Origin of the sequence: Phycicoccus avicenniae, from assembly GCF_050496545.1 — a bacterium.
In the GTDB taxonomy this organism is placed as follows: Bacteria; Actinomycetota; Actinomycetes; order Actinomycetales; family Dermatophilaceae; genus Phycicoccus; species Phycicoccus avicenniae_A.
Map to the genome: position 1 here is coordinate 112,710 of NZ_JBNVZV010000006.1, position 108,176 is coordinate 220,885.

At 74.3% G+C, this 108,176-nt stretch carries 114 protein-coding genes and 2 tRNA genes (1 of these 116 only partly in view); 75 read left to right on the forward strand and 41 right to left on the reverse strand.

All coding sequences use genetic code 11. The features are described 5' to 3' along the window. The 7 genes from ACQZ2A_RS07175 to ACQZ2A_RS07205 all read left to right on the forward strand — a co-directional run. Positions 1 to 195: the final stretch of a phosphotransferase gene (locus ACQZ2A_RS07175; protein WP_430208885.1), read on the forward strand. Its footprint begins 705 nt before the window's first position; 195 of the gene's 900 nt are visible here — the last part of the coding sequence; its start codon lies beyond the left edge, outside the window; the stop codon is at positions 193 to 195. Then, positions 192 to 2,660 (forward strand): GcvT family protein, encoded by a 2,469-nt coding sequence (locus ACQZ2A_RS07180; RefSeq protein ID WP_430208887.1) that lies wholly within the window; start codon positions 192 to 194, stop codon positions 2,658 to 2,660. The genes ACQZ2A_RS07175 and ACQZ2A_RS07180 overlap by 4 nt, the downstream gene beginning before the upstream one ends. Before the next feature lie 88 nt (positions 2,661 to 2,748). Beyond that, positions 2,749 to 3,474, forward strand: a complete 726-nt coding sequence (locus ACQZ2A_RS07185; RefSeq protein ID WP_430208890.1) for a FadR/GntR family transcriptional regulator — start codon at positions 2,749 to 2,751, stop codon at positions 3,472 to 3,474. A 13-nt stretch (positions 3,475 to 3,487) separates the two neighbouring features. Next, positions 3,488 to 4,873 (forward strand): glutamine synthetase family protein, encoded by a 1,386-nt coding sequence (locus ACQZ2A_RS07190; RefSeq protein ID WP_430208892.1) that lies wholly within the window; start codon positions 3,488 to 3,490, stop codon positions 4,871 to 4,873. Between the two features lie 10 nt (positions 4,874 to 4,883). Further along, entirely contained in the window at positions 4,884 to 6,269 is a 1,386-nt protein-coding gene (locus ACQZ2A_RS07195) for an aldehyde dehydrogenase family protein (protein ID WP_430208895.1), read from the forward strand. Between the two features lie 32 nt (positions 6,270 to 6,301). After that, the gene (locus tag ACQZ2A_RS07200) at positions 6,302 to 7,069 is read left to right on the forward strand and encodes a 3-oxoacyl-ACP reductase (RefSeq protein WP_430208897.1); all 768 of its coding nucleotides are present in this window, start codon (positions 6,302 to 6,304) and stop codon (positions 7,067 to 7,069) included. A gap of 7 nt (positions 7,070 to 7,076) precedes the next feature. Next, positions 7,077 to 7,817: a gamma-glutamyl-gamma-aminobutyrate hydrolase family protein gene (locus ACQZ2A_RS07205; RefSeq protein WP_430208900.1), complete on the forward strand. Its 741-nt coding sequence runs from the start codon at positions 7,077 to 7,079 to the stop codon at positions 7,815 to 7,817. On the opposite strand, the gene ACQZ2A_RS07210 is transcribed toward ACQZ2A_RS07205, so the two are convergent. Then, positions 7,814 to 8,227 (reverse strand): MarR family winged helix-turn-helix transcriptional regulator, encoded by a 414-nt coding sequence (locus tag ACQZ2A_RS07210; RefSeq protein ID WP_430208902.1) that lies wholly within the window; start codon positions 8,225 to 8,227, stop codon positions 7,814 to 7,816. The genes ACQZ2A_RS07205 and ACQZ2A_RS07210 overlap by 4 nt on opposite strands. A 50-nt stretch (positions 8,228 to 8,277) precedes the next feature. Between ACQZ2A_RS07210 and ACQZ2A_RS07215 the strand changes: the two genes are divergently transcribed. The 3 genes from ACQZ2A_RS07215 to cimA all read left to right on the forward strand — a co-directional run bounded on the left by ACQZ2A_RS07215 (position 8,278) and on the right by cimA (position 12,514). Then, positions 8,278 to 9,432 carry a phosphotransferase gene (locus ACQZ2A_RS07215; RefSeq protein WP_430208905.1) on the forward strand — a complete coding sequence of 385 codons (1,155 nt, stop codon included), beginning with the start codon at positions 8,278 to 8,280 and terminating at the stop codon, positions 9,430 to 9,432. Positions 9,433 to 9,442: 10 nt separating this feature from the next. After that, positions 9,443 to 10,567, forward strand: a complete 1,125-nt coding sequence (locus ACQZ2A_RS07220; RefSeq protein ID WP_430208907.1) for an MBL fold metallo-hydrolase — start codon at positions 9,443 to 9,445, stop codon at positions 10,565 to 10,567. 354 nt (positions 10,568 to 10,921) lie between these two features. After that, the gene (cimA, locus tag ACQZ2A_RS07225) at positions 10,922 to 12,514 is read left to right on the forward strand and encodes a citramalate synthase (protein WP_430208910.1); all 1,593 of its coding nucleotides are present in this window, start codon (positions 10,922 to 10,924) and stop codon (positions 12,512 to 12,514) included. 9 nt (positions 12,515 to 12,523) lie between these two features. Here cimA and ACQZ2A_RS07230 read toward each other — a convergent pair whose 3' ends face one another. From ACQZ2A_RS07230 to ACQZ2A_RS07260, 7 genes are all read right to left on the reverse strand, one after another. Next, entirely contained in the window at positions 12,524 to 13,711 is a 1,188-nt protein-coding gene (locus ACQZ2A_RS07230) for an ABC transporter ATP-binding protein (RefSeq protein WP_430208913.1), read from the reverse strand. A 32-nt stretch (positions 13,712 to 13,743) separates the two neighbouring features. Further along, positions 13,744 to 14,583, reverse strand: coding sequence for a carbohydrate ABC transporter permease (locus ACQZ2A_RS07235; protein ID WP_430208915.1), 840 nt, complete (start codon positions 14,581 to 14,583; stop codon positions 13,744 to 13,746). Continuing rightward, on the reverse strand, positions 14,580 to 15,518 hold the full coding sequence (locus ACQZ2A_RS07240; RefSeq protein ID WP_430208917.1) for a carbohydrate ABC transporter permease: 939 nt from the start codon (positions 15,516 to 15,518) through the stop codon (positions 14,580 to 14,582). The genes ACQZ2A_RS07235 and ACQZ2A_RS07240 overlap by 4 nt, the downstream gene beginning before the upstream one ends. After that, the gene (locus ACQZ2A_RS07245; RefSeq protein WP_430208920.1) at positions 15,515 to 16,768 is read right to left on the reverse strand and encodes an ABC transporter substrate-binding protein; all 1,254 of its coding nucleotides are present in this window, start codon (positions 16,766 to 16,768) and stop codon (positions 15,515 to 15,517) included. The genes ACQZ2A_RS07240 and ACQZ2A_RS07245 overlap by 4 nt, the downstream gene beginning before the upstream one ends. Positions 16,769 to 16,897: 129 nt before the next feature. Next, positions 16,898 to 18,208, reverse strand: a complete 1,311-nt coding sequence (locus tag ACQZ2A_RS07250) for an MFS transporter (RefSeq protein WP_430208921.1) — start codon at positions 18,206 to 18,208, stop codon at positions 16,898 to 16,900. Between the two features lie 182 nt (positions 18,209 to 18,390). After that, positions 18,391 to 18,915 (reverse strand): GNAT family N-acetyltransferase, encoded by a 525-nt coding sequence (locus ACQZ2A_RS07255; RefSeq protein ID WP_430208923.1) that lies wholly within the window; start codon positions 18,913 to 18,915, stop codon positions 18,391 to 18,393. A 108-nt stretch (positions 18,916 to 19,023) separates the two neighbouring features. Then, positions 19,024 to 19,392 carry a hypothetical protein gene (locus tag ACQZ2A_RS07260; RefSeq protein ID WP_430208926.1) on the reverse strand — a complete coding sequence of 123 codons (369 nt, stop codon included), beginning with the start codon at positions 19,390 to 19,392 and terminating at the stop codon, positions 19,024 to 19,026. Between the two features lie 113 nt (positions 19,393 to 19,505). On the opposite strand from ACQZ2A_RS07260, the gene ACQZ2A_RS07265 reads away from it, so the two are divergent. Next, positions 19,506 to 20,843, forward strand: coding sequence for an HNH endonuclease (locus ACQZ2A_RS07265; protein WP_430208927.1), 1,338 nt, complete (start codon positions 19,506 to 19,508; stop codon positions 20,841 to 20,843). A 1-nt stretch (position 20,844) separates the two neighbouring features. Here ACQZ2A_RS07265 and ACQZ2A_RS07270 read toward each other — a convergent pair whose 3' ends face one another. Beyond that, positions 20,845 to 21,687, reverse strand: a complete 843-nt coding sequence (locus ACQZ2A_RS07270; RefSeq protein WP_430209151.1) for a 3-methyladenine DNA glycosylase — start codon at positions 21,685 to 21,687, stop codon at positions 20,845 to 20,847. Between the two features lie 118 nt (positions 21,688 to 21,805). Here ACQZ2A_RS07270 and ACQZ2A_RS07275 point away from each other — a divergent pair, with 118 nt between their 5' ends. Genes ACQZ2A_RS07275 through ACQZ2A_RS07285 form a run of 3 tightly spaced genes read left to right on the forward strand, consistent with a single transcriptional unit; the run spans position 21,806 to position 24,128 of the window. Continuing rightward, a complete protein-coding gene (locus tag ACQZ2A_RS07275) occupies positions 21,806 to 22,756 on the forward strand; it encodes an SGNH/GDSL hydrolase family protein (RefSeq protein WP_430208930.1) in 951 nt (316 codons plus the stop codon). A 56-nt stretch (positions 22,757 to 22,812) separates the two neighbouring features. Further along, positions 22,813 to 23,328: a PH domain-containing protein gene (locus tag ACQZ2A_RS07280; RefSeq protein WP_430208932.1), complete on the forward strand. Its 516-nt coding sequence runs from the start codon at positions 22,813 to 22,815 to the stop codon at positions 23,326 to 23,328. 29 nt (positions 23,329 to 23,357) lie between these two features. Then, positions 23,358 to 24,128, forward strand: coding sequence for a fumarylacetoacetate hydrolase family protein (locus ACQZ2A_RS07285; RefSeq protein ID WP_430208934.1), 771 nt, complete (start codon positions 23,358 to 23,360; stop codon positions 24,126 to 24,128). Between the two features lie 32 nt (positions 24,129 to 24,160). On the opposite strand, the gene ACQZ2A_RS07290 is transcribed toward ACQZ2A_RS07285, so the two are convergent. Next, positions 24,161 to 24,874 carry a VOC family protein gene (locus ACQZ2A_RS07290; protein ID WP_430208936.1) on the reverse strand — a complete coding sequence of 238 codons (714 nt, stop codon included), beginning with the start codon at positions 24,872 to 24,874 and terminating at the stop codon, positions 24,161 to 24,163. A 156-nt stretch (positions 24,875 to 25,030) separates the two neighbouring features. On the opposite strand from ACQZ2A_RS07290, the gene ACQZ2A_RS07295 reads away from it, so the two are divergent. Continuing rightward, positions 25,031 to 25,291 (forward strand): hypothetical protein, encoded by a 261-nt coding sequence (locus tag ACQZ2A_RS07295; protein WP_430208939.1) that lies wholly within the window; start codon positions 25,031 to 25,033, stop codon positions 25,289 to 25,291. Between the two features lie 9 nt (positions 25,292 to 25,300). Here the strand turns inward: ACQZ2A_RS07295 and ACQZ2A_RS07300 are convergent, their stop codons facing one another. Beyond that, the gene (locus tag ACQZ2A_RS07300; RefSeq protein ID WP_430208942.1) at positions 25,301 to 25,597 is read right to left on the reverse strand and encodes a DUF1905 domain-containing protein; all 297 of its coding nucleotides are present in this window, start codon (positions 25,595 to 25,597) and stop codon (positions 25,301 to 25,303) included. Between the two features lie 95 nt (positions 25,598 to 25,692). Next, a complete protein-coding gene (locus ACQZ2A_RS07305) occupies positions 25,693 to 26,382 on the reverse strand; it encodes a DUF2306 domain-containing protein (RefSeq protein WP_430208945.1) in 690 nt (229 codons plus the stop codon). A 137-nt stretch (positions 26,383 to 26,519) separates the two neighbouring features. On the opposite strand from ACQZ2A_RS07305, the gene gltX reads away from it, so the two are divergent. The 4 genes from gltX (at position 26,520) to ACQZ2A_RS07325 (ending at position 29,160) form a co-directional block, all read left to right on the forward strand. Next, positions 26,520 to 28,073, forward strand: coding sequence for a glutamate--tRNA ligase (gene gltX, locus ACQZ2A_RS07310; protein WP_430208948.1), 1,554 nt, complete (start codon positions 26,520 to 26,522; stop codon positions 28,071 to 28,073). 20 nt (positions 28,074 to 28,093) lie between these two features. Continuing rightward, positions 28,094 to 28,819, forward strand: coding sequence for an HAD-IA family hydrolase (locus ACQZ2A_RS07315; RefSeq protein ID WP_430208950.1), 726 nt, complete (start codon positions 28,094 to 28,096; stop codon positions 28,817 to 28,819). Positions 28,820 to 28,908: 89 nt separating this feature from the next. Continuing rightward, a tRNA-Gln gene (locus ACQZ2A_RS07320) sits at positions 28,909 to 28,983 on the forward strand. A gap of 104 nt (positions 28,984 to 29,087) precedes the next feature. Continuing rightward, a tRNA-Glu gene (locus ACQZ2A_RS07325) sits at positions 29,088 to 29,160 on the forward strand. A 56-nt stretch (positions 29,161 to 29,216) separates the two neighbouring features. Here the strand turns inward: ACQZ2A_RS07325 and ACQZ2A_RS07330 are convergent. Continuing rightward, positions 29,217 to 29,819: a MerR family transcriptional regulator gene (locus ACQZ2A_RS07330; RefSeq protein ID WP_430208952.1), complete on the reverse strand. Its 603-nt coding sequence runs from the start codon at positions 29,817 to 29,819 to the stop codon at positions 29,217 to 29,219. Between the two features lie 112 nt (positions 29,820 to 29,931). Here ACQZ2A_RS07330 and ACQZ2A_RS07335 point away from each other — a divergent pair, with 112 nt between their 5' ends. Next, positions 29,932 to 30,429, forward strand: a complete 498-nt coding sequence (locus tag ACQZ2A_RS07335) for a monooxygenase family protein (protein ID WP_430208954.1) — start codon at positions 29,932 to 29,934, stop codon at positions 30,427 to 30,429. A gap of 10 nt (positions 30,430 to 30,439) precedes the next feature. Here the strand turns inward: ACQZ2A_RS07335 and ACQZ2A_RS07340 are convergent, their stop codons facing one another. After that, on the reverse strand, positions 30,440 to 30,778 hold the full coding sequence (locus tag ACQZ2A_RS07340) for an NAD(P)-dependent oxidoreductase (RefSeq protein ID WP_430208956.1): 339 nt from the start codon (positions 30,776 to 30,778) through the stop codon (positions 30,440 to 30,442). Between the two features lie 83 nt (positions 30,779 to 30,861). Continuing rightward, on the reverse strand, positions 30,862 to 31,605 hold the full coding sequence (locus ACQZ2A_RS07345) for an IclR family transcriptional regulator (RefSeq protein WP_430209154.1): 744 nt from the start codon (positions 31,603 to 31,605) through the stop codon (positions 30,862 to 30,864). A gap of 155 nt (positions 31,606 to 31,760) precedes the next feature. On the opposite strand from ACQZ2A_RS07345, the gene leuC reads away from it, so the two are divergent. The 3 genes from leuC (at position 31,761) to ACQZ2A_RS07360 (ending at position 34,736) form a co-directional block, all read left to right on the forward strand. Beyond that, entirely contained in the window at positions 31,761 to 33,173 is a 1,413-nt protein-coding gene (gene leuC / locus ACQZ2A_RS07350) for a 3-isopropylmalate dehydratase large subunit (protein WP_430208957.1), read from the forward strand. Next, positions 33,173 to 33,763: a 3-isopropylmalate dehydratase small subunit gene (gene leuD, locus ACQZ2A_RS07355; RefSeq protein ID WP_430208960.1), complete on the forward strand. Its 591-nt coding sequence runs from the start codon at positions 33,173 to 33,175 to the stop codon at positions 33,761 to 33,763. Before leuC ends, leuD begins: the two co-directional genes overlap by 1 nt. Positions 33,764 to 34,031: 268 nt before the next feature. Further along, positions 34,032 to 34,736 (forward strand): HU family DNA-binding protein, encoded by a 705-nt coding sequence (locus ACQZ2A_RS07360; RefSeq protein ID WP_430208962.1) that lies wholly within the window; start codon positions 34,032 to 34,034, stop codon positions 34,734 to 34,736. A gap of 25 nt (positions 34,737 to 34,761) precedes the next feature. Here ACQZ2A_RS07360 and cofC read toward each other — a convergent pair whose 3' ends face one another. Then, a complete protein-coding gene (gene cofC / locus ACQZ2A_RS07365) occupies positions 34,762 to 35,610 on the reverse strand; it encodes a 2-phospho-L-lactate guanylyltransferase (protein ID WP_430208963.1) in 849 nt (282 codons plus the stop codon). A gap of 89 nt (positions 35,611 to 35,699) precedes the next feature. Between cofC and ACQZ2A_RS07370 the strand changes: the two genes are divergently transcribed. After that, positions 35,700 to 36,458, forward strand: coding sequence for a lysophospholipid acyltransferase family protein (locus ACQZ2A_RS07370; protein ID WP_430208966.1), 759 nt, complete (start codon positions 35,700 to 35,702; stop codon positions 36,456 to 36,458). Then, positions 36,455 to 37,453, forward strand: coding sequence for an NAD(P)H-dependent glycerol-3-phosphate dehydrogenase (locus tag ACQZ2A_RS07375; protein ID WP_430208968.1), 999 nt, complete (start codon positions 36,455 to 36,457; stop codon positions 37,451 to 37,453). The genes ACQZ2A_RS07370 and ACQZ2A_RS07375 overlap by 4 nt, the downstream gene beginning before the upstream one ends. 3 nt (positions 37,454 to 37,456) lie before the next feature. Here ACQZ2A_RS07375 and ACQZ2A_RS07380 read toward each other — a convergent pair whose 3' ends face one another. After that, positions 37,457 to 37,855 (reverse strand): hypothetical protein, encoded by a 399-nt coding sequence (locus tag ACQZ2A_RS07380; protein ID WP_430209156.1) that lies wholly within the window; start codon positions 37,853 to 37,855, stop codon positions 37,457 to 37,459. A gap of 258 nt (positions 37,856 to 38,113) precedes the next feature. Here ACQZ2A_RS07380 and ACQZ2A_RS07385 point away from each other — a divergent pair, with 258 nt between their 5' ends. Beyond that, entirely contained in the window at positions 38,114 to 38,809 is a 696-nt protein-coding gene (locus ACQZ2A_RS07385) for an MBL fold metallo-hydrolase (protein ID WP_430208970.1), read from the forward strand. On the opposite strand, the gene ACQZ2A_RS07390 is transcribed toward ACQZ2A_RS07385, so the two are convergent. Beyond that, positions 38,784 to 39,887, reverse strand: coding sequence for a trans-sulfuration enzyme family protein (locus ACQZ2A_RS07390; RefSeq protein WP_430208972.1), 1,104 nt, complete (start codon positions 39,885 to 39,887; stop codon positions 38,784 to 38,786). The two genes, ACQZ2A_RS07385 and ACQZ2A_RS07390, sit on opposite strands and share 26 nt — an antisense overlap. A 35-nt stretch (positions 39,888 to 39,922) precedes the next feature. Between ACQZ2A_RS07390 and ACQZ2A_RS07395 the strand changes: the two genes are divergently transcribed. Further along, entirely contained in the window at positions 39,923 to 41,047 is a 1,125-nt protein-coding gene (locus ACQZ2A_RS07395) for a D-alanine--D-alanine ligase family protein (RefSeq protein WP_430208975.1), read from the forward strand. Positions 41,048 to 41,158: 111 nt separating this feature from the next. Here ACQZ2A_RS07395 and ACQZ2A_RS07400 read toward each other — a convergent pair whose 3' ends face one another. Both ACQZ2A_RS07400 and ACQZ2A_RS07405 read right to left on the reverse strand, forming a co-directional pair. Further along, positions 41,159 to 41,554 carry a DUF3515 family protein gene (locus tag ACQZ2A_RS07400; protein WP_430208977.1) on the reverse strand — a complete coding sequence of 132 codons (396 nt, stop codon included), beginning with the start codon at positions 41,552 to 41,554 and terminating at the stop codon, positions 41,159 to 41,161. A 50-nt stretch (positions 41,555 to 41,604) separates the two neighbouring features. Next, entirely contained in the window at positions 41,605 to 41,838 is a 234-nt protein-coding gene (locus ACQZ2A_RS07405; RefSeq protein ID WP_430208979.1) for an Lrp/AsnC ligand binding domain-containing protein, read from the reverse strand. A 132-nt stretch (positions 41,839 to 41,970) separates the two neighbouring features. Here ACQZ2A_RS07405 and thiL point away from each other — a divergent pair, with 132 nt between their 5' ends. Next, positions 41,971 to 42,969, forward strand: a complete 999-nt coding sequence (thiL, locus tag ACQZ2A_RS07410) for a thiamine-phosphate kinase (RefSeq protein ID WP_430208982.1) — start codon at positions 41,971 to 41,973, stop codon at positions 42,967 to 42,969. Positions 42,970 to 43,043: 74 nt separating this feature from the next. On the opposite strand, the gene rpmB is transcribed toward thiL, so the two are convergent. Further along, on the reverse strand, positions 43,044 to 43,238 hold the full coding sequence (gene rpmB, locus ACQZ2A_RS07415; RefSeq protein WP_166118878.1) for a 50S ribosomal protein L28: 195 nt from the start codon (positions 43,236 to 43,238) through the stop codon (positions 43,044 to 43,046). 147 nt (positions 43,239 to 43,385) lie between these two features. Here rpmB and ACQZ2A_RS07420 point away from each other — a divergent pair, with 147 nt between their 5' ends. Genes ACQZ2A_RS07420 through rsmD form a run of 3 tightly spaced genes read left to right on the forward strand, consistent with a single transcriptional unit; the run spans position 43,386 to position 47,783 of the window. Then, positions 43,386 to 45,047, forward strand: coding sequence for a DAK2 domain-containing protein (locus ACQZ2A_RS07420; RefSeq protein WP_430208987.1), 1,662 nt, complete (start codon positions 43,386 to 43,388; stop codon positions 45,045 to 45,047). Between the two features lies 1 nt (position 45,048). Further along, on the forward strand, positions 45,049 to 47,220 hold the full coding sequence (locus ACQZ2A_RS07425; RefSeq protein WP_430208990.1) for an ATP-dependent DNA helicase RecG: 2,172 nt from the start codon (positions 45,049 to 45,051) through the stop codon (positions 47,218 to 47,220). Then, entirely contained in the window at positions 47,220 to 47,783 is a 564-nt protein-coding gene (rsmD, locus tag ACQZ2A_RS07430; protein WP_430208993.1) for a 16S rRNA (guanine(966)-N(2))-methyltransferase RsmD, read from the forward strand. The genes ACQZ2A_RS07425 and rsmD overlap by 1 nt, the downstream gene beginning before the upstream one ends. Here rsmD and ACQZ2A_RS07435 read toward each other — a convergent pair. After that, on the reverse strand, positions 47,744 to 48,520 hold the full coding sequence (locus tag ACQZ2A_RS07435) for a hypothetical protein (RefSeq protein WP_430208996.1): 777 nt from the start codon (positions 48,518 to 48,520) through the stop codon (positions 47,744 to 47,746). The two genes, rsmD and ACQZ2A_RS07435, sit on opposite strands and share 40 nt — an antisense overlap. Continuing rightward, complete coding sequence (locus tag ACQZ2A_RS07440) at positions 48,517 to 48,972, reverse strand: MarR family winged helix-turn-helix transcriptional regulator (protein WP_430208997.1); 456 nt, start codon at positions 48,970 to 48,972, stop codon at positions 48,517 to 48,519. The genes ACQZ2A_RS07435 and ACQZ2A_RS07440 overlap by 4 nt, the downstream gene beginning before the upstream one ends. Before the next feature lie 101 nt (positions 48,973 to 49,073). Here ACQZ2A_RS07440 and ACQZ2A_RS07445 point away from each other — a divergent pair, with 101 nt between their 5' ends. The 7 genes from ACQZ2A_RS07445 to mutM all read left to right on the forward strand — a co-directional run bounded on the left by ACQZ2A_RS07445 (position 49,074) and on the right by mutM (position 54,881). Further along, positions 49,074 to 49,703, forward strand: a complete 630-nt coding sequence (locus tag ACQZ2A_RS07445) for a hemerythrin domain-containing protein (protein WP_430209000.1) — start codon at positions 49,074 to 49,076, stop codon at positions 49,701 to 49,703. A 44-nt stretch (positions 49,704 to 49,747) separates the two neighbouring features. After that, entirely contained in the window at positions 49,748 to 50,254 is a 507-nt protein-coding gene (gene coaD, locus ACQZ2A_RS07450) for a pantetheine-phosphate adenylyltransferase (RefSeq protein ID WP_430209004.1), read from the forward strand. Next, positions 50,241 to 52,355 carry an acyltransferase family protein gene (locus ACQZ2A_RS07455; protein ID WP_430209007.1) on the forward strand — a complete coding sequence of 705 codons (2,115 nt, stop codon included), beginning with the start codon at positions 50,241 to 50,243 and terminating at the stop codon, positions 52,353 to 52,355. The genes coaD and ACQZ2A_RS07455 overlap by 14 nt, the downstream gene beginning before the upstream one ends. 110 nt (positions 52,356 to 52,465) lie before the next feature. Further along, entirely contained in the window at positions 52,466 to 53,044 is a 579-nt protein-coding gene (locus tag ACQZ2A_RS07460) for a YceD family protein (RefSeq protein ID WP_430209009.1), read from the forward strand. 1 nt (position 53,045) lies between these two features. After that, positions 53,046 to 53,240 (forward strand): 50S ribosomal protein L32, encoded by a 195-nt coding sequence (gene rpmF, locus ACQZ2A_RS07465; protein ID WP_030527944.1) that lies wholly within the window; start codon positions 53,046 to 53,048, stop codon positions 53,238 to 53,240. A gap of 11 nt (positions 53,241 to 53,251) precedes the next feature. Further along, positions 53,252 to 54,010 (forward strand): ribonuclease III, encoded by a 759-nt coding sequence (gene rnc, locus ACQZ2A_RS07470; protein WP_430209013.1) that lies wholly within the window; start codon positions 53,252 to 53,254, stop codon positions 54,008 to 54,010. Then, positions 54,003 to 54,881, forward strand: a complete 879-nt coding sequence (gene mutM / locus ACQZ2A_RS07475) for a bifunctional DNA-formamidopyrimidine glycosylase/DNA-(apurinic or apyrimidinic site) lyase (protein ID WP_430209016.1) — start codon at positions 54,003 to 54,005, stop codon at positions 54,879 to 54,881. The genes rnc and mutM overlap by 8 nt, the downstream gene beginning before the upstream one ends. Here mutM and ACQZ2A_RS07480 read toward each other — a convergent pair. Next, a complete protein-coding gene (locus ACQZ2A_RS07480; RefSeq protein ID WP_430209018.1) occupies positions 54,859 to 56,799 on the reverse strand; it encodes an acyltransferase family protein in 1,941 nt (646 codons plus the stop codon). The two genes, mutM and ACQZ2A_RS07480, sit on opposite strands and share 23 nt — an antisense overlap. Positions 56,800 to 56,891: 92 nt before the next feature. Here ACQZ2A_RS07480 and ACQZ2A_RS07485 point away from each other — a divergent pair, with 92 nt between their 5' ends. From ACQZ2A_RS07485 to smc, 3 genes are all read left to right on the forward strand, one after another. Beyond that, a complete protein-coding gene (locus ACQZ2A_RS07485) occupies positions 56,892 to 57,203 on the forward strand; it encodes an acylphosphatase (RefSeq protein ID WP_430209021.1) in 312 nt (103 codons plus the stop codon). Positions 57,204 to 57,336: 133 nt separating this feature from the next. Beyond that, positions 57,337 to 57,627: a chorismate mutase gene (locus ACQZ2A_RS07490; protein ID WP_430209024.1), complete on the forward strand. Its 291-nt coding sequence runs from the start codon at positions 57,337 to 57,339 to the stop codon at positions 57,625 to 57,627. Positions 57,628 to 57,842: 215 nt separating this feature from the next. Continuing rightward, positions 57,843 to 61,415, forward strand: a complete 3,573-nt coding sequence (gene smc, locus ACQZ2A_RS07495) for a chromosome segregation protein SMC (protein ID WP_430209026.1) — start codon at positions 57,843 to 57,845, stop codon at positions 61,413 to 61,415. A gap of 21 nt (positions 61,416 to 61,436) precedes the next feature. Here smc and ACQZ2A_RS07500 read toward each other — a convergent pair whose 3' ends face one another. Next, complete coding sequence (locus ACQZ2A_RS07500; protein WP_430209029.1) at positions 61,437 to 62,432, reverse strand: NAD-dependent epimerase/dehydratase family protein; 996 nt, start codon at positions 62,430 to 62,432, stop codon at positions 61,437 to 61,439. Next, positions 62,429 to 63,139, reverse strand: a complete 711-nt coding sequence (gene lepB, locus ACQZ2A_RS07505) for a signal peptidase I (protein ID WP_430209032.1) — start codon at positions 63,137 to 63,139, stop codon at positions 62,429 to 62,431. The genes ACQZ2A_RS07500 and lepB (ACQZ2A_RS07505) overlap by 4 nt, the downstream gene beginning before the upstream one ends. A 74-nt stretch (positions 63,140 to 63,213) precedes the next feature. Here lepB (ACQZ2A_RS07505) and ACQZ2A_RS07510 point away from each other — a divergent pair, with 74 nt between their 5' ends. The 8 genes from ACQZ2A_RS07510 to ACQZ2A_RS07545 all read left to right on the forward strand — a co-directional run bounded on the left by ACQZ2A_RS07510 (position 63,214) and on the right by ACQZ2A_RS07545 (position 73,430). After that, entirely contained in the window at positions 63,214 to 63,435 is a 222-nt protein-coding gene (locus tag ACQZ2A_RS07510; protein ID WP_430209034.1) for a hypothetical protein, read from the forward strand. Positions 63,436 to 63,500: 65 nt separating this feature from the next. Further along, a complete protein-coding gene (locus ACQZ2A_RS07515; RefSeq protein WP_430209036.1) occupies positions 63,501 to 65,453 on the forward strand; it encodes a M13 family metallopeptidase in 1,953 nt (650 codons plus the stop codon). 50 nt (positions 65,454 to 65,503) lie between these two features. Continuing rightward, positions 65,504 to 66,697 carry a signal recognition particle-docking protein FtsY gene (ftsY, locus tag ACQZ2A_RS07520; RefSeq protein WP_430209159.1) on the forward strand — a complete coding sequence of 398 codons (1,194 nt, stop codon included), beginning with the start codon at positions 65,504 to 65,506 and terminating at the stop codon, positions 66,695 to 66,697. A 150-nt stretch (positions 66,698 to 66,847) separates the two neighbouring features. After that, positions 66,848 to 68,248 carry an ammonium transporter gene (locus ACQZ2A_RS07525; protein ID WP_430209038.1) on the forward strand — a complete coding sequence of 467 codons (1,401 nt, stop codon included), beginning with the start codon at positions 66,848 to 66,850 and terminating at the stop codon, positions 68,246 to 68,248. Then, a complete protein-coding gene (locus ACQZ2A_RS07530; protein ID WP_430209041.1) occupies positions 68,248 to 68,586 on the forward strand; it encodes a P-II family nitrogen regulator in 339 nt (112 codons plus the stop codon). Before ACQZ2A_RS07525 ends, ACQZ2A_RS07530 begins: the two co-directional genes overlap by 1 nt. 3 nt (positions 68,587 to 68,589) lie before the next feature. After that, entirely contained in the window at positions 68,590 to 70,989 is a 2,400-nt protein-coding gene (locus tag ACQZ2A_RS07535; protein WP_430209044.1) for a [protein-PII] uridylyltransferase, read from the forward strand. Between the two features lie 30 nt (positions 70,990 to 71,019). Continuing rightward, a complete protein-coding gene (ffh, locus tag ACQZ2A_RS07540; RefSeq protein WP_430209045.1) occupies positions 71,020 to 72,612 on the forward strand; it encodes a signal recognition particle protein in 1,593 nt (530 codons plus the stop codon). Then, a complete protein-coding gene (locus ACQZ2A_RS07545; protein WP_430209048.1) occupies positions 72,609 to 73,430 on the forward strand; it encodes an alpha/beta fold hydrolase in 822 nt (273 codons plus the stop codon). Before ffh ends, ACQZ2A_RS07545 begins: the two co-directional genes overlap by 4 nt. Here the strand turns inward: ACQZ2A_RS07545 and ACQZ2A_RS07550 are convergent. Together ACQZ2A_RS07550 and ACQZ2A_RS07555 are read right to left on the reverse strand one after the other, a co-directional pair. Further along, the gene (locus ACQZ2A_RS07550; RefSeq protein ID WP_430209050.1) at positions 73,427 to 74,704 is read right to left on the reverse strand and encodes an MFS transporter; all 1,278 of its coding nucleotides are present in this window, start codon (positions 74,702 to 74,704) and stop codon (positions 73,427 to 73,429) included. The genes ACQZ2A_RS07545 and ACQZ2A_RS07550 overlap by 4 nt on opposite strands. Next, positions 74,697 to 75,272, reverse strand: coding sequence for a helix-turn-helix domain-containing protein (locus tag ACQZ2A_RS07555; RefSeq protein ID WP_430209053.1), 576 nt, complete (start codon positions 75,270 to 75,272; stop codon positions 74,697 to 74,699). Before ACQZ2A_RS07555 ends, ACQZ2A_RS07550 begins: the two co-directional genes overlap by 8 nt. 85 nt (positions 75,273 to 75,357) lie before the next feature. Here ACQZ2A_RS07555 and ACQZ2A_RS07560 point away from each other — a divergent pair, with 85 nt between their 5' ends. Next, positions 75,358 to 76,443 carry an amidohydrolase family protein gene (locus tag ACQZ2A_RS07560; RefSeq protein WP_430209055.1) on the forward strand — a complete coding sequence of 362 codons (1,086 nt, stop codon included), beginning with the start codon at positions 75,358 to 75,360 and terminating at the stop codon, positions 76,441 to 76,443. A gap of 69 nt (positions 76,444 to 76,512) precedes the next feature. On the opposite strand, the gene ACQZ2A_RS07565 is transcribed toward ACQZ2A_RS07560, so the two are convergent. Then, complete coding sequence (locus ACQZ2A_RS07565; RefSeq protein WP_430209057.1) at positions 76,513 to 77,451, reverse strand: sulfite exporter TauE/SafE family protein; 939 nt, start codon at positions 77,449 to 77,451, stop codon at positions 76,513 to 76,515. 124 nt (positions 77,452 to 77,575) lie between these two features. Here ACQZ2A_RS07565 and ACQZ2A_RS07570 point away from each other — a divergent pair, with 124 nt between their 5' ends. Further along, entirely contained in the window at positions 77,576 to 78,037 is a 462-nt protein-coding gene (locus ACQZ2A_RS07570) for an RrF2 family transcriptional regulator (RefSeq protein WP_430209059.1), read from the forward strand. Between the two features lie 19 nt (positions 78,038 to 78,056). Here ACQZ2A_RS07570 and ACQZ2A_RS07575 read toward each other — a convergent pair whose 3' ends face one another. Genes ACQZ2A_RS07575 through ACQZ2A_RS07585 form a run of 3 tightly spaced genes read right to left on the reverse strand, consistent with a single transcriptional unit; the run spans position 78,057 to position 79,845 of the window. Continuing rightward, on the reverse strand, positions 78,057 to 78,506 hold the full coding sequence (locus ACQZ2A_RS07575) for a hypothetical protein (protein ID WP_430209060.1): 450 nt from the start codon (positions 78,504 to 78,506) through the stop codon (positions 78,057 to 78,059). Next, positions 78,503 to 79,207, reverse strand: coding sequence for a maleylpyruvate isomerase family mycothiol-dependent enzyme (locus ACQZ2A_RS07580; RefSeq protein WP_430209062.1), 705 nt, complete (start codon positions 79,205 to 79,207; stop codon positions 78,503 to 78,505). The genes ACQZ2A_RS07575 and ACQZ2A_RS07580 overlap by 4 nt, the downstream gene beginning before the upstream one ends. Positions 79,208 to 79,218: 11 nt before the next feature. Then, positions 79,219 to 79,845 carry a DsbA family protein gene (locus ACQZ2A_RS07585; RefSeq protein WP_430209064.1) on the reverse strand — a complete coding sequence of 209 codons (627 nt, stop codon included), beginning with the start codon at positions 79,843 to 79,845 and terminating at the stop codon, positions 79,219 to 79,221. A 75-nt stretch (positions 79,846 to 79,920) separates the two neighbouring features. On the opposite strand from ACQZ2A_RS07585, the gene ACQZ2A_RS07590 reads away from it, so the two are divergent. The 5 genes from ACQZ2A_RS07590 to trmD all read left to right on the forward strand — a co-directional run bounded on the left by ACQZ2A_RS07590 (position 79,921) and on the right by trmD (position 83,148). Beyond that, positions 79,921 to 80,355, forward strand: coding sequence for a MarR family winged helix-turn-helix transcriptional regulator (locus ACQZ2A_RS07590; RefSeq protein WP_430209067.1), 435 nt, complete (start codon positions 79,921 to 79,923; stop codon positions 80,353 to 80,355). A gap of 182 nt (positions 80,356 to 80,537) precedes the next feature. Continuing rightward, positions 80,538 to 81,071 carry a 30S ribosomal protein S16 gene (gene rpsP, locus ACQZ2A_RS07595; RefSeq protein ID WP_430209070.1) on the forward strand — a complete coding sequence of 178 codons (534 nt, stop codon included), beginning with the start codon at positions 80,538 to 80,540 and terminating at the stop codon, positions 81,069 to 81,071. Positions 81,072 to 81,073: 2 nt separating this feature from the next. Next, on the forward strand, positions 81,074 to 81,316 hold the full coding sequence (locus ACQZ2A_RS07600; RefSeq protein ID WP_430209072.1) for an RNA-binding protein: 243 nt from the start codon (positions 81,074 to 81,076) through the stop codon (positions 81,314 to 81,316). Positions 81,317 to 81,392: 76 nt separating this feature from the next. Next, the gene (gene rimM / locus ACQZ2A_RS07605; RefSeq protein WP_430209075.1) at positions 81,393 to 81,926 is read left to right on the forward strand and encodes a ribosome maturation factor RimM; all 534 of its coding nucleotides are present in this window, start codon (positions 81,393 to 81,395) and stop codon (positions 81,924 to 81,926) included. Positions 81,927 to 81,930: 4 nt separating this feature from the next. Continuing rightward, positions 81,931 to 83,148: a tRNA (guanosine(37)-N1)-methyltransferase TrmD gene (gene trmD / locus ACQZ2A_RS07610; protein ID WP_430209078.1), complete on the forward strand. Its 1,218-nt coding sequence runs from the start codon at positions 81,931 to 81,933 to the stop codon at positions 83,146 to 83,148. 3 nt (positions 83,149 to 83,151) lie between these two features. Here the strand turns inward: trmD and ACQZ2A_RS07615 are convergent, their stop codons facing one another. After that, positions 83,152 to 83,910, reverse strand: a complete 759-nt coding sequence (locus tag ACQZ2A_RS07615) for an ABC transporter permease (RefSeq protein ID WP_430209080.1) — start codon at positions 83,908 to 83,910, stop codon at positions 83,152 to 83,154. 227 nt (positions 83,911 to 84,137) lie between these two features. Here ACQZ2A_RS07615 and rplS point away from each other — a divergent pair, with 227 nt between their 5' ends. The 5 genes from rplS to ACQZ2A_RS07640 are packed head-to-tail and all read left to right on the forward strand — an operon-like array spanning position 84,138 to position 86,755. After that, positions 84,138 to 84,497: a 50S ribosomal protein L19 gene (rplS, locus tag ACQZ2A_RS07620; RefSeq protein ID WP_430209082.1), complete on the forward strand. Its 360-nt coding sequence runs from the start codon at positions 84,138 to 84,140 to the stop codon at positions 84,495 to 84,497. Positions 84,498 to 84,553: 56 nt separating this feature from the next. After that, positions 84,554 to 84,931 carry a S26 family signal peptidase gene (locus ACQZ2A_RS07625; RefSeq protein WP_430209084.1) on the forward strand — a complete coding sequence of 126 codons (378 nt, stop codon included), beginning with the start codon at positions 84,554 to 84,556 and terminating at the stop codon, positions 84,929 to 84,931. Beyond that, positions 84,928 to 85,689: a signal peptidase I gene (lepB, locus tag ACQZ2A_RS07630; RefSeq protein ID WP_430209086.1), complete on the forward strand. Its 762-nt coding sequence runs from the start codon at positions 84,928 to 84,930 to the stop codon at positions 85,687 to 85,689. The genes ACQZ2A_RS07625 and lepB (ACQZ2A_RS07630) overlap by 4 nt, the downstream gene beginning before the upstream one ends. Next, the gene (locus tag ACQZ2A_RS07635) at positions 85,686 to 86,444 is read left to right on the forward strand and encodes a ribonuclease HII (RefSeq protein ID WP_430209088.1); all 759 of its coding nucleotides are present in this window, start codon (positions 85,686 to 85,688) and stop codon (positions 86,442 to 86,444) included. The genes lepB (ACQZ2A_RS07630) and ACQZ2A_RS07635 overlap by 4 nt, the downstream gene beginning before the upstream one ends. Continuing rightward, positions 86,441 to 86,755, forward strand: a complete 315-nt coding sequence (locus tag ACQZ2A_RS07640) for a DUF2469 domain-containing protein (protein WP_430209089.1) — start codon at positions 86,441 to 86,443, stop codon at positions 86,753 to 86,755. Before ACQZ2A_RS07635 ends, ACQZ2A_RS07640 begins: the two co-directional genes overlap by 4 nt. A 41-nt stretch (positions 86,756 to 86,796) precedes the next feature. Here ACQZ2A_RS07640 and ACQZ2A_RS07645 read toward each other — a convergent pair whose 3' ends face one another. Continuing rightward, positions 86,797 to 88,179 carry an NAD-dependent succinate-semialdehyde dehydrogenase gene (locus ACQZ2A_RS07645; protein WP_430209091.1) on the reverse strand — a complete coding sequence of 461 codons (1,383 nt, stop codon included), beginning with the start codon at positions 88,177 to 88,179 and terminating at the stop codon, positions 86,797 to 86,799. Between the two features lie 148 nt (positions 88,180 to 88,327). On the opposite strand from ACQZ2A_RS07645, the gene ACQZ2A_RS07650 reads away from it, so the two are divergent. The 5 genes from ACQZ2A_RS07650 (at position 88,328) to ACQZ2A_RS07670 (ending at position 93,879) form a co-directional block, all read left to right on the forward strand. Beyond that, positions 88,328 to 88,714, forward strand: coding sequence for a YraN family protein (locus ACQZ2A_RS07650; protein WP_430209093.1), 387 nt, complete (start codon positions 88,328 to 88,330; stop codon positions 88,712 to 88,714). After that, the gene (locus tag ACQZ2A_RS07655) at positions 88,711 to 90,255 is read left to right on the forward strand and encodes a YifB family Mg chelatase-like AAA ATPase (protein WP_430209095.1); all 1,545 of its coding nucleotides are present in this window, start codon (positions 88,711 to 88,713) and stop codon (positions 90,253 to 90,255) included. Before ACQZ2A_RS07650 ends, ACQZ2A_RS07655 begins: the two co-directional genes overlap by 4 nt. Then, the gene (gene dprA / locus ACQZ2A_RS07660; RefSeq protein ID WP_430209098.1) at positions 90,252 to 91,379 is read left to right on the forward strand and encodes a DNA-processing protein DprA; all 1,128 of its coding nucleotides are present in this window, start codon (positions 90,252 to 90,254) and stop codon (positions 91,377 to 91,379) included. The genes ACQZ2A_RS07655 and dprA overlap by 4 nt, the downstream gene beginning before the upstream one ends. A gap of 96 nt (positions 91,380 to 91,475) precedes the next feature. Further along, positions 91,476 to 92,387 carry a tyrosine recombinase XerC gene (locus tag ACQZ2A_RS07665; RefSeq protein ID WP_430209101.1) on the forward strand — a complete coding sequence of 304 codons (912 nt, stop codon included), beginning with the start codon at positions 91,476 to 91,478 and terminating at the stop codon, positions 92,385 to 92,387. Next, on the forward strand, positions 92,380 to 93,879 hold the full coding sequence (locus ACQZ2A_RS07670) for a hypothetical protein (protein ID WP_430209104.1): 1,500 nt from the start codon (positions 92,380 to 92,382) through the stop codon (positions 93,877 to 93,879). The genes ACQZ2A_RS07665 and ACQZ2A_RS07670 overlap by 8 nt, the downstream gene beginning before the upstream one ends. A gap of 26 nt (positions 93,880 to 93,905) precedes the next feature. Here the strand turns inward: ACQZ2A_RS07670 and ACQZ2A_RS07675 are convergent, their stop codons facing one another. From ACQZ2A_RS07675 to ACQZ2A_RS07685, 3 genes are all read right to left on the reverse strand, one after another. Next, positions 93,906 to 94,505, reverse strand: coding sequence for a murein hydrolase activator EnvC family protein (locus ACQZ2A_RS07675; protein ID WP_430209106.1), 600 nt, complete (start codon positions 94,503 to 94,505; stop codon positions 93,906 to 93,908). Positions 94,506 to 94,615: 110 nt separating this feature from the next. Continuing rightward, positions 94,616 to 95,782: a pyridoxal phosphate-dependent aminotransferase gene (locus ACQZ2A_RS07680; protein WP_430209109.1), complete on the reverse strand. Its 1,167-nt coding sequence runs from the start codon at positions 95,780 to 95,782 to the stop codon at positions 94,616 to 94,618. Positions 95,783 to 95,791: 9 nt separating this feature from the next. Further along, positions 95,792 to 97,048: an MFS transporter gene (locus tag ACQZ2A_RS07685; protein ID WP_430209112.1), complete on the reverse strand. Its 1,257-nt coding sequence runs from the start codon at positions 97,046 to 97,048 to the stop codon at positions 95,792 to 95,794. A gap of 329 nt (positions 97,049 to 97,377) precedes the next feature. Between ACQZ2A_RS07685 and rpsB the strand changes: the two genes are divergently transcribed. Together rpsB and tsf are read left to right on the forward strand one after the other, a co-directional pair. Next, a complete protein-coding gene (rpsB, locus tag ACQZ2A_RS07690; RefSeq protein ID WP_430209115.1) occupies positions 97,378 to 98,319 on the forward strand; it encodes a 30S ribosomal protein S2 in 942 nt (313 codons plus the stop codon). 49 nt (positions 98,320 to 98,368) lie between these two features. Further along, positions 98,369 to 99,199, forward strand: a complete 831-nt coding sequence (tsf, locus tag ACQZ2A_RS07695) for a translation elongation factor Ts (protein WP_430209118.1) — start codon at positions 98,369 to 98,371, stop codon at positions 99,197 to 99,199. Between the two features lie 67 nt (positions 99,200 to 99,266). Here tsf and ACQZ2A_RS07700 read toward each other — a convergent pair whose 3' ends face one another. Continuing rightward, positions 99,267 to 99,647 (reverse strand): nuclear transport factor 2 family protein, encoded by a 381-nt coding sequence (locus ACQZ2A_RS07700; protein ID WP_430209120.1) that lies wholly within the window; start codon positions 99,645 to 99,647, stop codon positions 99,267 to 99,269. A 78-nt stretch (positions 99,648 to 99,725) separates the two neighbouring features. Between ACQZ2A_RS07700 and ACQZ2A_RS07705 the strand changes: the two genes are divergently transcribed. Then, the gene (locus ACQZ2A_RS07705; protein ID WP_430209123.1) at positions 99,726 to 99,905 is read left to right on the forward strand and encodes a hypothetical protein; all 180 of its coding nucleotides are present in this window, start codon (positions 99,726 to 99,728) and stop codon (positions 99,903 to 99,905) included. Between the two features lie 137 nt (positions 99,906 to 100,042). On the opposite strand, the gene ACQZ2A_RS07710 is transcribed toward ACQZ2A_RS07705, so the two are convergent. Next, positions 100,043 to 100,531: a phosphoribosyltransferase gene (locus tag ACQZ2A_RS07710; protein WP_430209126.1), complete on the reverse strand. Its 489-nt coding sequence runs from the start codon at positions 100,529 to 100,531 to the stop codon at positions 100,043 to 100,045. A gap of 108 nt (positions 100,532 to 100,639) precedes the next feature. Between ACQZ2A_RS07710 and pyrH the strand changes: the two genes are divergently transcribed. The 3 genes from pyrH (at position 100,640) to ACQZ2A_RS07725 (ending at position 102,998) form a co-directional block, all read left to right on the forward strand. Next, positions 100,640 to 101,395: a UMP kinase gene (gene pyrH, locus ACQZ2A_RS07715; protein ID WP_430209129.1), complete on the forward strand. Its 756-nt coding sequence runs from the start codon at positions 100,640 to 100,642 to the stop codon at positions 101,393 to 101,395. Between the two features lie 81 nt (positions 101,396 to 101,476). After that, on the forward strand, positions 101,477 to 102,034 hold the full coding sequence (frr, locus tag ACQZ2A_RS07720; RefSeq protein WP_430209130.1) for a ribosome recycling factor: 558 nt from the start codon (positions 101,477 to 101,479) through the stop codon (positions 102,032 to 102,034). A 19-nt stretch (positions 102,035 to 102,053) separates the two neighbouring features. Then, a complete protein-coding gene (locus ACQZ2A_RS07725) occupies positions 102,054 to 102,998 on the forward strand; it encodes a phosphatidate cytidylyltransferase (protein ID WP_430209133.1) in 945 nt (314 codons plus the stop codon). A 15-nt stretch (positions 102,999 to 103,013) separates the two neighbouring features. On the opposite strand, the gene ACQZ2A_RS07730 is transcribed toward ACQZ2A_RS07725, so the two are convergent. After that, on the reverse strand, positions 103,014 to 103,841 hold the full coding sequence (locus ACQZ2A_RS07730) for a hypothetical protein (protein WP_430209136.1): 828 nt from the start codon (positions 103,839 to 103,841) through the stop codon (positions 103,014 to 103,016). A gap of 156 nt (positions 103,842 to 103,997) precedes the next feature. On the opposite strand from ACQZ2A_RS07730, the gene rlmN reads away from it, so the two are divergent. From rlmN to ACQZ2A_RS07745, 3 genes are all read left to right on the forward strand, one after another. Next, complete coding sequence (gene rlmN, locus ACQZ2A_RS07735) at positions 103,998 to 105,200, forward strand: 23S rRNA (adenine(2503)-C(2))-methyltransferase RlmN (RefSeq protein WP_430209139.1); 1,203 nt, start codon at positions 103,998 to 104,000, stop codon at positions 105,198 to 105,200. A 48-nt stretch (positions 105,201 to 105,248) separates the two neighbouring features. After that, positions 105,249 to 106,433, forward strand: a complete 1,185-nt coding sequence (locus ACQZ2A_RS07740) for a hypothetical protein (RefSeq protein WP_430209141.1) — start codon at positions 105,249 to 105,251, stop codon at positions 106,431 to 106,433. A 93-nt stretch (positions 106,434 to 106,526) separates the two neighbouring features. Next, the gene (locus ACQZ2A_RS07745) at positions 106,527 to 107,075 is read left to right on the forward strand and encodes a DUF805 domain-containing protein (protein WP_430209144.1); all 549 of its coding nucleotides are present in this window, start codon (positions 106,527 to 106,529) and stop codon (positions 107,073 to 107,075) included. Here the strand turns inward: ACQZ2A_RS07745 and ACQZ2A_RS07750 are convergent. Further along, entirely contained in the window at positions 107,017 to 108,159 is a 1,143-nt protein-coding gene (locus tag ACQZ2A_RS07750) for an LOG family protein (RefSeq protein ID WP_430209145.1), read from the reverse strand. The genes ACQZ2A_RS07745 and ACQZ2A_RS07750 overlap by 59 nt on opposite strands. Positions 108,160 to 108,176: the final 17 nt, after the last annotated feature.

The window sequence follows — 108,176 nt, forward strand, 5'->3', positions numbered from 1 at the left end:
GCCGACGCCGCGCGGGCCGAGCTGTGGGGCTTCCTCGCCCGGTACGGGTGGACGCTGTGGGGGGTCATCCAGGAGGGCGCGAGCGAGATCGACGTCGACTTCCGCGGCTGGGCGATGGCCAAGCTCGACCCGGCCCGCGAGCTGGCTCGCGGGCCGCGCTTCGAGGCCCTGCTCGCGGCGGCGGCCCGGCGATGAGCGCCACGCAGCTGCCCGCGCGGGCGCGGGTGGTCGTCGTCGGGGGCGGGGTCATCGGGGCGTCGGTCGCCTACCACCTCGCCCACCTCGGGTGGACCGACGTGCTCGTCCTCGAGCAGGGGACGCTGTCCTGCGGCACGACGTGGCACGCGGCCGGCCTCGTCGGCCAGCTCCGGGCCAGCGAGGCGGGAACCCGGCTGGTGCGCTGGTCGACCGAGCTCTACGGGCGGCTGGAGGCCGAGACCGGGCTCTCGACCGGCTACCGGGTCTGCGGGGGTCTGACCCTGGCCCGGACGCCGGAGCGGATGGTCCAGCTGCGGCGCACTGCGGCCAGTGCCACCGCCTATGACCTCGACTGCGAGCTGCTCACGCCGGCGCAGGCCGCCGAGCGGTACCCGCTCATTCGCTCCGACGACCTCGAGGGCGCGATCTGGCTGCCCGGGGACGGCCGCGCCGACCCCGCCGACCTCACGCAGGCGCTGGCCCGCGGGGCGCGGGCGCTCGGCGTGCGGGTCGTCGAGCGCGTCCGGGTCACCGGGCTGCGGCTGGCCGAGCGGGGGGACCGGCGGCGGGTGACCGGCGTGGTCACCGAGCACGGCGAGGTCGAGTGCGAGGTCGTCGTCAACGCGGCCGGCCAGTGGGCCCCCCTCGTCGGGGCGATGGCCGGCGTCGACGTGCCGCTGCACTCCGCCGAGCACTTCTACGTCGTCACCGACCAGGTCGAGGGCGTGCACCGGGACCTCCCCGTGCTGCGCGACCCCGACGGGTACACCTACGTCAAGGAGGAGGTCGGCGGGCTGCTCGTCGGGGGCTTCGAGCCCGAGGCCAAGCCGTGGGTGGCGCCCGAGGACATCCCGTACCCGTTCGAGTTCCGGCTCCTCGACGAGGACTGGGAGCACTTCGAGGTGCTGATGGACAGCGCCATCCACCGGCTGCCGGTGCTCGCGGAGACCGGGATCCGCAAGTTCTACAACGGCCCCGAGTCCTTCACCCCCGACAACCAGTTCCTCCTGGGCGAGGCGCCGGAGTGCGCCGGGTTCTTCGTCGCCGCCGGCTTCAACTCGGTCGGTATCGCCTCGGCTGGCGGAGCGGGGCGCGCGCTCGCCGAGTGGGTCGTCGCGGGGGAGCCGACTCTCGACCTCGGCGCCGTCGACATCCGCCGCTTCCCGTCCGTGGCGGCCAACCGGACCTGGCTGCGCTCGCGCGTCGCGGAGGTCCTCGGTCTGCACTACGCCGTGCCGTGGCCGAACCGTGAGCTGGAGACCGGTCGGCCGCAACGGTGCTCACCGCTCTACGAGCGCACGCTGGCCCTCGACGCGGTGATGGGCAGCCGCAACGGGTGGGAGCGTCCGCTCGTCTTCGCGCCCTCGGGGGAGGTGCCCCGGCTGGACTACTCGTGGGAGCGGCCGGCCTGGGCGGACTGGTGCGACGCCGAGCAGCGGGCCACCCGCTCGGCCGTCGCGGTCTTCGACCAGACCTCGTTCAGCAAGTACCTCGTCACCGGGCCGGATGCCCTGGACACCCTCCAGTGGGTGTGCACCGCGGACGTCGACGTGCCGGTGGGGCGCGCGGTCTACACCGGGATGCTCGACGCGTCCGCGGGCTACCAGGCTGACGTCACCGTCACCCGCACGGGCCCCGAGGAGTTCCTCGTCGTCTCGAGCGCGGCCACGACCCGCCGCGACCTCGACTGGCTCCGCCGCCACCGGGTCGGCACGCCGGGCATCGTCGACGTCACCAGCGCGTACGCGGTCATCGGGGTGATGGGTCCCCGCTCGCGGGCGCTGCTGTCGCGGCTGACCCCGGCCGCCCTCGACGACGTGGCGCACCCGTTCGGCACCTCCCGGGTCCTCGACCTCGGGCCGTGCCGCGCGCGGGCCACGCGCATCACCTACGTCGGCGAGCTCGGGTGGGAGCTGTACGTCCCCACCGAGGAGGCCGCCGTCCTCCACGACGAGCTGCTCGGGGCCGGGGCCGACCTCGGGGTGGTGCCCGCCGGCTACTCCGCCATCGAGGCCCTGCGGCTGGAGAAGGGGTACCGCGCCTTCGGGCGCGAGCTGACCGCGGAGGTCACCCCGGTCGAGGCCGGGCTGCTCTTCGCCTGCGCCCTCTCCGGCCCGTCCGACTTCCTGGGGCGGGCCGCGCTCGAGGAGCGCCGGGCCGCGGGGCCCGCGCGCCGGGTGCTCTCGCTCGTCGCGCAGGACCCGGGCGCGTGGCTCTGGGGTGGTGAGCTCGTCCTGCGCGACGGCGTGCCCGTGGGGCAGGTCACGAGCGCGGCGGGCGGGGCCACGGTGGGGGCGTCGGTGGGGCTGGCCCTCGTCGGGGACCGGGCCACGGGCACGGCGACCGCGGGATGGTGCGACGAGGGGACGTGGGAGGTCGACCTCGCCGGGCGGCGCGTCCCGGTCCGGGTGTCGCGCCGGCCCCCCTACGACCCGCGGGGCGAGAGGCTGGGCAGGTCATGACACACTGCTCGACATCTTCGGTCCATGGTTGGACCATTGGGACCGCCCACCGGGTCACCGGGCCCGCGACCTCGGGAGGAGGACGGCGATGACGCACCCCGCCGGCGCCACGAGCCTGCCCTCGGTCATCCTCCGGCACGCGGTCGGCAACCCCTTCGAGACCACCGTCGAGCAGCTCGCGACCGCCATCCGCCTCGGCGTGCTCGTCGACGGCGACCAGCTGCCCCCCGAGCGCGAGCTCGCCGAGCAGATGGGCGTGGCCCGGGGGACGCTGCGCGACGCCATCGCAGCGCTGCGCGACACCGGGCTGGTCACCACCCGCCGGGGACGCGGCGGCGGGTCGGTCGTCACCTACTCGGCCCCGGCGCCCGGTTCGGGTGGGCAGGGGCTGCGGCGCGGCGCGACCCTCCTCGACGCCCTCGACTTCCGCCGGGTCGTCGAGCCGGGGGCGGCCTGGCTGGCCGCCACCCGGGAGCTCTCCGGGGACCAGCGCTCCTGGCTCTCGACCTCGTTGCGCGAGACCCGCGCCGCGGAGGACCCCGGGGCGCACCGCCTCGCGGACAGCCGCCTGCACCTGGCGGTGGCCACGGTGTCGGGCTCGCCCATGCTCATCGAGGCGGTGACCCGGGCGCAGGCCGCGCTCGGTGAGCTCCTCGAGGCGATCCCGGTGCTGCGCAAGAACATCCAGCACTCGCACGACCAGCACGAAGCGATCGTCGGTGCCATCCTGTCGGGGGCGGCAGAGGACGCACGGACCGCCATGGAAGAGCACTGCGACGCGACGTCCGCGCTCCTGCGCGGGCTCATCGGATGACTGGAGGAGCACGATGACGAGCTCGACCCACCGCGGGGGACCCCTGCAGATGACCCTGGAGCAGCTGCGCACCGACATCGCCGACGGAACCGTCGACACGGTGATCGTGGCCTTCACCGACATGCAGGGACGGTTGCAGGGCAAGCGGATCCACGGCGCCTTCTTCCTCGACCACGTGCTCGACGCCGGCACCGAGGGCTGCAACTACCTGCTCGCCGTCGACGTCGACATGAACACCGTCGACGGCTACGCGATCTCGTCGTGGGAGCGCGGCTACGGCGACATGTTCTTCGAGATGGACCTCTCGACGCTGCGCCGCACACCCGGGCACCCGGCGTCGGTGACGATCCAGAGCGACCTCACCTGGCTCGACGGCTCCGGTGACGTCGTGCAGTCCCCGCGGAGCATCCTCAAGAAGCAGGTCGCGGTGGCCGAGGAGGCCGGCTGGGGGGCGTTCGCGGGCACCGAGCTGGAGTTCATCCTCTTCGAGGACTCGTACGAGGCCGCGTGGGACCGGCGCTACCAGGGCCTCACCGGCTCGAACCGGTACAACGTGGACTACTCGATCCTCGGCGGCAGCAAGGTCGAGCCCGTGCTGCGCGAGATCCGCAACGAGATGTACCGCGCGGGGATGACCGTCGAGTCGGCCAAGGGCGAGTGCAACCTCGGGCAGCACGAGATCGGCTTCCTCTTCGACGAGGTCCTGCGCACCTGCGACAACCACAGCGTCTACAAGACCGGCGCCAAGGAGATCGCCGCGCGGCACGGCCAGTCGCTGACCTTCATGGCCAAGTACGACGAGCGCGAGGGCAACTCGTGCCACATCCACCTGTCGCTGCGCGGTACCGACGGCGAGGTGGTCTTCGCCGACGACGACCGCGACGGCGGACGCTCCGAGCTGTTCGACCAGTTCCTCGCCGGGCTCCTCGCGACGATGCGCGAGCTCACGTACTTCTACGCGCCGAACATCAACTCCTACAAGCGCTTCGCCGCCGGCTCGTTCGCGCCGACCGCGGTCGCGTGGGGTACCGACAACCGCACGTGTGCGCTGCGGGTCGTCGGGCACGGCGCGGGGCTGCGCGTCGAGAACCGCGTGCCCGGCGGCGACGTCAACCCCTACCTCGCGGTGGCCGCGATGATGGCCGGCGGGCTGCACGGCATCCGCGAGGGTCTGGAGCTGCCGCCCGTGTGCGAGGGGAACGCCTACAAGGGCGACTACGAGCACGTGCCGACGACGCTGCGCGAGGCCCGCGACCTGCTCGCCACGAGCGAGGTGGCCCGGGCCGCGTTCGGCGACGCCGTCGTCGACCACTACGTCAACGCCGCCGACGTCGAGATCACCGCGTTCACCGCGGCGGTCACCGACTGGGAGCGGGTCCGAGGTTTCGAGAGGCTGTGAGGACCACCCGATGAGCACCACCACGCACGACGTCATCGACCCGGCGACCGAGGAGGTCGTCACCACGATCGACCTCGCCGGGGTCGAGGAGACCGACGCGGCCGTCGCCCGCGCCGTCGAGGTCGGCCCGGCCTGGCGCGCCGTGAGCCCCGCCGACCGCGGGATGCTCCTGCGCCGCTTCGCCGACCTCGTCGAAGAGCACACCGAGGAGCTGGCCCGGCTCGAGGTGCGCAACGCCGGCCACACCATCGGCAACGCGCGGTGGGAGGCGGGCAACGTCGTCAACGTCCTGCGGTACTACTCCGCGGCGCCGGAGCGGTTGTTCGGCAAGCAGATCCCCGTGGCCGGTGGCCTCGACGTCACCTTCAAGGAGCCGCTCGGCGTCGTCGGCGTCATCGTCCCGTGGAACTTCCCGATGCCGATCATGGGCTGGGCGATGGCCCCGGCCCTCGCCGCGGGCAACACCGTCGTCCTCAAGCCCGCCGAGCTGACGCCGATGACGGCGATGCGCATCGGCGAGCTCGCCGTCGAGGCCGGCATCCCCGAGGGCGTCCTCTCGATCCTGCCCGGGGCCGGGCGGGTCGTCGGCGAACGCTTCGTCACCCACCCCGACGTCCGCAAGATCGCCTTCACCGGCTCGACCGCGGTCGGGCAGGGGATCATGCGCGGCGCGGCCGAGCACCTCAAGCGGGTCACCCTCGAGCTCGGCGGCAAGTCGGCGAACATCGTCTTCGCGGACGCCGACCTCGACAAGGCGGCCGCCGCGGCGCCGATGAGCTTCCTCGACAACGCCGGCCAGGACTGCTGCGCCCGCACTCGGATCCTCGTGCAGCGCAGCGTGTACGACGCGTTCATGGAGCGCTTCGAGGGGGCGCTGCGCGACGTCGTCGTCGGCGACCCCGGCGACGAGGCGACCCAGATGGGCCCGCTCGTCAGCAGCCGGCAGCGCGAGACCGTCCGCGGATTCGTCGACGGCACCGACGGGCACGACGCCGTCGACGTCGCCTTCCGTGGCACCGCGCCCGACGGCGCCGGCTGGTGGTACCCGCCGACCGTCGTGCTCCCGGGCAGCACCTCCGACCGGATCTGGCAGGAGGAGGTCTTCGGCCCCGTCGTCGCGGTCCTGCCCTTCGAGGACGAGGCCGACGCCGTGGCCAAGGCCAACGACAGCGCGTACGGGCTCTCCGGCTCGATCTGGACCCGCGACGTCGGGCGCGCCCTGCGCGTCTCGCGCGGGGTCGAGGCCGGGAACCTGTCGGTCAACAGCCACTCGTCGGTGCGCTACTCCACCCCCTTCGGCGGCTTCAAGGCCAGCGGTATCGGGCGCGAGCTCGGACCGGACGCCCTGGACGCCTTCACCGAGGTGAAGAACGTCTTCATCTCGACCGAGGACTGACCCTCCAACCCACCCACACCTGAGGAGAGAACATGGCAGGCAGGCTCGCGGGCAAGGTCGCCGTCGTCACCGGCGGCTGCTCGGGCATCGGCCTCGCGACCGTCCGGCGCTTCGCGGAGGAGGGCGCGACCGTCGTCGTCGCCGACCTCGCGGACGAGGCCGGTGAGGCGCTCGCCGCCGAGCTCGGCGGTACCTACGTCCACTGCGACGTCGCGTCCAAGGAGGACGTCGACCGGCTCTTCGCCACCGCCAAGGAGAAGCACGGCCGGGTCGACATCGCGTTCAACAACGCGGGCATCAGCCCGCCGGACGACGACTCGATCCTCGACACCGACCTCGACGCCTGGCGCCGCGTGCAGGAGGTCAACCTGACGTCGGTCTACCTCTGCTGCAAGGCGGTCATCCCGTTGATGCGCGAGCAGGGGGGCGGCTCGATCATCAACACGGCCTCGTTCGTCGCGGTCATGGGTGCGGCCACCTCGCAGATCTCGTACTCGGCCTCCAAGGGCGGCGTGCTGTCGATGACCCGCGAGCTCGGCGTGCAGTTCGCGCGCGAGGGCATCCGGGTCAACGCGCTCTGCCCCGGGCCGGTCAACACACCGCTCCTCAAGGAGCTCTTCGCCAAGGACGCCGAGCGCGCCGCACGCCGCCTGGTCCACGTCCCGATGGGGCGCTTCGGGGAGCCCGAGGAGATGGCCAGCGCCGTGCTCTTCCTCGCCTCCGACGAGTCCAGCTTCATGACCGCCTCGACCTTCCTCGTCGACGGCGGCATCTCGGGCGCCTACGTCACGCCGCTGTGAGCCGGGGATGACGACGCGGCCGGTCATCGGCATCACGTGCTACGTCGAGGAGGTCGACCGCGCACCCTGGGTCGCCCAGCGCAGCGCCGTGCTCCCGTACCGGTACGTGGCGCAGGTCGAGGCGGCCGGCGGGGTGGCGGTGGTGCTACCCCCGCGCCCGGACGTCGACGACGCGATGGCCCGCGAGGTGCTGGCGCGGGTCGACGGCCTCGTCGTGGCGGGTGGTGCCGACGTCCAGGCCGGGCTCTACGGCGCTGCGGCGCACCCGACCTCGCAGGACGCCCGGCCCGACCGTGACGCGTGGGAGTCGGCGCTCGTCCGGGCCGCCGAGGCGCTCGACGTGCCGCTGTTCGGCATCTGCCGCGGCATGCAGGTGATGGCGGTGGCGGCCGGGGGAGTGCTGGAGCAGCACGTCCCCGACCGCGTGGGGCACGAGGCACACTCGCCCCGGCCCGGCGTCTACTCCTCGCACCACGTGGAGCCGGTCACCGGCAGTCTGCTCGCCGGCGTCGTCGGCGAGGAGTCCCTGGACGTGCCGACCTACCACCACCAGGCCGTCGTCCCGGACTCCCTCCGGACCACGTCGTGGCAGCCGGCCGCGTGGCACGAGGACGGCACCCTCGAGGCGATGGAGGACCCGTCCGCCCGGTTCCGGGTCGCGGTGCAGTGGCACGCCGAGGAGGCCGAGGGCGCGGCGCTCTTCGAGGCCCTGGTCGAGGCCGCCCGCGAACGCGCCGCCGCGCGCTAGGGCCGCTCGCCGAGCTCCTCGAGCACGCGGCGGAAGGTGGCGTAGCGACGGGGGCCGACCTCGGCGGCGAACTCCTCCTCGGCGGCGGCGATGGCGGCGTGCGCCCGGGCGAGGAACCGCTCGCCCTCCGGCGTGAGCCGGACGAGGCGGACCCGGCGGTCGCCGCGTGCCGTCTCCACCCGCACGTGGCCGCTGCGCTCGAGCTGCGCGACGAACTGGCCGCAGCCCTGCTTCGTCATGCCGAGGTGGGCGGCGAGGACGGTCACACTGGCGCCCTCGGCGGGGACCCCGTCGAGCACGCGCACGTGCGAGAAGCGCAGGCCGTCAACGGTGAGGTGCGCGAGGTCCGAGCGGAGGCGGGCGAAGACGCCACCGAGCAGGTCGGGAAGAATCTCCTTGACGACGGTCACAAAGTCACTTTACCTTCTGGATGGTCAACCTACTTTCCGATGGAGGGGTCATGGCCGGACTCGACGCCCTGGGGGCCGCCGCGGTGGACGAGGCGACCCTGGCCGGGATGCTCGCCGCGCACCTGCGACTCGAGGGTCCGGTGGAGGTCGTCGAGGTCGAGGTCGAGGAGTTCCCCTACGACCTCGTGAGCATCACGACCCTGTCCCGTCACCGCGTCCACGGGCGGGTGGCGACGCCGGCGGGGGAGCATCCGTTCCGCCTGTTCGTCAAGGTCGTCCAGGCGTGGGAGCGCTCGCCGCTCTTCGCGTTCGTGCCCGAGCACCTGCGCGAGGTCGCCGCCAAGGGCGTGCCGTGGCGCACCGAGCCGCTGGCCTACCGTTCCGACCTCGCCTCCCGGCTGCCCGACGGTCTGACGATGCCCACCGCGCTGGCCGTCATGGACGTCGACGACCTGACCTGCGCGATCTGGCTCGAGGAGCTCGACGTGGTCGACGTGCCGTGGGACGACGCCCGCTCGACCCGGGCGGCCCGTCTGCTCGGTCGGCTCTCGGGGAGCCGGCGGGTCCGGCCGCTCGCCGGCGTCAGCGGTCTCGACTGGACGCTGCGCGACTACCTCACGGGGCGCTTCGACAACCAGGTGCACCCGATGCTCCGGGACGACGACATCTGGGAGCACCCCCTCGTGGCCGCGTCCTTCGACGCCGAGCTGCGCGACCGGCTGCGCGACGCGGCCGACGGCGCGCGCGAGACCGTCGAGGAGGCCTTGTCGCTGCCGCACCTGCCTGCCCACGGTGACGCCTGCCCGAACAACCTGCTGGCGGTCGACGGCGTGGACGGCTTCGTGCTCATCGACTACTCGTACTGGATGTCGATGCCGCCCGGCGCAGACCTCGGCCAGCTGCTGGTCGGCGACGTGCAGATCGGGCGCACCCGCGCGGGCGACCTCGCAGGGCGCGACGCCGCGCACCGCGACGCCTACGTCGCCGGGCTGCGCGACGAGGGCTGTGACGTGCCCGCCGAGGCCGTGGCCCGTGGCCACGCGCTGCACCACCTGCTGCTCACGGGGCTCTCCAGCGTGCCGTGGGAGCACCTCGGCGCGCCGCCCACTCCCGAGCTCGCGGTGATGGCGCAGGACCGGGCCGCCATCGCCCGGTTCTGTCTCGACCGGGTGGACGCGACCGCCGGGGCGGGGGTCGCGGGGTGACAATGGGCGGGTGAGCCGACTCAACAGACTGGCCGTGGCCGCCGGAGCCGCGAGCGCCCTCGGGGCGCTCGCCGCCGCGGGACGGGGCGTGGGCGCGGCGATGGGTGCGCGTCCCGACGGGGTGCGCCTCGAGCGGATGCGGCGCTCGCCGCACTACCGGGCGGGCGCCTTCCACAACCGCCGCCGGGGCACGGCCTCGATGCCCACGAGCCAGCGCGACGTCCTCGAGCGGTACCGCGCCAACGGCGAGACGCGCCGCCCGGCGGGTCCCATCCCGGTCGTGAGCGCCCACCGCGAGCCGGCGACCGAGGGCCTGCACGTCACGTGGTTCGGTCACGCCAGCGCGCTCGTCGAGCTCGACGGCGTTCGCCTCTTCCTCGACCCCGTGTGGAGCGAGCGCTGCTCGCCGAGCCAGCACGTCGGGCCGCGGCGCCTGCACGCGACGCCGGTGCCGCTGGAGCGCCTCGGCCGCATCGACGCCGTGGTCATCTCGCACGACCACTACGACCACCTCGACATGGACACCGTGAAGGCGCTGGCCACGGGGACGGACGCCGTCTTCCTCGTGCCGCTCGGCATCGGGGCGCACCTCGACGTGTGGGGCGTGCCGGGGTCGCGGGTCGTCGAGTGCGACTGGGGCGAGGGGCACGACGTGGGCGGGGTGCGGGTGACCGCCGTCGAGTCGCAGCACTTCTCGGGGCGCGGGCTGCGCCGCGACGGCACGCTGTGGGCGTCCTGGGTCCTGGCCGGGGAGGGCGGCCGGGTCTTCTTCAGCGGCGACACCGGGTACTTCGACGGCTACCCCGGCATCGGCGCCGAGCACGGGCCCTTCGACGTCTCGCTGATGGCCGTCGGCGCCTACGACCCCGCGTGGCGCGACATCCACCTCGACCCCGAGGAGGCCGTGCGGGCCACCGCCGAGCTCGGGGGCGGCCTGCTGCTGCCGATCCACTGGTGCACCTTCGTCCTCGCGCCGCACCCGTGGGCCGAGCCGGTCGAGCGGCTCCTCGTGGCAGCGGCCACCGAGGGTGTGCCGGTGGTCGTCCCGCGCGTCGGCGACCGCGTCGACGTCGCGGACCCGCCCGGGCTCGACCCGTGGTGGGAGGCCGCGGTCGCCGTCCCCGTGCGGGCCTGATCCCGCCCACCGGCGCCACCATGTGGACGGTGGGTGCCGGTCGCCCGCGGCCCGTGGGACGCTCGAGGGGTGACGTTCCGTGACGCGGCCACCACCGCGATCATCATCGTGTAGCGCGACGAGAGACCACTTCTCGTCGCGCAGACCTCCCGCACCCGGGGGGTCTTTTCGTTTGACGGGGCGTCACCCGGGAGGGCGGCGCCGTGCCGGACGAGCCGGGCCCCCGCCCACCCCCGCGGGCGCCCGGGCGGACGCTGGACGATGATGGGCACCGAGCAGCACGCGTCGACGCCCCGGCCCACCCGGGCCGGGGCACGGGCGCCGGGAGACCGGCACGAGCCGCGGATGGATCCGATGACCGACCTGCACGTGTACGACACGACGCTGCGCGACGGGGCGCAGCAGGAGGGGCTCAACCTCTCCGTGGCCGACAAGCTGGCCATCGCGTCCCACCTCGACGACCTCGGCGTCGGCTACATCGAGGGCGGCTGGCCGGGGGCCAACCCCAAGGACACCGAGTTCTTCGCGCGGGCCGCGCGCGACCTGCGGCTGCGCAACGCCACCCTCGCGGCCTTCGGCGCCACCCGCCGGGCGGGGGGCCGGGCCGACTCCGACCCGCTCGTGCGCGCCCTCCTCGACAGCCAGGCCCAGGTGGTCACCCTCGTCGCGAAGTCGCACACGGGGCACGTCGAGCGGGCCCTGCGCACGACCCTGGCTGAGAACCTCGAGATGATCCGCGACACCGTCGCCTTCCTCACCGCCGAGGGCCGCCGGGTCTTCCTCGACGCCGAGCACTTCTTCGACGGCTACCGCACCGACCGCGCCTACGCCCTCGAGGCGGTCCGCGCCGCCGTCGAGTCCGGCGCCGAGGTGGTCGCGCTCTGCGACACCAACGGCGGGCTGCTGCCGGGTGAGGTGGGGGCGGTGGTCGCGGACGTCGTGGCCGGCACCGGGGCGCGCGTCGGCATCCACTGCCACAACGACACCGGCTGCGCCGTGGCCAACTCGATGGCCGCCGTCGAGGCCGGGGCCACGCACGTCCAGGGCACGATCAACGGCTACGGCGAGCGCACCGGCAACGCCGACCTGCTGACCGTCGTCGCCAACCTCCAGCTCAAGCAGGGCCGCGAGCTCCTCGAGCCGCACCGCCTCCAGGACGCCACCCGCATCGCGCACGCCATCGCCGAGGTCACCAACGTGCCGGCGTACTCGCGCCAGCCGTACGTCGGGTCGAGCGCCTTCGCGCACAAGGCCGGCCTGCACGCGAGCGCCATCAAGGTCGACCCCGACCTCTACCAGCACCTCGACCCCAAGCACGTGGGCAACGACATGCGGATGCTGGTCTCCGACATGGCCGGCCGCGCCTCCATCGAGCTGAAGTCGCGCGAGCTCGGGTTCGACCTCGACGCCACCGACGAGGACGACGCCGCCACGCTGCGCCGGGTGCTGGCCGCCGTCAAGGAGAAGGAGCTGCGGGGGTACACCTTCGACGCCGCCGACGCCTCCTTCGAGCTCCTGCTGCGCCGCGAGATCGACGGCACGCTGCCGGCGTTCTTCGCGGTCGAGTCCTGGCGGGTCATCACCGACGCCCGCGGCGAGGACGACGCGCTCTCCGAGGCCACCGTCAAGGTCCGGGCGGCGGGGGAGCGGCACGTCGAGACCGGCGAGGGCAACGGCCCGGTCAACGCGCTCGACCACGCGCTGCGCACAGCGCTCGCGGCCACCTACCCGGAGATCGGCGGGCTCGAGCTCATCGACTACAAGGTGCGCATCCTCGACGCTGCCCACGGCACCGACGCCGTGACGCGCGTGCTCATCGAGACCTCCGACGGCACGACGTCGTGGACGACGATCGGGGTCGCCGCGAACATCCTCGAGGCGAGCTGGCAGGCCCTCGTGGAGTCGGTGACGTACGGGCTGGTGCGGGCGGGCGTGCCGCCGCGCTGACCGCCCGCCTCAGGCCTGCGCCGCCTCCTGCTGCACCTCGGCCGTGAGGTTCTGGCCGGTCTTGACGTCGAAGACGTGCATCTTCGCCGTGTCGACCCACAGCTCGGCCGGCTGGCCGGCCTGCACCCGGGCCGCGGCGTCGAGCCGGGCCGTGACGGTGGTGCCCTCGCCGACCATGTCCTGACCGGTGTCCTTGGCGAGGTCCTCGAGGTCACCGGAGTGGGCCTGGTCGCCCTGCACCGTGAAGTACGCGAAGACGTCCGAGCCCATCGACTCGACGAGGTCGATGGTCACGCTGACGTGCGAGCCCTCCTTGTCGCCGACGAGCGAGGCGTCCTCGAAGTGCTCGGGGCGCAGGCCGATGATGACCTCCTTGCCGCTCGCCTCCTGCACCGCACGGCGCACGCGGTCGGGGACGGTCAGCGAGCCGAGGCCGGTCTCGAGCCGCTCGCCCTCGATGGTGGCGGGGAGGAAGTTCATCGACGGGCTGCCGATGAACCCGCCCACGAAGAGGTTGTTCGGGTGCTCGTACAGCTCGGTGGGTGCGCCGACCTGCTGCACGATGCCGCCGCGCATGACGACGACGCGGTCGCCGAGGGTCATCGCCTCGGTCTGGTCGTGGGTGACGTAGACCGTGGTGGTCTTGAGCGACTTCTGGATGCGCGAGACCTGGGTGCGCATCTGCACGCGCAGCTTGGCGTCGAGGTTGGAGAGCGGCTCGTCCATGAGGAAGGCCTTGGGGCTGCGGACGATCGCCCGGCCCATCGCGACGCGCTGGCGCTGGCCGCCGGAGAGGTTGGCCGGCTTGCGGTCGAGGTGGTTGGTCAGCTCGAGCATCTCGGCGGCCTCGTCGACCTTGGTCTTGATCGTCGCCTTGTCGACCTTGGCGAGGACGAGCGGGAAGGCCATGTTCTCGGCGACGGTCATGTGCGGGTACAGCGCGTAGGACTGGAACACCATCGCGATGTCGCGGTCCTTGGGGGCCTTGTCGTTGACGACCTCGCCGTCGATGCGCAGCTCGCCCTGGGTGATGTCCTCGAGGCCGGCGATCATGTTGAGGGTCGTGGACTTCCCGCAGCCGGAGGGGCCGACGAGGATGATGAACTCGCCGTCGCGGATCTCGAGGTTGAGGTCGTCGACGGCGAGGGCGCCGTCGGGGTAGCGCTTGACGACGTGGTCGAGGTGGATCGCTGCCATGGGGTGCTCCTTCGTCGTGGGGGTCGCGGGCCTCAGCCCTTGACCGCTCCCGAGGTGAGGCCGGCGACGATCCGCCGCTGGAAGAAGAGGACGAACAGGACGATGGGGATGGTGATGACCACGGCGGCCGCCGCGATCGCCGCTGTGGGCTTCTCGAAGGTCGTCGCCCCCGTGAAGTAGGACATCGCCGCCGGGACCGTGCGGGCCGAGTTGGTCGACGTCAGCGAGATGGCGAACAGGAAGTCGTTCCAGCAGGCGATGAACACGAGGATCGCCGTCGTGAAGACGCCGGGCAGGGCGAGCGGGGCGATGACCCGGCGGAAGGCCTGGTAGGGCGTCGCGCCGTCCATCTGCGCCGCCTTCTCGAGCTCCCACGGGATCTCGCGGAAGAAGGCCGAGAGCGTGTAGATGCCGAGCGGCAGCGCGAACGTGATGTACGGGAGGATCAGGCCCGGCCAGGTGTCGAAGATGCCGATCGCCGTCTCGATCTTGAACAGCGGTGTCACGAGGGCGATCTGGGGGAACATCGAGATGAGCAGCGACGTCGCGACGATGGCCCGCTTGCCCGGGAACTCGAGCCGGGCGATGGCGTAGGCGGCCATCGTGGCCAGGGTGAGGGCGATGCCGGTGGCGATGAGGCAGATGCCGATCGAGTTGATCAGCGCCCGGATGAAGTCGTCGTTGCGGAAGATGTCGCGGTAGGCGGTGGTGTCGGGGTTGAGGGCGAGGAAGCGCCCGTCGTTGAGGGTGTCGCCGCCCTTGAGCGACAGCGAGATGATCCACACCACGGGGACGAAGGCGTAGACCAGCACGACGACGTTGGCGACGCTCCAGCCGATGCGTCGCTGGGGGCTGATGGTGACGGCGCTCATCGGGACCCGCTCCCTCCCGGGGCCGCGGCCCCGAACAGCTTGACGAACAGGAAGGCGATGATCGCGGTGGTGATGAAGATGAGCACCGCCATCGTCGACCCGATGCCGAGGTTGAGCCCGCGGATCAGGTTGTTGTAGGCGACCATCGACACCGATGACGTGTCGTTGCTTCCGCCGGTCAGCACGAAGATGTTGTCGAAGATCCGGAACGCGTCGAGGGTGCGGAAGAGCAGCGCGACGAGGATCGAGGGCTTGATGAGCGGGACGGTGACCCGCCAGAAGCGCTGCCAGGCCGAGGCGCCGTCCATCGAGGCCGCCTTGAGCAGGTCCTCGGGGACGAGCGCGAGCCCGGCCATGAGGAGCAGCGCCATGAAGGGCACGGTCTTCCAGACCTCGGCGAGGATGATGATCCAGATCGAGGGCCACTTGTCGGTGAGCGGTGCGGAGTCGCCGGCCAGCCAGCCGATGCCCTGGGTCCACGCGAAGCGCCACGAGAACGCCGCGACCACGGTGACGATGGCGTAGGGCACGAGGGCCGACGTGCGCACGAGGCCGCGGCCGACGAGCGTGCGGTGCATGACCAGCGCGAGGAGCATCCCGAGCACGAGCTCGGCGAACGCGCCGACGACCGTGATGAGCATCGTGATGCCGAACGACTGCCACCAGATCCCGCTGGAGAGCACGGTCACGTAGTTCTCGAGACCGATGAACTCGTTCGCGTCCGGCTTGCGCAGGTCGGCCTTGAAGAACGAGAGCCAGATCGCGTAGAGGATCGGGTAGGCGGCGACCGCGAGCATCACGAAGACCGCAGGGGCGCAGAGCATCAGGCCGAGCCGCTGCTCGGCACGCCGGCCGTCGCTGGCGCGCTTGCGGGCGATGACCAGCCCCTCGTCGGGCTCGGGGGCGGCGACCGCGGGTGGGGCCTGGGTGCTCACGGGAGGATCCCCTTGCCGTCGATGGCGTCCTGGATCTCGTCGCGCAGCGTAGTGGCCGTCCGTTCCGGGTCGATCTGCGACGGGGGCGAGAGCGTGGAGGACACGATGGTCGAGATGTTCTGGTAGAGAGGCGTCTTCGGCCGCGGGACGGCGGTCTCGAGCTCGGCGAGGATGTCCTCGTACATCGGGTAGGCCTTCTGGAACTCCTGCTCGTCGAAGACCTCCTGGAGCACCGGGACGTTGCCGGCGTCGAGGGCGCCACGCAGCTGGTTCTCCGGGTTGCGCAGGCACATCGCGGCGTCGAACGCGAGGTCCGGGTGCTTGCTGTACTTGCTGATCGCGTAGTTCATCCCGCCGAGCGTCGCCCGGGCGGGAGTGCCCTCCCGGAACTCGGGGAGCTTGGCCCAGCCGAGGTCCTCGGCGATCTCGGGGTTCGCCTCGCGCATCGCCGAGAGCATGTACGGCCAGTTCATCGCGAACGCGGCCTGCCCGTTCTGCATCTGCGCGAAGACCTCCGGCTCCTGGCTGTTGGAGAGGGAGGCGCTGGCCAGCCCGTCGGTGGCCAGGCTGCGCAGGATGCCCAGCGCCTGCACGGTGTTGTCGTCGACGGTCGGCTTGGTGCTGTCCTCGTTGACGAGCGTGCCGCCGAGGGAGGACAGGATCGTGTTGAAGCCGACGACGTAGCCCTCGTACTGGGCCGCGGTGAGGCCGATGACGTAGGGCTTGCGCTCGGTCTTCAGCTGCTTGGACTGGTCGAGGACCTGCTGCCAGGTGGTCGGCGGGTCGGGGACGAGCGACTTGCGGAACCAGAGGAGCTGGACGTTGGTCGTGCGGGGGATGCCGTAGAGCTTGTCCTTCCACGTGGCCGTGTCGATCGGCTGCTCGAGGACGCCCTCGGTGGCGGCCTTCGTCTGCTCGGCGTCCAGCTCGCGGATCCATCCCGCCTCGGCGAACTCGGCCGTCCACGTGACGTCCATGCCGAGGACGTCCATCCCGTCGTCGCGGGCGGCCAGGCGGCGCACGAACTGCTCGCGCTGGCTGTCGGCGTCGCTCGGGATGAGGTTCGGGCGGATGACGTACTTGCCCGCGGCGGCGTCGTTGCAGGCCGCGAGGATCTTGTCCCAGCCGGCGTCGGAGGTGCTGCCGTAGACGTTGACGACGGGGGTCCCTCCGTCCCCGCTGCTGCAGGCGGCGAGGGCGCCCACCGTGGCGGCGACCACCCCCAGTCCCGTGAGCTTGCGCAGTGCCATCGGCCCGCTCTCCCTCCCTTGGAAGCCGTCCCACGAGTGACTCGCGTCACAGGTGCGTGTCAGCGACACTAGGGGTCTCCGGAGCCCACGGCAACGTTAGGTGCAGGGCACTTTCCGACCCTCGACAGGTCAGGCGAGCTGGAACCGCTTGCGGCACACCACGATCGTCACGAGTGACAGCGCTGCCACCGCCATGAAGTAGAAGGCGGGGGCCGCGAGGCTGCCGGTGCGGTCGATGAGGAGGGTGAAGATCGCGCCGGCGAAGCCCCCGAAGACCAGGACGCCGATGTTGTATCCGACGGCCATGCCGGTCGTGCGCACGTTGGCCGGGAACAGGTCGTGGTAGAGCCCGGGGAGCGGTCCGAAGTAGGCGGCCATGACCAGCCCGAAGACGACCTGCACGAGCGTCAGCACGGCCACGGTCGGGACGGCGATGAGCAGCTGGAAGAGCGGCCAGGCGAGGACGAGGCCGGCGACGGCGGCGGCCGTCATCACCCTGGCGGGGCCGACGCGGTCGGCGAGCGTGCCGACGAACGGCGTGCCCACGAGGGTCACCAGGCCGGCGATGATGCCGCCGAGGAAGCCGGCGTAGGCCGGCAGCTCGAGGCTCTTCACGGCGAAGGTCGGCATGTAGAGGATGAGGTAGACCGAGAGCGAGGCGAGCGCGACGGCGCCGGCAGCGGCGAGCAGGCGGCCGAGGTGGGTGCTCATCGTCGAGGCCAGCGGCGAGTCGAGCTTCTCGGCCTGCTCGAAGTCGGCCGTCTCGTCCATCCTGCGGCGGATGTACCAGCCGACCGGGCCGATGAGCATCCCGACCACGAAGGGCACGCGCCAGCCCCAGGTGTAGAGGGCGTCGCGCGACAGGAAAGTGGTGAGGACGAAGCCGAACCCGGAGGCGAGGAACATCGCGGCGCCCTGGGTTGCGACCTGCCAGCTGCCGTAGAACGCGCGACGGCCGGGCACCGACTCGACGAGGAACGTCGTCGCGGTGCCGAACTCGCCGCCGGCCGAGAAGCCTTGCACGAGACGGGAGGCGAGCAGCCAGAGGCCGGCGGCGACGGGGCCGACGACCGCTGCGGTGGGGGCGACGGCCATCAGGCCGGTGCCGACCATCATCGTGAGGATCGTCGCCGAGAGCGCGCGCTTGCGGCCGTGCTTGTCGGCCCAGTTGCCGATGACCGCGGCGCCGAGCGGGCGGATCAGGTACGAGACGGCGAAGGTGAGGAAGGTGAACATCAACGCGGCGAAGCCGGAGACCTCGGGGAAGAAGAGCTCGCTGATGACGACCGCGAAGCTCGAGTAGACGATGATGTCGAACCACTCGAGGGCGTTGCCGATGGAGGACGCGACGACGGCCTTGCGCGCGCGGCGCAGGTCCTGCGGCGGTGCGTCCCCCGGGTGCGCGGCGTGGTCGACGGTCGTGCGGTCGCTCTGGGCCATGACCTCGACCCTTGCACTCACTGCACCGTTGTGGGGGCTGCGTGACACGCCGTCCATGTCATGGGCCGACCGCGCGAACTTCCGCGCCGTCACCGTGACGACGCCGAAGTTCAGCGAGGACGCGGATGCATCCGCGCCACCGGCCATCTTCCGCGCCATCCCGGTGATGACGCGGATCCTGCCTACGGCAGGTCCCGGTTGGTCCAGGCCCAGTCGAGGCCGTCCTCGCCGTCGTCGTCCAGGGCAGGGTCGCGATGGAGCCCGACCTTCGCCACGACGTTCTGGCTCGCCAGGTTGTCGGGCCGCACCCGCGCCAGGATCACCTCGGCCGGTAGCTGCGCCGCGACTCGGGACACGACGCGCGCGACGGCCTCGGTCGCCAGCCCGCGTCCCCAGGCGTCGGGCGAGAGGCGGCAGACGAGGTTCAGGACCGGTCGGTCCCGCACGGTCATCCGCTTCACCCCGACGTAGCCGACGATGCGGTCCTCGCCCGGGAGACGGACGCACCAGTAGCCGAAGCCGTGCTCGTCCCAGTGGCGGATCCACCGGGCGACGAGCTCGGCGGCCTGCGCCTCGTCGCCCATCAGCTCCGAGGGGTTGTGCTCGACGGTCCGCGGATCCCCCAGGATCGCGAAGATCCCCGGTGCGTCGGTCGGGACGGGCCGGTCCAGCCGCACCCGCTCCGTCTGCTGCTCCGGGATGTCCACCGAGCCATGCTCGCACCCAAGGCCCTTGCCGACCGCGCCGCCCGGTGCCCGGGTTCGAGACGGGCTCCCAGCGGGCAGCGGCTGCTCGGAGGCACCCCGCCTGACCCGTCAGGCGGGAGGCTCTGTGAAGGTCGCTGAGATGTCTCTCCAGTCGTGGGGGGCCCGCCACGAGTCGTCGCCGTCCCCGCTGTGCTCGTCGAGCCAGGCGGAGAAGGCCGCCGCCACACGGTCACGCGACACGCTCAGGGCCTGCCGATGTGTCTCGACCGAACCGTCCCGCAGCTCGAGCTGGTAGGTGCCGTCCGGCCGCAGCCAGACCTGGATGTAGACCTCGGCGTCGTCCATGCTCTGCAGCACGGCGTGGCCGTCGCGAGGCAGCGACTCGAGGACCCCGAGGACGTCGTCGGGGCGGGGAGCGCGCATGACCCGACGGCCCGGGGTGGTCAGACGGAAGCGGTGCTGCTCGGCTCGACCCATCGGCCCATCATGCAGGTCGGACCGCTGTCGGTGGTCGCGTCTAGAGTTGGAGGCAGAGGGAAGGGCAGGGGCAGATGGACGCAATCACGTTGCAGGAGAGGCGTGATGGTGACATGCCTTCTGTCGTGGTGGCCGGCCTCCGGGACTCGCTCGCGGCCATCGACGCGGTCACGCTGAGCGACCACGAGCGGGTGGCCCTGGTCGCCGAGCTCGAGCGGCTCAAGGCGGCCGCCGCGGCCTGTCAGGCGCGCGCCACCGACGCGCTGCGGCGCTCGCGCGGGGTCGTGGCGCCGCAGGACGTGGCCCGGTCCGTCGGGTCGGAGGTCGCCCTCGCGCGGCGCGAGTCCCCCAGCTGCGGGGACCGGTTCGTCGGGTTGTCACGGGCCCTGGTCCACGAGATGCCTTGTCTCATGGCGGCTCTGACGGAGGGTCTGACCAGCGAGAGGGCCGCAGTCGAGGTCGTCCGCGAGACCGCCACGCTGTCCCGCGAGGACCGGGCCGAGGTGGACCGCCGCATCGCGGAGGTCCTGCCCCGGCTCTCCGCGCGAGCCGCCGGTCGCGCTGCTGCGCGGGTGGCGGCCGAGCTCGACGCCGCGTCGGTGGTCCGGCGGATGGAAGCTGCCGTGAAGAGCAGGCGGGTGAGCGTCCGACCGGCTCCGGACGGCATGGCGTACCTGACGGTGCTCGGACCCCTGCGGGATGTCGTGGGCGCCCACGCCGCCATCCTTCGCCGGGCCCGCAGCGTCGTCGGCGGACAGTGCGAGGACGAGGCTCCCTACGACCGAGGCGTCGGCGCGGTGAGCGCCGACACCGCCCTCCGGCTGCTCGCCGGGCTGCTCCCGGGACAGGTGCAGCCCGTCGAGGTCCAGCTCGTCATGACCGACCGCTCCCTCCTGGGCACCGGCGACCCCGAGCGGCCCGTCGACGAGCCGGCGCGTATCCCCGGTCACGGGTCCGTGCCGGCACCGGTCGCGAGGTCGTGGATCCGTGGTGCCGGCCCGGCGTCCGTCTGGCTGCGCCGCCTGTACACGAGCCCGGACGGGCGGGACCTGGTGGCCCTCGAGTCCCGTCGCCGGCCGTTCATCGGCGGTCTGCGCCGGGTGCTCGTCCTGCGCGACGACGTGTGCACCACCCTCTATTGCGACGCAGCGGTCGTCCACGTCGACCACGCCCACCCCGTCCGAGACGGCGGCTCCACCAGCGCGTGGAACGGCAACGGGAAGTGCGTCCGCTGCAACCTCGTCAAGGAGGCGCCGGGCTGGCGGGTCGTCGTCGAGCGGGCGTCGCCCCACGAGATCCTGACCGTCACCCCCACGGGCCACGCCTACCGGTCGCAGGCGCCACCGGTGCTCGGCTGGGGCAGCGAGACCCATCCACCTCCGGACCCTCCGCCGACGGGTGACTCCGCCCTGGAGCGACACCTCGAGCGGATGCTCGCCGCCGTCGCCTGACTCACGGCAGGACGTCGAGGAGCCTGCGGCGCAACGCGTTCGAGCGCACGGTGAAGGCGCGCTGCCGCTCCAGGTACTCGGCCTTGCCCTCCGGCGTCTCGATGCGCACCGGCGCGTACCCCAGCTCCGCCAGGTCGTACGGCGAGGCCTCCATGTCGAGGACCCGGATGTCGCGGGCGAGGTCGAAGGCGTCCGCGGTGAGGTCGCTCGGCACCAGCGGCGCCAGCTTGAACGCCCACTTGTAGACGTCCATCCCGGCGTGCAGGCAGCCCGGCTGCTCCATCGCGACCTGCGACTCGCGCGTCGGACGGAGCTGGTTCTGCGGCACGGCAGTCGGCGTGAAGAACCGGTGCGCGTCGAAGTGCGAGCACCGCACCGCGTGCCGCTCGACGACCTCGTCGGTGCCCGCCGGCCCCAGCCGCAGCGGCCAGCCCGCGTGGCGCACGTCGTCCTGGTCGAGCCCGTGCACCATCGCCCACTCGTGGAGGCCGAAGCAGCCCAGGTGCGCGGGACGGGAGAGCGTGGCGGTGAGGAGGTCGGTGACGAACCGGACGGTCGCCCCGCGGGCCTCCAGGAACGACCCCACGTCGAGGGCCACCGCGTCGCCGACCACCCGGTGGTGCCGCCACCCCGCACGCTCCGTGCCGGCAGCCCCCTCGAGCAGCACGCCGGCGCCCGGGTGCCACCGGCGCAGCTTCGCGGGGGAGTGGTTGTAGTAGCGGAAGAGGAAGTCCTCGACGGGGTGCGACCGACCGTCTGCCCGACGCTCGCGGTGGCGCGCCGTGGCGGCGTCGACGCGCGCGGCGTGGGCGGCCTCCCGGGCCGTCCACTCCTCACGGGCCATCACGACACTCACCACGGTGGTCACCGCGTCACGGTACCGGCGGGCACACCCGGTGCCGCTGGCGCGTTGGGCCGGGAGAGGATGGGAGCCGGTCCCGTCCCGACCCCGGAGGTCCCCCGTGCCCCGCACGACCGTCGTCGCGTCCGCCCTCGCGGCGGTCCTCGCCCTCAGCGCCTGCGGAGGTGGGTCGGAGGACCCGGCCCCGAGCGCCGCGCCGTCCTCGTCGTCCGCAGCCCCGACCGCGAGCCCCTCGCCGAGCACGACATCGCCGTCCGCGCGCCCCGGCACCGGCCCGGACAGCACCGCGCCCGACGGCCCGCTCTACGTCGCGCTCGGCGACTCCCTCGCGGCGGGCTACCAGCCCGGCGGGGCCGAGCTGCGCGACAGCGCCTACCCGGCCCTGGCCGCCGCCCGCCTCGGGCGCGGCGGCGACGCGCTCGGCGTGGCCAACCTCGCGTGCAGCGGCGAGACCACCGGCAGCTTCCTCGCGGGCGGCAAGTGCGAGTACCCGGAGTCCTCGCAGATGGCGCAGGCCGAGTCCCTGCTGAAGGCGCGGCGCGGTGACGTGCGCCTCGTGACCATCGACCTCGGCGGCAACGACCTGCTGCGCTGTGCCGCACGGCTGTCCGTCGATGCGAAGTGCGCCGCCACCGGGCTGGGCACCATCGAGAAGAACCTGCCGACGATCCTCTCGCGACTGCGCGCCGCCGCCGGCCCGGACGTCCCGGTGCTGGTGCTCGGCTACTACAACCCCTGGCTGGCCTCCTCCTACCTCGGGGCCGGCCAGGCGCAGCTCAAGGTGGCGACCAAGGCGTTCAGCGACCTCAGCACGACCATCGCGGCCGCGGCCAAGGGCTCGGGCGGACGGTTCGTCTCCCTCGACGCCGCCTTCGCCCTCGACGACGACACCCCCACCACCTTCAGCGGCCGCAGCGTGCCGAAGAACGTGGCGCAGGTCTGCTCGCTCACCTACATCTGCACGGCGTTCGACATCCACCTCACCGACGAGGGCGCGGCCGTCGTCGGCCGGGTGCTCGCCGACGCGGCGACGAAGGCCGGCGTGCGCTGACGCACCGGCCGCGGCGCCTCCTGACGCGGGCGGGCGCCCGGCCCTACGCTGACGCCGTGAGCTTCCCCGAGAACGTGCTCGCGCAGGACGAGAAGGTCGTGCGCCACCTCCACCCGCACTGGTTCACCGTGCTGCTGCCGACCGTGGTCGGCGTCGTCGTCGTGGCCGCGGCCGTCGTGGCGCTGCTCGTCCTGCCGGACGGGTCCGTGGGCACGGTCCTGCTCTGGGTCGTCCTCGGGGCCGCCGTCCTGGTGCTCCTGCTCTTCGTCCTCGCGCCCTACGTGCGCTGGCGCTCCACCCACTACGTCATCACGACGCACCGGGTGATGGTGCGCCGCGGTGTGCTGACGAAGTCGGGGAAGGACATCACGCTCGCGAAGATCACCGACGTCAGCTTCCGCCAGACCCTCCTCGACCGGATGATCGGCGCCGGCTCGCTGCACATCGAGTCCGCCGGCGACAGCCCCGACGAGGACCTCGTCAACGTCCCGGACAGCGACGACGTGCAGCAGCTCATCAACCGGCTCGTCGACGAGGACTCCCGCGGCCGGCGGGGCGAGGCCCTCTCCTGACGCCCGGGCCGGGGCACTAGCCTCGGACCATGCGCATCGCGAGGTTCACCACCGGGGACGACCCGGCGTACGGGCTGGTCGACGGGGCCGGCGAGAAGATCGCCGAGGTCACCGGCGACCCGCTCTACCAGCGGATCGAGCTGACGGGGGCGACGCACCTCGTGGAGGACGTGCGGCTGCTTGCGCCGGTCATCCCGCGCAGCAAGGTCATCGGCATCGGCCGCAACTACGCCGACCACGCCGCCGAGATGGGCACCGACGTGCCCGCCGAGCCGCTGATGTTCCTCGTGCCGAACACCGCGGTGGTCGGTCCCGGCGACCCCATCGTGTACCCGCCTCAGACCTCCGAGGTGCACTACGAGGGCGAGCTCGCCGTCGTCATCGGGCGCGTGTGCAAGGACGTCGAGCCCGAGGACGCCGCCGCCGTCGTGTTCGGCTACACCGTCGCCAACGACGTCACCGCGCGCGACCTCCAGCGCTCGGACGGCCAGTGGGCCCGCGCCAAGGGCTTCGACACCTTCTGCCCGCTGGGGCCGTGGATCGAGACCGACCTCGACGTCTCCTCGCTCGGGCTCGTCACGCGCCTGGACGGCGAGGTCGTCCAGGACGGCACGACCGCCGACATGGTGCACGGCGTCGCGGCCCTCGTCTCGTACGCCTCCAAGGCCTTCACGCTCCTGCCCGGTGACGTCATCCTCACCGGCACGCCGGCCGGCGTCGGTCCGATGACGGCCGGCCAGCGCGTCGAGGTCGAGATCGAGGGTCTCGGGACGCTGTCGAACCCCGTCGTCGCACCCTGACGAGCCCGGGCCGGCCCGGCGCCCACCCCCGCTCAGTCGGCGAGCAGGCGGAACTCCGTCCCGTCCACGTCGGCGAGGGCCCACGACCCGTCGGCTGGAGGTCCGTCGAGCACCCGCGCCCCGAGCGCGACCAGCCGGTCCACCTCGTCCCGGACCTCGGCCGCCGCGCACGCGACGTCGAAGCGCCACCGGTCGCGGCCGGTCGACGGCATGAGCGGCGGTCCGCCCCACGCGATCTTCGGCCCACCGTGCGGCGACCGGATGGCGGTCTCCTCGCCCTCGTCCCACACCAGCGGCCACCCGAGCGCCTCGCTCCAGAACACCCCGAGCGCGTGCGTGCCGTCGCACGAGAGGTCGCCGAGGAAGCCGCAGTCGGCGAGGAAGGTGCTGCCCGGCTCGAGGACGCAGAGCTCGTTGCCACCGGGGTCGGCGAGCACGACGTGGCCCTCCTCGGGCAGCTGCCCGACATCGACGTGCCGCGCGCCCAGCCCCAGCGCCCGGGCCACCGTGCGCTCCTGGTGCTCGAGGTCGTCGCTCGTCAGCTCGGGGTGGATCCGGTTCTGCGACACCTTGGGAGCATCGACCCGCAGGAAGCGCAGCCGGAAGCCGGTGTCGTCGGTGGGCTCCAGCGCCGCGTCCGCCCACGGGTCGTCGACCCCACGCCAGCCGAGCATCCCGGCCCAGAAGCGCGCGACCTCGTCGGGCTCCTGCGCGTCGACGGTGACGGCGTCCAGCCGGAGCGTCATGGCATCCCCTTCGTCGACGACCGGAGCCGGTCGACCCCGCGCCCCACGCTAGGCAGGCGGCCCGGACGCGGCAACGGGGTTTGCGCGGAAGGGCTCGCGGGCAGGACCAGCCCACACGACCGCTCCGCGCACGAGCGCGGGCGAGAGGAGCACCCCGTGAGCGAGACCCAGCAGCCCGACGAGCAGGACGACGCGGCGACCGAGGCGGCCCAGAACGTCGTCGACGAGGTCACCACGTGGGAGTACAGCGCCGAGAAGGACACCATCGAGGACAGCCTCGACCGGGGTCTGGACGAGGCCGGGGTCGAGGTCGACGGGGCCGAGCGGCAGCGGCTCGTCGAGGAGATCGACGACGTCAAGCAGCACGAGGACGAGGGGTCACCGCGGGTCCACGACGCCCGCCCGGACGACGCCTGAGCCGCTCCCTCAGCGGCGTTCGGTGAGGTACACCTCGACCTCGTCGCCCGGTCCCTTGCGGATCGCGGCGAGCGTGGCGCCGGTGAGGGGCAGCTTGTGGCGGCCGTCGCCGAGGGCCATGAACGAGGTGCGCAGCGGAGCGCCGTCGACGGTGCCCGTGACCTTGACGAGGCCGCGCGTCCCGAAGACCTCCGCGCTCTCGGGCCAGACGACGTAGGTCCAGCCGCCGTCGGCGTCGCTGCGGACGACGGTGGCCGAGAACGTGATGTCCAGCGGTCCGGGACGAGTGGGGTCGGTGGGGTCCATGGATGCGTCTCCTCGCGGTCGGTGGGTCCGGAGCGGTCCCGGCAGGACGGACCGGGGCCGCGGGTCGAAGTCATCGGTGGGGCAGCCGAGCGCGGTCACCCGTCGAGGTCGGGCGTGCGGCGCAGCCACCACTCCCCGGCGACGACGTGCATCCCGAGGCCCAGCCAGAAGGCCAGCCCGAACGTGCTGCGCGCCGGCATCGTCTCGTCGGACATCCCGAGCAGCCCGAGCTGGATGCCGGTGAAGATCCCCACCCAGAGCCGGATGGTCGCGATGCCGATGCCCACGGCGTAGGCGCGCACCATCCAGCGCCGGTGCTCGGGCACGCGGCCGGCGCGGATCGCGCGGAACGCCCGCACGAGGCAGACCAGGAACCAGCCGCCGAAGAGCAGCGTGGCGAGCGACTCGGCGCGCCCGCCCCACGCGAAGACGAACCCGAGGACCACGGCCAGCGCGCCGCTCAGCAGGGCGCACCCGAGCAGCACCCGGCCGAGCCGGCGGTGCAGCTCGTAGTGGCGCGACCGGAACCGGTGCGAGAGCTGCAACGGCGCCCCGAGCAGGTAGACCACCCCCGGCACCATGTGCCCGTACGCGAGCCACGGGTGCGCCACGTACTTCTCCGCGAGGTCGTCGTCGGGCACCGTGCCGGCGACGATGCTCGGCCAGTCGGTCACGATCCGGCGGGCGAAGAAGACGAGCACGATGGTCGTCAGGACGGCGAGCACGATCCCGACGGTCCGCCCCCGCGGCCGCGTCGTGGAGTCCCCCCGGGCGGTCTGCACCATCCCCGCAGTGTGCCCGCGTCGCGCGCGCCATGGGGGCTCTGCGCCCGTGACGAGGGGACCTGCCACCGTGACGTCGGGCAGCGGCGGACCCTCCGGGGTCGATGCGCCCCGCCGCCGCTCACTACGCTGGCCCCACCATGAGCGAGCACACTCCGAGCACCCCCGCGAGCCCCGCCGGCGACCTCCCCGGTCCCGTGCGGCTGCGCGTCGCCCCCTCCCCGACCGGCGACCCCCACGTCGGCACCGCCTACATGGCGCTGTTCAACCTGGCCTTCGTGCGCCAGCAGGGCGGCCGCTTCGTCCTGCGCGTCGAGGACACCGACCGCGCCCGGCTCGTCGAGGGCTCGGAGCAGCAGGTCTTCGACACCCTCCGCTGGCTCGGCCTCACCTGGGACGAGGGACCGGACATCGGCGGCCCCTGCGCCCCGTACCGCCAGAGCGAACGGCTCACCACCTACGCGCCGTACGTGGAGAAGCTCCTCGCCGAGGGGCACGCCTACCACTGCTGGTGCTCCACCGAGCGGCTCGCCGAGATGCGCGAGGAGCAGCAGCGCCTCAAGCAGCCGACCGGCTACGACCGCCTGTGCGTCGGGAAGACCGAGGCCGAGCGCCGCGAGCTGCCGGGCTTCTCCGAGACCCCCGTCGTGCGCCTCCTCGTCCCCGACGACGTCGAGCTCGAGTTCGACGACCTCATCCGCGGCCGGATGTCCGCCCCGCGCCCCGACGACCAGGTGATCCTCAAGGCCGACGGCTTCCCGACCTACCACCTCGCCGTCGTCGTCGACGACCACGAGATGGGCATCACGCACGTCGTGCGCGGCGAGGAGTGGGTCTCCTCGACCCCCAAGCACATCCTGCTGTACCGCCGGCTCGGCCTCGTGCCACCGAAGTTCGCGCACATGCCGCTGCTGCGGAACACGAACAAGTCCAAGATCAGCAAGCGCAAGAACCCCGAGGCGCGGCTCACCTGGTTCGAGGAGGAGGGCTACCTCCCTGAGGCGCTCGTCAACTTCCTCGGCCTGCTCGCGTACCCGCCGGCGCGCGACGCCGAGGGCAACGACGTCGAGCTCTTCACCTTCGAGGAATTCTCGCAGCGCTTCGCGTGGTCCGACGTCAACCCGGTCGGCCCGATCTTCGACCTCAAGAAGCTGGACTGGCTCAACGGCGTCCACATCCGCGAGCTCTCGCTCCAGGACTTCGCCGCCCGCCTGCTGCCCTACCTGCAGCGGGCCGGGGTGCTCGGCGAGGCGCCCACCCTCGGTGAGCTCGCCCGCCTCGAGCAGGTGGCCGCGCTCGTCCAGACCCGGATGGCGCACCTCACCGAGGCCGCCGAGCTCGTCGCGCCGTTCTACGTCGCCGACGACGCGGTCGAGGTGGCCGAGGACGCACGCGCCCAGCTGAAGGACGACGCCGCCCAGGTGCTCGACGCCGCGACGGCCGCGCTCGAGGCCGTGCCGGACGAGCACGACGGCGTGCTCGGCTCCGAGGCCACCTGGCGGGCGGAGAGCATCGAGGCGGCGCTGCGCGAGGCGCTCGTCGACGGCCTCGGCATCAAGCCGAAGTTCGCCTTCGGGCCGCTGCGCACGGCCGTGTCCGGGCGCCGGGTCAGCCCGCCGCTCTTCGAGTCGATGGAGATCCTCGGCAAGGGCGCCACGCTCACCCGCCTGTCGGCGCTGCGCGCGACCCTGTGACGGCGGCTGCGGCGCGTCCGGTGCTCGAGGCGGTGCTCCTCGACGCCGACGACACCCTCTACGACACCCGCACGGCGATGCACCGCGCCGGCGCGAGCGCGTCCACCGCCCTGTGGCCGGACGCCGACCCCGAGCGCCTGGCGGGTGCCGGCGTCCGCTTCCGGGACGACCCCGAGGGGCACTTCGCCGCCTACGCGCGCGGCGAGGTCGAGTTCGCCGAGATGCGCCGCGCCCGCCTCGCCGAGCTCGCGACGTGGCTCGGCCGGTCCCACGACGCGGCGGCGCTCGGCGCCTTCGACGACGCGTACGAGCCGGCGTTCCTCGCCGCGATGGAGGCCTTCGACGACGTGCGCCCCGCCGTCCGGGCGCTGCGGGAGGCCGGGGTCTCCGTCGGCGTGCTGACGAACTCGTCGAAGGAGTACACGCGCGCCAAGCTCGCGGCATCCGGCCTCGAGGACCTCTTCGACGTCGTGTGCAGCCGCGACACCCTCGGGTTCGGCAAGCCCGACGCCCGGGCCTTCCACGAGGCCTGCCGCCGGCTGGGCTCGGAGCCGTCCGCGACGCTCTACGTCGGGGACGAGGTCGCCACCGACCCGATCGGTGCTGCGGACGCCGGCCTGGCCGCCGCCTGGCTGGTCCGGGACGGCGTTCCGGACGAGGGGTCGCGCCGGATCGTCGAGGGGCGGGGCATCCCGGTCGTGCGGTCGCTGGGCGAGCTGTTCGCGCTGGTGCGCCCGGGCGCGTGACGATTTGGGCCGGGGGAGCGGGGCCGGTAGTATCGCCACTCGGTTCGCCGCTCGTCCGCCCTCCGGGTCACGACGGACGGCATACCCCATGGGGTATGGTGTAATTGGCAACACTGGTGATTCTGGTTCATCCGTTCTAGGTTCGAGTCCTGGTACCCCAGCCATCGCCCCCGGTCCGTCCGGGGCGATTTCGGAGAAGGCCCTCCCGTTCGGTAAGGTTCTCTCCCGTTGCCCGAGTCGCTCTGCGAGCGGCGAGGACAGCACCCACGGCCCCGTTGTGTAGTGGCCTAGCACGCCGCCCTCTCAAGGCGGTAGCGCGGGTTCGAATCCCGTCGGGGCTACATCGGTCGAAGGCCCGGTCCACCAGGACCGGGCCTTCGTCGTGTCGTGGGCCGTGTCAGGCGCGGGCCGCGCTCGCCGCCTCCTGGGCCACGCGGCGCAGCGCGACGAGCACGGGGTCGATCATCACCGTCCCGACGACGACGGTGTGCATCGCCTCGGCCGCGCTCGTGGCCCGGAGCGCGAGGTCGACGTCGGCCTCGGCGACGGCCCGCATCGCCTCGGCGTAGCGGCGCAGCGACTCCGGGGGGAGCGGCACCCCGGCCGCTCGCGCCGCCTCGAGCGCCCGCCCGAGCTCGGCGACGAAGGGGCCGTCCTCCCAGGTGCACCACCCGAGCTCCGCGAGCAGCGCGAGCACCTCCGGTGATGCGTGGGTGCCGGCCTCGTCCCCCGCGAGGGTGGAGTGCGCGGTGCCGAGCAGCTCGTGGCGCGAGGGGGGCGGGGCCTCGAGGGCGCCGACGATGCGGCGGACCGCGGCCAGGCTCACCCCGCCGTGCTCGACGAGGGCGCGCACGAGGCGGACCCGCTCGACGTGCTCCTCGCCGTAGTCGGCCGAGGTGCGGCTCGTCGGCAGACCGGGGGGGAGCAGCCGCTCGCGCAGGTAGAACTTCAGCGTGTGGACGGGGACGTCGGTCCGCTCCGCGAGCTCCGAGATGCGCACCCTCGCTCCTTCGTCGTGCTGCGACCCGGCGCCCGCCGGGTCTTGACACCGGATAGTGCCACTGTCCACCATGGTGTCACCAGAGAGTCGCACTATCCAGTCAGGAGCCCCCATGGACCGCGTGACGCACGCCTACGACGGACCGCTGACCGTCTTCCTCATCGGCCTGCGGGTGCACAAGCCCTGGAAGTGGCGCATCGTCCAGCAGGCCGGCGCCGCGATGCCACGGATGATCGTCGAGCTGGAGAAGAACAAGGCCGCCGCCGCGCGCGGCGAGGAGGAGTCCCTGGGCTATCTCGGCAGCCGCTCGACCGTGCACCTCATGGCCACGACGATGATCCAGTGGTGGCGCAGCACCGAGGACCTCTACGCCTACGCCAATGCCGCCGACCACCTGCACCGCCCGGCCTGGACCGAGTTCTACACGGTCGCCAAGGCCGACCCGTCGGCGGTCACCATCTGGCACGAGACCTACTCCGTCGAGGCGCACGGCGCCGAGAGCATCTACTCCGGCCCGAAGCCCTTCGGGCTCGGCGGTCTGGCCGGCGTCCTCCCGGTCGGGCGGCGTGGCGAGGCGGCCCGACAGCGGATGGGCTCCGGCCTGGGCTGAGTCCGGTCCCTCAGGCCACGTCCGAGCGGGCCCGGGAGGCGAGGTCGCAGACGAGGGCGTCCAGGCGGCTGTCGCCGGTGGCGGCGTGCACGAGCCACGCGCCCCGCAGGTCCGCCCCGGTCGGCCACCGGTTCTCCCACGTGACGAGCCGCTCGGCGAGCAGGTCGAAGGCGTCGTCGCACAGCTCGGGCGCGAAGACGACCACCGGCGTGTGCGCCCGGGTCAGCGCGGCCGCCCGGCGAGCCGCCACCGGGCCCCCGCCGACGACGACGGCCACCCGGTCCGGGCGCGGGAAGGCCAGCAGGCGCGTGCGGTCACGCGCGACGCGCTGGGCGGGCGTCGAGGTCATGGCGGCTCCTCGGTCGGCTGCCCCGAGGCTGCCGCACCGGTGTTGCCATCGGCCGCACGCCGTGTTGCGTGTGTGTTTCGCTCTCAGGCGTTGTTCTGCGCGTCCTGCTGCGCCGCGTGCCGGGTGAGGACCTCGGTCAGCTTGTTCGCGCCCGCCATGACCGTCGCCGCGTGCAGCCGGCCGGGCTGGCGCGAGAGCCGCTCGATGGGCCCCGAGATGGACACGGCCGCGATGACCCGGCCCGAGGGGGAGCGCACCGGTGCCGAGACCGAGGCGACCCCCGGCTCGCGCTCGCCGACGCTCTGGGCCCAGCCGCGGCGCCGCACCCCGGAGAGCGCGGTCGCCGTGAACGCCGCGCCCTGGAGGCCGCGGTGCAGCCGGTCCGGCTCCTCCCACGCGAGCAGGATCTGCGCGGCCGAGCCGGCGCGCATCGACAGCGTGGCGCCGATCGGGATGGAGTCGCGCAGGCCCACCGGGCGCTCGGCGGCCGAGACGCAGACACGGTACTCGCCCTGGCGCCGGAAGAGCTGGGCCGACTCGTTCGTGTGGTCGCGCAGCGCACCGAGCACCGGGCCGGCGGCGGCGAGCAGCCGGTCCTCGCCGGCGGCCGCGGCCAGCTCGCCGAGGCGCGGGCCGAGCACGAACCGGCCCTGGAGGTCGCGGGTCACGAGCCGGTGGTGCTCGAGCGCGACCGCCAGCCGGTGCGCCGTCGGGCGGGCGAGGCCCGTGGCGGTGACGAGCTGGGCGAGCGTCGACGGGCCGGCCTCGAGGGCGGAGAGGACGACGGCCGCCTTGTCGAGGACACCGACCCCACTACTGTTGTCCATGCACTGATACTGCAGTCTCATTGCCTGAGACGCAAGTCCATGGGCGGTGGGCCCGTGCGAATCTCGGGAGGACGGCGACGACGCTCCGGCGGACGTCGCGCGCGAACAGTCGTCCGGGCCACCCCCGGGCGAGCCCGACTCGGAGGTGTCGACAGATGGCCGGAACCCTGGCCGAGAAGGTGTGGGAGCAGCACGTCGTGCGGCGCGGTGAGGGCGAGCCCGACCTGCTCTACATCGACCTCCACCTGCTCCACGAGGTGACCAGCCCCCAGGCCTTCGACGGCCTGCGGCTCGCGGGCCGGCCGGTGCGCCGGCCCGACCTGACGCTCGCCACCGAGGACCACAACGTCCCGACCACGCCCGGCCCGATCACCGACCCGGTGAGCCGCACCCAGGTCGAGACGCTGCGCCGCAACTGCGAGGAGTTCGGCGTCACGCTCTACCCGATGGGCGACGCCGAGCAGGGCATCGTGCACGTCGTCGGCCCGCAGCTGGGGCTCACCCAGCCGGGCATGACCATCGTCTGCGGCGACAGCCACACCTCCACCCACGGCGCCTTCGGGGCGCTCGCGTTCGGCATCGGGACCTCCGAGGTCGAGCACGTGCTCGCCACGCAGACCCTGCCGCTCAAGCCCTTCCGCACGATGGCCGTCACGGTCGAGGGTGAGCTGCAGCCCGGTGTCACGGCCAAGGACATCGTCCTCGCCGTCATCGCGAAGATCGGCACCGGCGGTGGGCAGGGGTACGTCCTCGAGTACCGCGGCAGCGCGATCCGCGCCCTCTCGATGGAGGCGCGGATGACGGTGTGCAACATGTCGATCGAGGCCGGCGCGCGGGCCGGGATGATCGCGCCCGACGAGACGACCTTCGCCTACCTGGAGGGCCGCGACCACGCGCCGACCGGGGCCGAGTGGGACGCCGCCGTGGCCGCCTGGGGCGAGCTGCGCAGCGACGACGACGCCGAGTTCGACGCCGAGGTCGTCCTCGACGCCGCGAGCCTCACCCCGTTCGTCACCTGGGGGACCAACCCCGGCCAGGGCAGCCCGCTCGGCGAGGCCGTGCCCGACCCCGAGGCGATGGGCGACGACAACGACAAGGTGGCCGCGCAGCGGGCCCTCGAGTACATGGGCCTGACCGCCGGGACTTCGTTGCGCGAGATCCACGTCGACACCGTCTTCGTGGGGTCGTGCACCAACGGCCGCATCGAGGACCTGCGCGCGGCCGCGGACGTCATCAAGGGCCGACAGGTCGCCGACGGCGTGCGGATGCTCGTCGTGCCGGGCTCGGCGCGGGTGCGCCTCCAGGCCGAGGGCGAGGGGCTGGACCGCGTGTTCACCGAGGCCGGCGCCGAGTGGCGCCTGCCCGGCTGCTCGATGTGCCTCGGCATGAACCCCGACCAGCTCGCGCCGGGGGAGCGCAGCGCCTCGACCTCGAACCGCAACTTCGAGGGCCGGCAGGGCAAGGGTGGGCGCACCCACCTCGTCAGCCCGCTCGTCGCCGCGGCGACGGCGGTGCGCGGCACGCTCTCGAGCCCGGCCGACCTCGACCCCGTGGAGGCGAACGCCTGATGGAGAAGTTCACGACGCACACGGGTATCGGTGTGCCGCTGCGCCGCAGCAACGTCGACACCGACCAGATCATCCCGGCGGTCTACCTCAAGCGGGTGACACGCTCGGGGTTCGAGGACGGCCTCTTCGCCGCCTGGCGGAACGACGAGACCTTCGTCCTCAACGACCCGACGTTCGCCGCGGGATCGGTGCTCGTCGCCGGTCCGGACTTCGGTACCGGGTCCTCCCGCGAGCACGCGGTGTGGGCCCTCATGAACTACGGGTTCCGGGTCGTCATCTCCTCCCGCTTCGCCGACATCTTCCGCGGCAACAGCGGCAAGCAGGGCCTGCTCACGGCGCAGTGCTCCCAGGACGACGTCGAGCTGCTCTGGAAGCTCCTCGAGAACGAGCCGGGCACCTCGGTCACCGTCGACCTCGAGTCGCGCACCGTGTCCGCCGGCGACCTCGTTGCGGCCTTCGAGGTCGACGAGTACACCCGCTGGCGCCTCCTGGAGGGTCTCGACGACATCAGCCTGTCGCTGCGGCACGAGCAGGACATCACGGCCTTCGAGGGCGCCCGTCCGGCGTGGAAGCCGGTCGTCACCGCCTGACCTGTGCGGCAGGACCGTTGTCGCACAACGGTTCCCGTCTGCCACCGGTGGCTGAGGCACCCGTCGGACGGGCCGTCCGGAGTGGTACTGGTGGGGCGGATGTGACTCGGCGGGTGCCAAACCGTCTGTCGCGCAACCGGAACACGCCGAGAGAGTTGTGGACGTCCCTGTCCGACAGGCATACCGTCAGGTCCAAGGTCGGTCTCATCCGGCCGTCACGCCACCAGCGTCGGTGCGTCAGCCCGGCGCCCATCCATGGAGGAAGCACGTGAACAAGGCAGACCTCATCAAGGAGCTCGAGAAGACGCTCGGCAGCCGCAAGGCCGCCAACGACGCCCTGGAGACCGTCCTCGACACGATCGTCCGCGAGGTCGTCCGTGGCGGGAAGGTGGCCATCACCGGGTTCGGCACGTTCGACCGCGCCGAGCGGGCGGCCCGCACCGGCCGCAACCCCCACACCGGCACCTCGGTGCGCATCCCCAAGAGCAAGTCGCCGCGCTTCCGCCCGGGCACCGCGTTCAAGGCCTTCACCAAGAAGCCGAGCAGCCTGCCCAAGGCCGCCCCGGCCACCGGTCGCGCCAGCGCGGGCTCGGCCGGCGCCGTCGCCGCTCCGGCGAAGAAGGCCGCCGCCAAGAAGACGGCCACGAAGTCGGCCGCCAAGAAGGCGACGCCCGCGAAGACCGCGGCCAAGAAGACCGCGACGAAGGCGGCGGCACCGGCCAAGGCGGCCGCGAAGAAGGTGGCCACCAAGGCGGCTCCCGCCAAGACCGCGGCGAAGAAGACGGCGACCAAGGCCGCCGCGCCCGCGAAGAAGGCCGCCGCCAAGAAGGCGCCGGCCAAGACCGCCGCCAAGAAGGCTCCCGCGAAGAAGGCGCCGGCGAAGACCGCCGCGAAGAAGGCCCCGGCCAAGAAGGCGCCCGCCAAGAAGGCGCCGGCGAAGAAGGCCCCGGCCAAGAAGGCCGCGAAGCGCTGACCGGACGGCCGGGCGGGCCCGTCCCTCAGCGGATGGTCTCGCCCGGCCCGATCCCCACGATCCACACCCGGGTCGCGGCCGTGCCCGCGGCGTCGAGCTCGAGGCTCACCCGCTGACCGACCCGCAGGTGGAGCAGCCCGCTGTCGCGCAGCGCCTCCAGCGGGACCCCCACCTCGCGGCCGTCGTCGAGCAGCGCACTGCCGCCGTCGTCTCCGGGCACCCGGTGGATCGTCGCCTGCACGCCCGGCAGGGTAGCGCGGGCCAGGGCCGCACGGGTGTGCGGGCCGACACCGAGCTCGATCGCGAGAGCGAAGGACGCCGCGTCGTCGACGTCCGTGCGCAGCCCCGGGGCGTCCACCTCGAGCCGCTCCCAGCCCAGCTCCACGTGCCGGGCGGCGCTGCCCGCGCCGAACCGCGTCGGAGGCACCACGCCTCCCGAGGGCAGGTGCAGGAGAGCGGTGCCCGTGCCCTCGGCATCCGGCACCATGACCGGTCCCCGGCCGTGGGCCGCGGTCAGGGCCGCCACCAGCTCCTCGGCCCGTATCGCGGGGTGGTCGGCGAGGAGCACCGTGGTGCCGCTGACGCCGAGCGCCCCGGCGGCGGCGAAGCCCGCGGAGACGGCCGCATCGAGGCCGCCTCCGGGGTCGGCGACGACCCGGAGGCCGTCCGAGACCACGCCGGCGCGCACCCCCGGGTCGGACGTCACGACGAGGACCACGGCGTCCGGCAGGGCGGTCGTGGCCGCGGCGAGGGTGTCGCGGGCGAAGGCCTCGGCAAGGGAGCGGCGCGTCCCCTCCGGCAGGTCGAGGCGCGACTTCGCGAGCGGTCCGCCCTTGACGGGCACGACGACCGCGAGCTCCGGGGGAGTGGCCACGACCCGATCCTGCCAAGCGGACGTGGCGCGCTCGACATCACCCCGACCGCGGACCAGAATGCGGTGACCCCCAGCACGGAAGGCGCCAGGTGAGCACCCCCACGGACAACTCCCGTCCCTTCGGCTACCGGTTCGCCATCGCCGTCCTCCGCCCGCTCTTCCGCGCCGTCACCCGCCGCGACTGGTCCGGCGCCGAGAACCTCCCCACCGAGGGCGGGTGGGTGGTCTGCCCCAACCACGTGTCGCACGTCGACCCGCTGGCCTTCGCGCACTACCTCGTCGACCACGGTCGCTCGCCGCGCTTCCTCGGGAAGAACGAGGTCTTCCGGGTGCCCTTCGTCGGGTGGGTGCTGCGCTCGGCCGACCAGATCCCCGTGCACCGCGAGTCGGGGCGGGCCGCCGACGCCTACCGCTCGGCGGTCGCCGCCGTGCGCGCGGGCAAGTGCGTCGCGATCTACCCCGAGGGCACGCTGACCCGCGACCCCGACCTCTGGCCGATGCGCGGCAAGACCGGCGCGGCTCGCGTCGCCCTCGCGACCCGGTGCCCCGTCGTGCCGGTCGCCGTGTGGGGGCCGCAGGACATGCTCGCGCCGTACGCGAAGCGCCCGCGGCTGTTCCCCCGCAAGGTCATGCACGTCCGGGCCGGTGCGCCCGTCGACCTCGACGACCTGTACGACCGCCCGGTGACGCCCTCGGTGCTGCTCGAGGCCACCGACCGCATCATGACCGCCATCACCACCGAGCTCGAAGCACTGCGCGGCGAGCACGCGCCCCGGGTACGGTTCGACCCACGGCGGGCCGGTGTCACCCCGACCGGACGACCCCGACCCCTCGAGGAGGCATCGTGAGCCGAGCCGCCGTCTACGGCACCGGGAGCTGGGGCACCGCCTTCGCGGCGGTGCTCGCCGACGCCGGGACCCCGGTGACGATGTGGGGCCGGCGCGAGGACGTCGTCGCCCAGGTCAACGCCGGCGTCAACACCGACTACCTCCCCGAGCTGCGGCTGCCCTCCAGCGTGCGCGCCACCACCGACCCCGCCGAGGCGGCCGACGGTGCCGACGTCGTCGTCCTCGCCGTGCCGTCGCAGACGTTGCGCGACAACCTCGGTGCCTGGGGTGCGGCCCTCCCGCGTGACGCCGCCGTCGTCTCGCTGATGAAGGGCGTCGAGCTCGGCACGACGAAGCGGATGTCCGAGGTCATCGCCGAGGTCGGCGGGGTCGAGGACGAGCGGGTCGTCGTGGTCTCCGGGCCGAACCTGGCCCGCGAGATCGCGGCCAAGCAGCCGGCGGCGTCGGTGGTCGCGTCCCGCAGCGAGCACATGGCCGAGCGGGTCGCCGCCGCCTGCGCCGCACCGTACTTCCGCCCGTACACCGGCACCGACGTCGTGGGCACCGAGATCGCCGGCGCCGTGAAGAACGTCATCGCGCTGGCCGTCGGGATGGCCGAGGGGCTCGGGATGGGCGACAACTCCAAGGCATCGATCATCACCCGCGGCCTCGCCGAGACCATGCGGCTCGGCACGGCGGTCGGTGGTGACGCGGTGACCTTCGCGGGGCTCGCCGGCGTCGGCGACCTCATCGCCACGTGCATGTCCCCGTTGTCGCGCAACCACTCCTTCGGGGTGCGGCTCGGGCAGGGCATGGCCGTCGACGAGGTCGTCGCGGTGACGAAGCAGACGGCCGAGGGCGTCAAGTCGTGCACCTCGATCCTCGACCTCGCGAGCGCGCACGGCGTCGACGTGCCGATCATCGAGCAGGTCGACGCGATGATCCGGCACGGCCGCACCGCCCAGGAGGTCGTCGCGGCCCTGCTCAGCCGGCCGCGCAAGGCCGAGACCGACTGACGCTCAGGCCGGCTCGCCCGGCAGCGCCGCGCCGACCGCGGCCGGGACCTCGGCCCAGAACCGCACCGCCGCCTCCTCGAACCGGCGACCGAGCTCGAGGGTGGCGCGCTGGGGGCTCCCCTCCGGCAGCCGTCCCGAGGCCACGAGCCCGTCGTAGAGGGCCAGCCGCTCCTGGTGCGCGCGCTCCTGGTCGGCGGCGAGCGTCAGGACGGTCGGGTCGCCGGGCCCGGGGCGGGCGAAGTACAGCCGCAGCAGGGCGTCGTCGTGGATGCGCGTCGGCTCGGTCGCGCGGGTGGTCAGCCATCCGGCGAGGGCGTCGCGGCCGGCATCGGTGACCGCGAGCAGCCGGCGCCGCCGACCCTCCGGCTCCCGGGTCTCGGTGACCAGCCCGCCGCGCGCCAGCCGCCCCGCCTCGGCGTAGAGCTGGGAGCGCGGGAAGGGTCCAGAAGTAGCCGATGCTCGCCGCCACGGTGCGCTCCAGCCCGTACGGCGTGCTCGGGCCGTGCCGGTCGAGCAGGCCGAGGACGACCACCGAGCTCGCGGTCAACCGGGTCATGGGGTCCTCCTGCGGGTCGGTGACCGTCCGAACCCGAGGATGGCGGCTGCGGAGCCGGACGTCGACACTGGACGGTACAGGCTGGACGGTGGAAGGAGTCGGGGATGACGACGACGGTGACGACGGTCCGGTTGCGGGCCGCGAACGTGCACCTGGTCCGGGGCGCGCGCGGGACGGTCCTCGTCGACAGCGGGACGGCCGCGGCCGTCCCGGCCCTGCGCCGGGCGCTGCGGGCGGAGGGTGTAGAGCCGGCGTCGCTCGGCGCCGTCGTGCTCACCCACGGGCACGCCGACCACGCGGGCGGGGCCCGGCTGCTGGTCGGGGAGGAGGTGCCGGTCGTGGCCGGGGCCGCGGACGCCCCGGTCCTCGAGGCGGGACGTAACCCCGCGCTCGTCCCGACGAACCTCACCGCACGGGTCATCCGTCCGTTCGTGGACCGCCCGTTCCCCGCGTACCGCGCGGACGTCCTGGTGGAGGACCGGCTCGACCTCTCGCCGTTCGGGGTCGACCTCCTCGCGGTCGTCACCGGCGGCCACACGCCGGGGTCGCTCGTCGTCCTCGACCCGGTGGGTCCGGGACCGGCCGTCGTCGGCGACCTCGTGCGCGGCGGAGCGATGGGCGGTGCGGTGCGTCCGGGGACGCCGTACCCGCACTACTACTCGGACGACACGACGAGGGACCTCGGGGTGGTCGCGCGGGTCGTCGAGGAGTGGCGGCCGACCACGCTGCACCTCGGGCACGGCGGGCCGGTGGCCGCGGAGGCGGTGCTCGCCCTCAGCCGGGCGTCGAGGCGTGCGTGAGGGCCGAGGACAGGTCGCGCCAGAGGTCCTCGACGTCCTCGACCCCGACCGAGAGGCGCAGCAGCTCCTCGGGGACCTTCTCCGGCTCGTTCGGCTGGCGGCGCCGGCGTTCCAGGAGGCTCTCGACGCCGCCGAGGCTGGTGGCGTGCACCCAGACCCGCGTCGCCGCCGCCACTCGCTCGGCGCCCACGGCCCCACCGGCCACCTCGATGCTGACGATCGCGCCGAACCCCGGGTAGCGGACGCGGTGCACGGCGGGGTGGTCGGCGAGCCGGCCCGCGAGGTCGGCCGCGTTGGCGCAGGCCCGCTCGAGCCGCAGGTGCAGCGTCCGCATCCCGCGCAGCGCCAGCCAGGCCTCCATCGGCCCGGGGATGCCGCCGTGCAGCTGGCGGTGCCGGTACAGGCGCTGGCGGAGGCCGCGGCCGTGGTCGGTGCGGGCCGTCACCACGGCACCGAGCAGCACGTCGCTGTGGCCGGCCAGGTACTTCGTCACCGAGTGCACCACGACGTCGGCGCCGTCGGCGAGCGGTTGTTGGAGCAGTGGGGTGGCGAAGGTGTTGTCGACCACGCTCAGCACCCCGTGCGCGCGCGCTGCGGCGGTCAGGGCCGGGAGGTCGGCCACCTCGAGGAGCGGGTTGGTCGGCGACTCCAGCCACAGCAGGTCGGCACCGGGGAGGGCGGCCACCACGGCGGCCGTGTCGGTGAGGTCCACCCGGCGGACGGTGGCGGCGCCGGAGGCCTCGAGGTCGCCGACGGTGGCCATCACGCCGTTGTAGGCGGCGTCGGGCACGACGACCGTGCCGCCGTGGGGCAGGAGGGAGAAGGCGGCGGCGACGGCGGCCATCCCGGAGGCCAGGGTCAGCGCGTCGCCGCCCTCGAGGTCGCCGAGCGCCTCCTCGAGCGCCGACCACGTGGGGTTGCCGCCGCGGCCGTAGCTGACCTCGCCGTCGGCGTGGTACGTCGAGGTGAGCACCAGGGGCGCCCCGACCTGTGCACCGGGGGAGGCCGGTTCGCGACCCAGGGCGACGAGGCGGGTGGCGGGGGCGAGGGGCTCGGGGGAGGCGGGACCGTCGGTCACGGGCCCCACCCTAGGGGCGGCTAGAGTCGCGTGCGATGACCGACCGAAACCCTGCCGACAAGATCCGCGTGGCCCTCGTCTTCGGCGGCCGCTCGTCCGAGCACGCCGTCTCGTGCGCCACCGCCGCCTCGGTGCTGGAGGCCCTCGACCGCGACCGCTACGACGTCGTCCCCGTGGGCATCGCCAAGGACGGGCACTGGGTGCTCGCCGCCGACGACCCCGAGCCGCTGCGCCTCGCGCCCGGCCACGTGCCCGAGGTCGACGGCGGCTCGGCGAGCGTCATCGTCCCCACCTCGGCCACCGACCGCACGCTCGTCGTCCACGAGGCCGGGCAGCCGCCGCGCACCCTCGGCGAGGTCGACGTCGTCTTCCCGCTGCTCCACGGCCCGTTCGGCGAGGACGGCACCATCCAGGGCCTGCTCGACCTCGCCGACGTCCGCTACGTCGGCTCCGGTGTCACCTCCTCGGCCGTGATGATGGACAAGGCGATGATGAAGACCGTGCTCGCCGCGGCCGGGCTGCCGGTCGGGCCGTACGTCGTCGTCACCGACCGCGACTGGCGGCGCGACAAGGCGGCCGCGATGGACGCCGTCAGCGCGCTGACCTTCCCCGTCTTCGTCAAGCCGGCCCGCGCCGGGTCGAGCATGGGCATCACGAAGGTGTCGTCGATGGACGCCCTCGAGGCCGCGGTCGAGACGGCCCGCGAGCACGACCCGAAGGTCGTCGTCGAGCAGGGCATCGTCGGCCGCGAGATCGAGTGCGGCGTCCTCGAGGGGCACGGCACCGACGCCCACCGGGCCAGCGAGCTCGGCGAGTGCGTCGTCGTGCAGAACCACGAGTTCTACGACTTCGAGGCCAAGTACCTCGCCGCCGACGACGTGCGGCTCGAGACGCCGGCCGACGTGCCGACGCAGGTGGCCGAGCGCATCCGCGAGATGGCCGTCGTCGCGTTCGAGGCGGCCGGCTGCGAGGGGCTGGCCCGCGTCGACTTCTTCCTCACCGACTCCGGCGACGTGCTCGTCAACGAGGTCAACACGATGCCGGGCTTCACGCCCAGCTCGATGTACCCCCGGATGTGGGCGGCGTCGGGCGTCTCGTACCCCGAGCTGATCGACGAGCTCGTCGCCCTCGCGCTGGAGCGCCGTACCGGCCTGCGCTGACCGGCTCAGCGGTCGCACCGACAGGCAGAGCGGCGGGGTCGTGGACTCCGCGTGCACGGCCGGAGGCAGGGATGAGCCCTTTGCCTGTTGGTGGGCCCGCATGCAGCGCCGTCAGCGGCACTCGAGGCCGTTGCGCGGCAACGTCTTCGCGACCGCGCCGAAGGCCGGCAGGAGGAGCGGCGCGGGGTCGTAGTCGGCAGGCACGAGGACCTCGACCGCCGGGTCGGTGCCGAACGAGGTGAACCGCGTGCCGTCCGAGAGCGGCGCCGGGATCCATCCGACGCCGTCCACCTCGACGCACTCGGTGTCGGTGGGGCCGAGCGCCGCCACCCCGCACCGCGCGACCACGGCCGGGTCGCCCCACGCGGCGACCGCGGGGTCGGCGGGGGAGGTGTCGCGGCGCTCGTGGCCGCTCACCGTGCCGGGCCAGGAGGCGGCGCGGCAGGCCGCCGCACCGGCGCCGTCGGGGACCGAGACCTCGACCGCGGAGGAGCATCCCGACAGCACGGCGGCGGCAACGCCGAGCGCTGCCGCCGCCGGGCGGAGTCGGTGCGGGGTCAGACGTGGACCACCGTGCACGTGAGGGTGCGGGTGATGCCCTCGGTGTCCTGGATCCGGGAGATGACGAGCTTCCCGAGCTCGTCGACCGTGGCGGCCTCGACGCGGGCGATGACGTCGTAGGGGCCGGTGACGTCCTCGGCGAGGACGACGCCCTCGATGTCGGCGATCGTCGCGGCCACGGCCGCGGCGCGACCGACGTCGGTCTGGATCAGGATGTAGGCCTGGACCACTGCACTCCACCTTGTCGTCGTCTGGTCGGCGGGTCGTGACGACTCCGCCCGGTGCGTCCCACCGGGTCCGGGGGACGCGCCCCAGACGCTACCGTGCCGGTGGTCCGGACGTCACCGCAGGGAGGAGGAGCCGTGGAACGGTTGCGCGACCTCGACGAGTCCGCCCTGCTCGGACGGCTGTTCCCGATGTACGCCGCCGGGCTCGACGTGGCCGGCGACGCCGTGCCCGTGGGCCCCGGGGACGACGCCGCCGTCGTCGCCGCGCCCTCCGGCGCGGTCGTCGCGACGACCGACGGGATGGTCCGCGGCCACGACTGGCGCGACGAGTGGTCCAGCGGCCACGACGTCGGGGTCAAGGTCGCCGTCTCCAACCTCGCCGACGTCGCCGCGATGGGCGCCGAGCCCACCGGGCTCCTCGTCTCGCTCGTCGCCGACCCCGCCACCGAGGTGTCGTGGGCCCTGGACCTGGCGCGCGGCATCAGCGGTGTCGCGGCGGAGGCCGGGGTACCCGTGGTCGGGGGCGACCTGTCCTCGGCGCCCGCCGGGGTCGTCGTGGTGACCGTCACGGCCCTCGGCGACCTGCGGGGCCGGCGCCCGGTGCTGCGCTCCGGAGCGCGGGTGGGCGACGTCGTCGCGGTCTGCGGCACCCTCGGCCGGTCGGGCGGTGGGCTGGCCCTGCTCCTCGCCGGGGCGCCCCCGGGCGCGGGGGACGCGCTGGTGCGCGCGCACCTCGCGCCGCGCTCGCCGCTGGCGTCCGGGCCCGTGGCCGCCGAGGCCGGGGCCACCGCGCTCATCGACGTCTCCGACGGGCTGGTCACCGACCTCGGGCGGGTCGCCCGCGCCAGCGGGGTCGCGGTCGACCTCGACGGCCGCGTGCTGCGCGAGCGCTACGTCGAGGGTGAGCTCGGGCGCTGCCTGGGGAGCACCGAGGCGCTGCGCCAGGTGCTCGCCGGCGGTGAGGAGCACTCGCTGGTGGGATGCTTCCCGGCCGGGACCGACCTCGGCGCCCTGCCGGGGAAGGAGTGGGTGGTGCTCGGCCGGGTCGGTGAGGTCGGGCCGGCCGGGCCGCGCGTCACCGTCGACGGCGTGGTGCCGGACGCCCGCGGCTGGGACCACTTCGCCGGAGCCTGAGGACCTCCCGGACATGCGGAACGGGCGGCCTCCACGAGGGAGGGCCGCCCGTTCCGAGGTGCGTCAGCCGGTGGTCAGCGCTTGACCTTGCCGGCCTTGAGGCACGAGGTGCAGACGTTGAGCCGCTTCGGGGTCACGCCCGCCTCGCCGACCAGAGCCTTGACCCGCTGGATGTTCGGGTTCCAGCGGCGCTTGGTGCGGCGGTGCGAGTGCGAGATGTTGTGCCCGAAACCGGGGCCCTTGCCGCAGACGTCGCAGGTGGCAGCCACGGGAGATCTCCTGATGCAGTACTGGTCAGTGGTCGGGAGCGCGCGCTCGCTGGCGCATGCGCAACCGGACAAGCGTAGCCGAGGCCGACCCGGCGGACCAAAACGGGCTCCCCGACCGCCGACGGTGCTCCCCGTTACCCTGAGCCCGTGCCCGACGTGTTCACCGCCGACGACGCCCGGCACTGGGCCCTCCTCACCCGGGCGGCCCTCGCCGCGCGCCGCACCGAGATCGACGAGCTCAACGTCTTCCCCGTGCCCGACGGCGACACGGGCACCAACCTCTACCTCACCCTCGACGGGGCGATCGACGACGTCGTCGCCACCCATGGCGCGCGCGGCGTGCTCGGCACGGCCGACCTCGTCGAGGAGTGCCGCACGCTGCGCCGGGCGGTCCTGATGGCGGCCCGCGGCAACTCCGGCGTCATCATGAGCCAGGTCGTCGGCGGCGTCTGCGACGTCGTCGTCGAGCGGGAGGCGGCCGAGGTCGACACCGCCCTCCTCGTCGAGTGCCTCGAGCGTGGTGCCGCCAAGGCCCGCTCCAGCGTCGCCCACCCGCAGGAGGGCACCATCCTCACGGTCGCCGACGCCGCGGCCGCCGCGGCGCGCGCGGCGGGGGACGCGGGCGGGTCGATGGCGAAGGTGTCGGCGGCAGCCGTCGAGGCCGCCACCGAGGCGCTGGCCCGCACCCCCGAGCAGCTGCCGGCCCTGGCCCGGGCCGGGGTGGTCGACGCCGGGGGCGCCGGCTGCGTCCTGCTCCTCGAGGCGCTGCACCGGGTCGTCACCGGCGACTGGACGGCGTCGGCCGACGGCCTCCTGACCACGGCCTCGGACGACGCGCGCTCCGAGTGGCGCGCCACCGACCGTGCCGTCGGGGCCCCACCCACCGAGGAGGTCACGGCCGACGGGCCGGCGTTCGAGGTGATGTTCCTGCTCACCGACACCGACGCCGACGCGGTGCGCGGCCTGACCACCGCCCTGGACCGCCTCGGCGACTCGCTGCTCGTCGTCGGGGGCCCCGACCTCTGGAACGTCCACGTGCACGTCGACGACGCCGGGGCGGCCGTCGAGGCCGGCATCGCCGCGGGTCGCCCCGAGCGGATCCGCATCACCCACCTGCCGAGCCAGGTCGCCGCCCGCGAGGAGGTCGTCGCGCTCGGCGTCGTGGCCGGGGCCAGCGGTCCCGGCGTGGCCACCCTCCTCGAGGAGGCCGGAGCCGTGGCCGTCGCGTTCGGGCCGGGTCGCCGGCTGTCGGCCAACCACCTCCTCGAGGCCGCGCGCGGCACCGGGGCCTCGGCCGTCGTCCTGCTCCCCGCCGACCCCGACGGGCTGATGGCCGCCGAGGTCGCGTCCGAGGCGGCGGCGGGCGACGGGCTCGAGGTGCACGTCGTGCCGGCCCGCACCACGGTCCAGGCCCTGGCCGCGCTCGCGGTGCTCGACCCCGAGCGCAGCGTGCACGCCAACGTCGTCGCGATGACCGGCGCCGCGGTCGCGACCCGCCACGGCGCGGTGTCGGTGGCCACCAAGGAGGCGCTCACCTGGGCCGGGGTATGCCACCCGGGCGACGTCCTCGGCATCGTCGACGGCGACGTCGCCTTCCTCGGCTCGGACCTCGCCGACTCGGCGCGCGACGTCCTCGAGCGGCTGCTGTCCGCCGGCGGCGAGCTGGTCACCCTCGTCACCGGCGAGGACGCCGAACCCGGGCTCGCCGAGCGCACCGCGGCGAGGCTGGGTCGCGAGCGGCCGGAGGTCGAGGTCGTGGTCATCGACGGCGGTCAGCCCGTGTACCCGCTGCTCATCGGGGTGGAGTGACGTGGCCACCGAGGCCAGCAGGCTCGCACCCATCATCGCCAAGGCGTCCGAGAAGTTCGCCAAGCACCGGGACATCCACACGGTCGGCGACCTCCTCGCCTTCTGGCCGCGCCGGTACCGCACCCGGGAGGCCGACCTCGGCACCGTGACGCCGGGGCAGTTCCTCGTCGGTGTCGCGGAGGTCAAGACGGCGACCACGCGACCGATGCAGAAGCGCCGCGGCACCCTCCTGGAGGTGGTCATCACCGACGGTCGCCACGACCTCGACGTCACCTTCTTCAGGCCCTACCCGCACGTGAACGCGCTGGTCCCCGGCGCGCGCGGCATCTTCGCCGGCACGGTCAGCCGCTACGGGTCGCGCAACCAGCTGACCCATCCCGGGTACACGATGCTCGCCGACTTCGACGCCGGCGACCGCAAGGACCTCATCCCGATCTACCGCGCCGTCGGGAACCTGCACACCTGGACGGTCACCGAGTCGGTGCGCCGGGTCCTCGACGTCCTCGACGACGTGCCCGACGCGATCCCGGAGGACGTCCGTGCGCGGCGGAACCTGGTGTCGCGCACCGACGCGCTGCGGGGCATCCACGGTCCCGACACCCTCGCGCAGGTCGCCGCGGCCCAGCAGCGCCTGCGCTACGAGGAGGCCTTCGTCCTCCAGACCACCCTGGCCCAGCGGCGGCGGGCCTCGGCGGGCACCGCCACCCGCGCGCGGGCCGGCCGCCCCGACGGCCTGCTCGCCGCCTTCGACGAGCGGCTCCCGTTCTCGCTCACCGCCGGACAGCGCGAGGTCGGCGAGACGGTCGCCACCGAGATGGCGCGCGAGCTGCCGATGCACCGGCTGCTGCAGGGCGAGGTGGGCTCCGGCAAGACGGTCGTCGCGCTGCGGGCGATGCTCCAGGCCGTCGACTCCGGCGGCCAGGCCGCCCTGCTCGCCCCCACCGAGGTGCTCGCCGGGCAGCACCACCGCACCATCACGCGGATGCTCGGCGACCTCGCCGAGGGCGGGATGCTGGGCGGCGCCGAGCACGGCACGCGGGTGGTGCTGCTCACCGGCAGCCAGTCCACCGCCGAGCGCCGCAAGGCCCTCCTCGACGTCGTCAGCGGCGACGCCGGCATCGTCGTCGGCACCCACGCCCTGCTCCAGGAGAACGTCGACTTCCTCGACCTCGCGCTCGTCGTCGTCGACGAGCAGCACCGGTTCGGCGTCGAGCAGCGGGATGCGTTGCGCGGCAAGGGTGCCACCCCTCCGCACGTCCTCGTCATGACCGCCACGCCCATCCCGCGCACGGTCGCGATGACCGTCTTCGGCGACCTCGAGACCTCCACGCTGCGCGAGCTGCCCGCGGGCCGCGCGCCCATCACCACGCACGTCGTGCCCGAGGCCGCGCCCGGGTGGATGGCGCGCACCTGGGCCCGGGTCGGTGAGGAGGTGCGCGCCGGCCGGCAGGCCTACGTCGTGTGCCCGCGGATCGGTGACGACGACGCCCCCGACGAGGGTGCGGTCATCACCGCCGAGGCGCCGGCCGAGGGCGACGACGAGGCCTCGGCACCGCAGCGCCCGCTCAAGAGCGTCACGGCGCTGTTCGCCGAGCTCGCCGAGGAGGCTTCTCTCGCAAGCCTGTCCGTCGAGGTGCTGCACGGGCGGATGCCCGCCGACGAGAAGGACGCGGTCATGGGGCGCTTCCAGCGCGGCGAGACCGACGTCCTCGTGTCGACCACCGTCGTCGAGGTCGGCGTCGACGTGCCGAACGCCAGCGTGATGGTCGTCATGGACGCCGACCGCTTCGGGGTCAGCCAGCTGCACCAGCTGCGCGGGCGCATCGGCCGGGGTGGGTTCCCCGGCCTGTGCCTCCTCGTCACGGGCACCGACGCCGAGCCCGCACTGACCCGCCTCGCCGCCCTCGCCGGCACCACCGACGGCTTCGAGCTGGCCCGCCTCGACCTCTCCCAGCGCCGCGAGGGGGACATCCTCGGGGCGGCCCAGCACGGGCGCCGCACGCACCTGGAGTTCCTCCGCATCCTCGAGCACGAGGACGTCATCGAGGCCGCGCGCGAGGACGCGTTCGCGATCGTCGAGGCCGACCCCGACCTCGACGGGCACCCGGTGCTGGCCGAGGCCGTCAGGGCGCGGGTCGACGCCGAGCAGGCCGCCTACCTGGAGCGCGGCTGATGACGCGGATCATCGCCGGCACGCACGGCGGCCGGACGCTGCGCACGCCGTCCGGCTCCGGCACCCGTCCCACGAGCGACCGGGTCCGCGAGGCCCTCTTCTCCGCCCTCGACGCCCGGGGCGCGGTGCGGGGCGCGCACGTCCTCGACCTCTACGCGGGCTCCGGGGCGCTGGGTCTGGAGGCCGTCAGCCGCGGCGCCCGCTCGTGCCTGCTGGTCGAGTCCGACCGGCGGGCGGCGGCCACCATCACCGCCAACGTCCGCGCCCTCGGGCTCGAGGCGGTTCGCGTGCGCACCTCGACGGTCGGGGCCGCCCTCGCCGGCGAACCCGGTCCGGACGACGTCGCCGACCTCGTCCTCCTCGACCCGCCGTACGACGTGGGGGAGGACGAGCTGGCGGCGGTCCTCGGGAGGCTGGCCGCCGGGTGGCTGGCTCCTGACGGCCTGGTCGTCGTCGAACGGTCCTCGCGCTCACCGGAACCCGCGTGGCCCCACGGCCTCGAGCGGGACGGTAAGCCGCGTCGTTACGGCGAGACGACGGTCTGGCTGGCCGTCCCCTCCTGAGCCTCTCCCTCGTGCACGAGGGTCGAGCGCGACGTCGGCAGGCACCGGCGCACGTCGAGCTGCACCTCGTCCAGGCCGAGCTCCTCGGCGCGGCGGGCGAGCAGGAGCCGGACGCCCGCCAGCCCGTCCGCGACGGGGTCGAGCACCTCGGGGCCGGGGCCGGTCGCCATCCACACGAGGCAGCTCGCGCGTCGCACCGGCAGGGCCGGGAAGCCGTTGGGGGAGGAGTCGGTCTCGAGGACGGCCCGCACCGAGAGACCGGCCGCCCGCGCGAGGTCGGTCAGGGCCCCCAGCGCGAGGGCGTCGACCTCCCGCTCCCGCCCCCGCTGCCGGTGGACCACGACGAGCACCACCGCCCCCGGGTCGCCCGGCTCGTCCCGGCGGGCCGCGGGACGGACCACGAGCCCGGGTCCGGCAGGGTGGGGCCGCAGCTGCAGGACGTCGTCGGAGTCGACCATCGTCGCGTTGGCCCGGTCGCGGAAGGCCTGCCAGACCGGACCCCCGTAGAACCGGGTCAGGGCGGCAGTCCGCTCGTCGGGGCCGCCGAAGCCGCGCAGCCAGACGAAGCGGCGCGCGTGGTCGACGTCGCGCAGCTGGCCGAGGACCTCCATCCCGCACGCCTCCTGCGGCTCGACGAGCTCGTCGTCGAAGAGGCGTACGAGGGTGTCGCGGGCGTCCTCGCGCAGCAGGTACTGCCGCAGCTCGAGGAGCGCGGGCGAGCGGTCGGCGCCGCTCACGCGTCGTCCCGCGAGAGCGCGTCGACCACGGCGGAGGCCGCCCGGACGAGCGCCTCGACCTCCGCCACCCCGAGCAGGACGCGCATCGAGTCCTGGGCCCGGTGCCACGCGGGCGCGGCGGCATCGAGGCGGTCGGCGCCGCGGGGAGTGAGCTTGACCCGGCGTACGCGGCCGTCGTCCGCGTCGGCGGCCACGGTCACGAGGCCGTCGGCGGCGAGCGGGCGCAGCTCGCGGGCGACCGCGGAGCGTTCCGTGCCCACCGCGGCCGCGAGCTCCGTGACGCCGACCGGTCCCGTGGCGCGCAGCGTGGAGAGCACCGCGACCTGGGTGAGGCGCAGTCCGTGCGGTCGGAGGGCGTCGTCGTACACGCGGGTCACGGCGCGGGTCGCGGCCCGGAGGTTCCCGGCCAGGCAGCCCACGTAGTCGAGGGCGGTGGGTGTGGTCGTCGGCACAGAAGCGTGTATATGCCCGCATCGTGCGGCGCGTCAAGGGTGCCGTCGAAGGACGGAGGGCATCCGGGCTGGTCAGGGACGTGCTCTGACAGGATGCGGACATGAGCGACTACGACATCCCCCGGCCGGTCAGCGGCGACGTCCTCGAGCGCATCCTCGAGGACCACCGGCTGTTCGAGGACCTGCTGCGCGAGGCCCGCCGCTCCGACCGCGACCGCGAGGCGGCGCGCCACGCGCTCGCCGAGCTGCTCGTCGCGCACGCCGTCGCCGAGGAGGAGAAGGTCTACCCGACCCTGCGCCGCAAGGCGGCCGACATCACGGCGCACGAGGCCGAGCACGGTGAGGAGGAGCACGCCGAGATCAACGAGGCGCTCCTCGCCTTCCTGCGCGCCAAGGGCACCGACACCGACAAGTACGACGACGCGCTCGAGGACCTCGCGACCGTGGTGAACCACCACACGAACGAGGAGGAGCAGACGATCATCAACCCGGCCCGCGAGGAGGTCTCCCTCGAGGTGCGCGAGCAGCTGGCCGTCGACTGGCTGACCCGCCGCAACCAGCTCCTCGAGGAGGGTTGCGCCTCCGAGGAGCAGGTGGCCGCGCTGCTCGACGAGGCCGTCGAGGAGGGCGTGCTCGCCCCCGAGGAGGCCCGCGAGGAGGCCGAGGCCATCAAGGACGAGGCCAAGGAGAAGGCCGAGGAGGTCGAGGACGCGGCCAAGCACGACGGCTGAGCGGGGGAGCGGGGGCGGGCCGGCTCCTTGCTAGGTTGGCGCGCGTGAGCGAGCGCGTGCGCCGGGCCGTCTGCCCCGGCTCCTACGACCCGGTGACCCACGGTCACCTCGACGTCGTCGCCCGTGCCGCGGCGCTGCACGACGAGGTCGTCGTCGCCGTCCTGCACAACCCGGCCAAGGCCGGCACCTTCACCGTCGAGGAGCGGGTGGGCTTCGTCGAGCGCGCGGTCGCCGCCGCCGGCCTCACGGAGCGGGTCCGGGTCGAGGCCTTCGCCGACCGCCTGCTCGTCGACGTCTGCCGCGAGGTCGGCGCCGACGTCGTCGTCAAGGGCCTGCGCGGCGGCACCGACTTCGCCTACGAGCTGCCGATGGCGCTCATGAACCGGCACCTCACGGGCGTCGAGACCGTCTTCCTGCCCGGTGAGCCGGCCTACGGCCACGTGTCGAGCTCGCTCGTCAAGGAGGTCGTCCGCTACGGCGGCGACGTCGACGGGCTCGTCCCCGACGAGGTGCGCGACGCCCTCGTCGGCCGGCTGCGTGACGGTCGCTGAGGCCCCGTCCCGGGCCGCTCCCGCCACCACCAAGGCGCCGCGCCGGGGCTTCCGGCCGGACATCGAGGGGCTGCGCGCCGTCGCGGTGCTCAGCGTCCTGCTCTACCACGCCGGCCTGCCGGTCCACGCGGGCTTCGTCGGGGTCGACATCTTCTTCGTCATCTCCGGCTTCCTCATCACCGGCCTGCTCGTCACCGAGCTCGACCGCACCGGCACCATCTCGTGGACGCGCTTCCTCGGCCGGCGCATCCGACGGCTCCTGCCTGCCGCCGTGCTCGTCCTCGTCGTCACCGCGTTCTTCTCGTGGCTGGTCGTCCCCGGGTTGCGGCTGCGCTCGGTCGGGCACGACGTCATCGGCGCCGCGACCTACGTCGTCAACTGGGTCCTGGCCGGCCGCGAGGTCGACTACCTCGCCTCGGACGCCCGCCCCTCGCCGGTGCAGCACTTCTGGAGCCTGTCCGTCGAGGAGCAGTTCTACGTCGTCTGGCCGCTGCTGCTCGTGGCCCTCGCGTTCGTGCTGCGGCGGCTGGGGCGCACCCCCGACCGGCGGACGGTGGCCGCGGTCCTCGGGGCGCTCGTCGGCGCCTCGTTCCTCTGGTCGCTCTGGTTCTCGCACTCCTCGCCGGCCGCCTCGTTCTTCGTGACGACCACGCGCGTCTGGGAGCTCGGGGTCGGGGCGCTGCTCGCGGTGTGGCTCACCGGGCGGGAGCGGCCCCAGCGCCCGTCGAACGCGTCGGTGGCCCTCGGCTGGGCCGGCCTGGTCGCCCTGGTCGTCGTCGTCCTGCGGATGCCCACCGACGTGGAGTGGCCGAGTGCCTGGGCGCTGCTGCCCACCGTGCCGACGGCCCTGGTGCTGTGGTCCGGGTGGCACGGGTCCCCGCGTGGGCCGGTCCGCCTCCTCGGCACCCGCCCGATGGTGTGGGTCGGCGGGCTCTCGTACTCGATCTACCTCTGGCACTGGCCGGTCCTCGTGCTCGGCGACTGGTCCGCCGAGTGGCTCACCGGCTCGCCGCTGCCGGGCTGGGGCAAGGTGGCGCTGGCCGCCGCGTCGGTGTGGCCGGCGTGGGTCTCGTGGCGCTTCGTCGAGCAGCCGCTGCACCACGGCCCCTGGCTGCGGACCCGTCCGCGCGGGCTGCTCGCCGCCGGGCTGGCGCTCTCGGCGGTCGGGGTGCTGGCCGCCCTGCCCCTGCTCCAGGTCCGGACCCCGTTCGTCACCGAGCCGCCGGGCGGTCGGATGCCCGCCGACGCGGCCCTCGGGGCCGGCACCGTGGTGCCCGGCGTCCCCGTCGCGCCGGCCGGCGACCCGGGATGGGTCGTCCCGGACCCGCTGCGGGCCGGCGAGGACCGGCCGGACGCCGATGTCGACCGCTGCCAGGTCGACCACGACGCCACCGAGCCGGTGGCCTGCACCTTCGGGGCCCGGCAGGGGGCGACGACGGTGGCGCTCGTCGGCGACTCCAAGGCGATGCAGTGGCTGCCCGCCCTGCAGGCGCGGGCCACGCAGGAGGGCTGGCGCATCGTCACCTACGGCAAGTCGGCCTGCGCCTTCGCCGACGCCCCGGCGAGCGTGGCCGGGGCCGCCTACCCCGAGTGCGACGCCTGGAACGCCGCGGTGGTGCGCGCGCTGGCCGCCGACCGACCCGACGTCGTCCTCACCTCCGGTGTGGCGCGCGGTGCCTGGGACGGCGAGGCCGCCAACGCCGACCGGCTCGCCGCCGGGTACGCCCGGCGCTGGTCCGCGCTCGCGGCCGCCGGCTCGCCCGTCGTCGTCCTCGGGGACAGCCCGCTCTCGCCCGACGACCTCGACGTCTGCGCGGCCCGCCACCCCCGCGACCTCGACGCCTGCACCTTCCCGGTGGCTCCCGGGGTGGCGGGCAGCGGCCTGCCGGTCCAGCAGGCCGCCGCGGCGGAGGCGGGCGAGGGCGTGCGGCTGCTCGACCTCACCGAGCGGATCTGCCCCGGGGGCCGGTGCCCCGTGGTCATCGGTCACGTCGCGGTCCACCGCCCCGGCGACCACGTGACCGCCACCTACGCCCGCACCCTGTCCCCGGTGCTGGCCGGGGCGGTGACCTCGGCACTCGCCGCGCGACCGGCCCGCTGACCCGCCCGCGGGCCGCCGGTTTGGGTGGTGGGCCCGGGCCCGGTAACCTTGCTCCTCGGTCTGCGTCCGTGCGGCGTGACCCGAACCGTTCCGACCTCCCCGTGAAAGCCATGACTCGACTCGACCCCCGGTCCCCGATGGTGCTCGACACCAAGCTCGTGGGCCGGCGACCCGGGACGATGCACGAGCTGGAGCGTGAGGTCGGTGCGCCGAGCGACCTCGGCACCGACGTCATCCGCGTCGAGGAGGGCAGCCCGCTGCTCCTCTCCCTGCGGATGGAGTCCGTCGTCGAGGGCGTCCTGGTCACCGGTTCGGTGCGCGGCACGGCGACCGGCGCCTGCGTGCGGTGCCTGGACCCCGTCGACCACCCGGTCGACGGGCGCTTCCAGGAGCTGTTCGTTCACGCCGATCGTCACGTCCACCACCAGGAGGTGGGGGACGAGGAGGCCGACGAGGAGCACCGGATCGAGGACGGCTACATCGACCTCGAGCCGGTGGTCCGGGACACGGTGGTGCCCGCGCTGCCGTTCCAGCCGGTGTGCCGGCCGGACTGCCCCGGGCTGTGCTCCGTGTGCGGACAGCCGCTCGCGGAGGACCCGGAGCACCAGCACGACGAGATCGACCCCCGATGGGCGGCGCTCTCGGCCCTGGCCGAGGAGTCACCCACGACGACAGAGAAGAGGACCTGACGTGGCCGTTCCGAAGCGGAAGATGTCGCGCTCCAACACCCGCTCGCGCCGCGCCAACTGGAAGGCGACGGTCGTCGCCACCACGACGTGCCCGCAGTGCAAGGCGCCCACCCAGCCGCACATGGCGTGCCCGTCGTGCGGCACCTACAAGGGCCGCCACTTCGGCGCCGCCGAGCGCACCGAGCACCAGGGCTGAGCCACCGCCCCATGGGCAAGGGCTCGGCCGCGGCCGGTGAGCTCACCCCGCTGCGCCCCGTCACCGAGCTGGTCGACCACCTCCGGGAGGTCACCGGCGTCGCCGTCGACGAGGCGCTGGTCCGGCGTGCCCTGACGCACCGCTCGTACGCCTACGAGATGGGCGGTCTGCCGCACAACGAGCGGCTGGAGTTCCTCGGCGACTCCGTGCTGGGTCTCGTCGTCACGACGACCCTCTACGCGACCAACCCCGACGACTCCGAGGGCCAGCTGGCCAAGCTGCGCGCCGCCGTGGTCAACATGCGGGCGCTCGCCGACGTCGGCCGCACCCTCGGCCTCGGCGACTTCGTCTTCCTCGGCCGCGGCGAGGAGAGCACCGGGGGCCGCGACAAGGACTCCATCCTCGCCGACACCGTCGAGGCGGTCATCGGGGCGGTCTACGAGGCGGCGGGCATCGAGGCGGCCGGTGAGCTCGTGCACAGCCTCGTCGACCCGCTCCTCGCGCAGTCGGCCACGCTCGGCGCGGGTCTGGACTGGAAGACCAGCCTCCAGGAGATCAGCTCGCGGCACGGCCTCGGGTCGCCCGAGTACGTCGTCAGCGAGGACGGGCCCGAGCACGCCAAGTCCTTCGCCGCCGAGGTGGTCATCGGGGGGTCGGTCCTCGGCCGCGGCACGGGCCGCACGAAGAAGGTCGCCGAGCAGGAGGCCGCGGCGCACGCCTGGACCTCCATCCGGGACACCCACGAGGGGGCCGGCGGCGCCGGTGCCTGAGCTCCCCGAGGTCGAGGTCGTCCGCCGGGGCCTGAGCACGCACGTCGAGGGACGCCGCCTCACGTCCGTCGAGCTGCGGGGGCACCGGGTCGCCCGTCGGCACGTCGCGGGCCCCGAGGACCTCGCCGCCCGGCTCGCGGGGCGCCGCGTCGCCGCCGTGCGCCGCCGCGGCAAGTACCTGTGGTGGGACCTCGAGGACGACCTCGGCCTCATCCTCCACCTCGGGATGAGCGGCCAGCTGCTCGTCGAGGACCCCACCGCCCCGGACGAGAAGCACCTCCACGCGCGCTTCGGCTTCGCCGACGACGGCCCCGAGCTGCGCTTCGTGGACCAGCGGACCTTCGGCGGGCTGGCGCTCACGGACCTCGGAGCGGACGGCGTGCCCACGACCATCGCGCACATCGCCCCGGACCTGCTCGAGCCGGCCTTCGACCGCGCCGCGACCGTGCGCCGGATGAAGGCAAAGGACAGCGCCGTCAAGCGGGTGCTCCTCGACCAGACGGTCGTCTCCGGCATCGGCAACATCTACGCCGACGAGGCACTGTGGCGGGCGCAGGTGCACGGCGAGCGGCCGGCCTCGGCCCTCACGAAGCCGCGCCTCGGGGCGCTGCTCGACCACGCAACGGAGGTGATGCGCGAGGCGCTGGGGCAGGGCGGCACGAGCTTCGACGCGCTCTACGTCAACGTCAACGGCGCCTCGGGCTACTTCGACCGCTCGCTCGCCGCGTACGGGCAGGAGGGGCGACCGTGCCGTCGCTGCGGCACGCCGATCCGGCGCGAGCAGTTCATGAACCGCAGTTCCTTCTCGTGCCCGCGCTGCCAGCCCCGCCCGCGCGGGCCGAGGACGGTCAGGGCAGCGGGATCGGCTTGAGCCGCACGGGCTTCCCGGTGCGCTGCTCCGAGAGCTTCGCGAAGGCCGCCCGCACCGTCGCGCTGTAGAGGTGGGCGCCCCGGATGCTCGGGTGGATGCCGTCGGACTGGAGCATCCCGCTGGTGTCGGCCAGGGCGGCGTCCCAGTCGGCGACGACGACGTTGGCGCGCCCCTTGACCACCTCGCGCAGCGTCTCGTTGTCGGTCTCGGCGCGCGCGTAGCGGCCGTGCACGGTGAGGACGACGACCATCCGGTCGGGGCCGATCTCGTCGAGGGTGCGGTCGATGGCCTTGGCGTCGGTGCCGAAGTTCGTGCCGAAGGCGAGGACCACGGCGCGGCGCAGCCCGTCACCGCGCTTCCCGACCAGGCCCGGGGCCTCGCTCCACCGGCGGTTGGAGCGGGCGTCGATGCGGACCTTCGGGAAGTAGTACTCCATCGCCTGCTTGGCGCCGACGAGCATCGAGTCGCCGAAGGCGTCGATCTCGGTGCCGGCGGGCATCGCCCACGACGCCTTCGCAGCGGCGCTGGGGGAGGCCGACGGGGTGGGGGTGGCGCCGCTCGGCGCGACGCTCGGGGTGGCGGTGGCCGCGGCGGCCCGGGCGAGCGCGGCCTCGTTGGCCTCGATGAGCTCCTCGGTGGCCGTGCGGTCGGGGGCGGTGACGAGGACGAGCGCGGTGGCCACCGAGGCGGTGGTGAGGACCCCGACGACGATCCGGGCCCGCCGGGTGCCGGCCGAGCGGAGCCGGCGGGCACCGGCGGCGAGCGCCCCGCCGAAGCCGAGCCGGCGCACGGGTGTCTCGACGAAGCGGTAGGACAGGTCGGCCGCGGCGACCGTGACGAGCAGCGCCCAGCCGCGGGTCAGGACGTAGTCGAGGCCACCGGGGGCGACCGGCAGGTCCTGGCCGACGACGAGCACGACCGGCCAGTGCCACAGGTACAGGCCGTAGCTGCGGCTGCCGACCCAGCGAGCGGCCGGCAGGTCGAGCAGTGCCCTGAGGCGGCCGGGCCGCTCGACGACCACGAGCACGAGCGCGGCGGTGGCCAGCGAGGCGAGGAGGATGCCGCCCCGGAAGGTCAGGGCCGACTGCTCGTCGGCGAGGACGAGGAGGCCGCCGAGGGTGAGCAGCGCCACGGCCGCGACCGTGCGCCGGTGGCGCTCCCAGAACGACGAGGTGGTCCAGGCGCGGTGCGGGGCGGCGAGGGCCAGGGCGAGCGCGGCGCCGACCATCAGCCCCGTGGCGTGGGTGTCGGTGCCGTAGTAGACGCGGGTCGGGTGGCCCGGGTCGAGGCGCAGGGCCATGAGCAGGGCGGAGGCCAGCGCGAGCGCCAGGGCCGCGCCGGCACGCGCGTCGGGGCGGCGGACGACCCGGACCAGGGCGAGGAGGGCGAGCGGCCAGAGCAGGTAGAACTGCTCCTCGACGGCCAGGCTCCACAGGTTCGCGAGGAGGGTGGGGGAGGTCGCGGCGAAGTAGTCGGTGCCGGCGCCGATCTCCAGCCAGTTCGAGGTGAAGGTCAGCGCGCCGGCGACCTGGCGCTCGATGCCGACGAGGAGGTCGCTCTCGGTGAGCCGGGCCAGCAGGACCGCCGAGGGGACGACGAGCAGCAGGGCCGGGAGCAGGCGGCGGGCGCGGCGGGTCCAGAAGCCACGGAGGTCGACGGTGCCGGTGCGCGCGCGCTCGCGCAGCAGCAGGGTGGTGATGAGGAACCCGGAGATGACGAAGAAGACGTCAACGCCGAGGAAGCCGCCGGGCAGCCAGGTCGGGTCGAGGTGGAAGGCGATGACCGCGACCACCGCCAGGGCGCGCAGGCCGTCGAGGCCGGGGAGCCGTCGGTCGGGGCGGGCGGGGGCCGGGGCGGGCGCGACGGTCCCCGGGTCGGTGGTGACCCCACCGCTCCCGTCGGGCCGGAGCGAGTCCATGCGGCAACGGTAGTGACGGGTGGGGACAGCGTGACGGAGGCGCGCGGTGGGGCGGGGGACGGGCGTCGCGCGGGGTTCCTAGGATCGGTGACATGGACGAGGCGGCGGACGAGGACCGGGGGCTGGTGCGGGGGACGGTCTTCGTGCGCGGGCAGGTGCAGGGGGTCGGCTTCCGCTGGTGGACCCGGGCCCGGGCGCTGGAGCTCGGGCTCGTCGGGTGGGCACGCAACACCGCGGACGGACGGGTCGAGGTGGTCGCCGAGGGGGAGCGGCCGGCCATCGAGGCGTTGCACGCCCTGCTGCGTGACGAGCCGTCGGGCGCCGGCCGGCCGGGCCACGTCACGTCGGTGTCGGCACCCCTCTGGTCCCCGGCCAAGGGGGAGAGCGGTTTCCGGGAGCGCTGACGAGTCGACGTCGCGCGACATGCCGAGGATCGAGCGCCGAGGTCCGCACGTCGCGCGATCTCGACCACTCCCGGTGGCGACCGGGACGTGGGACGCGGTGGGGGAGCGCGGCCGGTCTTCCTACGATGGGCCCGTGAGCGACATCCCCCCGGACCTCGCGCGGCTGCGCTCGAGCATCGACAACATCGACGCCGCCCTCGTCCACCTGCTCGCCGAGCGGTTCAAGTGCACGCAGGCGGTCGGCGAGCTCAAGGCCGCCGCCGGGATGCCCGCCGCCGACCCCGGCCGCGAGGAGGCGCAGGTGGCGCGGCTGCGGGCACTCGCCGACGACTCCGGCCTGGACCCCCAGTTCGCCGAGGCGTTCCTGAACTTCATCATCGCCGAGGTCATCCACCACCACGAGCACCTCGCGAACGGCTCCTGACCCATACCCGGAGTCGAGTGCGGAAACGGTCGCTGGGGCGACCACCTCCGCACTCGACGCGGGGAGGTCAGTCCCAGGAGTCCCAGTGGCCCCGGGCGTCACAGGCACCACCGGGCGGGCGGCACGTCCCGCCGCCGCGCCGGGGCCCCGGTAGCATCGCCCGGGTCCCGGCTGCACCCGGGCCGACCCGCACCGACGAGAGCTGACCACGCCGCATGTACCTCAAGACGCTGACCCTCAAGGGGTTCAAGTCCTTCGCCTCGGCGACGACGATGCGCCTCGAGCCGGGCATCACCTGCGTCGTCGGCCCGAACGGCTCCGGCAAGTCCAACGTCGTCGACGCCCTCGCGTGGGTGATGGGCGAGCAGGGCGCCAAGAGCCTGCGCGGCGGCAAGATGGAGGACGTCATCTTCGCCGGCACCGCGGGTCGCCCCCCGCTGGGCCGGGCCGAGGTCAGCCTGACCATCGACAACACCGACGGCGCCCTGCCCATCGACTACTCCGAGGTGACGATCACCCGGACGATGTTCCGTGGCGGCGGCTCCGAGTACGCCATCAACGGCACGAACTGCCGCCTGCTCGACGTCCAGGAGCTGCTCTCGGACTCCGGCCTCGGCCGTGAGATGCACGTCATCGTCGGGCAGGGCCAGCTCGACACCGTCCTGCGGGCGACCCCCGAGGAGCGGCGCGGCTTCATCGAGGAGGCCGCCGGCGTCCTCAAGCACCGCCGCCGAAAGGAGCGGGCGCTGCGCAAGCTGGAGCAGATGGAGGGCAACCTCACCCGCGTCCAGGACCTCACCGGCGAGATCCGCCGCCAGCTCGGCCCGCTCGGGCGCCAGGCCGAGGCCGCGCGCCGGGCCGCCGTCGTCCAGGCCGACGTGCGCGACTCCCGGCTGCGGCTGCTCGCCGACGACCTCGTGCAGCTGACCGGCATCGTCGAGCAGGAGGTCGCCGACGAGACCGCCCTCCTCGAGCGCCGCACCGCCGTCGAGGACGCCCTCGCCACCGTGCGCGCCCGGCTCACCGAGGTCGAGCGGCAGGCCGCCGACGCCGCCCCCGAGCTCGGCCGGGCCCAGGAGCGCGTCGTGCGCCTGCAGAGCCTGCGCGACCGGCTCGAGTCCACCGGCTCGGTCGCCGCCGAGCGCGTGCGCCTGCTCTCCCAGGACGAGGAGCACGAGACCACCTCCGGGCGCGACCCCGAGGAGCTGCGCGCGCAGGCCGCCCAGGCCCGCGAGGCCGAGGGCGTCCTGCTCGCCGAGATCGAGGAGACCACCGAGGCCCTCCAGGAGGCCGTCGCCGCGCGCGAGGCCGCCGAGGCCGCGTTCACCGCCGAGCAGCAGCGCCTCGCCCGCCTCGCCCGCGCCGCCGCCGACCGCCGCGAGGGCCTGGCCAAGCTCGCCGGCCAGGTCGGGGCCCGCCGCAGCCGGATCGAGGCCGCCGAGGCCGAGATCGGCCGGCTCCAGGTCCTCGTCACCGAGGCCCGCCAGCGCGCCGCCCAGGCCGAGAAGGAGTTCGCCCAGCTCGAGGGCGGCATCGCCCACGACGAGGAGGGCGAGGAGGGCCTCGACACCACCTACGAGGCCGCCGCCGAGAAGCTGGCGGCCGCCGAGGCCGAGATCGAGCGCCTGCTCACCGACGAGCGGGCCGCCGAGCGCGACCGGTCCTCGAACCAGGCCCGCCTCGAGGCCCTCGAGATGAGCCTGCGCCGCAAGGACGGCGCCGCCACGCTGCTGGAGGCCGCCGACGACCGGCACGGCATCCTCGGCGCGGTCACCACGCTCCTGCACGTCAGCGGTGGCCACGAGGCCGCCGTCGCCGCCGCCCTCGGCTGGGCCTCCGAGGCCCTCGCCGTGGGGTCCGCCGACTCCGCCGCCGCCGCGCTGGCCTCGTTGCGCGAGGGCGACGGCGGGCGCGCGGCGCTCCTCGTCGGCGAGACCGCGAGCCCCGAGGACCCCGCCACCTGGCCCGACCTCGGCGGCGAGGCCGTGTGGGCCCGCGACGTCGTCGAGGCCGAGGCCGCCGTGAAGCCGGCCGTCGAGCAGCTCCTCGAGCGGGTCGCCCTGGTCCCCACGGCCGGTCACGCCGTCGCGCTCGTGTCGCGCCATCCCGGCGTCACCGCGGTCACCGCCGACGGCGACGTCTTCGGCCCCGGCTGGGCGCGCGGCGGCAGCAGTGCCGGCGAGAGCCTCCTCGAGGTGCAGGCCGCCGTCGAGGAGACGCGCACCGCGCTCACCGAGGCATCGGGCCGCGTGGAACGGAACCGGTTCGCGCTCACCGCTGCCCGCGAGAAGGCCGCCGCGATGACCGCCGACGTCGAGGCCGCGCTCGAGGCGCTGCACGACTCCGACGCCCGGATGGCCGCCATCGCCGAGCGGCTCGGCGGGCTCGGGGCCTCGATGCGCACCGCCGGCGCCGAGGCCGAGCGCGCGGAGGGCGCCATCGCCGCCGCCACCGAGCGGCTCGAGGCCGACCGCACCGAGCTCGAGGCCCTGACCACCCGCCTCGCCGAGGCCGAGTCCGAGCCGGTCGAGGACGACGCCGACCCCTCCACCGACGAGCGCGACCGCCTCGAGCTCGAGGCCAGCCGCGCCCGCACCGGCGAGACCGAGGTCCGGCTCGCGCTGCGCACCAAGGAGGAGCGGGCCCGCTCGCTCAAGGGCCGCGCCGACTCCCTCGAGGGCGCCGCCCGCAACGAGATCGCCGCCCGCGAGCGGCTGCGCGAGCGCCGCGAGAAGCGCCGCCGCGAGGCCGAGGTCGCCGCCGCCGTCCACGAGGCCGCGGCGTACGCCGTGCACCGCGTCGCCGACGCGCTGCGCCGCGCGGGCACCCTGCGGGACGCTGCCGAGGCCGAGCGCGCCGAGCGCGACCGCGTCGCCTCCGGCCTGCGCCAGGAGCTCTCGGGCGTCCAGGACGAGCTGCGTGACCTCACCGACGCCGCCCACCGCGACGAGATGGCCCGCGCCCGCCAGCTGGCGCGCATCGAGCAGCTCCAGGCCAAGGCGGTCGAGGAGCTCGGCATCGACCCCGACGTCCTCGTCGAGGAGTTCGGCCCGCACCAGGCCGTGCCGCACGTCGCCGGACCCGACGACGACCCCGACGCGCTGCCCGAGCCGCAGCCCTACGTGCGCGAGGAGCAGGAGAAGCGGCTGCGCAAGGCCGAGCGGGCCCTCTCGGCCCTCGGCCGGGTCAACCCGCTCGCGCTCGAGGAGTACGCAGCCCTCGAGGAGCGGCACACCTTCCTCACCACCCAGCTCGAGGACCTCAAGCGCTCCAAGCGCGACCTGCTCGACATCGTCAAGGAGGTCGACGAGCGCGTCGAGCAGGTCTTCACGGAGGCCTTCTTCGACACCAAGGAGCAGTTCGAGCGGGTCTTCCAGCGGCTCTTCCCCGGAGGCGAGGGGCGCCTCGTGCTCACCGACCCCGACAACATGCTGACCACCGGCATCGAGGTCGAGGCCCGCCCGCCGGGCAAGAAGGTCAAGCGGCTCAGCCTGCTCTCCGGTGGCGAGCGCTCGCTCGTGGCGGTGGCGCTGCTCGTGGCCATCTTCAAGGCCCGGCCGAGCCCGTTCTACATCATGGACGAGGTCGAGGCCGCGCTCGACGACACCAACCTCGGCCGGCTCATCACGCTCTTCGAGGAGCTCCGCGACTCCAGCCAGCTCATCGTCATCACGCACCAGAAGCGGACGATGGAGGTCGCCGACGCGCTCTACGGCGTCTCGATGCGCGGCGACGGCGTGACGACGGTGGTCAGCCAGCGCATCCGCGACGTCGCGGCCACCGCCTGACGTCGTCTGCGGCCCGCCGCCTCAGCGGGCGTGCCAGGCGGTCAGCAGCGCGCGCTCGTCGTCGTCCTCGAGGCCGGTGCGTCGCGGCTCGTCGGCGGGGCGCTCCTCCTCGTAGCGGAGGACGTCGAGCAGCGTGTCCACGAGCGGGCGGGTGGTGAGGCCGAGGGCCCGGGCCGCCTCACCGGTGCGGGCCGCGAAGCCGGCGTACTCGGGGAAGGGCAGCCAGAGCGGCAGCGAGCGCGGCCCCATCCACGGACCGACCCCCTGCTCCGAGAGCCAGGCCGGGTCGGCGGCCACGGCGCGAGCCCCGGAGCCGGATGCCTCCCGCGCCGCGGCGAGCACACCGCCCAGGGTGGTGGTCGGTCCGACGGCGTCGACGACACCGGTGGTGCCCGCCTCGCCGCAGCGGACCAGCCACGCGGCGAGGTCGCGGGCGTCGAGCACCTGGGCCGGTTCGCCGAGGGCGTCGGGCACGAGCACCTCGCCCGGCACCGCGGGGTGGGCGAGGCGCCACGGCCACCAGCCGGTGCGCCCGGAGGTGTCGCCGGGCCCGCCGAGCAGCCCGGCGCGGGCGACGAGCACCCGCTCGGCGCCGATGCCGTCGAGCACGGAGCGCTCGCAGGCGACCTTCTTGCCCCCGTACTCGTCCGGCTCGTCGCCGCCGGACTCGAGCGGCGCCAGCAGGGGAGTGGACTCGTCGGCGCCGGGGACCGAGTGGTCGGCGTAGACGTTGCCGGTGGAGACGAACCCCCAGTGCCCGACCCGGCCGCGCAGCGCCTCGACGGCCCGGGCCACCTGCCCGGGGTCGCGCGCGACGTCGATGACGGCGTCCCACCGCTCGTCCTCGACCCCACCGAGCCCGGGCGCCGAGCGGTCGGCGGTCACGAGGCGTGCCCCGTCGGCGGGCGCCCCGGACTCCCCGCGGGCCACGCAGGTGACGTCGTGGCCGGCGGCCAGCCCGGCGCGGGCGACCTCCCGGCCGAGGAACGCGGTGCCGCCGAGGACGAGCAGCCTCATCGGGCGATGCCGCCGAGGTCGCCCGGCGGCCAGAAGCGCAGCACGACCGGGCCGATGACCCGCTCGCGCGGCACGAAGCGGGCGCACTCGCCGCCCTCGGTGGCGCCCCGGCAGCCGATCACCGAGTCCGCGGACTGCGAGCGGTGGTCGCCGAGCACGAGGTAGTTGTCCTGCGGGACGGTGATCTCGGGGAAGCAGCGGGTCGAGCGCGGTGAGCTCGAGCAGTCGAGGGAGCCGGACGTGAAGGGCAGGTCCTCGTACACGTACGGCTCGTCGAGCGGCTGGTCGCCGACGGTGACCCGGCCGTCGGTGCTGCAGCAGGCCACCCGCTCGCCGGGCAGCCCGATGACGCGCTTGACGGTGTAGGAGGTGCTGCTCGGGCCGATGCCGGTGACGTCACCGACCGCGCGGGCCACGCGGGTCAGGGGGTTGCCGGCCGGCGGCAGCTCGCGCTCCTGCCACGTCGAGCCGTGGCCGAACACGACGACGTCCCCGCGCTCGACGCCGTGGTCGAGGCGGTTGACGAGGATGCGGTCGCCGATGTGCAGCGTCTCCTCCATCGACTGCGAGGGCACGCCGAAGGGCTTGACGAGGAAGGCCTGCACCAGCGCGACCCCCACGAGGGCGACGAGCACCTCGGTGAACCAGGGCAGTCGGCGCCGGCGGCGGGGGGTCGTCCGGTCCGGCACGGTCCCGGCATCGGTCACGCGCGTCACCCTAGTCGGGTCCTGTCACAGGTGTCGATTTGGTCGGCGCGGGTCGGGCTCGGGACACTGGGGGCATGGTCTCGGTCGTGCTCTCGCTCCTGTTCATCACCCTCCTGGCGCTCGCCGTCCTGGGGGTCGTGGCGGTGCCGGCACGTCGGGCCGGCCGCCGGGTCCTGACGGCCGAGGGGCACGAGGCCGTCGGGACGCTGCGCGAGCGCGCCACCCCGGGCCGTCCCGAGCGCGATGAGCCGGCGCCGGCCGCCGAGGACGAGACCCGGGTCCCGCTCTCGGCCTGAGCCACCGCCGGCCCGTCGGCGCCGTGTGGTCGAATGAGGCCACCCGAGCGACGAAGGAGCCCCGGATGAGGTCCGGCATCGACACGGAGGCCGTCGACGACGGCGTCCGCCCCCAGGACGACCTGTTCGCGTACACGAACGGCCGGTGGCTGGCCCGCACCGAGATCCCCGAGGACCGCGGTCGCTACGGCACCTTCGACTTCCTGCGCGAGGCCGCCGAGGAGCACGTCCGCACGATCATCGACGAGGTCGCCGCCGGCGCGCCCGCACCGGGCACGGTCGCGGCCAAGGTCGGCGACCTCTACTCGAGCTTCATGGACGAGACCGCCGTCGACGCCCTCGGCGCGGGCCCGGTCCTCGCCGACCTCGAGCGGGTCGCCGCCGTCCGCGACGCCTCCGGCCTGATGGGCCTGCTCGGCGAGCTGGCCCGCGACGGCGTCATGGGCCCGGTCATCCCCTTCGTCAACACCGACGACCGCGACCCCGACCGCTACGTCGTCTACCTCGAGCAGGCCGGCCTGGGCCTGCCCGACGAGTCGTACTACCGCGAGCCGCAGCACGCCGACAAGCGCGAGGCGTACACCCCGCACGTCGCCCGGATGCTCGAGCTCGTCGCGCACCCGGGGGCGCAGGCCGCCGCCGAGCGGGTCCTCGCCCTCGAGACCCGGCTGGCCGCCGCGCACTGGGACAAGGTGACCAACCGCGACCCGGTGAAGACGTACACGCTGCTCGACCGCGCCGGCCTGGACGCCCTCGCACCCGCCGTCGACTGGTCCGCCTTCCTCGCCGGGATGGGTGCCCCTGCGCACACCTTCGACGCGGTCGTCGTCCGCCAGCCCTCCTTCGTCACCGCCCTCGGCGAGGCGCTGACCGGCGTCGGCATCGAGACCTGGCGCGACTGGCTGGCGTGGCACGTCGTGCACGCGCACGCCCCGTACCTGTCGGCGCCGTTCGTCGAGGAGAACTTCGCCTTCTACGGCCGCACCCTCTCCGGCGTCCCGAAGCTGCGCGACCGCTGGAAGCGCGCCGTCACCCTCGTCGAGGACGCCCTCGGCGAGGCGGTGGGGCAGCTCTACGTCGAGCGGCACTTCCCGCCGCACGCCAAGGCCCGGATGCTCGAGCTCGTCGACAACCTCGTCGAGGCCTTCCGCCGCAGCCTGTCCGAGGCGCCGTGGATGGGAGCCGCCACCCGCGCGGAGGCGATCGCCAAGCTGGGGTCGTTCACGCCGAAGATCGGCTACCCCGACGTGTGGCGCGACTACTCCACCCTGGCCGTCGAGGCCGGGGACCTGCTGGGCAACGTCAAGCGGGCCAGCGCCTTCGAGGTCGAGCGCAACCTCGCCAAGCTCGGCGGGCCGGTCGACCGCACCGAGTGGTTCATGACCCCGCAGACGGTCAACGCCTACTACAACCCCGGGATGAACGAGATCGTCTTCCCGGCCGCCATCCTCCAGCCGCCGTTCTTCGACGTCGAGGCCGACGACGCGGTCAACTACGGCGGCATCGGTGCGGTCATCGGGCACGAGATCGGGCACGGCTTCGACGACCAGGGCTCGCAGTTCGACGGTCGCGGCGAGCTGCGCGACTGGTGGTCCGAGAGCGACCGCGAGCAGTTCCAGGCGCTCGCCGACGCGCTCATCGGCCAGTTCTCGCTCCTCGAGACCCGCGACGCCCCGGGGCACAAGGTCAACGGCGCGCTCACCGTCGGCGAGAACATCGGCGACCTCGGCGGCCTGGCCATCGGCCACGCGGCGTACCGCATCGCCCTGGCCGACGAGCCCGCTCCCGAGCTCGACGGCTACACCGGCGACCAACGGTTCTTCCTCGGCTGGGCAAGCATCTGGCGGGGGATGGCCCGTCCGGCCGAGGCCGAGCGGCTGCTGGCCCTCGACCCGCACGCCCCGATGGACCTGCGCGCCAACGCGGTCCGCAACCTCACCGCGTTCCACGAGGCGTTCGGCACCCAGCCCGGCGACGGGCTCTGGCTGCCGGAGACGGAGCGGGTCCGCATCTTCTGAGGTCGCGCGAGTTTGGGTGCGCGCCCCGGCCTTGACAGGATGGCCGGGTGATGGAGTCGCTCTGGGTCTACGTCGGTATCGCCGTCGCCGTGCTCGTCGTCGTCGGTGGCGTCGTGCTCGGCCTGCTCCGTGGGCGGGGGAGTGCCCGCGAGCGTGAGCTCGGCCGGCCCGAGGCCCCCGGTACCCCCGGGCCCGGGGACGCCGACCTCGCGCCGGACGGTGCCATCGGCACGATCGAGCGGCCCGGCGAGGTCGTCGAGGAGGAGCCCGAGGCGGAGGTCCTCCCGGCCCCGGCGCCCACCCCGACCGTCGAGACGCCCGAGGCGCCCGCCGGACGGCTGCGGCGCCTGCGGGCCCGCCTGGCCCGCTCCAACACCGCCCTCGGCAAGGGCCTGCTGACCCTGCTCTCGCGGGGCTCGCTCGACGACGCCGCATGGGAGGAGGTCGAGGACACTCTCCTCGGCGCCGACCTCGGGGTGCGCGCCAGCACCGAGCTCGTCGAGGCGCTGCGCACCCGCGTGGCCGTCGAGGGCACCCGCGACGAGGCCGCCGTGCGCGCGATGCTCCGCGAGGAGCTGCTCGCCCTCGTCGACCCGTCGATGGACCGCTCGCTCGCCGACGAGCGCGTCGACGGCCGGCCGGCCTGCATCCTCGTCGTCGGCGTGAACGGCACCGGCAAGACGACCACGGTCGGCAAGCTGGCCCGCGTGCTCGTCGCCGAGGACAAGGACGTCGTGCTCGGCGCCGCCGACACCTTCCGGGCCGCCGCCGCCGACCAGCTCGAGACCTGGGGCGGGCGGGTCGGCGTGCCCACCATCCGTTCCGACCGGGACGGCGCCGACCCCGCCGCCGTCGCCTTCGACGCCGTCAAGGCCGCCGCCGAGCTCGAGGCCGACGTCGTGCTCGTCGACACCGCGGGCCGCCTCCAGAACAAGGCCGGCCTGATGGACGAGCTCGGCAAGGTGAAGCGGGTCATCGAGAAGCAGAGCCCGGTCGACGAGGTGCTCCTCGTCCTCGACGCCACCACCGGCCAGAACGGCATGCGCCAGGCCGAGGTCTTCGCCCAGGTCGTCGGGATCACCGGCATCGTGCTCACCAAGCTCGACGGCACCGCCAAGGGCGGCATCGTCGTCGCCGTGCAGCGCGAGCTCGGCGTCCCGGTCAAGCTCGTCGGGCTCGGCGAGGGTCCGGACGACCTCGCGCCCTTCGACCCCGAGGCCTTCGTCGACGCGATCCTCGAGTGACCCGCGCGGGCCGGCCGCGACCGCCCCGGGTCTCAGGATGCGGGACCACCGGCCCCCGGAAACGCGATGCTTACACCGGGGCGCGGCCCGCAACACCGGCGTAACACGACACGGCGGGGGGCGAAACCCGGGCCCCCGACAGTGGTGGCCATGAGCCAGACACTGCTCCCCATGGCGGAGGCTGCCGAGACGGTCGACTACGCGTCGACCGGCTTCCTCATCCTCTGCGCGTCCCTCGTCCTCCTCATGACCACCCCGGGCCTGGCGCTGTTCTACGGCGGCCTGACCCGGTCCAAGTCGGTCCTCAACATGATGATGATGTCCTTCGGCTCCATGGGGGTCGTCGGCATCGTCTACGTCCTCTGGGGCTACTCGATGAGCTTCGGCTCCGAGAACGTGGCGGGCATCATCGCCAACCCCTTCGAGAAGTTCGGCCTCGCCGGCACCGACGGGATCGTCAACCCGTTCGGCTACGAGGGCTACGGCAACATCCCCGAGCTGGCCTTCGTCGGGTTCCAGCTGACCTTCGCCGTCATCACCGTCGCCCTGATCAGCGGCGCGGTGGCCGACCGCGTGAAGTTCTCCACCTGGATGGTCTTCGCCGCCCTGTGGGTCACGTTCTCCTACTTCCCGATCGCGCACATGGTGTGGGGCGGTGGCCTGCTCTCGGGCGCCGAGACCAGCCTCTCCGCGCTCGTCTTCGGCACCACCGACGGCGCGGCCACCGTGGCTCCCATCGACTTCGCCGGTGGCACGGTCGTCCACATCAACGCCGGTATGGCGGGCCTGGTCCTGGCCCTCGTCGTCGGCACCCGGGTCGGCTTCGGCAAGGTGCCGATGCGCCCGCACAACGTGCCGCTCGTGATGATCGGCGCCGGCCTCCTGTGGTTCGGCTGGTTCGGGTTCAACGCGGGCTCCGAGCTCGCCGCGGACGGCACCGCCGCCCTCGTGTGGGTCAACACCACCGTCGCCACGTGCGCCGCGATGCTCGGCTGGCTGCTCCTGGAGAAGCTGCGCGACGGCCACGCCACGTCGGTGGGTGCCGCGTCCGGTGTCGTCGCCGGCCTGGTCGCCATCACCCCGGCGTGCGGTGCGCTCTCGCCGCTCGGCTCGATCGTCCTCGGTCTCGTCGCCGGTGCGCTCGCCGCCTACGCGGTCGGCCTCAAGTACAAGCTCGGCTTCGACGACTCGCTCGACGTCGTCGGCGTCCACCTCGTCGCCGGCCTCTGGGGCACCATCGGTGCCGGCCTGCTCGCCACGAGCGGTGGCCTGTTCTACGGTGACGGCGTCCAGCAGACCGTCGTCCAGGTCCTCGTCGCCCTCGCCTCGCTCCTCGTCTCCGGTGTCGTCACGCTCGTCATCGCCCTGCTCCTCAAGGTGACGATGGGCTGGCGGATCCCCGAGGACGTCGAGGTGGCCGGCATCGACCAGGCCGAGCACGCCGAGTCCGCCTACGAGCTCGCCACCCGCGGCGGCCGCCTCGGCGGGGGCACCCCCGCCCCCAGCGCCGCCCGCAGCACCGAGAGCCTCGACCTCGAAGGAGCCAAGTGATGAAGCTCGTCACCGCGATCATCAAGCCGCACCAGCTCGACGAGGTGAAGGAGGCCCTCGAGGCCTTCGGCATCCAGGGCATGACCATCAGCGAGGCCCAGGGCTACGGCCGGCAGCGCGGGCACAGCGAGGTCTACCGCGGCGCGGAGTACACCGTGGACTTCGTCCCGAAGACCCGACTCGAGGTCCTCGTCGACGACATGGACGCCCACTCGGTCGTCGACGTCGTCCTCAAGGCCGCGCAGACCGGTCGCATCGGTGACGGGAAGGTCTGGGTGACCCCCGTCGAGGAGGTCGCCCGGGTCCGCACCGGGGAGCGTGGGGTCGAGGCGATCTGAGCGATGGCCACCTCCTCGAGCGACATCGGCTCCCGGAGGCTCGACCTGGCCGGCACCCGCGACTTCCACGTCGCCGGTGCCGGCCGGTCGCGCCGGGCGGCCCTGTCGGCCTTCAACCGTGACTGGCTCGCCGAGGTCTGGCGGTCGGCGACCGGCGGGGCCCGCATCGAGGGGGTGGCCCTCGCGGCCGTCGGGAGCCTGGGCCGCGGTGACGCCGGCCCGCTCTCCGACTACGACCTCGTCCTCCTGCACTCCGAGCGCTCCCTGCCCACCAAGGAGCTGACCGCGCTGGCGGACCGCATCTGGTACCCGATCTGGGACGCCGGGGTCCGCCTCGACCACAGCGTCCGCACGGTCACCCAGTGCCGCCAGGTGGCGGCGAACGACCTCACCGCCGCCGTCGGGCTGCTCGACCTCGCGCCGGTCGCCGGTGACGAGGAGCTCGTCGCCGCGGCGCGCTCGACCGTCGCCCACGACTGGCGCGGCAACGCCCGCAAGCGGCTGCCGCAGCTCGTCGAGGCGCTCTCGGCCCGGCACACCCGCCAGGGCGACCTCGCGCAGTCCATCGAGCCCGAGCTCAAGGAGGCCCACGGCGGCCTGCGCGACATGACGGTGCTCACCGCCCTGGCCGAGGCCTGGCTGGCCGACCGCCCGCACGGCGGGGTGGACCGCGCCCACGAGCTGCTCCTCGACGTGCGCGACGCCGTGCACGTCGTCACCGGGCGCGGCCGGGACCGGCTCGGCCGCGAGGACCACGACGCCGTCGCGGCGCTGCTCGGCCACCCCGACGCCGACGACCTGCTGACCGCCGTCTCGGGCGCGGGCCGGCTCATCGCCTACGCCCTGGACGGCACCGTCCGCCGGGCGGGGCAGAGCCAGCGGGCACGCGCGCTGCGGGTCGGCCCGCGCCGCCCGCAGATGACCCCGCTCGGCCACGGGATGTTCGCCAGCGACGGCGAGGTCGTCCTCGGGTCGGCCCGCCTCGCCGAGAGCGACGACACGATGGCCCTGCGCGCGGCGGTCGTCGCCGCGCGGGCCGGGCTGCCGATCGCGCCGACGACGCTGGAGAACCTCGCGGCCGCCGTCCCGCCGCTGCCGACGCCGTGGCCGGCCCAGGCACGCGACCTGCTCGGCGACCTGCTCGCCTCCGGGCCCGGGCTGGTGACGGTGTGGGAGGGCCTGGACCAGGTCGGCATCGTGGAGCAGTGGCTGCCCGAGTGGGCGGCGGTGCGCTCGCGGCCCCAGCGCAACGCGGTGCACCGGCACACGGTGGACCGCCACCTCGTGGAGACCGTCGTGCGGGCCGCCGGGCTCGTGCGCCGCACCTCGCGCCCGGACCTCCTGCTCGTCGGCGCGGTGCTCCACGACATCGGCAAGGTCCGCGGCGCGCACGACCACTCGGTGACCGGCGCCGAGACCGCCCGCACCGTCGCCACCCGCTGGGGCTTCGCGCCGCACGACGTCAGCGTCCTCGAGACGCTGGTGCGCGAGCACCTGACCGTCATCGAGCTCGCCACGCGGCGCGACCACCAGGACCCGGCGACCGTCGACGCGGCGGTGGCCGCGGTCGACGGGGACCGTGAGGTCTTCGAGCTCCTCGTCGCGCTCACCGAGGCCGACGCCTCGGCCGCCGGGCCGCTGGCCTGGACCGACTGGCGCGCCACGCTGCTCGAGCAGCTGGCGGCCGCCGTGCGGGTCCGGCTGGACGCTCCGCGGCCGGTGCCCGGAGCGCCGCCCGCGCCCGCCGCGGAGACCGACGACCACGGGCTGCGGCCCGAGGTGGCGGCGACCGTGCGCGCCGGCGAGCCGCAGGTGCACGTCGTGTCCGGTGGCGGCTCGCACCGCCTGGACATCGTCGACGTCGACCGGGTCGGGCTCTTCGCCGACACCGCCGGGCTGCTGGCGGCCGAGGGGCACACCGTGCGCACGGCCATCCTGCGGACCGTGGGCGACGTCGCGATCGACGAGTGGCACGTCGAGTCCCCGAGCGGCGCCGTGCCGGACCCCGAGCGCATCGTCCGCGGCCTGGCCCGGCTCGGTCGCGGTGACCGCGGGCCGCTGCAGACCCTCGACCGGCGCCGCGCGCACCTGGCGCGGCCGTCGGGGGAGTCCACGCTCGGGTCACCGGGCCAGGCGCGCGCGCTCGTCGTGCCGGGGGCGAGCACGGAGGCCACTGTCCTCGAGGTGCGGGCCCAGGACCGGCCGGGCCTGCTCCACGAGCTCGGGGCGGCCCTCGCCGGTGCCGGGGTGTCGGTGCGCTCGGCGCACATCGCGACCTACGCCGGCCAGACCCTCGACACCCTGTACCTCACGGGGGCCGACGGGCTCCCGCTGCCGCCGGCGCGCGTCGCGCAGGTCGTCAGCCTCGTGATCGACACCTGCGACGGCCTCGCCCCGTCCTGAGCGGTGCGCGCCAGTCGTTAGGCTGTCCCGGTGTTCAACTCCCTGTCCGACCGCCTGACCGAGACCTTCCGCAACCTGCGGACCAAGGGCCGCCTCAGCGAGTCCGACGTCAACAAGACCGTCCGCGACATCCGGCTCGCGCTGCTCGACGCCGACGTCTCGCTGCCGGTGGTGCGCACCTTCACGCAGAACGTGCGCGAGCGGGCGCTCGGGGCAGAGGTCAGCGAGGCGCTGAACCCGGCGCAGCAGGTCGTCAAGATCGTCAACGAGGAGCTCGTCGCCATCCTCGGCGGCGAGACGCGCGGCATCCGCTTCGCCAAGCAGCCGCCGACCGTCATCATGCTCGCCGGCCTCCAGGGCTCGGGCAAGACGACGCTGGCCGGCAAGCTGGCGTACTGGCTCAAGGAGCAGGGGCACACCCCGCTGCTCGTCGCGGCCGACCTGCAGCGCCCCAACGCGGTCACCCAGCTCGAGGTCGTCGGCCAGCGGGCCGGGGTGCCCGTCTTCGCGCCCGAGCGCGGCAACATCGCCGGGCACGACGTCGTCGGTGGGGACATCGAGGGCACCCGTTCGCACGGTGACCCGGTCACCGTCTCGCGCAACGGCATCGCCGAGGCCCGGGCCAGGCAGCACGACGTCGTCATCGTCGACACCGCCGGCCGCCTCGCCGTCGACGCCGACCTGATGCAGCAGGCCGGCGACATCCGGGCGGCGATCCAGCCCGACGAGGTCCTGTTCGTCATCGACGCGATGATCGGCCAGGCCGCCGTCGAGACCGCCGAGGCCTTCCTCGAGGGCACCGACTTCACCGGTGTCGTCCTCTCCAAGCTCGACGGCGACGCCCGCGGCGGTGCGGCCCTCTCGGTCGCGTCGGTCACCGGCCGGCCGATCATGTTCGCCTCGACCGGTGAGAACACCAAGGACTTCGAGGTCTTCCACCCCGACCGGATGGCCTCGCGCATCCTCGACATGGGTGACGTCCTCACCCTCATCGAGCAGGCCGAGAAGGCCTTCGACCGCACCCAGGCCGCCGAGATGGAGCGCAAGTTCCTCGCGGCCGAGGACTTCACCTTCGACGACTTCCTCCAGCAGATGGCGGCCATCAAGAAGATGGGCTCGCTGAAGTCGATCCTCGGGATGATGCCGGGCATGGGCCAGATGAAGGCCCAGCTCGACGCCTTCGACGAGCGCGAGTTCGACCGGGTCGAGGCGATGGTGCGCTCGATGACGCCGTTCGAGCGCAACCACCCCAAGCAGATCAACGGCTCGCGCCGCGCCCGCATCGCCAAGGGCTCGGGTGTCTCGACCTCCGAGGTCAACCAGCTGCTCGAGCGCTTCGGCGAGGCGCAGAAGATGATGAAGCAGATGGCCAAGGGCGGGATGCCCGGTATGCCGGGGATGGGTGCCGGGCCGGGCAAGCGCGGCAAGCAGCAGGCGCCGCAGCGCAAGAAGTCCAAGTCCGGCAACCCGGCCAAGCGCGCGGCCGAGGAGCGGGCGGCGGCGCAGAAGGCGTCCGAGCGGCCCGCCACCGGCGCGAGCTTCGGCACGGCGCCGGGCGCCGACCCCGCCGACTTCGACCCCTCCCAGCTGCCGAAGGGCTTCGAGAAGTTCCTGGGGAAGTGAGCGAGCCGGCGCCGGCGGGGCTCAACACCCTGTCGGTCGGCACGGACGGTCCGCGGGTCGCCTTCCTCCACGGGCTCTTCGGCCAGGGCCGCAACTGGACCCAGATCGCCAAGGCGCTCGCGGGCCCGGACGGGACCGGCGCGCGCTGCCTGCTCGTCGACCTGCCCGACCACGGGCGCTCACCGTGGTCCGAGGAGTTCTCGTTCGAGGGGTACGCCGAGGCCGTGGCCGCGACCCTGGCCGCCACGGCGCCGGGGGAGCAGTGGGTCGTCGTCGGGCACAGCCTCGGCGGCAAGGTCTCGATGGTCCTCGCCCTGACCCGCCCCGAGCTCCTCGCGAGTCTCGTCGTCGTCGACATCGCGCCGAAGGACTACGGCGACCTCGACCGGTTCCGCGGCTACATCGACGAGATGCTCGCCCTCCCGCTCGACGAGCTGACGAGCCGGGCCGACGCCGAGGCCCGCTTCCGCGAGCCCGACCCCGGGGTCAAGGCCTTCCTCCTCCAGAACCTGCGCCGCTCGGGCACCGACTGGTCGTGGCAGGCCAACCTCGCGCTCGTGGCGGCCGACGCCGCCCGGGGGAGCGACTCGGACATCGCCGGCTTCCCCGACCTCGCGGGCCGCTCGTGGGACGGGCCGGTCACCTGGGTCGCCGGCGGCAAGTCCGACTACGTGCGCGACGCCGACGTCGCCGACATGCGGCGGCTCTTCCCGCGCGCCCGGCTCGTCACCGTCAAGGGCGCCGCGCACTGGGTGCACACCGACGCCCCGGCCGTGGTCGTCGAGACCCTGCGCCGCGTCGTCCGCGCCCTCGGCTAGCCGGCCTGCGGGTCGGGCACGTCGTCGAGGGTGCGGACGCGCAGCACCGGGCTGCCCACGAGCCAGCCGACCGACAGCGCGGCCGTGACCGACCCGACGGCGATGGCCGGCCCGGTGCCCACCAGCCCGGCCAGGACGCCCCCGAGGGCGGCGCCGAGCGGGCGCACCCCGTAGTTGACCGTCGTGAACGCCCCCTGCACCCGGGCGCGCACGGCATCGGGGATGGCCGCGACCATCACGGCGTTGACGTTGACGTCGAAGAGCATCACCCCGAACCCGGTCACCGCCTCGACGGCCGCGAGGACCGAGGCCTTGGCGAGGACGGAGCCCCCGGCGAGGACGAGGGCGGCGGTCGGCAGGGTGAAGAGGAGCGCCCCGACGACGGCCGTGGGGCCGATGCCGATGCGGCGGGCCACCCGCCCGGCGACGACCGCCCCCAGCAGCCCGCCGGACGCCCCGACCCCGAGCGCGAGGCCGATGGTGCCCGCCGACAGGCCGAGCTCACGGCTGGCGAAGACGACGAGCAGGGCCTGCACGACGAACGTGAAGAGGTTGATCCACGACACGCAGCGGAGCATCGGCGCGAGGAACGGGTCGCGCCAGACGTGCCGCATCCCGTCGACGACCCGCTGCCGCACCGACGAGCCGTCGTCCGGTGCGGGGTCGCGGTCGGGGACGTCGGCGGTGCGCAGCAGCGACGCGGACGCGAGGAACGAGAGCCCGTCGACGACGAGGGCGTACGGCGCGGTGAGCAGCTGGACGAGGCCGCCGCCGAGCGCGGGCCCGGCGATGAAGGAGCCGGAGCGCGTCGCGGCGAAGAGCCCGTTGGCCTCGACGTAGCGCGCCCGGGGGACCAGCGCGACGAAGAACGGCTGCCAGGCCGACCGGAAGAGCGTCGACCACGCCCCGAGCAGCAGCGCGACGGCGAGCAGGTGGGCGAAGGTCAGCCGTCCCAGCACCGCGGCGAGCGGCACGGTGAGGACGACGACGGCGCGGGCGAGGTCGGCGACGACGAGCAGCGCCCTCGGGCGCGGGCGCCGGTCCACCCAGGTGCCGACGAGCAGTGCGAGCAGGTTGGGCAGCCACACCACGGCCGTCAGCAGGGCGACCCGGGAGGCGCTCTCGTCGAGGACGGTGACCGCGACGAGCGGGACCGCCAGCTCCGAGACGCGGTCGCCGAGCTCGGAGACGGTCTGGGCGCCCCACGCCGTGGCGAACCGCCGCCCGCGCCAGAGGGGTCGCGGCGGTGCGGGGGCGGTCGCGGGCTCAGGCATCGTCGCCGTCGGGGAGGACGTGCCGGAGCAGGCGGACGCTGCGGGCGCGCTCGGGTACCGAGGCCGGGTCGTCCTTGCGCAGGACGTAGGGCGCCAGCAGGTCCTCCCACGCGGCGTCGAGGGCGAGCAGCTCCTCGCGGGTGACGAGCACGCGGGTGCTCGAGCGGCCGGCGAGCTCGAGCCACTCACGGGGCAGGGTCGGCTCGACGTCGCGGTGCCAGTCGCCGACGACGTCGCCGTCGACCTCCTCCATGACCGCCTGGAGCGCCTGCCCGGCCTCGAGCGCGCCGGGGCCCTCGGCGGTCAGCCGGTAGCCGCGGCTCACCGCCTCCCACCAGCGCTCGCGCCCGGACCCGTGCCCCGCGGCGTCGCGCACCATGCCGTGCTCGGCGAGGTGGCGCAGGTGCCAGCTCGTGACCGAGGGCGTGGCGCCGACGAGCGGGGAGAGGCGGGTGGCGGTGGAGGGTCCACCCCGCTGCAGCTCGCCGAGGATGCGCACGCGCACCGGGTGGGCGAGGGCGCGCATGCCCCGGGCGTCGAGCTCGAGGTCGCCGTACGGGTTGGCCATCGGGGCCTCCTCCCTGATCTGAGAGGACCGTATCGAGAGAGTTCTCTCACGTCAACGGTCCGGGCGCGGTGGATAGGGTCGGCGCATGGCATCGGTGCTGCACCTTACGGGTCCCGTCCTCGTCGGCCGCGCGGAGGAGGTGCCCGAGGCCTGGGTGCTGGGCAGCACCCTCACCTTCACCCGGCCGGTCGGCGACCACGACGTCACGACCCTGTCCGGATGGGTGCTCCCAGGGCTCGTCGACGCGCACTGCCACGTCGGCCTCGTCGCGACCGGGGCCACCGACGCCGCGACGGCCGAGGCGCAGGCCACGACCGACCGCGACGCCGGCACCCTGCTCATCCGCGACGCCGGCTCGCCCAGCGACACCCGGTGGGTCGACGACCGAGAGGACCTGCCGCGGATCATCCGGGCCGGTCGGCACATCGCCCGCACGCGCCGGTACATCCGGAACTTCGCGTGGGAGGTCGAGCCGGAGGACCTCGTCGAGCGGGTCCGGCTCGAGGCCCGGGCCGGCGACGGCTGGGTCAAGCTCGTCGGCGACTGGATCGACCGCGACGCCGGCGACCTCACCCCGTGCTGGCCGGCCGACGTGCTGGCGCAGGCCGTCGCCGCCGCCCACGAGGAGGGCGCCCGGGTGACTGCGCACTGCTTCGGCGAGCAGAGCCTGCACGACTTCGCCGCCGCCGGCACGGACTGCATCGAGCACGCGACCGGCCTGGTGCCGGAGAGCATCGAGGCCTTCGCCCGGCAGGGCATCGCGATCGTCCCGACGCTGGTCAACATCGACACCTTCCCGCAGATCGCCGGGCCGGCCCGCGAGAAGTTCCCCGAGTACCACCGGCACATGCTCGACCTGCACGCCCGGCGGTACGAGACGGTCGCCGCCGCGCGGGAGGCCGGGGTCCCCGTGTACGTCGGGACCGACGCCGGGGGCTCGCTGCCGCACGGGCTCGTGGGGGAGGAGGTCGAGCGGCTCACCCGCTGCGGGTTCTCCGCGGTGGACGCACTCGACGCCGCGACGTGGGGTGCGCGGGCCTGGCTCGGGCGGCCGGCGCTCGCGGAGGGCGAGCCGGCCGACCTCGTCGTGTACGCAGCGGACCCGCGCGAGGACGTGTCGGTGCTCGGCCACCCGAGCGCGATCGTGCTGCGCGGCAACCTGATCGGCTGAACACGCGACGACGCGCCGGGGGCTCCGCAGGGGAGGAGCCGTCCGGCGCGTCGCCGTGGTGACCCGTGGTCAGGCGGACACGGAGGGCCCCCCGGTGCGGGCCTGCCCCTCCTCGAGGTCCGCGAGCTCGGCGTCGATGGCCGACTGCTCGGCCCGGTGGGCGCGCAGCGACCAGCCGACCGCAGCGGCCCAGACGAGGTAGAGCACCGCGTAGACGACCCAGCGGGTGCCCTCGGACGCGTCGACCCAGTCGCTCTTGAGGATGGTGCGGCTGTTGGTCAGGACGATGATGCCGCCGACCGCCGAGCCGAGCACGCGCGGCGGGACGTGCCGCACGAGCCACGCCGCGATGGGCGCCGCGATGAGGCCACCGAGGAGCAGCGCACCGACCCAGGTGAAGTCGATGTCCTCGGACCCGAGGGCAAGGAGGAAGCCGATGCTCGCGGCGACCGAGACGAGGAACTCGCTCGTGTCGATCGAGCCGACGACCTTGCGCGGCTCGAGCCGCCCGCTCGCGAGGATGGCCGGTGTGCCGACCGGGCCCCAGCCGCCTCCGCCCGTGGAGTCGACGAAGCCGGCGACGAGCCCGAGCGGGGCGAGGAAGCGGCTGCGCAGCGGGTGGCCGAGGCGGTCGCGACGCAGGCCCTTGACCGTGAAGCGGACGAGGACGTAGGCGCCGAGGGCGAGGAGGATGAGGGACATCAGCGGCGCCGCGACGGAGGTGTCGAGGCTGGAGAGGAAGGTCGCGCCGGCGAAGGCGCCGACCGCACCGGGGATGCCGATGCGCAGGACGACCTTCCAGTCGACGTTGCCGAACTTCCAGTGCGAGGCACCCGAGGCCAGCGTGGTGCCGATCTCGGCGAGGTGGACGGTGGCCGAGGCCGCCGCCGGGTTGGTGCCGATGGCCAGGAGCAGCGTCGTCGACGTCACCCCGTAGGCCATTCCGAGAGAGCCGTCGACGAGCTGGGCACCCAGACCGACGAGGGCGAGGAGAACGAGACGCCGCACGGCGACCCCCTGCGAGTAGATGAAACCTAGCGGACAACTAGGAAATATAGGGATAAGGCGGGATGCCGCGCAAGGCCCTCCGAGCGCCGGTCCGCCCCTCGGGACGCGGTGGCAGGATGGCGGTGTGGACATCTCCGCCCGCGCCGACTACGCCGTGCGCGCGCTCCTCGTGCTCGCCGAGGACGCCGGCGACGGTGCCGCGCACCCCGCGGACGAGCTGGCCCGGCGGGCCGGCGTCCCCGGCAAGTTCCTCGAGGCGATCCTCGGCGAGCTCCGCCGCGCGGGGTACGTCACGAGCCGGCGGGGCAGCGGCGGCGGCTACCGGCTCGCGCGAGACCCCGAGGAGATCACGCTCGGGGAGGTGCTGCGGACCCTCGACGGTCCGCTCGCCGAGGTCCGTGGCCAGCGGCCGCACGAGACGCACTACGACGGGGCGGCCGAGCACCTCGCCACCGTCTGGGTCGCCGCGCGGGCCGCACTGCGCGAGGTCCTCGACGAGACCACCCTGGCCGCCGTCCTGCGCGGCGAGCTGCCCGCGCACGTCCGCGAGCGCGCCGCAGCCCCCGGGGCCTGGCAGAGCCGCTGACCGAGGCCGGGACCGTCGGTCAGCCCTGGTCGGCCGCCGCGTACTCGTCGAGGGTCGGTGCCCACTGCCGCTGGATCATCCGGTGCAGGGGCGTGCGGTGCACGGCCAGGAGGACGAGGCGCTGGCGTCGGACGTCGGTCGAGGTCCACTCGGCGCGCAGCCGGCTGCCGCCGCCCGGGTCGGGTGTGGCCCGGACCCAGCCGTCCCCGCCGCCGCCGTAGCTCGTCTCGGTGAACACCCAGCGCACGACGTCGGGGTCGGACCAGTCGTAGCGGCAGACGACCCAGACCGGTGAACGCCGGCTGCTCTCGCGCGCCTCGGCCCAGTCGGGGCCCAGGCTCCGCAGCTCGTAGGTGGCGGGGTCGAGGGTGCGGTGCCACGTCCTCGGGCGCCGGTCGGAGAAGTCGGTGAAGGCGCGGCGCACCTGCTCGGGGGTCGCCGTCGTCCGCAGGTCGATGTGCACGGTCATCCTCCGGATGGGCGAATCGGCCTGTGGCCCAGCCGTTCTCGCAACACGTCCGCGCCCGGGCCGCTCAGCCGGTCCAGGCCCGCGGGCCGCCCGGTGATCAGGAGGAGGATCGCGCCGACGGGACCGACGACCTCGGGCCCCTCGCCGCGGATCCAGTCGGCGTCGGTGGCGCACAGGCAGTACCCGTCGAGCGGCAGGCGGCGGTTGACGCTCGCCAGCCACGACCGGCGCGTCGCCCAGCGCCGGGTGGCCGCGACCGCGCTCGGCCCGGGCCGCATCTCGAGCGGGAGGCCGAGCGGCACCGCGACGTCCTGGCCGTGGACGAGCGCGTCGGTGAGGGTCTCCAGCGGCGTGACGAACGCGTTGTGCCGGCGGGTGCCGATGCCGGCCCGGATGCGCCGGACGACCTCGTCGGGCGTCAGCTCGCCGGCCACGATGGTCGCCGACTCGCGGATCGTCCCGTTCAGGCCGGGGTGGCGCCACATCCGCGGGTGCCGGCCGACGAAGCCCAGGAGGTCGCCGAGGCTCTGCTCCTGGAGGGTCAGGTGGGCCGCGACGTGGCGCACCGTCCATCCCTCGCAGAGGGAGGGGTGGTCCCATTGCGCGGGCGTGAGGCCCTCGAGGAGGTCGGCGGACCGGGTGCGCTGGTCGTCGATCCCCTCCCAGAGGGCGTCGAGCTCGGTGGCGGTCATCGCGGCCATGGGGTCCTCCGTCAGGTCAGCGCCGGGGGGCGCGTCCGGGTGCGCTTCAGCTCGTAGAACTCGGGGCGGCGGGTCACGAGGCGCAGGCCCTCGAACAGCTCGACCGCGTCCTCGCCGCGCGGGACGCCGTCGAGCACGGGGCCGTGGAACCCGGCGCCGTCGACGGCCGTGACGGGCGTGCCGACGTCGCCGCCCGCGAGGGCGAGCCCGGCGTCGTGGCTGGCGCGCAGGGCCTCGTCGGCCGAGCCGTCGTCCATCGCGTCGACGAGGTCCGCCGGCAGGCCGACGCGGGGGAGGGCGACCTCGAGGGCGGCGCGGTACTCGGCGGCCGAGGGGCGCCGCCACACGTCGAAGACCACCTCGCCGAAGGCCGTGTAGAGGTCCCCGAGCACCTCCTCGCCGCAGCGCGCGGCGGCCGCGGCGGCGACCCGGGCCGGACCCCGCGACTCCTCGACGCTGCGGCGGTACCAGTCCTCCACGTCGGTCCGGTGCTCGTTGAGGAGGTAGAGGCTCATCACGTGGTGGTGCACCGTGACCGGCCGTAGGGCGCGGACCTCGTGCAGCCAGCGCGACGCCGTCCAGGAGTACGGACACACCGGGTCGAACCACAGGTCGACGACCACGTCCTCCGTCGGCACGGCGCACCTCCCGGCTACATTGGTCCCATCGACGAACCAATATAGTCCTATCGACGAACCATGTGAAGAGGGCCGATGGCCGACGAGCTGCCGACCAGCCTGCTGATGTTCATCGCCTCCCGGGCGGCGATCGCCCGCGTCCTCGAGGCCGTGCACGCCGCCGGCCACGACGACGTCACGCTCGCCCAGGCGCGCCTGCTCATGGGCATCGACCCGGGCGGCACGCGGGTGAGCGTGCTCGCCGACCGCGCCCAGGTCGCCAAGCAGACCGCCACCGCGCTCGTCGACAAGCTCGAGCACGCCGGCTACGTCGAGCGGGTCCGTGACCCGGAGGACGGGCGGGCCCGCCTCGTCCGGCTCACCGGCCGTGCCGACGCCCTCGTCCCCGTCGCCCGGGCCGAGGAGGCACGCATCGAGCAGGAGTGGGCGCAGCACCTCGGGCCGGCGCGGATGGCCCGCCTGCGCGACGCGCTCGAGGCGCTGCGCGAGGTCACCGACCCCTACCGCTGAGCCGCGGGGGCATCCGGCCCGATTCGTCCGGGTCGTGGCCGGTCTGGCAGAATCGAGCGCTGTACCCGTCCGGGACCACCCCTCGTGGAGACCGGACCGGACGCCTACACACCGAGATGTCGGCTCCCCGCGCGTTCCGTGCGCGGTCTCGCCGCGCTCACAACAGCACAGGAGACCACACCGTGGCCGTCAAGATCCGCCTCAAGCGCATGGGCAAGATCCGCGCTCCGTACTACCGCGTCGTCGTCATGGACTCCCGCACCAAGCGGGACGGCCGGGCGATCGAGGAGATCGGCAAGTACCACCCCACCGAGGAGCCCTCGGTCATCCAGATCGACAGCGAGCGTGCGCTCTACTGGCTCGGCAACGGCGCGCAGCCGACCGAGGCCGTCGCCGCCCTCCTGAAGATCACCGGCGACTGGCAGAAGTTCAAGGGCGAGCCCGGCACCGAGGGCACCCTGCGCGTCGCCGAGCCGAAGACGTCCAAGAAGGACCTCTACGAAGCTGCCCTGGCCGCCGCGGGCAAGGCCGACGCCGACGGCTCGGCCGCGACCACGCCGCGCAAGAAGGCCGCCAAGAAGGTCGAGGAGGCCCCCGCTGCCGAGGCCGAGGCTCCCGTCGCCGCCGACACCGACTCCGGTGCGGCCGCCGCCGAGAGCACCGACGCGGACGCCGACGCCGCCCCGGCCCCCGCCTCCGGCGGGGACAAGGCCTGACCGTGCTCGAGGAGGCTCTCGAGCACCTCGTCACCGGGATCGTCGACCACAAGGACGAGGTCCAGGTCCGGCGCAAGGAGCTGCGACGCGGCGAGATCCTCGAGGTGCGCGTGCACCCCGAGGACCTCGGGCGCGTCATCGGCCGCTCCGGCCGCACGGCCAGCGCGCTGCGCACCGTCCTCGGTGCGCTCGCCGGTGGCCGCCAGGTCCGCATCGACATCGTCGACACCGACCGGGTCCGCTGACCCGCACCGCATCCGACGGCGGGGCCCCCACTCACGGGGTGCCCCGCCGTCGGCGATTTCCCGAGAGGATGACCGCGTGAGCCAGCCCACCGTCATCGCCCGCATCGGCAAGCCGCACGGCCTGCGCGGCGAGGTCACCGTCCAGCTGCACACCGACGAGCCGGAGCGCCGGCTGGCGGTCGGCGCGGTCCTGGACACCGAGGCCACGTCGGGCTCCGGCGTCCCCCGCGCGCTCACCGTGCGCTCGACCCGCGTGCACCGCGGCATCTGGCTCGTCGGCTTCGAGGAGGTGCCCGACCGCACGGGCGCCGAGGGACTGCGCGGCACGCGGCTGGTCATCGAGGCCGAGGACGCGGGCCCCGCCGAGGACGACGAGGACACCTTCTCCGAGGAGCAGCTCGTCGGGCTCGCCGTGCACGACCCGGACGGGGAGCGGCTCGGGGAGGTTGTCGGGCTCGTGCTCGGGCCGCAGGACCGCCTGGCCGTGCGCCTGACCGACGGTCGCGAGGGCGAGGTGCCGTTCGTCGCCGCGCTCGTCCCGGAGGTCGACGTCGCCGGGGGCCGCGTCGTCGTGCGCCTGCCGGACGGCCTCTTCGACCTCGAGGGCTGAGACCGTGCGCCTCGACGTCGTCTCGATCTTCCCCGAGTACCTCGCGCCGCTCGACCTCTCGCTCATCGGCAAGGCCCGCCGCGACGGCCTGCTCGACCTGCACGTCCACGACCTGCGCGACTCCACCACCGACCGCCACCGCACCGTCGACGACAGCCCGTTCGGTGGCGGCGCCGGGATGGTCATGAAGCCCGAGCCCTGGGCGGCCGCGCTCGACGCCGTCGTGGCCGCCGGCCCGGTCGGCGGCGCCGCGGTGCCCCACCTGCTCGTCCCCGGTCCGGGGGGAGTCCCGTTCACGCAGGCGATGGCCCACGCGCTGGCCGCCGAGCCGTGGCTCGCCTTCGCCTGCGGGCGCTACGAGGGGCTCGACGAGCGTGTCTACGAGCACGCCGCCGAGCGGATGCCGGTCACCGTCGTCTCGCTCGGCGACTACGTGCTCAACGGCGGCGAGGTCGCCGTGCTCGCGATGGTCGAGGCGGTCGGCCGGCTGCTGCCGGGCGTGGTCGGCAACGCCGAGTCGCTCGTCGAGGAGTCGCACGAGGGCGGGCTGCTCGAGTACCCCGTCTACACGCGGCCGGCGGTGTGGGAGGACGGCGGGACGACCCGCGAGGTCCCGCCCGTGCTGCTCTCGGGCGACCACGCGGCCATCGCCCGCTGGCGGCACGAGCAGCGGGTGGCCCGCACCGCGGCCCGCCGCCCGGACCTCGCCGCGGCTGCGGCCACGGTCACCGGCCTCGACGACCTCGACGTGCGGGTGGCCGTCCCCGCCGACGCCCCCGAGCTCCTCGTCCTCCAGCGCGCCTGCTGGATGCAGGAGGGCCGGGTCTCCGGCGAGTGGGGCATCCCGCCGCTCGACGAGACGCTCGACGACGTCGCCCGCGGCCTGGGGGAGTGGACCACCTGGGTGGTGCGCGTGCCCTCGGACGACGGCACGGGTCGGCTCGTGGGCTCCGTGCGCGGGCGGCTGCGCCCCGGCGACGACGCGGTCTGGGAGAGCGGACGCCTGATGGTGGCCCCCGACCTCCAGGGCCGTGGTCTGGGCCGGGCGCTCCTCGAGCTCGCGGAAGCGGCTGTGCCGCAGTCGGTCTCGATGTTCTGGATCAACACCGGCATGGTCAGCGACGGGAACATCCGCCGCTACAAGCGGGCCGGGTACCGGCTCGTGCCCGGCGAGGGCTCGTTCCCGGGCTCGGTCGACCTCACCAAGCGCCGCCGCTCCTGAGGCTCAGGGCCGCAGCGAGGCCCGCAGGTCGTCGGGCAGCAGCAGGGCCCGCCCGATGAGCCGCTCGGCCACCACGGCGGTGGTCGTCTGCGCGGCCATGATGCCCACGAGGACGAGCACCTGCGCGGCCGCCGCCTGGGCCGGCGTGCCGCCCCCGAGGAGCACCCCGATGAACGCGCCCGGCAGCGTGACGACACCGGCCGTCCGCACCTGGTCCAGGCCCGGGACGAGGGCCTCGGGCACCCGCCGGTGCACGACCTCGGCGACGGCCTGGGCGCGGGTCAGCCCGAGCGAGAGCGCGGCCTCGTACTGGCCGTGCTCCTCGCGCAGCGCCGCGAACGCCCGGCGGCAGGTGAGGGTGTGCCCGTTCATCGTGTTGCCGGCGATGATGCCGACGACGGGCACGAGCGCGAGGCCGGTCGGTGGCACGGTGCGCGTGGCGAGCACGACGACGACCACCGGCAGCAGGCCGGCGAGCATCGCCACCGTCGCCCACGGCCACGCCGAGCGGGCCTCGACGCGGCGCACGGTCGTGACGACGGCGATCGTGAACATCACGCAGAGCAGCAGGACCGAGAGGGCGAGCGAGCGGACCACGGCGGTGATGACCAGCGCCGCCACGCCGAGCTGGCCGATGGCGCGCGCCATCGCGAGCACCGGCGACGCGGGCCGCGGCAGCCGGCCGACGACGTACATCGCGACGGTGACCGCGAGGAGGAGCAGGACGGCCAGGGCGACGGGCAGGCCGGGGTCGATCGTCACGGCCGCAGCCTAGGGCCGGGCACCCACCCGCCGATTTCTCGGGGCCCGGCCCCCTCTGGCAGACTGGGGCGCTGCGTCACGCCACGAACGGCCCCCGCCACAGGGGGAGTGCCCCGGACCCCGGTCCGACCCGGGCATGAGGCCCGGCAGGACGCCACGCACCACCACCCGAGCAGTACCCGAGAACCGCGGATGACCTGTGGCAGCCCGCGAGAAATGGAACCACCATGCAGCGTTTCGACGAGATCGACCGCGCCTCGCTCAAGGCCGACATCCCCGCGTTCCGCGCCGGCGACACGGTCAACGTCCACGTCAAGGTCGTCGAGGGCACGCGCTCGCGCATCCAGGTCTTCAAGGGCGTCGTCATCCGTCGCCACGGTGGTGGCGTCGGCGAGACCTTCACGGTCCGCAAGGTCTCCTTCGGGGTCGGCGTCGAGCGCACCTTCCCGCTCCACACCCCGATCATCGACCACATCGAGGTCGTCACCCGCGGTGACGTCCGCCGCGCCAAGCTGTACTACCTGCGCGACCTGCGCGGCAAGGCCGCCAAGATCCGCGAGAAGCGCGACACCCCGGTCAAGGCCTGAGAGCCGTCCCGGACACCCGGGGGCAGCACCCAGCACGGGGGACTACCCTCGACGGAGTGAGTGCCTCCACCGCCACCGACCCGGTGCCCGCCCCCGTGGCGGCCGCCGGGTCGTGGCGTCCCGGGCTGCTCGTCGTCCTCGTCGTGGGGGTCCTCGCGGCGGCGCTCGTGCGGGGGTTCCTCGTCGAGTCCTACCACGTCCCGTCGGCCGCCCAGGCGCCGACCCTCGAGCCAGGAGACCGTGTGCTGGTCCTCAAGACCGACCGACGCGCCGAGGCCGGTGACCTCGCCCTCGTCGAGGACGACGGCGCGCTGCGGGTGCTCCCCTCGACCGAGGTCGCGGGTGCTGGCACGGACGTCGTGGGCACGCTCGTCTGGCGGTTCTGGCCGCTGGACCGTCTCGGTCCGGTGACGAGCGCCGGGGCCGCCTCGTGAGCGCCCCCGAGCGCACCCGCGACGACGGTGACACCGAGGGCGCCCCGCGTCCCGCCGGGCGCTCCGCTGCCGGCGTCGTCATCGGGGCCGTCAAGGAGGTCGCCCTCGTCCTCGTGATGGCGATGGTCCTCTCCTTCGTCGTCAAGACCTGGCTGCTCCAGGCCTTCTACATCCCGTCCGGCTCGATGGAGGACACCCTCCTGGTCGGCGACCGCGTCGTCGTCTCGAAGCTGACGCCCGGCCCCTTCGACCTCAAGCGCGGCGACGTCGTCGTGTTCGAGGACCCGGGCGGCTGGCTCGGCGACGTCCCGCCGGTCGAGCGGACCGGCCCCACGGGCGCCGTCCACGACGCGCTCGTCTTCGTCGGGCTGCTGCCGAGCGAGTCCGAGGACCACCTCATCAAGCGTGTCGTCGGCCTGCCCGGCGACCACGTCGTGTGCTGCGACGCCCAGCGCCGGCTGACCGTCAACGGTGCGCCGCTCGACGAGCCGTACCTCAAGCCCGGCGACCAGCCGAGCTCGGTGTCCTTCGACATCACGGTCCCCGCCGGCCGGGTGTGGGTCATGGGCGACCACCGCTCCGACAGCGAGGACTCCCGCTTCCACGACGACGCCGGCGACGGGCGCGACGGCTCGGTCCCGGTGGCGCGCATCACCGGCCGCGCGGTGGCGGTCGTCTGGCCCTTCTCGCGCCTCGGCTGGCTCTCCGACCACCCCGACACCTTCTCGGGCGTGCCCGCCCGACCGCCGGCGAAGTGAGCCCGGCACCGCGCACCAAGCGCCCGAGCCTGCGGGTCGAGCGCGCCCTCCAGCGCGACGGCCACCGGGTCCTCGCGGGGATGGACGAGGTCGGCCGCGGCGCGCTCGCCGGGCCCGTCACCGTGGGCGTCGTCGTCATCGACGAGACGTGCCGCACGGCGCCGCAGGGCGTCCGCGACTCCAAGCTGCTCCAGCCGCACGCCCGCGAGGCGATGGTGCCGCGCATCGAGCGCTGGGCCCTCTGCCACGCGGTGGGGCACGCGAGCGCCGCCGAGATCGACGACGTCGGCATCATCGCGGCGCTGCGGCTGGCCGGCACCCGGGCGCTCGCGGCCTGCGGGGTGCATCCCGACCTCGTCATCCTCGACGGCAACCACGACTGGCTCACCGCGCCCGAGGACGTCGGCCTGCTCGCGTTCGCGCACGAGTCGGCCGTCACCACCCCGCCGGTCACGACGATGGTCAAGGCCGACCTGAAGTGCTCGTCGGTGGCCGCGGCCTCGGTGCTGGCCAAGGTGACCCGCGACCGCCTGATGGTCCAGCTGGGCTCCGAGGAGGAGCACGCCGTCTACGACTGGGTCGGCAACAAGGGCTACGCGGCCCCCGAGCACATGGACGCCCTGCGCGTGCACGGCCCGTCGGTGTGGCACCGGCGGTCGTGGCGGCTACCGGGGACGATGCACGATGATGGGCCGGTGCCGCAGACCGTCCCGACCACCACCCTGACCGACCTGACGAGCGTGGGGGAGCGATGAACTCGGAGGACCTGGAGAAGTACGAGAGCGAGGCCGAGCTCGCGCTGTACCGCGAGTACCGGGACGTCGTCGGGCTGTTCAGCCACGTCGTCGAGACCGAGCGACGCTTCTACCTCTGCAACAGCGTCGACGTGTCGGTGCGGACCGACGGCGGCGAGGTCTTCTTCGACGTGACGATGCACGACGCCTGGGTCTGGGACATCTACCGGCCGGCGCGGTTCGCCAAGACGGTGCGCGTCGTGACGTTCAAGGACGTCAACGTCGAGGAGCTCGCGAAGTCCGAGCTCGAGCTGCCCAAGGGCGAGTTCTGAGCCGTTGAGGCCCGGCGCGGCGCGGCGCGGCTCGGCGCGGCTCAGCGGGCCCCGGGCTCGTAGACGAGCTTGGTGTTGAGGAACTCGCGGATGCCGAGCGGACCCAGCTCGCGCCCGGTGCCCGAGCGCTTGGTGCCGCCGAAGGGCAGGTCGGCCATCGAGCCCTGCATCGCGTTCACCCACACCATCCCGGTCTCGAGGCGGGCGGCGACGTCGGCCGTGGCGTCGGGGTCCGCGCCGAACACGGCTCCGCCGAGCCCGAACCCGGAGGCGTTGGCGCGCTCGACCGCCTCGTCGGCGTCGGCGACCCGGTGGACGACGGCGACCGGCCCGAAGAGCTCCTCGTCGTGGGCGCGCATCCCCTCGGTGACGCCGGTGAGGACGGTGGGCGTGACCCAGGCGCCCGGGCGGTCGGGGCGCTCGGCGCCGCCGACGACCGCGGTGGCGCCGTGGTCGAGGGCGTCGCGGACCTGCTCGACGAGCCGCTCGGCGGCCGCCTCCGAGGAGAGCGGGGCGAGGGTGGTCGCGGGGTCGCTGGGGTCGCCGGGGGAGAGGGTCGCGAGGGCGGCGGCGAACCGCTCGAGGAAGGCGTCGTGCACGGCGTCGACGACGAGGAAGCGCTTGGCCGCGTTGCACGCCTGGCCGCAGTTCTGCATCCGCGCGTTCACGGCGTGCTTGACGGTGCGCTCGAGGTCGGCGTCGTCGAGGACGATGAACGGGTCGGAGCCGCCGAGCTCGAGGACGACCTTCTTGAGGTGGCGGCCGGCCTCGGCGGCCACGGCCGAGCCGGCGCGCTCGCTGCCGGTGACCGAGACCCCGGCCACGCGCGGGTCGGCGACGACGGCGGCCACCTGCTCGTCGGTGGCGAGGAGCACCTCGTACGCGCCGTCGGGCAGGCCGGCATCGCGCCAGACCTCGGCCGCGGCCAGCGCCGACTCGGGGCACTGGGGCGCGGGCTTGACGACGACCGTGTTGCCGGCCACGAGGTTCGGCGCGGCGAGCCGGACCGCCTGGTAGTACGGGAAGTTCCACGGCATGACCCCGAGGAGCACGCCGATGGGCTCGTGACGCAGCACGGCGCGGCCGCCGCGGCGCGGGGCGAGCGGCTCGTCGTCGAGGAGGCCCGGGCCGTCCTCGGCGTAGTAGGTGCAGATGTCGGTGACGAGGCCCAGCTCGCCCTGCGCCTCCCGGGTGCGCTTGCCCATCTCCCGGGTGATGAGCGCGGCGAGGGCGTCGCGACGCTCGGCGAACAGCTCGCCGGCGCGGCGGACGACGGCGGCGCGCTCGGCGACCGGGGTGTCGCGCCAGGTGCGGGCGGCGGCGTGCGCGCGGGCGAGGGTGGCCTCGACGTCGGCGTCGGAGGCGGTCGGGTGCTCTGCGACCGGCTCGTTCGTGGCGGGGTCGACGACGCGGTACGCGGTCACGGCGGGCTCCTCGGGTCGATGGGGGTCACCGTGATGCTCGCACGCGGTCGCTGCCCTCGTCGTCCACAGGGGCCCGTCGCGGCCTCCGTCGTCCACAGATCGGTGTCCGGGGCTGTCGGACGGGTCCGCGCCCCGGTTGGCTCGGCGCATGGAGACGACGACGGGTGGCGGCCCCCGGGACCGGCGGGCCGGGCTCGGCCGGTACGGGGAGGAGCTCGCGGTGCGGTACCTGCGCGAGCGGGGGATGGAGGTGGTCGAGCGCAACTGGCGCTGCGAGCACGGCGAGGTCGACGTCGTCGCGCTCGATGCCGGCTGCCTCGTCGTCTGCGAGGTCAAGACGCGCTCCGGCACCGGGTTCGGCGAGCCCGTCGAGGCGGTCACCGTGGCCAAGGCCCTGCGGCTGCGCCGGCTCGCGGCGGCGTACGTGCGCGAGCGGGGTGGGCACGAGGGTCCGCTGCGCATCGACGTCGTGGGTGTCCTCTGCCGGCCCGGTTCACCCGCCGAGGTACGGCACGTCGTCGGGGTGGGGTCGTGACCCTCGGTCTGGGGCGCACCCGGTCGGTCGCGCTCTCCGGCCTCGACGGCACGCTCGTCGACGTCGAGGCGCACATCGGCCAGGGCCTGCCGTGCTTCACCGTCGGCGGCCTGCCCGACACCGCCTGCCGCCAGGCCCCCGACCGGGTGCGGGCCGCCGCGGCGAACAGCGGGGTGCCGGTGCCGGCGCACCGGGTCACCGTCAACCTCTCGCCGGCCTCGGTCCCGAAGCGTGGGGCCGGGTTCGACCTCGCCATCGCCGTGGCCGTCCTCGCGGCGGCCGGCGTCCTGGAGCGCGACGCCGTCCGCGACGTCGTGCACCTCGGGGAGCTGGCCCTCGACGGCCGGCTGCGCGGGGTCCGCGGGGTGTTGCCCGCGGTGCTCGAGGCCGCGCGGCGCGGGGCCCGGCACGTCGTCGTGCCGCTCGAGAACGTGGCCGAGGCCCAGCTCGTCGAGGCGGTGGCGGTGCACGGGGCGGCCACGCTCGAGGAGGTCGTGGGCTGGTACCGCGCGGTCGCTGAGGGGGCGGTGCTGCCCGTCGCGCCGCGAGCGGCTCCCGGGCACCGGCCGACCACGGCGGGCGTCGACCTCGCCGACGTGGTCGGCCAGCCCGAGGCCCGGGCGGCCCTCGAGCTCGCGGCCACCGGTGGTCACCACGTCCTGATGACCGGTCCACCGGGCGTGGGCAAGACGATGCTCGCCGAACGGCTGGTCACCTTGCTGCCACCCCTCGGCAGGGTCGAGGCGCTGGAGGTCCACGCGGTCCGCTCGCTCGTCGCGCCGGTCGGCGAGGTCACCGCCCTCGACCGCACCCCGCCCTTCGTCGCACCGCACCACAGCACGTCGGTGGCGGCCCTCGCCGGCGGCGGGTCGGCCACGGTGCTGCCGGGCTCGGTGTCGCAGGCCCACCACGGCGTCCTCTTCCTCGACGAGGCCCCGGAGTTCCGCTCCTCGGTGCTGCAGGTGCTGCGCCAGCCGCTGGAGTCGGGGGAGGTCGTCATCGCCCGGGCGCGGCAGGTGGTCCGCTACCCCGCACGCTTCCTGCTCGTCCTCGCCAGCAACCCCTGCCCGTGCGGCATGTCCTTCGGCAAGGGCACCGAGTGCACCTGCGAGCCCCGCGAGGTGCGCGGCTACCTCGGCCGGCTGTCCGGGCCGCTCCTCGACCGTGTCGACCTGCACCTGCACGTGCCGCCGGTCCGGCGGGCGGCCTTCGCCGAGGAGGCCGGCGAGGCCAGCGCCGTCGTCGCCGCGCGCGTGCTCGCCGCCCGGGGCGCACAGGCCGAGCGCTGGACGGCGGGCGGCTGGACGGTCAACGGGGTCGTCCCCGGGCACGTCCTGCGGCGCGCCCCCTACCGGCTCCCGGGTGCCGTGACACTGGCCCTCGACACCGCCCTGGACGCCGGCCGCATCACGCTGCGCGGTTACGACCGGGTGCTGCGGGTGGCCTGGTCCGCGGCCGACCTCGCGGGCCGCACCGTCCCGACGCGCGAGGACGTCGCGACCGGGCTGCAGCTGCGCCGCACCGAGGGGGTGGCGGCGTGAGCGCCCCGGTGTCCCCGCTCGAGCGCGACGAGCGGTGGGCGCGGGTCGCGCTCGCCTTCCTCCTCGAGCCCGGGAACCACGGCATCGCGCGGTCGCTGGCCGCCGAGGGGGCGGTCGCCACCCTCGCCGCGCTGCGTCGGCGGGCCGGCTCGCCCGAGCGCTACGTCCGGCTGGCCGACCTCGACCTCGAGGGACTCGCCCGGCAGGTCCGCGACGCCGGGGCGCGCGTCCTCGTCCCCGGGGACCCCGAGTGGCCGCCGGGCGTCGACCGTCACGAGACTCCTCCGACGTGCCTGTTCGTGCGCGGCGACCCCGACCTCGCGGCGATGGCCGAGCGCGCGGTGGCCGTCGTGGGCTCGCGCGCCGCCAGCCCCTACGGCCTCCGGGTCGCCGCCGAGCTGGGGGAGGGCCTCGCCGGCCGCGGCTGGAGCGTCGTCAGCGGCGCGGCGTACGGCATCGACGCCGCGGCCCACCGTGGTGCGCTGGCGGCCGAGGGCACGACGGTCGCCGTGCTCGCGTGCGGGGTCGACGTCGCCTACCCGAAGGCCCACCACCGCCTCCTCGAGGCGATCGCCGGCACCGGCTCGGTGGTCAGCGAGGTGCCGCCCGGGGCGGTGCCGCTCCGGGGGCGCTTCCTCGCCCGCAACCGCCTCATCGCGCTGCTCGCCCGGGCCACCGTCGTCGTCGAGGCGAGCCTGCGCTCCGGCTCGCTGTCCACCGCCCGTGAGGCCCGCACCCACCACCTACCGGTCGGCGCCGTGCCCGGCCCGGTCTCCAGCGCCACCTCGGCCGGCTGCCACGAGCTGCTCCGCGAGACCGACGCGGTCCTCGTCACCGACACCGCCGACGTGGCCGAGCTCGCGGCCCGGGTCGGGGACGAGCTCGCGGACCCGCGCCGGCCCGCGCCCCGCCCCACCGACGCCCTCGAGCCGCTCGAGTACGCCGTCTGGGCCGCGGCGCCCGTGCGTCAACGGGCGAGCGCGGACCGCCTCGCGGTCCTCTCCGGCTCCGACCCCGCGAGGGTGCCGGCGGCGCTGGCCGTGCTCGAGGCGATGGGGCTGCTCGAGGGGGAGGGGGGCGGGTGGCGCAAGACGGCGTCCTCGCTGGTCACCGGCGGAGGGTGAGTGCGCCGCAGGACCTTCGGCCGGGGCGGTGGACGAACGGATGAACCTGCGGCGGTTCTCGTTGCGCACGGCAGGCCACGGTGCGACGGTGTCGGGGTGACCGTCGTCCGCCATGAGGTGCTGCCCGCCTTCGAACGCCACCTGCGTTCCGAGCGCGGGCGTTCCGAGCACACCGTGCGGGCCTACACGAGCGACGTGGGGGCCTTCCTCGACGACCTCGACGCCACCGGTGACCCCGACCTGCGCGCCGTCACCCTCGCGGACCTGCGGGGGTGGCTCGGCCGGGTGGCGCGCGGCGGCGCGGCCCGCTCGACGCTGGCGCGCACGTCCGCCTCGCTGCGGACCTTCTTCCGCTGGTGCGAGCGCACCGGCCGGGTCGAGCACGACCCGTCGCTCCGGCTCGCCGCGCCCCGCCGTCAACGCACCCTCCCGCCGGTCCTCGCCCAGCGCTCGGCCGCATCCCTCCTCGATGTCGCGGCGGTCGCCGCCGACGACGACGACCCGGTGCACCTGCGCGACCGCGCGGCCCTGGAGCTGCTCTACGGCACCGGGATCCGCGTCGGTGAGCTCACCGGCCTCGACGTCGACGACGTCGACCTCGACCAGCAGGTCCTGCGCGTCGTCGGCAAGGGCGACAAGGAACGGCGCGTCCCGTTCGGGAAGCCGGCCCGTGACGCCGTCACCTCCTGGCTCGACGGCGGACGCCCCCGGCTGGTGACCCAGGACAGCGGGCCGGCCCTGCTCCTCGGGCGTCGCGGCCGGCGCGTCGACCCCCGCCAGGTGCGCGAGGCGGTGCACCGCCTGCTGGCGCACGTGCCCGACGCCCCGGACCTCGGCCCGCACGGGCTGCGGCACAGCGCGGCCACCCACCTCCTCGAGGGCGGGGCGGACCTGCGGATGGTCCAGGAGCTGCTCGGCCACGCGTCGCTGGCGACCACCCAGATCTACACGCACGTCTCCGTCGACCGCCTCAAGCGGTCCTACGCCCAGGCGCACCCCCGTGCCTGAGCCCACCCAGGACGGCCACCCCACCCGCGACGCCGGGTCCTCGGCGGCCGCGGACACCGGCTACTCGGAGTGGATCTCCGAGGTCCGCCGGCTCTACGTCGAGCCCAAGGGCCCGGCCGAGCTGCACTTCGTCGAGGACGAGCCCGACCTGCCCGAGCAGCCCGCCCGTGGTCGCGGCCGGCTGCTCGGCCGTGGCCGTCGTTCGTCGCAGGCGGCCGGAGCCGCCCCGACCACCGAGCCGCTCGCCGCCCCCGCCGTCCCGGTCCGACCGAGCCTCGCCGACCTCATGGCCGGGGGGACCGCGCCCGCCGAGACGGAGGGGGTGCGCGCAGGAGCGCCGGTCGCCGCCGAGCCGATGGAGCTTGAGGCCGTCGAGCCCGACGTCGTGGAGCCCGAGGTCGTCGAGCCCGACGTCGTGGAGCCCGAGCCGTTCGCCCACGAGCCGGAGGTCGTCGAGCCGGAGGCCGCCGCGGAGGTCGCCCAGCCCGAGGCCGCCGAGCCGGAGGTGCCCGAGGTCGGCGCCGACCCGGAGCGACGTCCCGGCCGCCGCGTCGAGTGGCCGAGCCTGGAGGGCGATGCGTCACGGCCGGCCTTCGAGCCGTGGGCCGTCGTCGCCCGCCGCGAACCCGCTTCTGCCGAGGGCGAACCCGCCACCCTTCAGGATGGGGACGCGGACGGACCCCCGGTCACGGATCCCGACGACGTGGACTGGCCCGTGGCGGTGGCGGCGCAGGACGAGGGCTGGCCCGTGGCCGCCCCGGCCGCCGACCTCCCTTCAGAGGTCGCCGTTCCATCCGACGTCGGCCCCTCCAGCGCGCCCAGCCCGGAGCAGGCGTGGGTCGCGGCACTGGCCGACGCCCACGACGCCGCCCTGACGTCGGTGCCCGCGCCCCGGGCCGTGGAGCCCGACGAGGACCTCGCGGTCGCGGACGCACCGGTCCCCACGCACTCGTGGTGGGACGAGGGCCCGCTCGACGAGACCTCGGCCGACCCGGCCGGTGACGGGACGCCGGACGACGGCTCCGCGACGCCGGCCGCCGCGCCGGGGCCGTCCGCCGTCGACCTCGGTGCCGCCTCGCGGTCGTCGTGGTTCGACGAGACACCGGACGACGAGCTCGCCGACGAGCCGGGGCCCGTCCCGGCGACGACCCCGACCGCCGGCGAGGGCAGGCCCGACCCGTCCCCGTCCGCAGCGGGTGCCCTGCCCCCGTGGCCGACCCGCGCGCCGGGTGACCCGCTCACCCGCCGTGAGGACCCGTCCGAGGCCCCCGTGACCCGCGCCCAGACCCGCGCCGCGGCGCGGCGGGCCGCTCGGCGGCGCGCCGCGCGCCGCCGGTGGGCGCTCGTCGCGGCCGTCGTCCTGCTCGTCGTGGTGGCGGCCGGGTGGTGGGTCCTGCGCCCGGACGGTGCCGCGGCCGCCGGGGCGAGCCCGCGCCCGGACACCGCGGCCGTCACCGTGGTCGACCGGCCGGCCGGGCTCCTGCGCTCCTGACCCTCACCTCGCTGCGTCCCTGACGCTCACCTCCCCTCGCCGAGGGGCAGCAGCCGGACCCGCCCCGACCCCGTGAGCAGCGGCAGGGGGTCGAGGTAGAGCGGGGACCGTCGGGCCCCGAGGTGCAGGCACCCGCCGCAGTGCGATGCCGGCCCCGCCGCCACGCCGTCCACGGAACCGAGCCGTTCGCCGGCCCGCACCACATCACCGACGACGACGCTCGCCCGCACCGGCTCGTAGGTGCTCGTCAGGCCGTCGGCGTGCAGCACCGACACCGTGCCGCGGCCGGCGACCGACCCGGCGTGCGTGACGCGCCCGGCCTCGACGGCGAGGACCGCGTCCCCCGGTGGGGCCGCGAGGTCGAGGCCCCGGTGACCGGGGCCCCACGGGGAGGCCGGCGCGACGAACGGGCGCAGCACCTCCGGGCGGGGCGAGAGCGGCCACCGCCACCGGGGCCCCGCGCGCGGCACCGCGGTGGGGGCCCGTGCGCCCGGCACGGGTGCGCCGGTGACCGACGCCTTCGCGTGTGCCGGGGGAGGGGCCACGGGTCCGGGCGCGGCCCCGAGGAGCGCGGCGACGGCGGCCGCCGCGGCGACGAGGCCGCTGAGGGGGAGCAGGTGGTCCATCGCTCGAGCCTGCGCGGCGAGGACCCGGACCGGGAGGGCTCACCGGAGATCTGTGGACGGACCGGCGCCGCAGGCCGGCCTGTGGACGACGCGGCGGGGCGGCCCGGTGCTCAGGTGTCGCGCAGCGCCGCGAGGCGACGGCACGCCTCGTCGAGCACGTCGTCCTGCTTGCAGAAGGCGAACCGCACGAGGGTCCGCGCCGCGTCGGCGTCGTCGTGGAAGACGGACACGGGCACACCGACCACCCCGGCCCGCGCCGGCAGCTCGTGGCAGAACGCGACGGCGTCCTCCGCCCCCAGCGTCGCGGCGTCGGCGACCACGAAGTACCCGCCCTGCGGCACCGACACCGCCATCCCCGCGGCGCGCAGCCCGGAGACCAGGCGGTCGCGCTTGGCCTGCAGCGACGACGCGAGCCCGGCGTAGACGTCGTCACCCAGCCCGAGCCCGACGGCCACCGCGTGCTGGAACGGCCCGGACGCCACGTACGTCAGGAACTGCTTGACCGAGCGCACCGCCGCCACGGCCTCGGCCGGCCCGCAGACCCACCCGACCTTCCAGCCGGTCGTGGAGAACGTCTTTCCCGCCGAGGAGATGGTGAGGGTCCGCTCGCGCATGCCGGGCAGCGTCGCCATCGGCACGTGCTCCGTCCCGTCGAAGGCCAGGTGCTCGTACACCTCGTCGGTGACGACCCAGGCGTCGTGCTCGCGCGCCAGCTCGGCCACGAGCTCGAGCTCGGCGCGCGTGAAGACCTTCCCCGTCGGGTTGTGCGGGCTGTTCAGCAGCACTACGCGCGTGCGCGACGAGAACGCGGCCCGCAGGGACGCCTCGTCGACGGCGAACTCGGGGAAGCGCAGCACCGAGGTCCGGCGCACCCCGCCGGCCAGGGCGATGGTCGCGGCGTAGGAGTCGTAGTACGGCTCGAAGGTGACGACCTCGTCGCCCGGCCGCACCAGGGCGAGCACCGTCGCGGCGATCGCCTCCGTGGCGCCGACCGTCACCAGCACCTCGCTCGCCGGGTCGACCTCGAGCCCGTAGAAGCGCGACTGGTGCTCGGCCACCGCCGTGAGGAGCCCCGGCACCCCTGGGCCCGGCGGGTACTGGTTCAGCCCGGCGCGCACGGCCGAGACCGCCGCGTCGAGCACCTCGCGCGGGCCATCGGTGTCCGGGAACCCCTGCCCGAGGTTGATCGCGCCGTGCTCGGCCGCGAGGGCCGACATCGTGGCGAAGATCGTCGTGCCGAACGGGGCGAGCGCCGGGTGGCCGGGAGTCGAGGGCATGCCCGCAGGCTAGGCGTCGCCCGCGTCGGCGTGCGCGATGTGGTCCAGCTGGCGCCAGACCAGGAGCAGCGTCACCCCGGACCCGGCGAAGGCGAACCAGAACGGCGCGGCCGCCCCGAACCGCTCGGCGATGACACCGCCCAGCAGCTGCCCGACGAGCAGGCCGCCCACCAGCCCCACCCAGTACACCGAGCCGACCCGCCCCTGCAGCTCCATGGGGGTGGCGCGCTGGCGCACCGCCGAGGACAGCGACCCCCAGACGAAGGCATAGCCGCCGAAGAGCACCATGACCGCCAGCGCCACGGCCCACACGGTGGTCACGGCCAGTGCCAGGTGGGTCAGCACCTCCAGCAGCAGGCAGGCCTTCATCAGCCGGGCCAGCGCCACGTGCCGCTCGAGCCACCCGTAGGACAGGACCGAGACGATGCCGCCCACCGCCGAGGCCGTCGTCAGCAGGCCGAACCCGACCGGCCCGACCCCCAGGCGCTCCTGCGCCCAGTAGACGAGCACACCCCAGGGCGCACCCCAGGTGATGTTGAAGACGAGGATGACGACCGTCAGCGTGCGCACGGGGGCGTTGTGGGCGATCCACCGCAGCCCGTCGACGATGTCGCGGCCCACGTGCTGGTCGGGCCGCTCCCGCTCCACCGCGGGCAGGCGCACCCGGGAGAACAGCCCGACGGCCAGCAGCAGGCTGAGCACGTGCACGCCGAACGGCACGGCGGACCCGAGGGCGAACAGCCCGGCGCCGACGGCCGGCCCGATGAGCTGGTTGGCGACGAGGAAGCCCGACATCTGCCGGGCGTTGGCCAGCCCGAGGTCCTCGCTGCGCACGAGCATCGGGAGAATGGCCCGCCACCCGGTGTCCGCGAAGACCTCGGCGGTCCCGACGAGCAGGAGCAGCCCGAGCAGCAGCCCGATGGACAGCGTGCCCGTCAGCAGCGTCGCGACGAGGGCGGCCAGCACGGCCATCCGCGCGAGGTTGGCGACGATGACCACCCGGCGCCGGTCGACCCGGTCCGCGACCGCGCCGGCGTACAGCCCGATCGCGAGCCCGGGGAGGCGCTGCACCACCGCCGCCGCGGCGATGAGCACGGGGGAGCGGGTCTGCGTGGCCACCAGCAGCGGCCCGGCGGCCAGCGCGATGCCGTCCCCCACCTGCCCGACCCACGACGAGGCGAGGTTCCAGCGGAAGGCGGTCCCCATCCGCGGGGGTGCGACGACGTCGAGCACCCGCCCGACCGCCCGCCCCACGAAGCCACCCACGAGGACGCGACGCTACCTCGCGGCCGAGCCCGGCGTCACGCGGGTTGCCGGCCGCTCGCCGGGCCCCGACGATTTCGTGCCCGGGCCCCCGGGACCGTACGATGTCGGGTGGCCCTCGTGTGCTCGCACACGGAGGTCACATCTCGCGCGTCACCTCCCTGCGACGAGGCTCGTCCACCGAGCAGGGGCGCACCACGGCAGTGACGGTCGCGACCTCGCAGAGGTCACGGTCGTCCGGGGTGCGTCGCGGCGCCAGGCAGGTGGGTCCACCCTCACGGGCTCGGACACCACCGACGTAACTGACAACCACACACACAAGGAGAACGACGATGGCCGTCGTCACCATGCGCCAGCTCCTCGAGAGCGGCGTCCACTTCGGGCACCAGACCCGTCGCTGGAACCCGAAGATGAAGCGCTTCATCATGACCGAGCGCAACGGGATCTACATCATCGACCTGCAGCAGTCGGTGACGTACATCAACAACGCGTTCGAGTTCGTCAAGGAGACCGTCGCCCACGGCGGCACCATCCTCTTCGTCGGCACCAAGCGCCAGGCCCAGGAGCCCATCGCCGAACAGGCGACGCGCGTCGGGATGCCCTACGTCAACCACCGCTGGCTCGGTGGCATGCTCACCAACTTCCAGACGATCTCCAAGCGCCTCACGCGCCTCAAGGAGCTCGAGGAGATCAACTTCGACGACGTGGCCGGTTCCGGTCGCACGAAGAAGGAGCTCCTCATGATGAAGCGTGAGAAGGACAAGCTCGAGAAGACCCTCGGCGGCATCCGCTCGATGGCCAAGGTCCCCTCCGCGGTGTGGATCGTCGACACCAAGAAGGAGCACCTCGCCGTCGACGAGGCCCGCAAGCTCGGGCTCCCCGTCATCGCGATCCTCGACACCAACTGCGACCCCGACGAGGTCGACTACAAGATCCCGGGCAACGACGACGCCATCCGCTCGGTCACGCTGCTGACCCGCGTCATCGCCGACGCCGTCGCCGAGGGCCTCATCAGCCGCTCCGGTGGCCAGGCCGCCGCGGGCGAGTCGACCACCGAGGAGCCGCTGGCCGACTGGGAGCGCGAGCTGCTCGCCGGCCAGGCCGCCGAGGCCGCTGCCCCCGAGGCCGGCGAGACCGCCGCCGCGGACGCCCCCGAGGCTGCCGCCGTCGAGGCCGAGGCCACCGAGGCCCCCGCCGCCGAGGCCACCGAGGCCCCCGCCGCCGAGGCGTCGGCCGAGGAGAAGGCCGAGGCCGCTCCGGCCGAGCAGGCCTGAGCCGCAGCGCACCCCGCCCACCGCTACCAGGAAAGAGCGAACACCACCTATGGCGAACTACACCGCCGCTGACATCAAGACGCTCCGCGAGAAGACCGCGGCCGGGATGATGGACGTCAAGAAGGCCCTCGACGAGGCCGACGGCGACCTGGTCAAGGCCGAGGAGATCCTGCGGGTCAAGGGCCAGAAGGGCGTCACCAAGCGCGAGGGGCGCACCGCCTCCAACGGCCTCGTCGCCGCCCGCGCGGGCGCCGGCGAGGGCACCCTCGTCGAGGTCCTCTGCGAGACCGACTTCGTCGCCAAGGGCGAGCGCTTCGGCGCCCTGGCCGACCAGGTCCTCGAGCAGGCCGTGGCCACCAAGGCCGCCGACGCCGAGGCCCTGCTCGGCTCGACCCTGTCCGACGGCAAGTCGGTCAAGGAGCTCCTCGACGAGGCCAACGCGACCATCGGCGAGAAGATCGAGGTCAAGCGCGTGGCCCGCCTCGAGGGCGAGCACGTCGTCTCCTACCTCCACAAGACGAGCCCCGACCTGCCCGCGCAGATCGGTGTCCTCGTCTCGACCACCGGTGGCGACGACACGACGGCCCGCGACGTCGCGATGCACGTCGCGGCGTTCAGCCCGAGCGTCCTCTCCCGCGAGGAGATCGACGCCGCGACGGTCGAGAACGAGCGTCGCGTCGCCGAGGCCACCGCCAAGGAGGAGGGCAAGCCCGAGGCCGCCCTGCCGAAGATCATCGAGGGTCGGGTCAACGGCTTCTTCAAGGAGCAGGTGCTCCTCGAGCAGCCGTTCGCCAAGGAGCCCAAGAAGACCGTCGCCAAGGTCCTCGACGAGGCCGGCGCGTCGGCCACCGGCTTCGCGCGCTTCCGCGTCGGGAGCTGATCCGGCGCGCTGCACGCAGCGCCACCACGACGCCGCCCCCGGGTCCGCCCGGGGGCGGCGTCGTGTGTCAGCCCTCGAGCTCGGTGAGGTGCGCCCGGTCCGCGGGACGCTCGTACGGCTCGGGCCACCAGTCCTCGACCTCGGCGACGAGCCCTTGCTCGTCCATCGTGAAGAGGCACAGGCCGGTCATCACCTCGCCGCCGACGGTGAAGGTGGTGCGGCTCATCGCCCCCTGCGCGTCGGCGAGGACGCGGTCGACCCGCACGTGCCAGTCGCCGGGGAACTCGGTGTTGAAGCGCAGGTAGGCCTCGCGGCCCCGCACGACCTCGCGCGTCTGCGGGACGCGGTAGACGACGTCGGGGGAGAGGGTGGCGGCGAAGGCGTCCCAGTCACGGGCCTCGGCGGCGGCCCAGTAGGCCCGGACGACGTCTGCGTGGTCGGTGCTCATGCCCGCACCGTACGACCGGCCACCGACACCTGTCGGGCGGGCACCGTGACGTGCGACGATGGCGTCAGGGAGGCCACCATGGACGCAGCGCAGCAGACCGACCGGCACGACCTCGAGCGGCGGGTGCACGTCGACCTGCCCCGTATCGCCCCCGAGGACATGAGCACCGCCCAGGAGGTCGAGGCACCCCGCGACCCCACCGGCGGGCGCGACACCGAGACCGAGTTCATGCTCCGCAACGGCGCCTTCTGGCCCTGAGCCCGCCCCCGACCGTCCGTGCGGCGGACGCACCGACAGGCAAAGAGTGCCCGAGCCCCCCTCGGTCGCGCTCGATGCGTGGAGCCGGCGAGCCCTCTGCCTGTCCGAGCGTCCGCCCGGCCCCCGGGCCGGCGACGTCAGGCGTCGAGCGCGCCGCGGCCCGTGACGGGCGGACGGTCGCTCCACGGGAACGAGATCCACCGGTCGGTGTGCCCCCACGCGTGGTCCGGCACCACGACCGAGCGCGGCTTGGCGTAGATGACCGCCGTGCGCACCCGCCCGACCTTCCCGGCGCAGAACTCCTGCACCGAGCGCAGCGTCAGCCCGGTGTCCGCGACGTCGTCGGCGACGAGCACGGTGGCGTCGTGGAGGTCGACGAAGTCCGGCGCGGGCGGGAGGATGCGCGGCACCTCGAGGCGCTCGTCGACGCCGGTGTAGAACTCGACGTTCATCGTGTACGTGTTCTTCACGCCGAGCGCGTAGCCCAGCGCCCCGCCGACGATCAGCCCGCCGCGCGCGATCGAGAGCACCATGTCGGGCACGCCGTCGGCGGCGATCTCCTCGGCGAGCGACCACACCGCCTCGTCGAAGCGTTCCCAGGTCAGCACCTCGCGCTCGTCGGCCACGCCGCGATCCTGCCAGCCCCGTGTTACCCGCCGGTTTCCCGGTTGGGTCGCGGTGCCCCGGGTGTGACAGGATCGGTCGACCGCCGCACCACCCGCCGAGGAGGCCCCGTGACCACGCCTGCCACCGCCGAGGCCCCGGCCCCGACTGCTCCGGGTCGCTCCCGGCGCGTCCTGCTCAAGCTCTCCGGCGAGGTGTTCGGCGGCGGCAAGGTGGGTGTCGACCCCGACGTCGTGCGCGGCATCGCCCGCCAGATCGCCGAGGCCGTGCGCGAGGGCATCGAGGTGGCCATCGTCGTCGGCGGCGGCAACTTCTTCCGCGGCGCCGAGCTGCAGCAGAAGGGGATGGAGCGGGCCCGCGCCGACTACATCGGGATGCTCGGCACCGTGATGAACTGCCTGGCGCTGCAGGACTTCCTCGAGAAGGAGGGCGTCGACACGCGCGTGCAGACCGCCATCACGATGGGCCAGGTCGCCGAGCCGTACATCCCGCGCCGCGCCATCCGCCACCTCGAGAAGGGCCGGGTCGTCATCTTCGGCGCCGGCGCCGGCATGCCCTACTTCTCCACCGACACCGTGAGCGCCCAGCGCGCCCTGGAGTGCCAGTGCGACGCCGTGCTCATGAGCAAGAACGGCGTCGACGGCGTCTACGACGCGGACCCTCGCACGAACCCCGACGCCCGCAAGCTCGACGAGGTGACCTTCGCCGAGGCGCTGCGCACCGGCCTCAAGGTCGTCGACGCCGCGGCCTTCAGCCTCTGCATGGACAACCGCCTCCCGATGGTCGTCTTCGGGATGGAGGGCGACGGCAACATCACCCGGGCGCTGCGCGGCGAGCCGATCGGCACGCTCGTCTCGGCCGGGTGACCTGCCCGGACGTCCCGAACCCCTGACACACTGGACCCTCAGCGCCGCGAACGCGGCCTGGACCGAAGGAGAAGCGCCGCGATGATCGACGAGACCTTGTTCGAGGCCGAGGAGAAGATGGAGAAGGCCGTCGAGGTCGCCAAGGAGAGCTTCGCCGGCATCCGCACCGGCCGTGCCCACCCCGGCATGTTCCAGAAGATCACCGTCGACTACTACGGCGCCCCGACCCCGCTCCAGCAGCTCGCGTCGTTCCAGACGCCCGAGGCGCGCACCATCATCATCAGCCCGTTCGACAAGGGCTCGATGCACGCCATCGAGAAGGCCATCCAGCAGGCCGACCTCGGGGTCAACCCCAGCAACGACGGCAACATCATCCGCTGCACGATGCCGCAGCTCACCGAGGAGCGCCGCCGCGAGTACGTGAAGATGGCGCACAGCGAGGCCGAGGAGGCCCGCGTCTCGGTGCGCAACATCCGCCGCAGCGCCAAGACCAGCCTCGAGAAGCTCGTCAAGGACGGCGAGGTCGGTGAGGACGAGGGCACCCGCGCCGAGAAGGAGCTCGAGTCGGTCACCAAGCGGCACGTCGACCAGATCGACGAGCTGCTCAAGGGCAAGGAAGCCGAGCTGCTCGACGTCTGACCCGACGCCGACCCCGAGGATGCCTGACGCCACCGCTGCCGCCCCCGACGCCGAGGACCCCGGCGCCGGCGCCGTGACGACCGCGGACGCCGCCGACGCCGAGCAGGCCGGAGCGGCCGACCAGACCGACCCGCCGGCCCCGCCGCGCCGCACCCCGTCCGCCGGCCGGGACCTGCGGGCCGCGATCGGCGTCGGGCTGCTCCTCGGCGCGGTCGTCATCGCCAGCCTCGTCCTCGACGCCCGGGCCTTCCTCGTCGTCGTCATCGCCGCGATGGTGCTCGGCGCGTGGGAGGTCCGGCGGGCCGTCGCCACCAAGGGGATCCGGGTGCCGTTGGTGCCGTTGGTCCTCGGTGCGGTCGGGATGATCGCCTCGGCCTACCTGCGCGGGGCCGAGGCGCTCGTCGTCACCTTCGGCCTCACCGTCGTCGGCATGCTCGTCTGGCGGGTCGCCGACGGCCTGCTCGGCGCGGCCCGCGACCTCGCCGCCTCCGCGCTCGTCGCCTTCTACCCGGTCTTCCTCGGCGGCTTCGCCTCGCTGATGCTCGCCGCCCCGGACGGGCGCCAGCGCATCATCACCTTCGTCCTCGTCACCGTCTTCTCCGACATCGGCGGCTACGCGGTCGGTGTGGTGTTCGGCAAGCACCCGATGGCGCCCTCGCTCAGCCCGAAGAAGTCCTGGGAGGGCTTCGCGGGCTCGGTCGGTACCTGCGCCGTGGTCGGTGCGGTCTCCCTGCCCCTCCTCCTGCACGGTGCCTGGTGGCAGGGCGCGGTCCTCGGGGCGGTCGCCGCGGGGGCGGCGACCGTGGGCGACCTCATCGAGAGCAGCATCAAGCGCGACCTCGGCATCAAGGACATGGGCACGTTGCTGCCCGGCCACGGCGGGCTCATGGACCGGCTCGACTCCCTCGTGGTCGTCGCGCCGGTGGCCTGGGCCCTGCTGCTCTGGTTCGTCCCCGCGGCCTGAGCCCGCCCGCCGGCCTCAGCCGGCGCGCCGGCCGCCCCGGCCCATCATCCCCTCGAGGAGGGGGGTGGGCCGCACGAGGAGCGAGCCGTCGCCGGCGTCCTCGGTGAGGCAGGTGATCTCGCGGTGGTACCAGTGGTAGACGTGCGGCGAGACCGGGCCGACGCCGTCGTCGAACATCTCCGCGGCCTGCTCGGGCACGAGCTCGAGCGCCAGGCGGGTCTCGGCCGCCGTCGCGCAGGTCTGGAGCACGATCGAGTGGCGGTTCGGGACGGCGAAGACGATGCCGCCGTGGAGGTCGGCGCGCGGCATCCACCGGTCGACGGCGTCGAGGAGGAAGCGGGCGAAGGACGCCGTGTACGGGGAGTCGCCGACGAGCGCGCTGACCGAGCGCCGGCCGGAGCCGAGCCGCACGTGCTCGACGTCGGCGGCCTCCATCTGGCGCACGAGGTTGGAGCGCCCGATGCCCATGAGGGTCGGCACGTACCGCCGGGTCGCGGCCAGCCGCGAGTCCGGGAGGGTGACGACCGTCGTCGGGAGGTCGAGGGTGAGGACCTCGTCGATGTGGTCGGTGAACGGGACCACGTAGGAGAAGCCGAGCCCGGTGGACTGCAACCGGTCCCGCGCGACGAGCCGCGAGGTGAGCGCGGCGTCGAACTGCTCCGGGGTGAGCGAGTCGACGTCGGTCTCGGCGGCCGCGGTGAGCCGCTCGAGGTGGGCGCGCACCGCCTCGTCGATCTCGGGTCCGTCGACGTCCGGCACCGGGAGGAGCGGACGACGGATGGCGGTGGTGGTGGACTGGGCGGAACCCCCTGCGGGCGCGCGCCAGCGATCGAACAGGCCCATGGCCGTGCCTTTCCCTGCATCTTCGCTCCCCCTGCGGAGCGAAGTTAAAGGAAGGGTAAAGGCAGCGAGGTCGTCCGCGTGGCCGATCGGCGGAATCGGCCGAACGGACATCGGGCGTCGGTCCTTCGTGCGGGAACCTGCGAGAATCGGCGGACCATGCCCGACCTCCCCGACCCCACGACCCGCCCCGTCCCCGGCCAGCTGACCATGGTCGCGCCGCGGCGGGGCAAGCCCCCGCGCCACCTGGCTGACCTGTCGGTCGAGGAGCGCCGCGCGGCGGTCACCGCCCTCGGCCACAAGGCCTTCCGCGCCAACCAGCTCTCGACGCACTACTTCGAGCGCCTCGTCGACGACCCCGAGGAGATGACCGACCTCCCGAAGGGCGTACGTGACGACCTCGTCGCCGACCTGCTGCCGCCGCTGCTCGCCCCGGTCCGCTCGATCACCGCCGACGAGGGCGCCACGGTCAAGCAGGTCTGGCGGCTCTTCGACGGCGCGCTCGTCGAGTCCGTCCTCATGCGCTACCCGAACCGCGTCACCGTGTGCATCTCGAGCCAGGCCGGCTGCGGGATGAACTGCCCCTTCTGCGCCACCGGGCAGGAGGGCCTGACCCGCAACATGTCGGCGGCCGAGGTCGTCGAGCAGGTCGTGGCCGCGGCCCGGATGCTGCGCCACGGCGGCCTGCCGGAGATCGGCGGACCCACCGAGGGTGCCGCCCTCGGCGACGAGGCCGACGACGCCACCGAGCCCACCGGGCCGACGCGGGTCAGCAACGTCGTCTTCATGGGGATGGGGGAGGCGCTGGCCAACTACAAGGCCGCGATCGGTGCGATCCGCCGCCTCACCGAGCCGGCGCCCTCCGGCCTCGGCATCTCCGCCCGGGGCATCACGATGTCGACCGTCGGGCTGGTGCCGGGCATCGACCGGCTCGCCGCCGAGGGCATCCCCGTGACGCTGGCGCTCTCGCTGCACGCGCCGGACGACGAGCTGCGGGACGAGCTGGTCCCGATCAACACGCGCTGGAAGGTCGACGAGGCCATCGACGCCGCGTACCGGTACTACGAGGCCACGGGCCGCCGGGTGAGCATCGAGTACGCGCTGATCCGCGACATCAACGACCAGGCGTGGCGGGCCGACCTGCTCGGCGACAAGCTGGCCGCCCGCGGGAAGGGGTGGGTGCACGTCAACCCGATCCCGCTCAACCCCACCCCGGGCTCGAAGTGGACGGCCTCGCGCCGCGGCGTCGAGCAGCAGTTCGTCGAGCGGCTGCGCGCCCACGGCATCCCCACGACGGTCCGCGACACCCGAGGCTCGGAGATCGACGGCGCCTGCGGCCAGCTGGCCGCGTCGACCGCCTGACCCCGCGGTCGGCTGACCCGGGGCCACCCTCGGCGCTACGCTCCGGTGGTGCGACGTCGTCTGCTCGGGGCGGCCGCCGTCCTCGTGGTCGTGGCGGCGGCCGGTTGCGCGTCCTCCGACGAGCTCCCGGCGAACCTGCGGGCCCAGAGCTCGCACGAGCAGGCGCACGCCTCCGCGGCTGCTTCGCCGTCGGCGACCCCGTCCCGGCCCGACGTGCCGCTGCGCGCGGGCGAGCGGTTCGTCCAGGTGCGCCTGCCGGCTCCGTACACCCCGTCGGCCCCCACGCCGAAGGGGACCGACGACTACCGCTGCTTCCTCCTCGACCCGCACCTCGCCACCGACCAGCTCGTGAGCGGGGTCGACATCCGGCCCGACAACGCGGCCGTCGTGCACCACGTCATCGTCTCGAAGGTCACGCCCGACCAGGTCGCGCGGGCCGAGCGCGAGGACGCGGCCACGCCCGGCCAGGGCTGGACCTGCTTCGGCGGGAGCGGGCTCCAGGGCGTCGGGCAGGACCTCGACGACGCCGACTGGGTGGGTGCCTGGGCGCCCGGCGGCGGCGAGCGCGTCATGGCCGATGACATCGGCATCCCGCTCGCCGCGGGGAGCCGGCTCGTCGTCCAGGTGCACTACAACCTCCTCGCCGGCAAGGGCACCGACCGCAGCACGGTGCGGCTGCGACTGTCGGAGGCCGCGGGCAGCCGCAAGAAGGCCCTCGAGACGATGCTGCTGCCGGCTCCCGTCGAGCTGCCCTGCCGTGAGAACCGGTCGGCCGGCCTGTGCAGCCGTGTGGTGTCGGTGTCCGACGTGTCGCGGCGCTTCGACGAGCGACCGGCCACCGCCGACCTGCTGCACCTGCTCTGCGGGCCGGTCGTGCCCGGGCCGGTCCAGAGCTGCACCCGGACCGTCCGGGAGCCGGGCACCATCCGGGCGGTGTCGGGGCACATGCACCTGCTCGGCCGGGCCATCACCGTCGACGTCGGCAAGGGGTCGGCGAAGGCCCGGCGCGTGCTGGACATCGCCAACTGGGACTTCGACGACCAGCGGAGCATCCCGCTCGAGAAGCCCGTGCCGGTCGCCGCGGGCGACCGCATCACGGTCACCTGCCGCCACGACCAGTCGCTGCGTGACCGGCTGCCCGCCTTCCAGGGCCAGCGCGAGCGCTACGTCGTCTGGGGCGAGGGCACGACCGACGAGATGTGCCTCGGCATCGTCCTGCTGACGCGCCCCTGACGCCTGCCCGGCGGGACGTCGGCGGGATTGGGAGGGTGGATGGCGGGCCCGTGGCGTGGTGCCGACGGCACGCTCCCCGCCAGACTGGGGGACGTGGGACTTCGGGACGAACGGCTCCGGCGCGGCTGGAGCCAGGAACGGCTGGCCGCCGAGAGCGGCGTCGGCGTGCGCACCGTCCAGCGCCTCGAGGGCGGCGCACGGCCCGGTCGTGCCACGGCGGAGGCGCTGGCGGCCGCGCTCGGGGTCGATCCCACGATGCTCCTGCCCGACCCGGTGGGCGAGGCCGTCCCCGCGCGACCGGCAGCCGAGGTCACCTTCGTCGAGGCGCTGCGGCGCGGGCTGCGCGGGTGGGGCGACTTCGAGGGGCGGGCCAGCCGGTCCGAGTACTGGTTCCTCGTCCTCGCCGCGGCGGTCGTCGTCGGTGCGCCGGCGGCCCTCGACGATCGGCTCGGCGGGTTCGTGCTCGTCCTCTGCCTCGTCCCGCTGCTCGCCGCGGGCACCCGCCGGCTCCGGGACGCCGGTCAGAGCCCGTGGTGGCAGCTCTTCCTGCTCGTGCCGTTCGGGTTCGTCGTCACGGCCACGCTCATGGTGATGCCGGGGCGCTCGCCGGACCCGGTGCCGGCCGAGACCGGTCGGTCGTGAGCACGGCGACGGCGTCGGTGACGTCGTCGACGAGGTGCACGCGCTCGGCCATCGGGCGACCGGCGGCCAGCGCCTCCAGGGCCGGCCACACCGGTACGACCTCGGTCCAGTGCCTGACCCCGACGAGCACGAGGTGCGGCAGCGGCGCGTCCTCGGCGGCGTAGTAGAGCGGGGTCGCCGCCTGGAAGACCTCCTGCACGGTGCCGGCCGCCCCCTCGAGGACGACGACGCCGGCGGTGCAGCGCGCCAGGAGGCCGTCCTCGCGGATGGCGTTCGAGAAGTACTTCGCGATGCCGTCGCAGAACACGTTCGGGGGCTCGTGCCCGTAGAACCAGGTGGGGATGCCGATGCTGCGCACCGGGCGGCCGGCCCGCCCGGCGACCAGGGGCGCGCGCACCTCGAGGGCGAGCGTGGCCCAGGCGCCGACGTCCGGGGCGAAGGTCGGCACGGCGCGCAGCTGCTCGACGGCGTCGGCCAGGGAACCGGTGTCGGGCGCCAGGGCCCCGAGGTTGGCGGCTTCCATCGCCCCGGGTCCACCGCCGGTCGCGACGACGAGTCCGCTTCTCCCGAGGGCGTGCCCGAGCGCGGCTGCCCGGGCGTAGCGCTCGTCGTCCCGTCCGAGGGCGTGACCGCCCATGACGCCGACGACGGGTCGGTCGTCGAGGAGGTCGCTCAGGGCGTCGCCCATCGAGTCGTCGTGGATGGCGCGCAGCAGGGTGACGAAGACGTCGTGGCCGAGGGCGGCGTCGCGGGACCAGTGATAGGCGCGGGCGTCGGGGGTCGCCTCGTACCCGGCCGCGCCCAGCCCCTCGTAGAGCTCGTCGGGGGAGTAGAGGGTGGCCCGGTAGGGGTCGACGGGGGCGTGCGGGTCGGTGGGGAAGACGAGGGCGCCGCGCGTGCGCAGGTGGTGCTCGAGGCCGTCCGGCAGCCGGCCGCCGAGGACCACGAGGCCGTCGACGTCGTCCCGCGCGAGCAAGCGCGCTGCGTGGTCGGTGAGGTCGAGGTCCTGCAGGCGAAGGCCGCGCAGCGGGGCACCGGCGTCGAGCGCGGCGTCCAGCGCGGCGAGGGTCTCGATCTCGGGCACCCGGCGAACCTACCGGC

Bases quoted from the DNA above. Each gene is read 5' to 3' on its own strand.
- ACQZ2A_RS07180 (WP_430208887.1), top strand. From the start codon at position 192: ATGAGCGCCACGCAGCTGCCCGCGCGGGCGCGGGTGGTCGTCGTCGGG.
- ACQZ2A_RS07185 (WP_430208890.1), top strand. From the start codon at position 2,749: ATGACGCACCCCGCCGGCGCCACGAGCCTGCCCTCGGTCATCCTCCGG.
- ACQZ2A_RS07190 (WP_430208892.1), top strand. From the start codon at position 3,488: ATGACGAGCTCGACCCACCGCGGGGGACCCCTGCAGATGACCCTGGAG.
- ACQZ2A_RS07195 (WP_430208895.1), top strand. From the start codon at position 4,884: ATGAGCACCACCACGCACGACGTCATCGACCCGGCGACCGAGGAGGTC.
- ACQZ2A_RS07200 (WP_430208897.1), top strand. From the start codon at position 6,302: ATGGCAGGCAGGCTCGCGGGCAAGGTCGCCGTCGTCACCGGCGGCTGC.
- ACQZ2A_RS07205 (WP_430208900.1), top strand. From the start codon at position 7,077: ATGACGACGCGGCCGGTCATCGGCATCACGTGCTACGTCGAGGAGGTC.
- ACQZ2A_RS07215 (WP_430208905.1), top strand. From the start codon at position 8,278: ATGGCCGGACTCGACGCCCTGGGGGCCGCCGCGGTGGACGAGGCGACC.
- cimA (WP_430208910.1), top strand. From the start codon at position 10,922: ATGACCGACCTGCACGTGTACGACACGACGCTGCGCGACGGGGCGCAG.
- ACQZ2A_RS07230 (WP_430208913.1), bottom strand. From the start codon at position 13,711: ATGGCAGCGATCCACCTCGACCACGTCGTCAAGCGCTACCCCGACGGC.
- ACQZ2A_RS07235 (WP_430208915.1), bottom strand. From the start codon at position 14,583: ATGAGCGCCGTCACCATCAGCCCCCAGCGACGCATCGGCTGGAGCGTC.
- ACQZ2A_RS07245 (WP_430208920.1), bottom strand. From the start codon at position 16,768: ATGGCACTGCGCAAGCTCACGGGACTGGGGGTGGTCGCCGCCACGGTG.
- ACQZ2A_RS07250 (WP_430208921.1), bottom strand. From the start codon at position 18,208: ATGGCCCAGAGCGACCGCACGACCGTCGACCACGCCGCGCACCCGGGG.
- ACQZ2A_RS07260 (WP_430208926.1), bottom strand. From the start codon at position 19,392: ATGGGTCGAGCCGAGCAGCACCGCTTCCGTCTGACCACCCCGGGCCGT.
- ACQZ2A_RS07265 (WP_430208927.1), top strand. From the start codon at position 19,506: ATGCCTTCTGTCGTGGTGGCCGGCCTCCGGGACTCGCTCGCGGCCATC.
- ACQZ2A_RS07270 (WP_430209151.1), bottom strand. From the start codon at position 21,687: ATGGCCCGTGAGGAGTGGACGGCCCGGGAGGCCGCCCACGCCGCGCGC.
- ACQZ2A_RS07285 (WP_430208934.1), top strand. From the start codon at position 23,358: ATGCGCATCGCGAGGTTCACCACCGGGGACGACCCGGCGTACGGGCTG.
- ACQZ2A_RS07290 (WP_430208936.1), bottom strand. From the start codon at position 24,874: ATGACGCTCCGGCTGGACGCCGTCACCGTCGACGCGCAGGAGCCCGAC.
- ACQZ2A_RS07300 (WP_430208942.1), bottom strand. From the start codon at position 25,597: ATGGACCCCACCGACCCCACTCGTCCCGGACCGCTGGACATCACGTTC.
- ACQZ2A_RS07305 (WP_430208945.1), bottom strand. From the start codon at position 26,382: ATGGTGCAGACCGCCCGGGGGGACTCCACGACGCGGCCGCGGGGGCGG.
- gltX (WP_430208948.1), top strand. From the start codon at position 26,520: ATGAGCGAGCACACTCCGAGCACCCCCGCGAGCCCCGCCGGCGACCTC.
- ACQZ2A_RS07335 (WP_430208954.1), top strand. From the start codon at position 29,932: ATGGACCGCGTGACGCACGCCTACGACGGACCGCTGACCGTCTTCCTC.
- ACQZ2A_RS07340 (WP_430208956.1), bottom strand. From the start codon at position 30,778: ATGACCTCGACGCCCGCCCAGCGCGTCGCGCGTGACCGCACGCGCCTG.
- ACQZ2A_RS07345 (WP_430209154.1), bottom strand. From the start codon at position 31,605: ATGGACAACAGTAGTGGGGTCGGTGTCCTCGACAAGGCGGCCGTCGTC.
- leuC (WP_430208957.1), top strand. From the start codon at position 31,761: ATGGCCGGAACCCTGGCCGAGAAGGTGTGGGAGCAGCACGTCGTGCGG.
- leuD (WP_430208960.1), top strand. From the start codon at position 33,173: ATGGAGAAGTTCACGACGCACACGGGTATCGGTGTGCCGCTGCGCCGC.
- ACQZ2A_RS07385 (WP_430208970.1), top strand. From the start codon at position 38,114: ATGACGACGACGGTGACGACGGTCCGGTTGCGGGCCGCGAACGTGCAC.
- ACQZ2A_RS07395 (WP_430208975.1), top strand. From the start codon at position 39,923: ATGACCGACCGAAACCCTGCCGACAAGATCCGCGTGGCCCTCGTCTTC.
- rsmD (WP_430208993.1), top strand. From the start codon at position 47,220: ATGACGCGGATCATCGCCGGCACGCACGGCGGCCGGACGCTGCGCACG.
- ACQZ2A_RS07445 (WP_430209000.1), top strand. From the start codon at position 49,074: ATGAGCGACTACGACATCCCCCGGCCGGTCAGCGGCGACGTCCTCGAG.
- ACQZ2A_RS07460 (WP_430209009.1), top strand. From the start codon at position 52,466: ATGACTCGACTCGACCCCCGGTCCCCGATGGTGCTCGACACCAAGCTC.
- rnc (WP_430209013.1), top strand. From the start codon at position 53,252: ATGGGCAAGGGCTCGGCCGCGGCCGGTGAGCTCACCCCGCTGCGCCCC.
- ACQZ2A_RS07480 (WP_430209018.1), bottom strand. From the start codon at position 56,799: ATGGACTCGCTCCGGCCCGACGGGAGCGGTGGGGTCACCACCGACCCG.
- ACQZ2A_RS07485 (WP_430209021.1), top strand. From the start codon at position 56,892: ATGGACGAGGCGGCGGACGAGGACCGGGGGCTGGTGCGGGGGACGGTC.
- smc (WP_430209026.1), top strand. From the start codon at position 57,843: ATGTACCTCAAGACGCTGACCCTCAAGGGGTTCAAGTCCTTCGCCTCG.
- ACQZ2A_RS07500 (WP_430209029.1), bottom strand. From the start codon at position 62,432: ATGAGGCTGCTCGTCCTCGGCGGCACCGCGTTCCTCGGCCGGGAGGTC.
- ACQZ2A_RS07510 (WP_430209034.1), top strand. From the start codon at position 63,214: ATGGTCTCGGTCGTGCTCTCGCTCCTGTTCATCACCCTCCTGGCGCTC.
- ACQZ2A_RS07515 (WP_430209036.1), top strand. From the start codon at position 63,501: ATGAGGTCCGGCATCGACACGGAGGCCGTCGACGACGGCGTCCGCCCC.
- ftsY (WP_430209159.1), top strand. From the start codon at position 65,504: ATGGAGTCGCTCTGGGTCTACGTCGGTATCGCCGTCGCCGTGCTCGTC.
- ACQZ2A_RS07525 (WP_430209038.1), top strand. From the start codon at position 66,848: ATGAGCCAGACACTGCTCCCCATGGCGGAGGCTGCCGAGACGGTCGAC.
- ACQZ2A_RS07530 (WP_430209041.1), top strand. From the start codon at position 68,248: ATGAAGCTCGTCACCGCGATCATCAAGCCGCACCAGCTCGACGAGGTG.
- ACQZ2A_RS07535 (WP_430209044.1), top strand. From the start codon at position 68,590: ATGGCCACCTCCTCGAGCGACATCGGCTCCCGGAGGCTCGACCTGGCC.
- ACQZ2A_RS07550 (WP_430209050.1), bottom strand. From the start codon at position 74,704: ATGCCTGAGCCCGCGACCGCCCCCGCACCGCCGCGACCCCTCTGGCGC.
- ACQZ2A_RS07555 (WP_430209053.1), bottom strand. From the start codon at position 75,272: ATGGCCAACCCGTACGGCGACCTCGAGCTCGACGCCCGGGGCATGCGC.
- ACQZ2A_RS07560 (WP_430209055.1), top strand. From the start codon at position 75,358: ATGGCATCGGTGCTGCACCTTACGGGTCCCGTCCTCGTCGGCCGCGCG.
- ACQZ2A_RS07575 (WP_430209060.1), bottom strand. From the start codon at position 78,506: ATGACCGTGCACATCGACCTGCGGACGACGGCGACCCCCGAGCAGGTG.
- ACQZ2A_RS07580 (WP_430209062.1), bottom strand. From the start codon at position 79,207: ATGGCCGCGATGACCGCCACCGAGCTCGACGCCCTCTGGGAGGGGATC.
- ACQZ2A_RS07590 (WP_430209067.1), top strand. From the start codon at position 79,921: ATGGCCGACGAGCTGCCGACCAGCCTGCTGATGTTCATCGCCTCCCGG.
- rplS (WP_430209082.1), top strand. From the start codon at position 84,138: ATGCAGCGTTTCGACGAGATCGACCGCGCCTCGCTCAAGGCCGACATC.
- ACQZ2A_RS07640 (WP_430209089.1), top strand. From the start codon at position 86,441: ATGAACTCGGAGGACCTGGAGAAGTACGAGAGCGAGGCCGAGCTCGCG.
- ACQZ2A_RS07650 (WP_430209093.1), top strand. From the start codon at position 88,328: ATGGAGACGACGACGGGTGGCGGCCCCCGGGACCGGCGGGCCGGGCTC.
- ACQZ2A_RS07675 (WP_430209106.1), bottom strand. From the start codon at position 94,505: ATGGACCACCTGCTCCCCCTCAGCGGCCTCGTCGCCGCGGCGGCCGCC.
- ACQZ2A_RS07680 (WP_430209109.1), bottom strand. From the start codon at position 95,782: ATGCCCTCGACTCCCGGCCACCCGGCGCTCGCCCCGTTCGGCACGACG.
- rpsB (WP_430209115.1), top strand. From the start codon at position 97,378: ATGGCCGTCGTCACCATGCGCCAGCTCCTCGAGAGCGGCGTCCACTTC.
- tsf (WP_430209118.1), top strand. From the start codon at position 98,369: ATGGCGAACTACACCGCCGCTGACATCAAGACGCTCCGCGAGAAGACC.
- ACQZ2A_RS07700 (WP_430209120.1), bottom strand. From the start codon at position 99,647: ATGAGCACCGACCACGCAGACGTCGTCCGGGCCTACTGGGCCGCCGCC.
- ACQZ2A_RS07705 (WP_430209123.1), top strand. From the start codon at position 99,726: ATGGACGCAGCGCAGCAGACCGACCGGCACGACCTCGAGCGGCGGGTG.
- frr (WP_430209130.1), top strand. From the start codon at position 101,477: ATGATCGACGAGACCTTGTTCGAGGCCGAGGAGAAGATGGAGAAGGCC.
- ACQZ2A_RS07725 (WP_430209133.1), top strand. From the start codon at position 102,054: ATGCCTGACGCCACCGCTGCCGCCCCCGACGCCGAGGACCCCGGCGCC.
- ACQZ2A_RS07730 (WP_430209136.1), bottom strand. From the start codon at position 103,841: ATGGGCCTGTTCGATCGCTGGCGCGCGCCCGCAGGGGGTTCCGCCCAG.
- rlmN (WP_430209139.1), top strand. From the start codon at position 103,998: ATGCCCGACCTCCCCGACCCCACGACCCGCCCCGTCCCCGGCCAGCTG.